Annotated in this window: 103 protein-coding genes and 3 tRNA genes (1 of these 106 running past the window's edge); 68 read left to right on the forward strand and 38 right to left on the reverse strand. The window is 44.4% G+C overall.

Features of this window, described 5'->3' with window-relative positions; translation table 11 throughout:
- On the reverse strand, positions 1-896 hold an 896-nt coding region (locus EO92_RS04390), incomplete at its 3' end, for an IS5 family transposase (RefSeq protein ID WP_048169598.1).
- 305 nt (positions 897-1,201) lie between these two features.
- Between EO92_RS04390 and EO92_RS04395 the strand changes: the two genes are divergently transcribed.
- On the forward strand, positions 1,202-1,993 hold the full coding sequence (locus tag EO92_RS04395) for a nicotinate-nucleotide pyrophosphorylase (RefSeq protein WP_048169601.1): 792 nt from the start codon (positions 1,202-1,204) through the stop codon (positions 1,991-1,993).
- 24 nt (positions 1,994-2,017) lie between these two features.
- On the forward strand, positions 2,018-2,866 hold the full coding sequence (locus EO92_RS04400) for a Rossmann-like domain-containing protein (RefSeq protein WP_048169603.1): 849 nt from the start codon (positions 2,018-2,020) through the stop codon (positions 2,864-2,866).
- Between the two features lie 57 nt (positions 2,867-2,923).
- Here the strand turns inward: EO92_RS04400 and EO92_RS04405 are convergent, their stop codons facing one another.
- A complete protein-coding gene (locus EO92_RS04405; RefSeq protein WP_048169605.1) occupies positions 2,924-3,934 on the reverse strand; it encodes a hypothetical protein in 1,011 nt (336 codons plus the stop codon).
- A gap of 611 nt (positions 3,935-4,545) precedes the next feature.
- Here EO92_RS04405 and EO92_RS04410 point away from each other — a divergent pair.
- Positions 4,546-5,250 (forward strand): methyltransferase domain-containing protein, encoded by a 705-nt coding sequence (locus EO92_RS04410; RefSeq protein WP_048169803.1) that lies wholly within the window; start codon positions 4,546-4,548, stop codon positions 5,248-5,250.
- A gap of 163 nt (positions 5,251-5,413) precedes the next feature.
- The gene (locus EO92_RS04415) at positions 5,414-6,421 is read left to right on the forward strand and encodes a GNAT family N-acetyltransferase (protein WP_048169607.1); all 1,008 of its coding nucleotides are present in this window, start codon (positions 5,414-5,416) and stop codon (positions 6,419-6,421) included.
- Between the two features lie 325 nt (positions 6,422-6,746).
- Here EO92_RS04415 and EO92_RS04420 read toward each other — a convergent pair whose 3' ends face one another.
- The 10 genes from EO92_RS04420 to EO92_RS04465 all read right to left on the reverse strand — a co-directional run bounded on the left by EO92_RS04420 (position 6,747) and on the right by EO92_RS04465 (position 16,610).
- Positions 6,747-7,496, reverse strand: coding sequence for an SIMPL domain-containing protein (locus tag EO92_RS04420; RefSeq protein ID WP_048169609.1), 750 nt, complete (start codon positions 7,494-7,496; stop codon positions 6,747-6,749).
- 259 nt (positions 7,497-7,755) lie between these two features.
- Positions 7,756-9,057 (reverse strand): formylmethanofuran dehydrogenase subunit B, encoded by a 1,302-nt coding sequence (locus tag EO92_RS04425; RefSeq protein ID WP_048169611.1) that lies wholly within the window; start codon positions 9,055-9,057, stop codon positions 7,756-7,758.
- A 2-nt stretch (positions 9,058-9,059) separates the two neighbouring features.
- The gene (locus EO92_RS04430) at positions 9,060-9,449 is read right to left on the reverse strand and encodes a molybdopterin dinucleotide binding domain-containing protein (protein WP_048140072.1); all 390 of its coding nucleotides are present in this window, start codon (positions 9,447-9,449) and stop codon (positions 9,060-9,062) included.
- A 10-nt stretch (positions 9,450-9,459) separates the two neighbouring features.
- Entirely contained in the window at positions 9,460-10,269 is an 810-nt protein-coding gene (locus tag EO92_RS04435; protein ID WP_048169614.1) for a formylmethanofuran dehydrogenase subunit C, read from the reverse strand.
- Positions 10,270-10,273: 4 nt separating this feature from the next.
- Positions 10,274-12,028 carry a formylmethanofuran dehydrogenase subunit A gene (locus tag EO92_RS04440; protein ID WP_048169616.1) on the reverse strand — a complete coding sequence of 585 codons (1,755 nt, stop codon included), beginning with the start codon at positions 12,026-12,028 and terminating at the stop codon, positions 10,274-10,276.
- Positions 12,029-13,069 (reverse strand): 4Fe-4S binding protein, encoded by a 1,041-nt coding sequence (locus tag EO92_RS04445; protein WP_048169618.1) that lies wholly within the window; start codon positions 13,067-13,069, stop codon positions 12,029-12,031.
- Between the two features lie 18 nt (positions 13,070-13,087).
- Entirely contained in the window at positions 13,088-13,645 is a 558-nt protein-coding gene (locus EO92_RS04450; protein WP_235283182.1) for an FmdE family protein, read from the reverse strand.
- 793 nt (positions 13,646-14,438) lie between these two features.
- Positions 14,439-15,122, reverse strand: a complete 684-nt coding sequence (locus EO92_RS04455; protein ID WP_048169623.1) for a type IV pilin — start codon at positions 15,120-15,122, stop codon at positions 14,439-14,441.
- A gap of 108 nt (positions 15,123-15,230) precedes the next feature.
- Positions 15,231-16,091, reverse strand: a complete 861-nt coding sequence (locus EO92_RS04460; protein WP_235283200.1) for a DUF5803 family protein — start codon at positions 16,089-16,091, stop codon at positions 15,231-15,233.
- Positions 16,092-16,352: 261 nt separating this feature from the next.
- Positions 16,353-16,610: a hypothetical protein gene (locus EO92_RS04465; RefSeq protein WP_048131328.1), complete on the reverse strand. Its 258-nt coding sequence runs from the start codon at positions 16,608-16,610 to the stop codon at positions 16,353-16,355.
- Positions 16,611-16,797: 187 nt separating this feature from the next.
- On the opposite strand from EO92_RS04465, the gene EO92_RS04470 reads away from it, so the two are divergent.
- Positions 16,798-17,103: a signal recognition particle protein Srp19 gene (locus EO92_RS04470; protein WP_048162890.1), complete on the forward strand. Its 306-nt coding sequence runs from the start codon at positions 16,798-16,800 to the stop codon at positions 17,101-17,103.
- A 113-nt stretch (positions 17,104-17,216) separates the two neighbouring features.
- The gene (locus EO92_RS04475; protein ID WP_048162754.1) at positions 17,217-17,507 is read left to right on the forward strand and encodes a hypothetical protein; all 291 of its coding nucleotides are present in this window, start codon (positions 17,217-17,219) and stop codon (positions 17,505-17,507) included.
- 45 nt (positions 17,508-17,552) lie between these two features.
- Here the strand turns inward: EO92_RS04475 and EO92_RS04480 are convergent, their stop codons facing one another.
- The 3 genes from EO92_RS04480 to EO92_RS04490 all read right to left on the reverse strand — a co-directional run bounded on the left by EO92_RS04480 (position 17,553) and on the right by EO92_RS04490 (position 19,555).
- Positions 17,553-17,876, reverse strand: coding sequence for a ribonuclease P protein component 4 (locus EO92_RS04480; RefSeq protein WP_048131361.1), 324 nt, complete (start codon positions 17,874-17,876; stop codon positions 17,553-17,555).
- A 63-nt stretch (positions 17,877-17,939) separates the two neighbouring features.
- Complete coding sequence (locus EO92_RS04485; protein WP_048169627.1) at positions 17,940-18,602, reverse strand: MBL fold metallo-hydrolase; 663 nt, start codon at positions 18,600-18,602, stop codon at positions 17,940-17,942.
- Between the two features lie 173 nt (positions 18,603-18,775).
- Entirely contained in the window at positions 18,776-19,555 is a 780-nt protein-coding gene (locus EO92_RS04490; protein WP_048162750.1) for a TrmB family transcriptional regulator, read from the reverse strand.
- A 225-nt stretch (positions 19,556-19,780) separates the two neighbouring features.
- Between EO92_RS04490 and EO92_RS04495 the strand changes: the two genes are divergently transcribed.
- The 3 genes from EO92_RS04495 to EO92_RS04505 all read left to right on the forward strand — a co-directional run bounded on the left by EO92_RS04495 (position 19,781) and on the right by EO92_RS04505 (position 24,334).
- On the forward strand, positions 19,781-22,141 hold the full coding sequence (locus tag EO92_RS04495) for an RND family transporter (protein ID WP_052734270.1): 2,361 nt from the start codon (positions 19,781-19,783) through the stop codon (positions 22,139-22,141).
- A gap of 80 nt (positions 22,142-22,221) precedes the next feature.
- Positions 22,222-23,286, forward strand: a complete 1,065-nt coding sequence (locus EO92_RS04500) for a COG1361 S-layer family protein (RefSeq protein ID WP_235283184.1) — start codon at positions 22,222-22,224, stop codon at positions 23,284-23,286.
- Complete coding sequence (locus EO92_RS04505) at positions 23,279-24,334, forward strand: COG1361 S-layer family protein (protein WP_048131334.1); 1,056 nt, start codon at positions 23,279-23,281, stop codon at positions 24,332-24,334. The genes EO92_RS04500 and EO92_RS04505 overlap by 8 nt, the downstream gene beginning before the upstream one ends.
- Positions 24,335-24,636: 302 nt before the next feature.
- Here the strand turns inward: EO92_RS04505 and EO92_RS04510 are convergent, their stop codons facing one another.
- The 4 genes from EO92_RS04510 to wtpA all read right to left on the reverse strand — a co-directional run bounded on the left by EO92_RS04510 (position 24,637) and on the right by wtpA (position 28,293).
- Positions 24,637-25,218, reverse strand: coding sequence for a TOBE domain-containing protein (locus tag EO92_RS04510; RefSeq protein WP_048140081.1), 582 nt, complete (start codon positions 25,216-25,218; stop codon positions 24,637-24,639).
- 14 nt (positions 25,219-25,232) lie between these two features.
- Entirely contained in the window at positions 25,233-26,279 is a 1,047-nt protein-coding gene (locus tag EO92_RS04515) for an ATP-binding cassette domain-containing protein (RefSeq protein ID WP_048169632.1), read from the reverse strand.
- Positions 26,266-27,084, reverse strand: coding sequence for an ABC transporter permease (locus EO92_RS04520; protein WP_082098482.1), 819 nt, complete (start codon positions 27,082-27,084; stop codon positions 26,266-26,268). Before EO92_RS04520 ends, EO92_RS04515 begins: the two co-directional genes overlap by 14 nt.
- A gap of 117 nt (positions 27,085-27,201) precedes the next feature.
- Positions 27,202-28,293 (reverse strand): tungstate ABC transporter substrate-binding protein WtpA, encoded by a 1,092-nt coding sequence (gene wtpA, locus EO92_RS04525; protein WP_048169634.1) that lies wholly within the window; start codon positions 28,291-28,293, stop codon positions 27,202-27,204.
- A gap of 468 nt (positions 28,294-28,761) precedes the next feature.
- Between wtpA and EO92_RS04535 the strand changes: the two genes are divergently transcribed.
- Positions 28,762-30,681: a sodium:solute symporter gene (locus EO92_RS04535; RefSeq protein ID WP_048169638.1), complete on the forward strand. Its 1,920-nt coding sequence runs from the start codon at positions 28,762-28,764 to the stop codon at positions 30,679-30,681.
- A gap of 74 nt (positions 30,682-30,755) precedes the next feature.
- Here the strand turns inward: EO92_RS04535 and EO92_RS04540 are convergent, their stop codons facing one another.
- A complete protein-coding gene (locus EO92_RS04540) occupies positions 30,756-31,565 on the reverse strand; it encodes a sugar phosphate isomerase/epimerase family protein (protein WP_048169644.1) in 810 nt (269 codons plus the stop codon).
- Positions 31,566-32,345: 780 nt separating this feature from the next.
- Between EO92_RS04540 and mtrE the strand changes: the two genes are divergently transcribed.
- The 9 genes from mtrE (at position 32,346) to EO92_RS04585 (ending at position 39,550) form a co-directional block, all read left to right on the forward strand.
- Positions 32,346-33,260, forward strand: coding sequence for a tetrahydromethanopterin S-methyltransferase subunit E (gene mtrE / locus EO92_RS04545; RefSeq protein WP_048169645.1), 915 nt, complete (start codon positions 32,346-32,348; stop codon positions 33,258-33,260).
- Positions 33,257-34,006, forward strand: a complete 750-nt coding sequence (gene mtrD, locus EO92_RS04550; RefSeq protein WP_048131340.1) for a tetrahydromethanopterin S-methyltransferase subunit D — start codon at positions 33,257-33,259, stop codon at positions 34,004-34,006. The genes mtrE and mtrD overlap by 4 nt, the downstream gene beginning before the upstream one ends.
- A 2-nt stretch (positions 34,007-34,008) precedes the next feature.
- Positions 34,009-34,812: a tetrahydromethanopterin S-methyltransferase subunit MtrC gene (gene mtrC, locus EO92_RS04555; RefSeq protein WP_048162742.1), complete on the forward strand. Its 804-nt coding sequence runs from the start codon at positions 34,009-34,011 to the stop codon at positions 34,810-34,812.
- A complete protein-coding gene (locus EO92_RS04560) occupies positions 34,809-35,135 on the forward strand; it encodes a tetrahydromethanopterin S-methyltransferase subunit B (RefSeq protein WP_048131342.1) in 327 nt (108 codons plus the stop codon). The genes mtrC and EO92_RS04560 overlap by 4 nt, the downstream gene beginning before the upstream one ends.
- Before the next feature lies 1 nt (position 35,136).
- Positions 35,137-35,859 carry a tetrahydromethanopterin S-methyltransferase subunit A gene (gene mtrA, locus EO92_RS04565; protein ID WP_048162740.1) on the forward strand — a complete coding sequence of 241 codons (723 nt, stop codon included), beginning with the start codon at positions 35,137-35,139 and terminating at the stop codon, positions 35,857-35,859.
- Complete coding sequence (mtrF, locus tag EO92_RS04570; RefSeq protein WP_011020329.1) at positions 35,859-36,083, forward strand: tetrahydromethanopterin S-methyltransferase subunit F; 225 nt, start codon at positions 35,859-35,861, stop codon at positions 36,081-36,083. The genes mtrA and mtrF overlap by 1 nt, the downstream gene beginning before the upstream one ends.
- Before the next feature lie 17 nt (positions 36,084-36,100).
- Complete coding sequence (gene mtrG, locus EO92_RS04575) at positions 36,101-36,322, forward strand: tetrahydromethanopterin S-methyltransferase subunit MtrG (protein WP_048162739.1); 222 nt, start codon at positions 36,101-36,103, stop codon at positions 36,320-36,322.
- Positions 36,323-36,334: 12 nt separating this feature from the next.
- The gene (gene mtrH / locus EO92_RS04580) at positions 36,335-37,285 is read left to right on the forward strand and encodes a tetrahydromethanopterin S-methyltransferase subunit H (RefSeq protein ID WP_048169647.1); all 951 of its coding nucleotides are present in this window, start codon (positions 36,335-36,337) and stop codon (positions 37,283-37,285) included.
- 1,134 nt (positions 37,286-38,419) lie between these two features.
- Positions 38,420-39,550, forward strand: a complete 1,131-nt coding sequence (locus EO92_RS04585) for a hypothetical protein (protein WP_048169805.1) — start codon at positions 38,420-38,422, stop codon at positions 39,548-39,550.
- A gap of 69 nt (positions 39,551-39,619) precedes the next feature.
- On the opposite strand, the gene EO92_RS04590 is transcribed toward EO92_RS04585, so the two are convergent.
- The 4 genes from EO92_RS04590 to EO92_RS04605 form a co-directional block, all read right to left on the reverse strand.
- Positions 39,620-41,122 (reverse strand): RtcB family protein, encoded by a 1,503-nt coding sequence (locus EO92_RS04590; protein ID WP_048169649.1) that lies wholly within the window; start codon positions 41,120-41,122, stop codon positions 39,620-39,622.
- Positions 41,123-41,664: 542 nt separating this feature from the next.
- Positions 41,665-42,105, reverse strand: a complete 441-nt coding sequence (locus EO92_RS04595) for an archease (protein ID WP_048169652.1) — start codon at positions 42,103-42,105, stop codon at positions 41,665-41,667.
- 133 nt (positions 42,106-42,238) lie between these two features.
- Positions 42,239-42,850 carry a CDP-alcohol phosphatidyltransferase family protein gene (locus tag EO92_RS04600; protein ID WP_048131348.1) on the reverse strand — a complete coding sequence of 204 codons (612 nt, stop codon included), beginning with the start codon at positions 42,848-42,850 and terminating at the stop codon, positions 42,239-42,241.
- A 215-nt stretch (positions 42,851-43,065) separates the two neighbouring features.
- Entirely contained in the window at positions 43,066-43,626 is a 561-nt protein-coding gene (locus tag EO92_RS04605; RefSeq protein WP_200896735.1) for an aldolase, read from the reverse strand.
- A gap of 181 nt (positions 43,627-43,807) precedes the next feature.
- Here EO92_RS04605 and EO92_RS04610 point away from each other — a divergent pair.
- Positions 43,808-43,881 (forward strand) — tRNA-Thr (locus EO92_RS04610).
- A gap of 566 nt (positions 43,882-44,447) precedes the next feature.
- Complete coding sequence (locus tag EO92_RS04615; protein WP_235283185.1) at positions 44,448-44,906, forward strand: peroxiredoxin; 459 nt, start codon at positions 44,448-44,450, stop codon at positions 44,904-44,906.
- Between the two features lie 55 nt (positions 44,907-44,961).
- On the opposite strand, the gene EO92_RS04620 is transcribed toward EO92_RS04615, so the two are convergent.
- A complete protein-coding gene (locus EO92_RS04620; RefSeq protein WP_048169657.1) occupies positions 44,962-45,900 on the reverse strand; it encodes a hypothetical protein in 939 nt (312 codons plus the stop codon).
- Between the two features lie 192 nt (positions 45,901-46,092).
- Complete coding sequence (locus EO92_RS04625) at positions 46,093-46,836, reverse strand: HesA/MoeB/ThiF family protein (protein WP_048169659.1); 744 nt, start codon at positions 46,834-46,836, stop codon at positions 46,093-46,095.
- Between the two features lie 196 nt (positions 46,837-47,032).
- Here EO92_RS04625 and EO92_RS04630 point away from each other — a divergent pair, with 196 nt between their 5' ends.
- From EO92_RS04630 to EO92_RS04640, 3 genes are read left to right on the forward strand one after another with little or no spacing between them, the layout of a single operon-like run.
- On the forward strand, positions 47,033-47,242 hold the full coding sequence (locus EO92_RS04630) for a hypothetical protein (protein WP_048169661.1): 210 nt from the start codon (positions 47,033-47,035) through the stop codon (positions 47,240-47,242).
- 39 nt (positions 47,243-47,281) lie between these two features.
- On the forward strand, positions 47,282-48,793 hold the full coding sequence (locus EO92_RS04635; RefSeq protein WP_048169663.1) for an AAA family ATPase: 1,512 nt from the start codon (positions 47,282-47,284) through the stop codon (positions 48,791-48,793).
- Positions 48,794-48,837: 44 nt separating this feature from the next.
- A complete protein-coding gene (locus tag EO92_RS04640; RefSeq protein ID WP_048169665.1) occupies positions 48,838-50,586 on the forward strand; it encodes a VWA domain-containing protein in 1,749 nt (582 codons plus the stop codon).
- Positions 50,587-50,674: 88 nt separating this feature from the next.
- Here the strand turns inward: EO92_RS04640 and EO92_RS04645 are convergent, their stop codons facing one another.
- Complete coding sequence (locus tag EO92_RS04645) at positions 50,675-51,421, reverse strand: hypothetical protein (RefSeq protein ID WP_235283201.1); 747 nt, start codon at positions 51,419-51,421, stop codon at positions 50,675-50,677.
- A gap of 1,169 nt (positions 51,422-52,590) precedes the next feature.
- Between EO92_RS04645 and acnA the strand changes: the two genes are divergently transcribed.
- The 7 genes from acnA to EO92_RS04680 all read left to right on the forward strand — a co-directional run bounded on the left by acnA (position 52,591) and on the right by EO92_RS04680 (position 62,796).
- On the forward strand, positions 52,591-55,398 hold the full coding sequence (acnA, locus tag EO92_RS04650; RefSeq protein ID WP_048169667.1) for an aconitate hydratase AcnA: 2,808 nt from the start codon (positions 52,591-52,593) through the stop codon (positions 55,396-55,398).
- A 416-nt stretch (positions 55,399-55,814) separates the two neighbouring features.
- Positions 55,815-56,882, forward strand: coding sequence for a citrate/2-methylcitrate synthase (locus EO92_RS04655; RefSeq protein ID WP_048169668.1), 1,068 nt, complete (start codon positions 55,815-55,817; stop codon positions 56,880-56,882).
- Positions 56,883-57,206: 324 nt separating this feature from the next.
- The gene (locus EO92_RS04660) at positions 57,207-58,472 is read left to right on the forward strand and encodes a UbiD family decarboxylase (protein WP_048169669.1); all 1,266 of its coding nucleotides are present in this window, start codon (positions 57,207-57,209) and stop codon (positions 58,470-58,472) included.
- 260 nt (positions 58,473-58,732) lie between these two features.
- Positions 58,733-59,938, forward strand: coding sequence for an aconitase X (locus EO92_RS04665; protein ID WP_048169672.1), 1,206 nt, complete (start codon positions 58,733-58,735; stop codon positions 59,936-59,938).
- Positions 59,925-60,356 (forward strand): DUF126 domain-containing protein, encoded by a 432-nt coding sequence (locus EO92_RS04670; protein ID WP_048169674.1) that lies wholly within the window; start codon positions 59,925-59,927, stop codon positions 60,354-60,356. The genes EO92_RS04665 and EO92_RS04670 overlap by 14 nt, the downstream gene beginning before the upstream one ends.
- A 131-nt stretch (positions 60,357-60,487) precedes the next feature.
- Positions 60,488-61,606 (forward strand): site-2 protease family protein, encoded by a 1,119-nt coding sequence (locus EO92_RS04675; RefSeq protein ID WP_048169676.1) that lies wholly within the window; start codon positions 60,488-60,490, stop codon positions 61,604-61,606.
- A 65-nt stretch (positions 61,607-61,671) separates the two neighbouring features.
- A complete protein-coding gene (locus EO92_RS04680; RefSeq protein ID WP_048169678.1) occupies positions 61,672-62,796 on the forward strand; it encodes a TIGR04013 family B12-binding domain/radical SAM domain-containing protein in 1,125 nt (374 codons plus the stop codon).
- 732 nt (positions 62,797-63,528) lie between these two features.
- Here the strand turns inward: EO92_RS04680 and glmM are convergent.
- Positions 63,529-64,875 (reverse strand): phosphoglucosamine mutase, encoded by a 1,347-nt coding sequence (glmM, locus tag EO92_RS04685; protein WP_048169680.1) that lies wholly within the window; start codon positions 64,873-64,875, stop codon positions 63,529-63,531.
- A gap of 296 nt (positions 64,876-65,171) precedes the next feature.
- On the opposite strand from glmM, the gene larE reads away from it, so the two are divergent.
- The 11 genes from larE to EO92_RS04735 all read left to right on the forward strand — a co-directional run bounded on the left by larE (position 65,172) and on the right by EO92_RS04735 (position 76,759).
- Complete coding sequence (gene larE, locus EO92_RS04690) at positions 65,172-66,017, forward strand: ATP-dependent sacrificial sulfur transferase LarE (protein ID WP_048169810.1); 846 nt, start codon at positions 65,172-65,174, stop codon at positions 66,015-66,017.
- 74 nt (positions 66,018-66,091) lie between these two features.
- On the forward strand, positions 66,092-66,595 hold the full coding sequence (locus EO92_RS04695; protein WP_235283187.1) for a GNAT family N-acetyltransferase: 504 nt from the start codon (positions 66,092-66,094) through the stop codon (positions 66,593-66,595).
- Positions 66,596-66,646: 51 nt separating this feature from the next.
- Positions 66,647-67,195: a DUF531 domain-containing protein gene (locus EO92_RS04700; protein ID WP_082107943.1), complete on the forward strand. Its 549-nt coding sequence runs from the start codon at positions 66,647-66,649 to the stop codon at positions 67,193-67,195.
- A gap of 384 nt (positions 67,196-67,579) precedes the next feature.
- Positions 67,580-67,738: a hypothetical protein gene (locus EO92_RS17510; protein WP_156161312.1), complete on the forward strand. Its 159-nt coding sequence runs from the start codon at positions 67,580-67,582 to the stop codon at positions 67,736-67,738.
- A 42-nt stretch (positions 67,739-67,780) separates the two neighbouring features.
- Positions 67,781-68,962 carry a cysteine desulfurase gene (locus EO92_RS04705; RefSeq protein ID WP_048169683.1) on the forward strand — a complete coding sequence of 394 codons (1,182 nt, stop codon included), beginning with the start codon at positions 67,781-67,783 and terminating at the stop codon, positions 68,960-68,962.
- Between the two features lie 233 nt (positions 68,963-69,195).
- On the forward strand, positions 69,196-69,900 hold the full coding sequence (locus EO92_RS04710; RefSeq protein WP_048169685.1) for an RAD55 family ATPase: 705 nt from the start codon (positions 69,196-69,198) through the stop codon (positions 69,898-69,900).
- A 418-nt stretch (positions 69,901-70,318) separates the two neighbouring features.
- Positions 70,319-71,995 (forward strand): type II/IV secretion system ATPase subunit, encoded by a 1,677-nt coding sequence (locus tag EO92_RS04715; RefSeq protein WP_048169687.1) that lies wholly within the window; start codon positions 70,319-70,321, stop codon positions 71,993-71,995.
- 10 nt (positions 71,996-72,005) lie between these two features.
- The gene (locus EO92_RS04720; protein ID WP_048169816.1) at positions 72,006-73,997 is read left to right on the forward strand and encodes a type II secretion system F family protein; all 1,992 of its coding nucleotides are present in this window, start codon (positions 72,006-72,008) and stop codon (positions 73,995-73,997) included.
- An 18-nt stretch (positions 73,998-74,015) separates the two neighbouring features.
- The gene (locus tag EO92_RS16980) at positions 74,016-75,062 is read left to right on the forward strand and encodes a type IV pilin N-terminal domain-containing protein (RefSeq protein ID WP_235283189.1); all 1,047 of its coding nucleotides are present in this window, start codon (positions 74,016-74,018) and stop codon (positions 75,060-75,062) included.
- A gap of 110 nt (positions 75,063-75,172) precedes the next feature.
- Positions 75,173-75,625 (forward strand): type IV pilin N-terminal domain-containing protein, encoded by a 453-nt coding sequence (locus EO92_RS04730; RefSeq protein WP_048169690.1) that lies wholly within the window; start codon positions 75,173-75,175, stop codon positions 75,623-75,625.
- 216 nt (positions 75,626-75,841) lie between these two features.
- Positions 75,842-76,759, forward strand: coding sequence for a hypothetical protein (locus EO92_RS04735; RefSeq protein ID WP_048169692.1), 918 nt, complete (start codon positions 75,842-75,844; stop codon positions 76,757-76,759).
- A gap of 844 nt (positions 76,760-77,603) precedes the next feature.
- Here EO92_RS04735 and EO92_RS04740 read toward each other — a convergent pair.
- Positions 77,604-78,038, reverse strand: a complete 435-nt coding sequence (locus EO92_RS04740; RefSeq protein WP_048169694.1) for a type IV pilin — start codon at positions 78,036-78,038, stop codon at positions 77,604-77,606.
- A 300-nt stretch (positions 78,039-78,338) separates the two neighbouring features.
- Between EO92_RS04740 and EO92_RS04745 the strand changes: the two genes are divergently transcribed.
- The 4 genes from EO92_RS04745 to fdhD all read left to right on the forward strand — a co-directional run bounded on the left by EO92_RS04745 (position 78,339) and on the right by fdhD (position 82,822).
- Positions 78,339-79,334: a type IV pilin N-terminal domain-containing protein gene (locus tag EO92_RS04745; RefSeq protein ID WP_048169696.1), complete on the forward strand. Its 996-nt coding sequence runs from the start codon at positions 78,339-78,341 to the stop codon at positions 79,332-79,334.
- 41 nt (positions 79,335-79,375) lie between these two features.
- The gene (locus tag EO92_RS04750; RefSeq protein WP_048169698.1) at positions 79,376-80,395 is read left to right on the forward strand and encodes a hypothetical protein; all 1,020 of its coding nucleotides are present in this window, start codon (positions 79,376-79,378) and stop codon (positions 80,393-80,395) included.
- An 85-nt stretch (positions 80,396-80,480) separates the two neighbouring features.
- Positions 80,481-82,013 carry a hypothetical protein gene (locus EO92_RS04755; protein WP_052734271.1) on the forward strand — a complete coding sequence of 511 codons (1,533 nt, stop codon included), beginning with the start codon at positions 80,481-80,483 and terminating at the stop codon, positions 82,011-82,013.
- A 65-nt stretch (positions 82,014-82,078) separates the two neighbouring features.
- Positions 82,079-82,822, forward strand: coding sequence for a formate dehydrogenase accessory sulfurtransferase FdhD (fdhD, locus tag EO92_RS04760; protein WP_048169701.1), 744 nt, complete (start codon positions 82,079-82,081; stop codon positions 82,820-82,822).
- A 120-nt stretch (positions 82,823-82,942) separates the two neighbouring features.
- On the opposite strand, the gene hisB is transcribed toward fdhD, so the two are convergent.
- The 3 genes from hisB to hisG form a co-directional block, all read right to left on the reverse strand.
- A complete protein-coding gene (gene hisB / locus EO92_RS04765; protein WP_048169703.1) occupies positions 82,943-83,518 on the reverse strand; it encodes an imidazoleglycerol-phosphate dehydratase HisB in 576 nt (191 codons plus the stop codon).
- Between the two features lie 153 nt (positions 83,519-83,671).
- On the reverse strand, positions 83,672-84,409 hold the full coding sequence (gene hisA, locus EO92_RS04770) for a 1-(5-phosphoribosyl)-5-[(5-phosphoribosylamino)methylideneamino]imidazole-4-carboxamide isomerase (protein WP_048162725.1): 738 nt from the start codon (positions 84,407-84,409) through the stop codon (positions 83,672-83,674).
- Positions 84,410-84,498: 89 nt separating this feature from the next.
- Positions 84,499-85,368 carry an ATP phosphoribosyltransferase gene (gene hisG / locus EO92_RS04775; protein ID WP_048135369.1) on the reverse strand — a complete coding sequence of 290 codons (870 nt, stop codon included), beginning with the start codon at positions 85,366-85,368 and terminating at the stop codon, positions 84,499-84,501.
- Between the two features lie 531 nt (positions 85,369-85,899).
- On the opposite strand from hisG, the gene EO92_RS04780 reads away from it, so the two are divergent.
- On the forward strand, positions 85,900-87,096 hold the full coding sequence (locus EO92_RS04780) for a methionine adenosyltransferase (protein ID WP_048169705.1): 1,197 nt from the start codon (positions 85,900-85,902) through the stop codon (positions 87,094-87,096).
- Between the two features lie 325 nt (positions 87,097-87,421).
- Here the strand turns inward: EO92_RS04780 and EO92_RS04785 are convergent, their stop codons facing one another.
- A complete protein-coding gene (locus EO92_RS04785; RefSeq protein WP_048169707.1) occupies positions 87,422-87,760 on the reverse strand; it encodes a protease inhibitor I42 family protein in 339 nt (112 codons plus the stop codon).
- A gap of 222 nt (positions 87,761-87,982) precedes the next feature.
- Here EO92_RS04785 and EO92_RS04790 point away from each other — a divergent pair.
- The 8 genes from EO92_RS04790 (at position 87,983) to EO92_RS04825 (ending at position 94,463) form a co-directional block, all read left to right on the forward strand.
- Positions 87,983-88,095, forward strand: a tRNA-Tyr gene (locus EO92_RS04790).
- Between the two features lie 111 nt (positions 88,096-88,206).
- Positions 88,207-88,279: transfer RNA gene (locus EO92_RS04795), tRNA-Asp, on the forward strand.
- 411 nt (positions 88,280-88,690) lie between these two features.
- Positions 88,691-89,368 carry a hypothetical protein gene (locus EO92_RS04800; RefSeq protein WP_048169709.1) on the forward strand — a complete coding sequence of 226 codons (678 nt, stop codon included), beginning with the start codon at positions 88,691-88,693 and terminating at the stop codon, positions 89,366-89,368.
- Positions 89,369-89,514: 146 nt separating this feature from the next.
- Positions 89,515-90,696 (forward strand): Xaa-Pro peptidase family protein, encoded by a 1,182-nt coding sequence (locus EO92_RS04805; RefSeq protein WP_048169711.1) that lies wholly within the window; start codon positions 89,515-89,517, stop codon positions 90,694-90,696.
- A gap of 280 nt (positions 90,697-90,976) precedes the next feature.
- The gene (map, locus tag EO92_RS04810) at positions 90,977-91,867 is read left to right on the forward strand and encodes a type II methionyl aminopeptidase (protein WP_048134908.1); all 891 of its coding nucleotides are present in this window, start codon (positions 90,977-90,979) and stop codon (positions 91,865-91,867) included.
- Positions 91,868-91,932: 65 nt separating this feature from the next.
- Positions 91,933-92,754: a hypothetical protein gene (locus EO92_RS04815; RefSeq protein WP_048169821.1), complete on the forward strand. Its 822-nt coding sequence runs from the start codon at positions 91,933-91,935 to the stop codon at positions 92,752-92,754.
- 62 nt (positions 92,755-92,816) lie between these two features.
- On the forward strand, positions 92,817-93,104 hold the full coding sequence (locus EO92_RS04820; protein WP_048169823.1) for a YunC family protein: 288 nt from the start codon (positions 92,817-92,819) through the stop codon (positions 93,102-93,104).
- 312 nt (positions 93,105-93,416) lie between these two features.
- Positions 93,417-94,463, forward strand: coding sequence for a TRM11 family methyltransferase (locus EO92_RS04825; protein ID WP_048169712.1), 1,047 nt, complete (start codon positions 93,417-93,419; stop codon positions 94,461-94,463).
- 70 nt (positions 94,464-94,533) lie between these two features.
- Here the strand turns inward: EO92_RS04825 and truA are convergent, their stop codons facing one another.
- Positions 94,534-95,343, reverse strand: coding sequence for a tRNA pseudouridine(38-40) synthase TruA (gene truA, locus EO92_RS04830; RefSeq protein ID WP_048169715.1), 810 nt, complete (start codon positions 95,341-95,343; stop codon positions 94,534-94,536).
- Between the two features lie 11 nt (positions 95,344-95,354).
- Entirely contained in the window at positions 95,355-96,305 is a 951-nt protein-coding gene (locus tag EO92_RS04835; protein ID WP_048169717.1) for a transcriptional regulator, read from the reverse strand.
- Positions 96,306-96,505: 200 nt separating this feature from the next.
- Here EO92_RS04835 and EO92_RS04840 point away from each other — a divergent pair, with 200 nt between their 5' ends.
- The 6 genes from EO92_RS04840 (at position 96,506) to EO92_RS04865 (ending at position 103,655) form a co-directional block, all read left to right on the forward strand.
- Complete coding sequence (locus EO92_RS04840) at positions 96,506-97,576, forward strand: formate--phosphoribosylaminoimidazolecarboxamide ligase (RefSeq protein ID WP_048134903.1); 1,071 nt, start codon at positions 96,506-96,508, stop codon at positions 97,574-97,576.
- 445 nt (positions 97,577-98,021) lie between these two features.
- A complete protein-coding gene (locus EO92_RS04845) occupies positions 98,022-99,314 on the forward strand; it encodes an ATP-binding protein (RefSeq protein WP_048169719.1) in 1,293 nt (430 codons plus the stop codon).
- A 591-nt stretch (positions 99,315-99,905) separates the two neighbouring features.
- The gene (locus EO92_RS04850; protein ID WP_048134901.1) at positions 99,906-100,394 is read left to right on the forward strand and encodes a 3-isopropylmalate dehydratase small subunit; all 489 of its coding nucleotides are present in this window, start codon (positions 99,906-99,908) and stop codon (positions 100,392-100,394) included.
- Between the two features lie 95 nt (positions 100,395-100,489).
- Positions 100,490-101,617, forward strand: a complete 1,128-nt coding sequence (locus EO92_RS04855; RefSeq protein ID WP_048134900.1) for an isocitrate/isopropylmalate dehydrogenase family protein — start codon at positions 100,490-100,492, stop codon at positions 101,615-101,617.
- Between the two features lie 294 nt (positions 101,618-101,911).
- On the forward strand, positions 101,912-102,214 hold the full coding sequence (locus EO92_RS04860) for a hypothetical protein (RefSeq protein ID WP_048162716.1): 303 nt from the start codon (positions 101,912-101,914) through the stop codon (positions 102,212-102,214).
- 400 nt (positions 102,215-102,614) lie between these two features.
- On the forward strand, positions 102,615-103,655 hold the full coding sequence (locus EO92_RS04865) for a methyltransferase domain-containing protein (RefSeq protein WP_048169825.1): 1,041 nt from the start codon (positions 102,615-102,617) through the stop codon (positions 103,653-103,655).
- A gap of 486 nt (positions 103,656-104,141) precedes the next feature.
- Here the strand turns inward: EO92_RS04865 and alaS are convergent, their stop codons facing one another.
- Entirely contained in the window at positions 104,142-106,919 is a 2,778-nt protein-coding gene (gene alaS / locus EO92_RS04870) for an alanine--tRNA ligase (protein ID WP_048169721.1), read from the reverse strand.
- Between the two features lie 408 nt (positions 106,920-107,327).
- Here alaS and EO92_RS17515 point away from each other — a divergent pair, with 408 nt between their 5' ends.
- The gene (locus EO92_RS17515; RefSeq protein WP_156165726.1) at positions 107,328-107,495 is read left to right on the forward strand and encodes a hypothetical protein; all 168 of its coding nucleotides are present in this window, start codon (positions 107,328-107,330) and stop codon (positions 107,493-107,495) included.
- A gap of 96 nt (positions 107,496-107,591) precedes the next feature.
- Here the strand turns inward: EO92_RS17515 and EO92_RS04875 are convergent, their stop codons facing one another.
- Positions 107,592-107,852 carry a YhbY family RNA-binding protein gene (locus EO92_RS04875; protein ID WP_048169722.1) on the reverse strand — a complete coding sequence of 87 codons (261 nt, stop codon included), beginning with the start codon at positions 107,850-107,852 and terminating at the stop codon, positions 107,592-107,594.
- Positions 107,853-108,241: 389 nt separating this feature from the next.
- Between EO92_RS04875 and EO92_RS04880 the strand changes: the two genes are divergently transcribed.
- The 3 genes from EO92_RS04880 to EO92_RS04890 all read left to right on the forward strand — a co-directional run bounded on the left by EO92_RS04880 (position 108,242) and on the right by EO92_RS04890 (position 111,902).
- Positions 108,242-109,039, forward strand: coding sequence for a winged helix-turn-helix domain-containing protein (locus EO92_RS04880; RefSeq protein ID WP_048169726.1), 798 nt, complete (start codon positions 108,242-108,244; stop codon positions 109,037-109,039).
- A gap of 282 nt (positions 109,040-109,321) precedes the next feature.
- The gene (feoB, locus tag EO92_RS04885) at positions 109,322-111,481 is read left to right on the forward strand and encodes a ferrous iron transport protein B (RefSeq protein ID WP_052734272.1); all 2,160 of its coding nucleotides are present in this window, start codon (positions 109,322-109,324) and stop codon (positions 111,479-111,481) included.
- A gap of 157 nt (positions 111,482-111,638) precedes the next feature.
- Positions 111,639-111,902 carry a FeoA family protein gene (locus tag EO92_RS04890; protein WP_048169728.1) on the forward strand — a complete coding sequence of 88 codons (264 nt, stop codon included), beginning with the start codon at positions 111,639-111,641 and terminating at the stop codon, positions 111,900-111,902.
- A gap of 138 nt (positions 111,903-112,040) precedes the next feature.
- Here EO92_RS04890 and EO92_RS04895 read toward each other — a convergent pair whose 3' ends face one another.
- Complete coding sequence (locus EO92_RS04895; protein ID WP_048169829.1) at positions 112,041-112,580, reverse strand: molybdenum cofactor biosynthesis protein B; 540 nt, start codon at positions 112,578-112,580, stop codon at positions 112,041-112,043.
- Positions 112,581-112,767: 187 nt separating this feature from the next.
- Here EO92_RS04895 and EO92_RS04900 point away from each other — a divergent pair, with 187 nt between their 5' ends.
- The 3 genes from EO92_RS04900 to EO92_RS04910 all read left to right on the forward strand — a co-directional run.
- Complete coding sequence (locus EO92_RS04900) at positions 112,768-113,925, forward strand: DUF1786 domain-containing protein (protein WP_048169831.1); 1,158 nt, start codon at positions 112,768-112,770, stop codon at positions 113,923-113,925.
- Positions 113,926-114,206: 281 nt separating this feature from the next.
- A complete protein-coding gene (locus EO92_RS04905; RefSeq protein WP_048134893.1) occupies positions 114,207-114,728 on the forward strand; it encodes a 50S ribosomal protein L16 in 522 nt (173 codons plus the stop codon).
- A gap of 37 nt (positions 114,729-114,765) precedes the next feature.
- Positions 114,766-115,343, forward strand: the 5' portion of a protein-coding gene (locus tag EO92_RS04910; RefSeq protein ID WP_048169729.1) for a translation initiation factor IF-2 subunit beta. The gene runs 34 nt beyond the window's last position; the window shows 578 of its 612 coding nt (coding positions 1-578); its start codon is at positions 114,766-114,768; the stop codon falls past the right edge of the window.

A 115,343-nucleotide genomic window follows, 5' to 3' on the forward strand; every position in this document is an offset into this window, starting at 1 on the left:
GGCTCTGTAGAAATCCTTAATTTTATGCAAATTATTTCTACAACTTTTTTGTTTATGTTATACACTATCAGTTTAATTTTTATTTCTTTGATCTGATTATAGAACTTTCTTGCCCTGAGTACTTCCCCAAACTTTCTTTTGACAACAGAGAACGTTGTTTCTGCTATATTCCGTTTATTGTATCTTATTTTATCAAAGCTTGAATTCAACTGTTTTCTGTATTTCCCTTTTATTTTCTTCCTTTTTCTTACTCTTAAAGGTATAATTGAGTCTGCTTTTATTTCTTCTCTTATTAGAGCATGAATTTTTTCAGAATCATACCCTTTATCCATTACATAACATTCAGATTTTCTTGACTTATTTGATTGCCTTATCAGAGCTTTTGCGTGTTTAACATCATGATCTGTTTTCTGACTAATTTTCCATCCTAATACTACTTTTTTATCAGTGTCTACAGATATTGAAGTTTTCAGGAAGCTCCTTCGGAGCTTCCCTGTTCTTCGAGAGTAATAATGACTTGCATAAGAACTCGTAAATCCAGTTGCATCGATTGCTGTGATCGATGCATTTTCTCCATGTGAATAAAATAGCTTTAGAGTTCTTGACAAAATTATGTTAAATAATGACGAAGGAACTCTGGAGACAAACTTTTGAAGAGTAGTGTAATGAGGAATCTTGTCAAGGTCAAGTTTTTCCTTTATATTGTTCATGAGGTCAATAAGTTCTACAAAATCTCGATAGTCTGTACTTATATACTCCTTCAGTAAAACAAGAACAAGAAGCTGATGTTGAGTGTAAACACGTTTAGAATATTTACAGGAGTAAAGATTCAGTCTGGAAGACTGAACAATTTTAAGACTGAGCTCAATAAATTTAATATACTTATTTGATGACAATAGGGATTGCTCCTCGTTTTTTGTGGGGACAAAAAATAAGGAGCAATTTTAAAATCTTATTTTTATAAATGTTTGGGTAAAAACATAACTTAGAGGATTTCTACAAAGCCTATTTTTGCAAAAAGCTTTATTAACCGTTATGTATGTTCAAACATATCATATAAATCCCATACAGGTGCGTGGAAAACCAGAAATAAAGTGAATGCGGGTCGGAAACAAAGAAATCAATACGGAAAAACGGCAGCAAAGGGAAATAGAAACACAAAAATAAGGAAAATTTATGAAGGGAATTTTTGAGGCAAAACATGATAGACCTTTTTGAGCTTTACTTTTACGAAGACTGCCCCTATCAGGACGAAAGCGCAGAGCTTCTCAGGCTTGAAGGCAGGGGAAAAATGAGAATTATTTCGAGAGAAAACGGGACCTGTGCCTGCGCCGGCGACCTGGCAGAATATTATGAAAAAAAAGGTCTGAAAAACCTGAATTGCCTCAAAGATGGTCAGCCTTTCAAGCCCGGAGATGCGATTATCGAAGCCGAAGGAGACCTAAAACTCCTGTTCAAGCTCTGGAGGGTTTCCCAGACATTCCTCTCGCTCATGTGCGCCATTTCCACCAGAACAGCCTCTTTCGTAAGCGCCGGCCGGAAGGCAAACCCTGACCTTATCATTGCAACAAGCCGAAAGACCCACCCCGGAGCCCGCTTATTTGAGCTTAAAGCCGTCCGGGCAGGCGGAGGAGACATCCACAGGAACTCCCTCAGCGATTCTATCCAGCTCAGCCAGAACCACCTGGAAGTTGCCGGGGAACTGGGAGAACTCAGAGCTATGAAAAAAATAGAAATCGAGCCCCGGTCGAGGGAAGAAGCCCTCAGGTACGCAATACATGCGGATATAATGCTCCTTGACCACCTGTCTCCGGCAGAAATGCAGAAGGTCGGGCCCGAACTTAAGAAGCTGAACCCGAAACTTGAACTTGCAGTGGGAGGAATCGAGGCAAAAAGAATCCCCGAATACGCCCCTCTAGTGGACATAATCGTCACAAGCGCTCCCTATTATGCAACTCCTCTTGACTTTACAACGAAGATAGAAAGGCTGTAAGCTGATAAAATAAAAGGTGGAAGCATGCCAGAAAGCAAAAATTTACAGGAAACCGGGAAAAAAGAAGAAAACGGAATCCTGCCCACCCTTGTAAGTGCGCTCAAAAAAGACTTTGGCCCCTCCCTTGAAGAAATCGAGGTAAAAGACGTCAGGATAGGGCTCGCCTATACCGGAGTCCTGCTTTCCGAAAACTACGGAGGTGTTGCCTGCACCCCCCTTTACGAGTTTTCAGGCTGCCCTGCCCTCGGTTTTGCAGATACCCTGAAAGGCAAAACTGCGGATAAACTGCTTGAACTTGTTCTGTCAGAAAACCCACTTGAAGCTGCAGTTGGAGTTGCAACTGCAAACGCGCTTTCCCACATGCTCTGTGACCTGAAGCCCGAAAACTTTCCTGTTTCAAACACAGATATCCTTGACCTCATAAAACCTGAAGATAAAGTTGCGATGGTAGGCTATTTCGGGCCTCTCATCCCGAGAATACTAAAAATAACCGATAAGCTTACAGTCCTTGAAAAGCGTGAAATCGAATTCCCTCAAACCATGACCCTGCCCTCGGAAAAAGCCAGAGAAGTACTCCCTTCATCGGATGTGATAATCCTCAGTGCAAGTACCCTCGCCAACCGGACTTTTGATGAACTTCTTTCCCTCCGGAGTGCAGCAAGGGAAGTTGTCCTGCTCGGCCCAAGCGCGCCTCTATATCCTGCCCCGTTCTTCAGTAGAGGTATTACTGCAATAATGGGAACCCGAATTATTGATCCCTTGACAATGCTTACGGTGGTCAGTGAAGCAGGGGGTACTAAGAAACTGCACCGGTACTGCGGGGAGAAGGTAGCTTTCAGAAGAAAAGAACAAAAAGAAAATAAGTCTGCTTGAAATAAGAAAAAGGGCAGGATCGATGTGATATGAAACCATCGATCTTATGCATTTATGTTATGAACGCTTGAAAACCAGTACCGATAAAAGCCCTAAAATAACCATTATTGAAGTGAAACCAGGCATTTGATTGGTTGTCTCATTACCAGTGATCTCTTCTTCATTACCTGATAAATTGGAATAATCAGCTTCATCAGGAGATGGTCCATCAACTACTGCTATGTCTTCTGTTATGTATCCTATAAACTCAAAAACGACTGGAACGCCACTTATGCCTTTCTCCTCACAGCTTTCGTCTATTACCTGATATATTTCATCAATTAACGATTCATTTACTTTTTCGGAACTATATCCCTCGAAACCTACGTTTAAATATCCATTCATGTTGGGTCCGAAGCTGCTCACTGGGCCACCGAATTCAACAAAGTACGGCGTAATTCCTGTATCAGTATTAGAAGGGTTAGAAAGTGCCCGTTTACACTGAACAAGTGAATCTATCCATTCCACTTTTTCACTGGCATCTGTAATTACAGGCATTGCTCCCCGAGTAGCCACACACAATGGATTCTTCTTAGCATCTTCAAAAATCTGGGGGCCATAGTCCGGTAAAGGAAGATCCGCCTCATCCCATGCCCACATAAAGACCACAGGAATCTCACTTATGCTTTCCTGCTCTTCGCAGTAATCCTCAATTTTCTGATACATCTCGTCAATTCTTGAGTCATCTACTTCTTCTTTATATGCAGATCCCAATTCAATAATAAGTATATCACTGGCAGCAATGCTTGATATAGAACTGTCAAATTCGGAATATGATGGCCCTATTCGGTTAAGATTTAGCCAGCAATCTACAATTGAATTTTTCCACTCCTGATCAATTGTTTCCGGTATGGTTCCCCTGTAGGCTATGAACGAGGGATCGTTTGCGAATTCCGTAATAGAATCAGAGATTTCATTAGATTCGGAATCATTCAGTTCGCTATCATCTGCACTTGCAGAACCGGATAATAAAAAATAAATAAATAATGTAAGCATCAGCCATTTGACGATATTGCTTTTTTTGAACATTTAAATCAGACCTTTATTAGTTAATTCAGGGCTCTAACTCTTACTATTGCTTTAAATTAATCTCAAAATCAAGTACTTGCGAGTTTGTGAAAAATGGCATATTTAGAAATCTTAGTGTTCTATACTACTGACTTCAGAACTCAACTGCACAATTTCCTTAAATGAGATAGTGGTAGAGTATAAAATACTTGTTAAATTTTTTAATTATATACTTACTCGCTTAAACCGAGAAACTATGACTCAAAGACTACACAATTTTTTTGAGACCAGATGGATTTAAATTAAGAATAAATTGGGAAGAGATTCATATTTATGAACGGAAAGAAAGATAGAACCGGGAAGTAATGAATATTAAAAAACAAATTTGAAGAAGCTTCAACCGCCAGAGAAACTTATATATAGACATAAAAATAGAATTATTTAGTATATAATTACAGTTTTGAGTTATTTTGGGGAATAACTAAGAGAACTGATAGTGTAGCAATTTTAGAGTGCATAGGGAGAGGTAAAAAAGCAATATTTGGGGGTATAAAGAAAATATGTCGGTGGGGCATGGAAAAAAAGGGTCTGAGATTTATGAAAAAAACAGGTCTGCGGGATATGAAAAAAAGATATTGAAACCAAAAAACGTATGGGAAGAGTTTTTTGCAGATAAGAGAAGTGGGGGTCACAGATCTTCAGCTGAAGAATTTCTTGCTATGGAGGCAAGGGAAAAATTATTCCATCTGGATGGTGGAAAAACCCTTCTTGATTTTGGGTGCGGAGCTGGAGAACTCCTGGTTTACTATGCGCCAGAATATGAAAAGACGATAGGAGTTGACTTTTCCCCGTCCATGCTTGAGGAAGCAAGCAAAAAAATAAAGGAAAGGAATTGTGAAAATACAACTCTAATTCTGGCTGACGACAAAACTGTCTGGGACAAGCTGGACTCTTCCTTTGACCGAATAAATGCAGCTGGAGTATTGCAGTACCTGACATATCAAGAAATTGATGATTTTATTTTCAATGCATCAAAATATATTAATAAAGAAGGAAAAATAGTATTGTTTGACATGCTGGACCCTCGCTTATACCCATTGTGGAAAATAGGGCTGTTTTCACAGGATAAAAGCTGTAGGAAAATATTAAGCAAAGCGGTTTGTGGGGTTAAAAATTCAATATCAGCAAGCTTGAAAAAACGTCCGAGAGACATTTTGGGGTATTCCCATTATCCCAATAAAATTAAAAAAATTGCAAATAAAAATGGTTTTGAAATGATTTGTGTACAATCAATGTATTATGAATACAAATATCATGCAATAATATTTCGGAGTTAAACGGCTTTTCAGATGGAGATTGAATCAAACCTGCTTTCGGCAGATGAACGTAAAAATTCATTTTATTTTTTGTTGACGAGTAACATTCACTTTACCACCAGATATCGGAACTGAGTCATTCATTACAGATAAAAATAATTATCTGTTTGCACGAGGCTTAAAATTGGACGGAATTGAAGTTAGAGAATTATTGCCATCCGAATACAAAGAATGGAATTTGCTTGTAGAAAAAGCTCAACCCGGTATACTCTTTCATACCAGTGAATGGCTTGAAATTTGCAGGGATGCCCTGTCAATAGATCTAAAAATCTACGGCTGTTTCAGAAACAGTGAGCTTGTCGGAGGATGCCCCCTTTTTGTAAAAAATATCAGGGGAATATTGAAAGTGGCAACTTCAACCTGTAGAATGACCAGCTACAGTGGGCCTCTTATAAAAGAGAGTGCCAGCTCTAAAGCAAGTAAACGTGTACAGGAAACTCATGATATCCTCAATCCCCTCAGGGAATTTCTCTGCAAGCAGGGATTTGACAGCATTCACCTTACGTTCGCTCCTGGCTTTGAGGATATAAGACCGTTTACGTGGAATGGATGGGATTCCGCCGTGCATTATACACATTATCTGGATCTGAAAGAAAACATAGACAGCAACCTTTCAAGGGAAAGACAGAGGGAACTTAAAACCGCAACTGAGGCAGGACTTAAAACCAGGGCATTGAATGACCCTGAAACTTATTACCGTCTGCTTTCACTGGCCTATGAAAAGCAGAATTTAGAGCCTCCCTTGCCCAGAGGGTTCTTTGAAAGAGTATTTAAGTTGATTCAGGAAAAAAACATTGGATACATGTTTGTCTCAGAAACACCCGAGGGTGAAGCTGTTGCAGCTCACTTAAATCTGTACGGAAAGAAATGCGCTGTAATCTGGACCTCAGCCCTGAACCCTGATTTTGATCGTTTGGGCCCCATTGCTCTTCTATATTATAATGAATTTCTTGACCTGAAGTCCCGAGACTTCAAATACATGAACGTAATGGCAGCAAATATTCCTACATTTGTGGATTTTATTATGGGCTTTTCTCCTGAGCTAATTCCGTACTATAGTGTGACCCTGGAGAGCAAAAAATATTCAATCGCGAAAACCTTATACAAAACCACTCATAAGGAAACTTATTGATAGAAAATGAAGTTTCTTTAAAAAATGAAAAAAGAACCTCATGCTCCCGAAACGAAACTAACTACTAAAACCTATAAATTAGTCTGCTTGAGCGAAGCGAAACAGACCTCGTGCTCCCGAAGCGAAACTAACTACTAAAACCTATAAATTAGTCTGCTTGAGCGAAGCGAAACAGACCTCGTGCTCCCGAAGCGAAACTCGGGAAGCGAAACTCGGGAAGCGAAACTCGGGACACATTGACCTTAGAAGTTGCAAACAACATTCGTCATCTGCAACTCCTGATCATTTGTATACTTCAGTGTTCAAACTACTTAGTCCAAATTTCTTATTCAATGTAGTACGTGACCTGTACTGACATTGAAACGGTAGACTCGCCTGGCTGAATAGGAGTGGAAACTGCTCCTGAGCCCTTTTCTGCTATTGCCATATCGTATTCGTAATATACTCTGGAATTGCTGCTTTCACTTATGGATGAGGTCTGCACGCCAGTAATCTCAACCCCCAGGCTCTTAGCAAGCGTAGTGGCTTTTGATGATGCATCAACTACTGCTTCATTCATCAGGTCTTCACGAAGCTGTTTTTGCATGTCATCAGATACTGAGAAGGAAATGCGTCCAATATCATTAGCTCCGGCGGCTGTGGACCTGTCAATGATCTCACTCAGGTTGTCGAGCTTTGTGGTTGTGATCTGCACACTGTTGGATGCAGAGTAACCTGTGATTGTTTGTGCCTTATCATAGTCGTATACCGGCGATACGGAAACATAGGATGTCTTTATTTCCTTGTCCTGCAATCCCATTGCTTTGAGTTCTGCTATTACAGCGCTCATAAGGACTGCATTTTCATCGGACGCTTCCTTTGCGGTTGCAGACTGAACTACAACACCTATGCTCAATGTTGCTGTGTCAGGGACAACTTTCTGTTCAGCATACCCACTCATGGAAATAGTATTTTCCGTATCCTTTTCGGATCCACTCTGTGAAATGGCGTATATCGTTGCTGACATCAGCACCAGAACAACTGATAGCGCAATGATAACGTAATAAGATTTATCGTTTTTATTTTCCTGTGACATTTTCACATACTCCCTGTTCAATGCTTTATTAACTGGCGATTCAGCCAATTCTAACAAGCCATAAATGTACGCACACATATTAAAGAATTACTTAAACTTCAACTACGGTCGCAGTTATGATAATCACATGATATTGCAGGAAAAATTGTGTCCACAGGAAACTGAAAAGATAAAAAAAGGTGAGAGCTTTATATCACTCTCACGTCATCTGTTTGTTTTTCACGGTCTTTAACTGAGAGTCCGTGAAAACAGACTTAACTTACTTTCTTGCTTTGATCTTAGCAAAGAGCTGTTTTAAGGTGTCTTCGTTGCTCTTCGTAAATTCGAAGGGCGAGGTTGTGAAGGGCTCGAAGTGCACGGGCACATCGTCAAGCCTGTAGAAGGTCCCGTCACATTCCATGGCGTCGATGACTCCGGGGAGCACGACATCAGAAGCAGCTGTACTCGGGCAGGGAGCAATGTCCAGGCAGACCATGGGGATTTCAGCAAGATAGGAAGCACAGTCCGCAGGGATGTGGCAGACAAGGTCGGCGCACATCACAAGGGCTGCATCCACGTCCTTTTCCCTCAGCACATCCACGGTTGTAAATTCCCCGGGATTGTAGCGCGGGTATCCGCGTGTGAAATCAAGTCCGAATGGGTAGCCGTACATGTAGGAAGCTACCTGGTTAAAGCCTGCCACGTTGCAATGGCCGCGGAGTGCGCCCAGGGTGAACTTGGAATAGTTGTTCAGCTCCTTTACCAGGTTCATGGCAATTTCGGCATTCCTGTGCTTTCCGATTGAAGAAGAAAGCCCGAGCCCAACGGAGATAGCTCCGAAGTTGCAGTTCTTCATCATGTCAAGCATCTCTTCCATCACTGAGATGGGGATACCTGTGACCTCTTCAACCGACGGGTGAGGAGTTTTTCCATGGAGCATGGTAAGGAGGGCACTGGCCAGTTCGTAATCGGAATTGGGTTTGAGCTGAATGTGCAGGTCTGAAGCCTCTGCCGTGGGAGTCTTTCTCGGGTCGATGGTGATGACAGTCCTGTCGAAACGCCCGCGTTTGGTCCAGTAACCTCTCGGGAAAACCCCATATCTGGACATCTGCCGCGGCATGGACTCAAGAGGGTTGGTTCCCCAGTAAATGATAAGGTCGCCCCTGTTTTTCTTCTGCCCTTCCGTTGCGCCGACTTTACCGGATTCCTGGATTCCCATGGCTGTTGGCCCGTGGCAGATTGTTGCATTGGAGTCAACAATCGCACCCAGATATTCCCCTATCTTGAGCCCGACTTCATGCGCTTCACAGGAGGTTTCACTGCCCATGAAAAGCAGGGGTCGCTTTGCCGAAACAAGGATATCAGCAGCTTTTTCAAGAGCTTCGTCCCAGGCTGCAGGGGCCAGTTTTCCTTCGCCCTTTATAAGGGGCTGCCTGAGCCTGTGGGAACTTACAACTTCCTTGAACTTGGCGTTTCCCATCTTACATGCGTTTTTAGCTTCAATCTTTCCGTCTCCGAACTCGACCTGGATATCGTCACAGGACGCCCCGCAGACCGGACAGACTATGTTTTTGTAAATCATACTCACTGCCCTCCGACATAAACTTTCAGCACTACATCTTCAGCGCTCAGGACCTCTTCTTCCGTGGGCTCAACCTGCACGGGGGCACCTTTGTAGAGGGGAGAGCCCGTAGAAAGGGTGTCCGGGTCGATGATAACATTGGACCAGATAGCCCTTGGCATGAACACATGCCCCGGACAAACTGAATCCGTACATTTCGTATAGACCACGACAGAATGCTTTCCGTTCCGGCTTGTAACCTTCACTTTTTCAGGGGAGCAGAGGGACACGAAATCCACAGGGGAAAGCCAGCAGGATGCGCATTCCATGGTGTAATCGTCCGTGAACTTGTCCCCGCCTTTGGCAAGCCTGCCTTCATCAATCGTACTTCCGGTAATGAGTAATACTTCCATGCTTCTCACCTCAGAGTTCCGGATTTGCATCTGCAGCCGCGTAGAGCACTCCTTTTGCCCGCTTGCTGATCGCATAGTCCCCGGTGAACTTCTTGAATTCTCCTGTTAGCTCAACCCCACCCTGGGTGAGTCCGTCTACCATACCTGTATATTCGAAACCCGGAGTGAAGCGTTCGATTAACCCCCCGACAACTATGGTACCGGCTGCCATTTCAGCACCAACGCCGCGAAGAGCTCTGCCCTTCACAACGATGACCCCGCCGTTCTGGCGAATCCCGCAGAAACCTTCAACATTGCCTTCCACCAGAATTTCTCCGCCGTCCATACCGCCTCCGAGCTGATGCCTGGCCGAGCCTTCGATCACGATGCGCCCGCCTTTCATGCCGTGCCATTTACCTCTGTAAGCACAGCCAACATGGTCTCCGGCATTGCCTTTAATGTGCAGGAGCCCGCCAAGCATTTCCATGCCTGCCCAGGAATCCGCATCTCCGGATACGAGAATCTCGCCTCCTTTCATCCCTGACCCTACATGCATGCCTGCGGAACCCTCAATTTCAATTTTTCCTGCACTCATGCCTTCTCCGATCCTTTTAACCCTCATTACATCGCCTTTTATGCGGATCTGAGTCTCAGCTGCAGAGCTGCCTCCATTACCGTTCACTTCAAAAAAATCGGAAAGAGGGTAGGTCTTTGGCCCCTGCCAGATGGGCAGGCTTCCGATTTCTTCGGCATTTTTATCTGCAAAGGAGTCAGGAGTTATGACATCTGCCTCCAGTTTAATGTCGATCTCTCTCTTAAGAATAAGAATTACTTCTGACATCACTTCACCTCTCAGCGTTAACCTTTATGGGAGTCGGATTTTCCAGATACTTTTCTGGAGTCGGGTAGTTGGCAAAGCCCATGGTATAGTACCTGAACCATTCCTTCACGTCGACCAGCATCTCCTTTTCCCTTTCATCTTCTACGTGCACTTCGGAATAATAAGTCCGCTTTTCGGGAACGGCGACGATTTCTCCTTTAACAGCCACAATTTCCCCGCCCTTCACGGTGTATTCTGCTTTCCGGAAGGTCCTGATGAGAGCCTCGTAATTGTTCGGGTCAAGCTGCTGCGGGTTTATGTTATAGACTGTAACATCCCCGTCTGCGCCCACGCCAAGAGAACCTTTCCTGTGAGCCATGCCAATTGTCTTAGCAGGGTTAGCTCTGGTCAGTATCGCAAGGTCATAGAGGGAAAGTTCCCGATTTACGCCTCCAAGTGCGCTCCTGTCATTTGCCCACTTGTGGCATTCACTGAAAGTCTGTTTCCGGAAAGCCTCGGACATGAGCCAGGTCATGACCTCAGGATATTTCGTAAACGGCCCACCGTTGGGACTGTCTGTAGTCATGATGGTCTTCCAGGGGTCTTTGATAAGCAGGAGACATTCAAGTCCCATTGCCCACTGCAGACTGTGTACCGGGTTGGACTTTAGGTAAGTAAAGGGAATGACACCTGACCCACACTCCATCTCAACATCAGTATTCGACCACTTGTTTCCTGTAAGCGTGTAAAGGTCGTGAATAGCAGGTCCGTCTCCGGTCATGACAGTGGCTTCTCCGAAGGGCGTACATCCACTGTCGATTACCACGTGGTCTTTGTTGTTGATGTAGTCAGCAATGTCTTTAACACCGGATTCGCAGTCTGTCCAGGTGGTGCCTGCAAAACTGTTGAACATCAGGTGGGTGAGGTATACGGAACGGTCCCTTGAAGGGTCCATTTTGGTTTCAGCCCATTCAACGTCCATGTTCTGTCTGGTCTTTACTCCATCAGGGATTTTCAGGGAATCTTTGGTAACTGCATAACAGCCGGGGTGTCCCAGGTTGTTGGCATGCAGGTGGACAGGCATTGGCATTCCAAGGCGTTCGTTGATCTCGGTAAGCCCTTTTATGACCTCCCGGGGGGTAATTTCAAAATGGATGTTAGCCTCATCAAGCGAACTTACGTTTTTGCCCCAGCCCCAGTTTTCAACTCCGGCAGGATTAACGCATTTGATCCCGTAGGTCTTGTGAGTCTTCATCATCCAGGCAACATAAGCCGCAGCCTTTTCTATGTCCCCATCCCGGAGGTAACGCATCAAAAAGAAGTTGTTCCCGAGCACCATGTACCCGCCCATGTCAAGAAGTGGAGTTGCCCTCATCTCTTCATGGGTGTGGCGGGCTTCAATAGGAGGAACTGCAGCTTCAAAGACAGTTGTGTAACCCATTGCTGCATAATCGTACCCCTGTTTGTAGACCGAGGGGACAGTGTAACCTGAACCTGAATGGGTTAGTGAAGTTTTCTGGAGAGTCGACTTATAGTGGTCCTCGGGACGCATCGACCTGCCAGCGTTAACCTTTGCCCCGGCCACGTGAGAATGAGAGTCAACTCCTCCGGGCATGACCGTCATACCTGAAGCATCAATGACCTTTGCGTTTATCAGTTCGGCCGCAGAAAGTTCTTTTACAACTTTTCCGTCCCTGACGAAGATATCCATAATCTCCCCTTTTATTTCGTTTAGGGGGTCAAAGACGTATCCGTTCTTGATTGCAATTGTTCCTGCCATTTATTCCACCTCTTTTTTCACAAGCCAGATTGCATTAACAGGGCAGATAAGGGCACAGGCTCCATCTGCTCCACAGAGGTCCTGGTTTACGACTGAAATAATTCCGTTCTTAACCCCCAGGAGAGCTTTTTCGTCCATGTTGTTAAGGTGCCCTGCAGCAAGTTCACGGTTATTGAGAGCATTTACCGGACAGACAATCACACAGTTTCCGCAGCCCAGGCAAGCAGCTTCATCGGTTTCCAGGCAGGTACGGAGCAGAGCCTCCGGAACAGGGGCTTCAAGTATCTTTTTCTCGAGGGGGCCCTTTTTCTCCACATCCGGCAGAATTGCGGTTTTTCGAACATCAATGGCATCCACAGGACATGCAACAGCGCAGGCCCCACAGTAAATGCAGGCATCCGGACGGTGCGTAATCTTTTCGACTCTTTCTCCGGGTTTAGCCTTTTTATTGAAAATAGCATTTGCAGGACAGACTTCTACACAGGTATGGCAGGTCTGACAGACATTCTCATCCCGGGTCCAGCGTCCTTCAAAGGGTTTTTCCACGGAAATAGCATTCACAGGACAGACTGCAGCACACCAGCCGCAGTGGATACAGCACTCCGAATCAATGTGGGTCTTTCCGACCAGCTTCAGGCTCCCATCAGTTGAAATCTCCCTGGTGACCTCAATACAACCTCTGGGACAGATATCCTCACAAAGCCCACAGTGGACGCAACTTTCGTTTACTGATGTCGGCCTCATGGCCCTGGAAATATAGGACATGTCAGTGAGGGGTTTTCCTTCCTGCTTCAATTCAAGAGCGCCTGTGGGGCAAACTTTCGCACAAATTCCACAGACAATGCAGTCTTCACTCTTTTTCATTTCCAGGAAATCAGCATCCAGGAACCCTCTTGCTATAGCTCCCACAGCCCCTACAGCCAGGGTGCCTTTAGGGCATGCCTGTACACAGGTCCCGCAGCCAATGCATTTTTCAGGCTTATAGACCAGCTGTCTATCTTTTTTTTCGGAAAAGACAGACAATCGCATATCATCTTGCATTTTGATTACCTCTCAACGTTATTCTGTGCATCCGCCGCACAGCAGCTCATTATCGTGTTGAATGAACATTTCACCGCAATTTTTACAGCACTGTATCCGCTTTTTCTTCCGGACCGGAACTTCTAAGTCCGCAGGTTTCCAGGAATACACCTTTTCTCCTGCGGCCAGGAGGATGGGTACAACCTCTTCATGGGGAAGCTTTTCAGTGTTCAGGTACCAGGCGTGGAGTTTGGGATAGTCCTTTGTTTTCTCAGTATCAAGGAGGATCCGGATACCTTTTATTCCATTCACTCCTTCAGGCGCCTGTTTGTTTACCGTGACCGCCATTTTCCCAAAGTTCTTGATCTTCAAACCGTTGTTCCCTATGGTAGCTCCGGCAAGGATCTGAAAGGGGTCAGGCATGCAGCTTTTTGTTTCACAGGTCACGTATATGCGCTCCCCGTCCAGGACATCGAGCTCCCGTCTTGCGATATTAAGCATCTGAATGCCGATTAACGCCCCTGAGGTCAGGAAGCCGTGAAAGGGGACGACCTTTTCAATCTGTGAAAGCAGCTCAGGATCCTTTACCTGTTTCAAGATCGCCTCCATGTTGTGTGTCTCTTGATCTGAATTCTTATGCAATGTGTACACCACCGTAGGTTTCACCGTTATGTTTAAATAAACATAACGCTAAAGATGTTGAATGCAGACAGGATAAATGTAATACAGCCAGCATATTTGAAGGAATCGCATTATGTAGATTTCAACATAACGCAGAAGGATACACTGTATTTATAGGTAACTTTTTCACAGAAATTCATTAATTTATGTTATAATTCAGGGGCAAGATTTCAATACAAGGGACAGAACCCCTCATAATTGGCCGGTCATAGAAAAAAACACCAGCCAGAACTCTACAGCTTCCAGATATGTAAAGCTCAACATATCTATAAAAACGGAAGACTGGACTCTTGCGCTCAAAATATATAAACCACTATTTTATAAAATTGTCGATGGAAAAGGGATTTTCCTTTAAAAAAGGGCAATAGTGAAAAATTAGATTTCTAAAAAGCCAGTTCTTATTCTGTACCCAGAATCAGCTGGAACCGGCGGGCTTCGACCAGATGAAGACATAAACTTCAACCACGCTGGAAAAATCAAGTATCAAAATATCAACACTTCAGTAAAAGGCGGACTTTCGGATCCAAACTCCAGATTATTATATGCAATATTCCCACATTTACTCAAGTTGCCCGTTCTCGGATTTAATCCATGTTTTAATCCACAACTTAGACTATTTTTCTGGAAACGTTCGTTGGGAAAGGGAAAATAAAAGAGGATTTGGCTTTATTTGAATTACTGGCAATTATTGGCCACAGCTTTTGTTTTATCAATCGGCGAGTTTGACAATAGCTGTCCTTTCAGCAAGAACATTCCTGCCTTTGCGGTCAATAACCATCAGGGTAATTTCAGTGCCTGCTTTGAAACCATAATTATTCTTAGTTTCATCGACTCCGCCTACACTGACCATAACACTGGAATAAATATTCCCACTAGCACTGTCTCTCCCGCAAAGAATCAATTTTTCACCCACATCCCAGGATCCATCCTCCAAAACTGCACAATTTCGAGCCTTATAGTCCTTATTTTTTCCTTTTTGGCCCAGGTCCAGGTAAAGAACCTCTACATCTCCTTCAATTCTTTTTCCAGTTCCATTAGAAATATTTCCCTTGAAAGAATTGCCATATCCGGAAATCCTTATCGAGATAGAGTCTAATGGAAGGGAATCTCCCCCCTCATGAATAAGGACAATTTGATTTTCCTTAAACGTGACCCATTTGCTTACTGGTCCGACACCGTAAATCCCCCCTTCACAGGATTCAAGAGTAATTTTTGCAAAAGGAGGCTGAAAATTTGTCCCACCTTCGGAGAGATTAATGCTGCTAGCAACTGCCCCCACAAGCACAAAAACGATTAGAAGAAGGAGCAGGGAACCGATAACAGGAGAGAGACCTTCCGGTGCAGACTTTAAGAAATAACGGAATTTATGCCGGAGACTTCCCCACGCCTTCATCACGAATATAATATGTAAAGCTTGAATAAATAAGTTATTGTTTGTCCAAAAATGGTTAAGGATTTAAAAGAGAAACCTGGAAAAAATAAGGAAAAGATTTGTCTCGGGTTATTTCTTTTTCCGACGTGCTTTTTCCTCATATTCCTTTTCGAGTTCGAAAATATCCCGAACGCTTTCCAGTTCTTTTTTGCTCCTGGAATAACGCGAAAGTACCGTAGCAACCCCGAATAACAGAGCTATAATTGCGGCGAAGAAATACATGGGTGCTGATTCAGCATAGTATTTAACCTGAATAGCCTCTTCCCGTGCCCCCATCTTAGAAGAGATCCACAGAAGAGTCTGCCTTCCATCCTCATCGAAACTTGTGTCATGAGGTTCAGGCCTTGCTATCCCGAATATTCTGTTACCTGTGACAAAACCCTCCGGAAGAACCACACGGATGAACTCGGAGTCAGGTTTCATAAAAGCAAAACTCTGAGTTCCGGGTGTATCAAGGGTGTACGCAATAAAACCCGTAACAGATTCTTCAAATTCAAGGTTTATCACCTTCATGTTCCGGGAAATTTCCTGAGTAAGAGTATAATTGATATCCGAAACGTTGCTACTATTTGAAAGCCTCATAAAAGTTTTTGAACTTGCTACAGTTTCATTTGCAGGTTCCGCCAGAAGTACAAGATTTTTAATGGGGTCTTCATTAGAACCTCCGCCAAGGGAGTCGGGCGGAAAAATTTCAAGCTTGCTGCTATTTATGACGAGCTGAACGACCTGCACCTCTGTGTTGTCTCCCAGAATATAATATGTGGTGGTATTTGCTGGAATTTCATTATCCCACTCATCCAGAAAAACCTCATATTCATAATTGGAGATATTGCCAGGCTCATCCAGAATGATCTCCTTTTTTTGGTCAATACAGCCCGACATGAAGACCACCAGCAGGGCAAGGAGCATAAATATACTTTTTGTTCTCATTTTCACGGAAGAATTCTCCCTTGGGCTTGAAGCGATCTCTTTTCAGCCTGCAGCAATTTTCCTTTTATTTAGAGCGAAGCTTGCAGGATCTGTAACAGGTCAGCCTTTATCCTATGCTCTCTCTTCTTAATAAACAAAACGGATAACCTGTCAGAAGAAAAACACAAAATAGCTCCGGTTTAGCTAACAGAAAAGTAAAACTCATTGCATAAAAATAAAAATAGGAATAGCCACAATAAAAATAGCAATCAAAGCTCAAGTTCAGGTTTTTGATTCTCCTGAAGAACTCAGATACCTTTCTACCATAGGCCAGTCAATTTTTTTGATATATTTTGCCTGAAGTTTGGAAACGTAAAGAATATTGCTGCCAACAAGGATTTTCAGGTCAGAGGGTTTGGAAGAGGATTCCCCAAGCGGGAGAAGCACAGGCCCCTCCGGAGAAGTGGAAAGCCTGAAGTCCTGCTCGCTCTTCCTGATGTAAGCCCTGACTTTTTCATCAATTGAAAACACCGGAATCATATAATGCACCGTGCAGAAATTGTCCGGGGAAGATAAATAGTTACAGGGTATCGGATCTGGAGAAAAACCAGAAACTTTACATTGGCAAAAAGAAATTTTACATTGACAAAAAGAAACTCCGAAACTCAGAAGCTGCCGGGCAGTTTTAAATTTGATGAAAGCAATTTAGAACGAAGATAGCATGATGATGAAAGACAAAGGAAAACTTGTAATCTGGCCTGTATACATTGACCAGACTAAATCCAGAAGCAATGGAAGGATAATCTCTCGAAAAAATGCCGTAAAGGAGCCGCATCTGAATGAGATTAAGGAAGCTGCCATGCAGCTGGGCCTGAACCCTGAAGTAGAGCCTGAAAAAGCCTATCCAAAATCCTGGTGGGAAGTCAGCGGGAGAGTGCTCGTGGATGATAAGGGTCCAAAATCCGTTATTGCAAAGCAGATCTCTTTGTCAATAAGAAAGATGAGAGGGCAGGAAATCCCTTCTAAAGCGTAAACTCACTGGCTGACACCTTTATGGCAGGGAAAGAGCACCCTTAGGGAAAGCCTCATCCATATTCGGGAAATATGCAGGATATTCTTGAGATTTAAAAAGAACGTTTATATCATTTGGATGCAAACCCTGCATACATGTCCGAAAACAATAAAAAAATACTGCCTGTCATAAACAACAGTTCAGGTAATATCAAAAAAAGTGTTAAGAACCCCTATCAAGAGGTCAAGCTGGGATGCGGGTGTGACTCTGCTTCCTGTGGTGGCTGTGCCGGATCCCTGGGGATGAAGGCAGGTTCCGGAAAAGACGTAGTATACAGAAACGTATTCTCATATCTAATGATAGTAAGCGTTATTCTCCTTGTAACTTATATTGTGAAACAACTTCTAACTTCGATACTAACTTGAATCCGGTTAAGGAAGAAGCAGCCGGAAACAATAAGTCCAACCTTTTTATTTCAACCTTTTATAGGGGTGCCTCATTTCCTTTCCACAGTGCTCGCAGGATACGACAATAAACCCTCCTTTCAATCTGTAACGGGCATTGTGTCCAGGCATAAGGAACGCATAACAGTGTTTGCAGATCCTGCTTTTAATTTCACCTGGAATGCTAATCCTGTTCCTCATAGAGATATTTCGTATGAGCTGCACGTAACGCCTGCTGCGCTCAGGGTTTTCTGGAAACTCAGCTTTCGCAAGCTCAAAAAGCCGCCACATACGCTGGACTGCTATATTCAGAATAAGGTTTTTCTGCTTTTTTCTAGCTACTTTAGGCATTGATAGACCGATCCTTTTTTTCTGATCAAGGAGTCCTGTTTCAGCCCTTCTCAAAAAGCGAAATCAGGAATCAAGAATAATCACGTTAATATCTGGATTCTTGCTGTGTACAAGGGCTTTAAACCTTTCGGGGTCTCCGTCCATTCCTTCTGAATACCCGTAGTGCATGGGAATAACAAACCTCGGAGAGATAACTGCTACTGCGCTGGCAGCTTCTTCTTCATCCATGGTATATGTACCCCCGATGGGCAGAAGAGCTATATCGGCACTAAAAGTCTCCATCTCCGGGAAGAAGTCGCAGTCTCCTGCATGGTAGATCCTCAAACCTCCAAGTTCTATGATATACCCCACTCCAAGGCCCCTGGGATGGTATGGTTTATCAAGGTTATAGGCTGGGACCACTTCAATCCGAATCCCTTTGATCTCAAGCCCGTCAGCCAGGATATCCCCTTCAGCAACCCTCCGGGCATCACCTCTGAACTCAAGGGAACAGCTCTCAGGGATCAATGTGGTTGTGTCAGACCTCCGGACTTTCCGAATATCCGCAGGGCTGCAGTGGTCAAAGTGCTCATGTGTAATGAGAAGAATATCTGCCTTGTCATCAAAAGTCGGTTCTGCACCGATCTGATACGGGTCGATATAGATTTTTTTGCCATCCCCTTCAAGCAGAAAACAGGAATTTCCAAACCATTGAATACTAACGCCTTCAATTTTTACACTATTCATATTATACACCTGCTGAACTCTATTCCCCACAACCTGTGAAAAGAGCCCTGTTAGAGAACTCTATTTTCAGATTATATTAGATTATATTAGATTATATTAGATCATATTAATAGTAGCCAAATAATAATATCCAAAAGTATGAACTTCTTTAGATCGGCACCCTGTTAAGGTCCTCAAACAGAGTTAAGATCTTTTTTAATGAAACTCGGCTCAAGCACCCTGTTATAGATCATCTTCTGAAGGTAACAAACGACTGGCAACTTTATTACGACTGCTTCTCTTTTGTTTCCTGCACTGTGAACCCCTATTGATTCTTTTCCGTCCGCTATCATGAAGAATTGTTCATCATACTGGAGCCCATCAATTATAATATTAGTCATGAAGTCCGAGAATTCTTTTGTAGTCTCTCTAAACTCAAAAGGCAGCGATTTGAACCTGTCCAGTTCATTCACAATAAAGGTTAACTGGCAAGTTTTTTCCAATTTTTTAAGATCGGTCTCAAACTCCTGCAAGAATTCGGGGCTGGATGCAAAAACAATCAGCTCTTCCTGTACCCCGCTGAGAATTTCACGGATTCTATTTTTGATTCCCCACTCACTCTGGATACACCATACCGGAGATGTTTTAGGAAGTTCATAACTCAATTCATTGAGTTGGTCAAGCGCCTCGATTGCGCAGTTGATGAATTCATCTTTTATCTTGCCTATTACCTGCTTAGGGTCAACTGCGCGAAAATAGGTTGGGGAGCCCTGGCGGACTTCCAGATAACCCTTCTTTGCCAGCACTTTAAGAACTTCGTATATCTTGGCTCTTGGCACATTGGTGAGTTCATGGACTTCCCTGGCCGTAGCCTCCCTCAAACTGACAACCCCCACGTAGGCTTTTGCCTCGTTTTCAGTTAGCCCTAGCCTCTCCAAATTATGAATTAACTGAGGATTAAGTTGTGAAAACATTTGTTACCCCTAAAGTAACAATAGATTTAAATCTTTTCTATCTCTATAAGCCAGCAAATCTATGAGACTTAAGAACTAATCAAACAGTATAAAAAGGATAGAAATGTAATAATAACAAACCTTGGATGGGGAACCTCCAGCCCAAAGGAAAATCCGACAGGTTGAAGATGTGAATCCAGGTTCCTAAATGATACTTCATGTTAAAAATTATGAGAGGAATCAAATATTAAAAAATCTTTTGAAAAACTGGGGTTTATTATTCAGAATAACCGTTTTTCCGTCCTCCTGATAGCTTTTCTGTTCATAATCATATCAATGCAGGGAGCACAGCTAATAGAGATGAAAGCAGGAACGGAAACCTTTGTCGGGAAAGACTCTCCTCTCTACCAGAACTACGATCACCTTTATCAGAATATTTTTCAGACACAGTCTATTGTTGTAATGGTAGAGGGCAACGAGGTGAGAAATGCTGACCTGATGGAGGCTGTGGACAGGTTAGAACATCAGCTTGCGGCAACGGATGGAGTGATTGAGACTACAAGCCCTGCCTCCCTTATCAAAACGATCAACTACAAGACAACAGGGAGGTATGAACTTCCCGAAACCAATGAAGAAATAGAAGCTATCATAGACGGAAATCCGTCTATATTCAGTCAGATTATCCCTGACAATACCCATATGTTGATATCGGTAGTAATGGCCGGATCAGCCAATGACAAAACTCAGCAGGATATCCTTACTGCTACTGAAGATGCAGTCCCATTTGCGGAATTTCCACCTTCTTACAATATTATCGTTACAGGTGACCCGGCATTCCAAATCTCCATGAATAAAGAAATGAATTCCAGCATGGGTGTACTTTTAGGGCTTTCAGCTATTTTCATGGTTATTGTACTACTCCTGGTGTTCAGACATGTCCGCTGGTGTCTTCTTCCTCTGCCAGTAGTTCTTCTAGGAATTGTTTACACATTCGGAGCTATGGGTTATGTAGGGATTCCCATGTCCATGGTTTCAATGTCTGCGTTCCCGATCCTCATAGGCGTAGGGATCGACTATGCCATCCAGTTCCATAACAGACTTGAAGAAGAACTGCAGGAAAAAGGGAACAAAACAAGAGCAGTTATAGAAACCGTAAAGCACACCGGACCTGCAGTCCTCATCGCCCTGGTAATGACAGCCCTTGGCTTTTTTTCCCTTTTCACCTCCACGGTGCCAATGATCCAGGACTTTGGAAAACTTCTCCTGATAGGCATTGCTATGTGTTACCTCTCTTCCATATTTGTAGGAGTTGTAACGATTTCAATATTTGATAACTATTCAGATAAAAACCCCTTGAGGAAAGTCGCAAATAAGATTAAACCTGCAAATTCGAGAAAACAGAAAAAGCCTGAGGGAGAAAACGGAAGCAACCATCTAATCGGGAATCTTCTCCAGAAAACCACAGATCTGACGATCAAGTATGACGTTATCGTACTGGGAATAGCATGCTTACTCTGCTTTAGCGGCCTCTACCTTGATCAGTCCGTACCTATCCAGACTGACGTTCAAGAATTTGTACCCCAGGATATGCCTTCCCTTGTGGATCTCAAACACATGGGAGATATCATGGGCGGAAGCGACGAATTAAACCTTATAATAAAAGTTGATGATACAGCCAACCCTGATGTCCTGAAATGGATCGACCAGTTTTCCGAACATGAAGTGGCAACCAGTAGCCATATTTACAGCGCTTCAAGTATCGTATCTCTCGTAAAGGAAAGGAATGGGGGAGTGATTCCTGACACCAGCCAGGAGATAGAGGATATTTATTCCGAAATCCCTGAAGCGCAGAAGAACCGCTATATGTACGGAAAAAACATGCTCCTCCTGAACTTCAATATAGGGAATGCGGTTTCAGATATCAAGGTAATGGGTATTAAAGAACTTACAACCATCGTTAAGCAGGATATGCAGTGGATGCCAGCTCCCCCGGGTATCACGGCCACGATTACCGGAAACTCGGTCGTCTTTATAGAGGTCATTACTGCTCTTACCAGTGGACGGATAGCAATGACTTTCCTCGGCCTTGTCCTCGTACTCGCAGGGCTTTATATTGTTTACAGAGACTGGGTGAAAGCTCTGGTCCCTATAATTCCAATGGTCATAGTTATCGGCTGGTCAGGAGGGGTCATGAGTTATCTTAACATCAGCTACACTCCTCTAACAGCAACTCTGGGAGCGTTGATCTTAGGAGTAGGGTCCGAATATGCTGTCCTCATGATGGAACGTTACTTTGAAGAAAAGGATAAAGGGCAAAGTCCTATGGAAGCAATCCATATGGCCAGTTCCAAAATAGGAAGTGCAATCGTTGCTTCAGGAGCAACTACCGTATTTGGGTTTATGGCCCTGCTGGCTTCTCCTTTCCCCATGATAGCCGACTTCGGTATGGTTACGGTTATCGATGTCGTGCTGGCTCTCCTGGCAACCTTTGTGGTCTTCCCACCACTGATAGTTTTCCTTGATACCTGGAGGGATAGGAGAAAGGGAGCTCGGACGACAGAAAAAGAAACAGAGATAAAAAAACAAATTCAGGGGGCCGAGATATGACACAAGTGCCCATAAAAAAATTAAGGCAAAAAATGATTAAAAAAGTTACTACGTTTGCGTTAATTCTATTACTAGTATCAGTGACTGCACTTCCAGCCCTCGGAAACGATGACGATGACGAAACGAACTTCATTATCCCAGACCATGGGTACACCGTAGACTATTACAGGAGTTACGGGGAACCGGTCATGCAGGTATCAATCACAGGAGACCCTGAGTTCAGCAGGGGAGAAACTGCCGATCTGAAGGTAAAAATCGCAAATCGTGGAGTTATAGATGGTTTTCAGAGGCTGAACGTAAACCAGAAAAGAATAAACGATTCCATGGAGGAAACGATTGCACTGGAAGAGATGAAAGAAGAAAAAGAATGTACGACAGCAAAAGACATCGAAGCCACTCTCCAATCGGGAACAAAATATGTTGGAGTTGAGTCCACAACCAGTGTCCAGAGTGTGGAAGAACTTGAAACAGGACATACGTCAACCCTCAGCTATACGATAAAAATCGATGGCGATACACCTGCAGGGGATTATGAACTCCTCCTACCTGTAACCTATGAATACCAGGCAAACGTCCGAACTGTAACTGCAGATGTAATAAACCTGGGGCTTACAGATGTGGATTACACAAGAGAGTATAAAACGAAAACAGAAATTCTCAGAATACCTGTTTCCATAAAAAGTGAACCTAAATTTGAAGTAACCGATGTTTCCGGCAGCCTGGTGCAGGGAGAAAGTAAAGTTATTGAAGTTACCTATAAAAACACCAGAGAAAGCGTAGCAAAAGATTCCTTGGCCCGGATAATTGTCATGAGTCCCCTGAGCACTGAAAAATCTATAGTAAGGCTAGGAGATGTAGGACCCGGGGAGGAAAAGACTGCCAGATTCGAGATTTTGGCAGACCAGGAAGCCATTGTGAAAAACTATGGCATTAACAGCGAAATAAAATATGTTGATGAAGAGGGGGAAACTTCCTTTTCAGAAAACATGAAAGTGAATGTGCCCCTTGAAGCTACAGAGAAGAAATTCAGCACAACAGGCATAGCAATCGTACTGATTATCCTTATCGCCCTTTACCAGATCGGAAATGCACACCGGAAAAGAAACCAGAATAATGAGAACGCATCAGGTGATGAAAATGAATAAAAATGGATTTTTTATTGCTGTCACGACCCTTCTGATCCTTTGCTCTGCAGTCCTGCCAGCACAGGCATCTCTACCAGAAAATTTTGATATTAGTGAAAACTACTACACAGTATACGGAGGGCCTGACCTTAATGCAACACTCATTGGAGACAATGAGTATTCCAGAGGAGATACTGTAACCCTTAACATAGAAATGATGAACAAAGGCACTATATCCGGATTTAAGTCTGAAAATGAAGCAACTTTTGGAGATTATGTGGATTTGATGCTCCAGCAGTCAGAAATGCAGTATGAGGCACAGGCTACAACAGCAGTAGGCATCCTTGCAACCCTTAAATCCGATGATCCGAATATTAAGGTCAAATCGGGTTCCCAGCAAGCAGGCACTCTCAAGCAGGGGAAACAAAGCGCAAGTCCCACAAAGTTTGCGATAGAGATTAACAAAAATACTCCTGCAGGTACCTATCCCTTGACTCTTGAACTTTCATACCAGTACCAGAACAATGTTCAGGTGGGAGGAGATGAATTTGATAGCATTACAGGCCTTGTGACAAATAAGGAAGTAGGCATCTGGTACGAAAACAAGACTCAGACTCAGACTATAGAGATAGAAGTCAAAAAAGAACCTTACTTTGAAGCCACAAATGTAACAGGTGACCTTTACCCTGGCGAAAGCGGGATGCTTTACGTCGTATACAAAAACACCGGAGAAGAACCTGCAAAAGATGCGACTGTAAGAGTCAGTGCAGCTGACCCCTTCAGTACCACCGATGACCAGGCTTATCTAGGAACTTTGAACCCGGGAAAAAGCGCTGTTGCTGCGTTTGAAATGGATGTAGATGATACAGCAACTGCAAAGCCTTATTCCCTTAATAGCGAGATTATGTATGAAGACGCCGACGGACATGACCAGATCTCAGATACCGTCAAGATCAACACGGAAGTCCTGCCTGCTAAACAGACGCTCCCAGGATATGAGCTGGGGACAGGTATTGCAATGGCTCTCGGAGCCTGTTTCATCATGTTAAGAAAAAAGAAACAGGACTAAAGTGAAGAAGAAGAAGAAGTGAAAGGGTCAAAAGAGAACGATACCTGAGAAATAACAATTAATCAGTTGCCATCCGGTTTGAGAGTTAACTCAAGCCGGAATAGAGCAATTGATTTTTGCAATCGGGAAAACATTTTTTCAACGATTAGTTCTCAAAAAATTTTTTTGAAATTTTAATCTGAGAGATATATAAAAAGACTCAGAATCCCTGATAACTATGGACCCTTGAATTGAATAGACCTTGAATTGAATAGACCTTTAGATGTAAATGATTTTAAGAGACTAATTTTCAGCCGGAGAGATTATTCATCAGAATCTGCTGAATCAGTTTTTATCTGCCCTTTTTCACTGACAGCTTTTGCGACCATTACCTCAGTGGATTTTATGACCGCATAAATCCTGTCTCCGGGTTTTATATCCAGCTTTTCCACTGCTTCTTCCGTAACTACAGAGGTAAGGACTGAAGGTTCCAGCTCAATGGTGATCTTGGAGACAAGCCCGCTTTTCTCGACTTCAAGTACCCTTCCGGGAAGCTTGTTTCGGGCTGAAAATTTGAAACCTACGTTTTCCCAGGAGGTTTCGTCTTCTACGGCTTCATTGATCAGTTTTTTGTTCAGATCGTATTCAACCAGCAGTTTTCTTCCAAGCTCGGTCAGGAAAGTACCCTGGTCCTTTCCCCCGCGCACAGTAACTACCGCAGGTTCGCCGAGAGCTTCATTCATTTTTTTCAGCATCATCCAGGCGTGCTTGTACGAGATTCCGAGTTTCTGACAGGCTTTCCGAAGAGATCGTTCTTCGTCAATTGTTTTCAACAACTCAGCTCTGCCAGCACCCATAACCGTTCTTCCATCTTCAGTAAACCAGAGCTTTGTTTTCGCTTTCACAGACCTTCACCTTTTTAACGGAGCACATGGACAGAACTTGCCTTGAACTGGGCGTAGACCGGGACACCCGGAGAGAGATCCATCTCTTCTGCCGACTGCCGGGTTATGAGGGCATTCAGAGGGACCCCACAATCAACCTTCACCCGCACAAGAGCTCCAAGTATCCAGACTTCCGTAACCCTGCCCTGCAGAGAGTTTCTGATGCTGGATTGTGTTGAAGTTTTACTTAAAGCTATGTTTTCGGGCCTCAGGAAGGCATAGACCTGATCTCCTGCCTCCATATCTCCCGATGCGTCGATTACTGCACCTCCGGTCTCAATCCGTAAAAGCCCGCGGTCAGCAGAGATGACCATGCCTTTCAGCACGTTTTCAAACCCTACAAAACTGGCTACCTGGCTATTAACCGGTTTTTCGAAAATATCTTCAGGAGTCCCGACCTGTATAAGCTTTCCATCCATTACAATTGCAATCCTGTCAGCCATTATGCGGGCTTCGGTCTGGTCATGAGTAATATGCAGCACAGTCAGTTTATTCTTTTTATGGAGAACCGAAAGCATTTCCCGGGCATTTTCCTGCGTGCGGGGGTCAAGCGCACTAAGGGGCTCGTCCATGAGGAGAATTTTCGGGTCAGTGACAAGGGCTCTTGCAAGGGCGACTCTCTGCTGTTCTCCTCCTGAAAGCGTAAGAGGGTTTCGGTCAAGAAGATGGGTGATTTTCAGATCTCGGGCAGTTTCCAGAACACGTTTCGAGTCTTTGATTCTTTTCATCCTCATCCCGAACTCGATATTCTTTTTCACGCTCATGTGAGGGAAAAGCGAATAATTCTGGTAAACAAAAGCAAGGTTGTGCTTTTCCGGAGGCAGGTGTGTTACTTCTTTTCCATCAACCAGGACCCTTCCGGAATCAGGGACATGAAAACCTGCGATCAGTTCAAGAAGCAGGGTTTTTCCGGCCCCTGTGGGCCCAAGGATCACAAAATATTCCCCTGATTCAACTTTAAGGCTAAGCTCGTCCAGGGAAAAATTCTTCCATTTCCGGGAAAGGGATTCAATCTCTATCATATATACTCCAGCCTGCGGAAATGACTCTTATTACAAGAAATATCGAAAGCGTGACCAATATAAGCAGTACGGCTATGGGTCTGGACGCCGAAAGCCCGTAAGAGAGAAAACGGTCATAGATAAGAGTGGGCCCTATCATAGGGTAGTAGGCGATAATCACGACTGCCCCAAACTCACTTATAGCCCTTGCCCAGGTCATAACTGCGCCTATTAAGAGATGCCTTGCTGAAAGCGGGAGGGTTACAAAGAAAAATGCTTTCCAGAGAGGAGCTCCCAGAGAACGGGCTGCATTTTCAAGTCTAGGGTCCACACTTTTGAAGCCTTCCCTTGCAGAATTTGCCAGATAAGGCAGGGACACGAAAAGCATTGCGACCACAATTCCCGGAAGAGCATCGCGGAACTGGATATAGGGTTCAAGGGGTCCGCCAATAAGCCCCCTTGACCCGAAAACCGTAAGAAGGGCAATTCCTGCAACCGTATGCGGAACTACAACAGGCACATCAATTATGCTCTCAACCAGCCTTTTTCCGGGAAAATCAAACCTTGCAAGAATGTAACCTGTCGGAGCTCCGAGAAAAAGAGCAAGGAGGGTTGCAAGAAAACCCGCATATAGAGAGAGGAAAATAGCGCCCATTACTGAACTGTTTCCTGCGGCTTTTACCAGGCCCGAAAAATCCCCCACCAATTGCCCGAAGATCATGTTTGCAAGAGTCAGGAAAATAAAAAGGAAAAGAACGAGCAAGATAAGGGAAAAGACGAAAGTCATAGGCTCAATTCGACGGATTTTTCGGGTTGTGGCTTTCATTCTTATACCCTTTTACTGCCGTTTTTGTTTTTAAGTAATTCCCTGAGTCCTTGAATTCTGAAGTTCACCTTATCAGAGGTGTTTGAAACAGGTTTCCGGACCAGGGAAAGTTCATCTTTATTCCACAAGAGCCTGCAATTCTTCAGGCATATTATCTTTTCCTTCGGAAATAGCAGGGACAATCGGAGGCTGTCCGTTCTCTATGAAAATCTGCTGACCAGGCTCATCGAGGAGGAGTTTTACGAATTCAGTGGCAAGTTCCGGGTTTTTCGCATTTTTGGGAATTGTTACACCGTACACGATAGGAGATCCCGTAACTACTTCTCCGTTTGCCATTTCCACCTGGACTTTCGAGTAATTGTCAGCATATTCGATAGACCCCAGATCAATTTCAGGTGGGAGCTCCACGTATTCAAAGCCGTGCTGGACAGCAACACTCCTGTAGATATAGAAATAGTCGATTTCCCCGGTCTCAAGGGCAGAAGAAAGTTCAACTTCCATACTCCTGAGCATGATCTTGCTGGTGTCAGGGGAGAGGGCTTCGGATGCAGGGACGTGTACCAGAACTGTCCCGTTTTCCTCTGTTGTGGCAGTCATACCAGTCTTATTCAGGATCAGGTCGTCATAGATCGTGCTGTTATCGTAATAGAACTCTGCGAGCTGTGTCACCATCTGAGTCCTGTAGCCGCATGGATCGTCGTTAGGGTTAGAAAAGCCGTAGGTTACCCCGGGACGCCTGAGGACCTCATACCAGTTGTTTGCATTGATCTCGTCGCTGTACATGCTTTCATTCGTGTAAGCGATTACGATCTGGTTTCTTGCAAAAGCCGCATACCAGTCCGCATATTCCGGCATCATCAAGGATGGGATCAGGACATAATCCGCAGATGCCAGAACATCAGCCTGCTTTCCAAGTTCGGTGATCTTTCTTACACTCTGCGCACTCCCTGCAGCTTCCCGCTGAACATCAACCCCCGGATGCTGGGCTTCGAACTCGGCTTCAAGCTCCTCAAAGGGCACACTCAGGCTTCCGGCATGGAAAATCGTCAGGACTTCCCCTGAACCTGAAGAAGGATTTCCAGAATCATTTTCAATTGTTCCGGCACTTTCGCCCTCTGCCTGGTTGTCAACGCATCCAAGGCCTCCAAATATAGTAATCAGGATTAAGAAAACCGCGATTACCTTGAAAACTTCGATTTTACCTTTCATGGTTATGTGGTCTTTAACATAACAGATATAAACCTTTTGAGTAAAACTGCCACGTTTTCACATAAAGGGGGCCTGGATAAACAAAAAAGAAGGAGTAGAGGCTTAAAAAAGCGTTTTCCATGCGAAAAAACGGTCCATATAAAAAAATGTAATTTAGAATTAAAATCAAAAATCAAGAATCAAGAATCAAGAATCAAAAATCAAGAATCAAAAATCAAGAATCAAAAATCAAGAATCAAAAAGAATGAAACCCAAGTTAACTTGCATTTATTTGAAAAAGGCAGCTCGTAAAACATCCAAGGAATAAATAAAGTAGTAGAATCGAAGTAAAATTTACTTACCCATATTTAATAAGATGAGAATATATAAAAGCAAAGTACTCCTGAATGATTGTGATATTTTCAGGAAAAATTTCTATAAAATGGATAATACTCATATACATTATTTGATCCTTTTAAAGGTGTCCTTATGGATGGTTATAATATATTCTTGACGTTGCTTGCGGTCTACATAGCCGGACTTGTGGCTATTGGCTGGTACTTTAATAAAAAACAGAAATCTGTTACTGACTTCTGGCTTGCGGGACGCCGGATTGGCCCCTCAGCCCTCGGATTTTCAGCTGCAGCATCATGGCTGACAGCCGGAGGACTTCTTGCGGTTATCGGGTTTTACATGCTGCAGGGAATGGGTTCTATATGGGCTTTTGTCGCCCCCAACATCCTTGCCCTTCTTATCATTGCAATACTTGTGGGGAAGATCAAGAACCTACCTGCAATCACACAACCCGAACTTCTGGAACAGCGCTATGGGAGCGCAGTCCGATGGCCGATTGCCCTGATCATTACTGTAGTGATGATTCTTTTTGCGGTAGCAGATGTTACAGGGCTCTCCCTGGTGCTCCAGGTCTTCTACGGTCTTGATCCTCTTTATGCTGCAGCTATCGTTGCAATTGCAGTCTCCCTTTACGTAACCCTGGGCGGGCTTTCGGCGGTAGTCTGGACAGATGTTGTCCAGTTTGGTTTCCTTGCGATCTTCACAATAGCAATGGCTTTTGCCGCAGTAGGAGCAGTAGCTGATGGAGGCCTTAATACTCCTGCAATAAGCAGCTCAGAGCTTTTCGGAAACGTTTCGACTACGTGGTGGAACCCCTTCTCAATTGGCATTCCCATGGTTCTTATCTTTGTGCTGGCAATCATCCCGGGCTGGATCACAGAACAGGACCCCTGGCAGAAGGTATGGGCTGCAAGGGATGCAAAATCAGCCCGTCTTGGGATGATCATAGGATCCCTTATGATCACTGTAGTTTTCGCGGCATGTGCTGTAATTGCAATAGCTCTCAACGCCATTTACCCTGAAATAGCAGGAATGGGTTTTCCTGCAGGAATGGCTCTGGCAGAACCTGCGCTTCTTGCCTTTGTCAGTGAACGTTTCGCCTCAGCCCCCCTGGTAATAGCCCTCAGCGCAATCGGGCTTGCAGCAGCTTCCATGTCATGTGCGGACACTTTTGCAACCTCAGGAGCGTCCTGTATCTCAAGGGACATTTACCAGAGATACATAAAACCTGATGCTACAATGAAGGAAATGCTGGTTGTAAACAGGATCAGCGTGCTCATTATTGTACTTGCTGCAACAGCAGGCTCATTTGTTATCCCCAATATTATCGATGCAATTCATATTGCAACCTTTATTGCAAGCGCTTCCTACTTCTTCCCTCTCATGGGAGGCCTGTACTGGAAAAGAGCTACGAAAGAAGGAGCTTTTGCAGGGATGCTGGTAGGATTTGCAGTCCAGGTAACCCTTGTAGCCCTGGACTTAATAAGGACTCCTCCCATGGCACCTTACTACCTTGAAACAATCCATCCGGCCCTGATGAGCCACGGTGTTATTGTGGGAATGGGCCTGAGTGCCATTGCCTTCTTCGGGATCTCCCTTATGACAAAGCCCTCAAGCAGGGTTAATCTTGCGCCCTTTTTCGAAGAGGAAGCCGAAGAGCTTGCCCGCTACGAAACACGTGAGATCAATGAGGCAGACCCCTCATACAGTGCTTTCCTCAAAAACGTGGATGAGAACATTGCAGGGGAGCGCACCCACCTTCAGCTTAACCTCCGGGCTTCAGGAACTCTCACCTGGCACGAACTTGTGGAAAGGCTAAAAACCAGCTCACCGGCATGGGTTACTCCAACAGGGCTTGATTCCGTATACAGGCTGACACATGGAGACATGCTTGCCTGCGTAGCTGTTACAAGGGGAAGCGGAGAGCGGGATATATGGCTCAAAGCCGAACCAAAACTTGAAACCGTTGGAAGACAGAAAAAAGAGCTTTTTACAGCTTATGAAGAGCTTAAAAAAGTGCTTGGCCAGAAAGGAGTTAACCTGGACTTCTACTAAAAAAGGGTTATTAAGAAAGGCTGAGGTTCTTAACCGACCCCGGCCATTTATTTCTTTTTTGGAATTTAACCGCTTTAAGAATATAGAGCTTTTTCAACGATTTTTTTCCCAAGCTGAACATCTTCCAGGGAGAAGACTTCCAGGTTATAGACCCCCCTGTAGTCGGAAAGCAGTTTGAGGGCCGAAAAATCGACGCATCCCTCCCCTGGCACCATATGTTCGTCCCCATCATATTTTTCAGTCCACTGCCCACTGTTGTCATGCAAATGAAGGTGAATAATATGTTTCTGCAGGGTCCGGACAAACGTCCTGAGTTTTTCAGAGTCTCCTCCACAGGTGAGGTTCGCGTGTCCGATATCAAAAGTAGCCTTAAGATGGTCGGAGTTCACAATTTCAATGGTCCGAGAAAGTTCTTCTGCTTCACAGCAAAAGTTCGAGGGATCTGTCCCTTCCTTATTTTCAAGCCCCAGCATAACTCCATAGTCTTCAGCCAGAGAGGCAAGAAATTTGAGGTTATTGACCATTGAAGCAAAGGATTTTTCTCTCTCGGCCCCAACTCTGCCAGGGTGCAGCACCACTACATGAGATCCTATTTTGTTTGCAATTGACATGGACTCTTCAAGGAGAGTAAACTCTCTGTCCCCCATTTTCGCAGTATCCACCTGCAAGGCTGCAGGGTACTTAGGATCTGCTGCAGAATAAGGGGCGTGAACAGTACCTGCAAAATAGTATGCTGACATTTCGTCAAGGATACGCTCAAGTTCTTTCTTTTCAAGTACCGAACCATTATAAATTCCCAGTTTAGGGACATATAATTCTATAGACCCCACATTTTCCTTTAGTTCCTGAAGGGAACCAGCAAAGGATGAAGCTCCGAAAATCACACATTTAGCAAGGAAACCAGATATAAAGTTCTTTTGCGGTGCTCGTAACAGCCAGAAAACGGCAAAACTGTGCAAATTTATGACAGAACTTGTGCCCTGACGGAAAAAAAGATGAGATTTGCATGTAACCCGGGGCAGAAGGCTTCAAATTGCTATAAAGACGGAAATATAGCCAACATATTTATATATAATAAATTGTTACCAGCCCTACTTATTAAAAGAATTAATAAATAGTTTCTAAATAAATAGATAGTTGTGTCCTGAGGAATATATTTTCACTGAGAAGAAGGACAGTCGAAAATAATTAGAAGATATGAAACGGAAAAATGTCCTTTTTGTCCCTGAAAAAAATAAAGGATATTGGTGAGATTTACATTTTATAAAAGTTAGTAATATAAAAACCACGTTGTGATAACCCATTATTATAAAAATAGATAATATATTATTAAAAATAAATAAAAAAATTCATTCGTAACAATCGGAATCTTTATATGATACTGGAGAAAGTAAAATTTATTTTTTTTTATATATATGGAATTTTGTTTATTTTAGCCGGCCCACTACATCTTATAAAATTGATTGTATAATATATAATCATATAATAATATTTTAAAAGCGTCCTTAATTCGAAAGGTTTATGAATGATCCTCTCTAATCCAAAATTTAATGCTCGTCATCATCATTTTTATTTGCAATGAGATGGCAGACGTTTTTAAAAAAATGTATAACGTTTTTGAATCCAGCTTATTAACATGTTAATAACATAAAGGAGGAAAATGAATGGAACCACTCATAGGCATGGGAGTGCTGGCACTTATTGGCGTAGCTGCAACCATTGCAGGTGCCTCAGAGGACCTCGAATCCGATGTCGGATCCCAGAGTAATCCCAACTCACAGGTCCAGTTAGCCCCCCAAATGATGTTTCCGCACAGAATATATAATAAAGCGGTATCGGGGGAACCACCCTCAAACGCGTTAATGTGTTCGGTAGGTGCAGCCGTAGCTACAGTATTAATAAGTGAATTTACTTTATCTCCACTCTTTGCACTGGTAATCGGTTCCCTTGTTGCAGCATGCGTCCACGGCACCTTTGCCGTCACCTCTGTACTGGGCCGTTCAGCCAGCCAGAGGCGCTTCAAGCAGCCAATTTATCTGGATATGATAAGAAGTCACACCCCGGTAATCATGGGATACGCATTCATAACAACTTTCTGTATCCTCATTGTATCTTATATGATGACCGTCGTGCTTGGACATCCATTCCCGCTAACCATGCTTGCCTTTATCTGGGGTATTACAGTAGGTGCAATTGGTTCATCTACAGGTGACGTCCACTATGGGGCAGAGCGTGAATTCCAGCAGTTCGAGTTCGGTTCCGGGCTCAATGCTTCAAACTCGGGAAACATTGTCAGATATGGAGAATCCGGGGTCAGGAACGGGTATGATAACTCCTGGTTCTGTGCCAAATTCGGAGGTCCTGTCACAGGCATTGCTTTTGGTATGACTGTATTCCTTGGTAGCTGGGTTACCACTATTTTTGATCCTGCTAAAGGCCTCACACAGGGTTGGTTCTCTGTTATCGCAGGTGTCGCCATTGTCCTTATCTTAATTATCTGGAACTGGAAGATTGAAGTCGAAGCTCGCAAGGCATATGGGCCTTACAAAGAAGACAAAACCGAGGAGGCTTCAGCATGATTGACGCCCTTATGGCTAATATCATTTGGATGGCATTCATTGTAATTGGTGGCGTCCTGATTTCCTGGAGTGTCCACTTCGTGCCTGTGGGTGGTGCACCTGCAGCTATGGCTCAGGCAACCGGTATCGGTACTGGTACCGTGCAACTGGCAGCCGGAGCAGGTCTGACAGGACTTGTCAGTGCCGGGTTCATGATGAACGTGACAAAGGATCTTCCCCTAATTCTTGCCTCGGGTGCAGTAGGGGCAATGATCATGATTGCTGTAACCATGATCGTCGGAACCTGGGTCTACGTCTACGGTGTGGGCTGTGTACCTTCCTCAGCAAAGGTAAAAGTCGACCCTATTACAAAATACAGGCAGGACCTGTATGTATCCCAGGGTACTGAGGGGCACGGACTTCCAACAGTCTCATTTGTCAGTGGTGTAATTGGCGGCTGCCTTGGTGGAATCGGCGGAGCCCTCATATATTATTCTCTTATAGAAGTGGGCATTACTGCCGGTCTCAGTGCGGGCGCAAGCTCTTCGGTTACAGGGAATGAACTTGTAGGAATTGCTGCAATGTTCGCAATAGGCATCTTCTTCGTGAACGCTGTGATTCCCTCCTATAACATCGGAGGTACAATCGAAGGTTTCCACGACCCCAAGTGGAAGAAGTGGCCAAAGGCGGTAATATCTTCCTTTATAGCAACGATATTCTGTGCCATTGTGGCAGTAATCGCAATTTCACAGCTCGGAGGTATCTAAAAATGTCTGCAGGTGGAGCAGGAGGAGGAGCCAAAGGCGGGTATCCTCAACAAACAATAATGGCTATTGGTGCAGTCGGCGGTCTCGCAGGGATTTACCTGGGCCACTTCATGCCTCCAGCATTTTCCTTCTTCGGAGGCCTTGGAGCAATCTGCGCCATTGTATGGGGTGCTGATGCGGTTCGCCGTGTTGCAAGCTACGGTCTTGGTACCGGGGTTCCATCCATTGGTATGATCGCCCTTGGTATGGGAATTGTCGCTGCCCTGTTCGGGCTTTCCGTAGGAAGCATTGCAGGACCCATAGTGTCCTTTATTGCAGCCGCAGTTATAGGTGCCATTATCGGTGTCCTTGCAAACAAGGTAATCGGAATGGGTATCCCCATTATGGAACAAGCCATGGTGGAAATTGCAGGTGCAGGAACCCTGGCAATTATAGGATTAAGCGTTGTCATTGCAGGATCCTTTGATTACGCGGCTGTCGTTCAAAACGTGGTCGCCAATGGATACATTGCACTGATCTTTATCATAGGCGGTATGGGAATCCTTCACCCCTTCAATGCTAACCTTGGTCCTGATGAGAAACAGGACAGAACTCTGATGTTAGCTGTTGAAAAGGCAGCCATCGCAGTAGTTATTGCAGGTTTTGCATCTTCACTCCATGAAGGACTGATGGCAGCCGGATTAAACATCTTTGTAGGCCTTGTTATCTGGGCTTTTGCCTTTATGAAATACTATGAGCTTGTCAAGAGAGATGCACACGCGGTTGTTGGAACCGGGCTGCTGCCCAGTGCGGAGGAATTGCAATGAGCATGATTCGCATAGCTCCCGAAGTACACCTGGTCATGGACCCTGACACTGCAGTTGTAGCAGAAGAAAGGGCAGACTCGGTTCTCTATTCCATGGAACCTGTCTTTGAGAGAATGGACAAACTGGACTTAATTGCAGAAGATCTGTTAAACTCACTTTCGCCCAGCAAACCGCTCATGAACTCATGGCCCGGCCGTGAAAACACCTCCTATATGGCAGGAATTTATGGGAACTCTTTCTACGGAGTCGTTTTAGGTCTTGCCTTCAGCGGGCTGCTTGCCCTGATCATATTCATACAGAGACTGATCGAGGGAGGTATGTAAAATGGTAAATAAAAGAGAACCCGCGCCAGGATGGCCCATTCTGAAAGGGGAATATGAAGTCGGCGATGTAAAGGGCTGTGTTGCAGTCATTACCTGTGCGTCACACCTCCCAGGAAAACCTATTCTCGATGCCGGAGCAGCAATTACGGGGTCCTGTAAAACCGAAAACCTGGGTATAGAGAAGGTCGTTGCCGACATAATTGCAAACCCCAATATCAGGTTCCTGGTTGTAACCGGAGCTGAAGTCAAAGGGCACGTCACAGGACAGGCAATGCTCGCTGTCCATGCAAATGGTGTAAAAGACCACAGAATTGTAGGTGCTGTAGGTGCTATCCCGTATGTAGAGAACCTGAACGAGGAGGTAATTGCCCGCTTCCAGCAGCAGATCCAGACCGTAAACCTGCTGGACACAGAAGACATGGGTGCAATCACAGCCAAGGTAAGGGAACTTGCATCAAAGGACCCTGGTGCCTTTGATGCAGAACCAATGGTCGTGGTAATCAGCGACGAGGGAGAAGAAGAAGAAGAGGCAGGAGTAGTCAGGCCGGTCTCCGGTGAGATTGCAGTCATCCGCAGCAGGCTGAAAGGCATTGAAGCCCGGATGCTTGACATCGGAAACTTGAACAAGTTCCACTCAGGGATTCATGCAGGAAAGATTGAAGGTGCCATGATCGGGTTGACAGTAACCATATCCCTGCTTGGGTTATTACTGCTCGGGAGGTAATGAGGATGGCAGAAGAATACGGAAAAGGAGTGCCAATGGTGCTCAACCCTCAGATGGGCGCAATTGATGCTACTGTTGAGAGCATTCGGTACAGAGCACAGCTGATTGCGAGGAACCAGAAGCTGGATTCCGGGGTAATGTCCACCGGAATAATTGGCTTTGCAGCAGGCTTCCTCTTTTCACTGCTGATGGTAATCATACTCCCGTTAATGGCCGGTCTCTAAGCTTGAGAGGTGAAACTATGGAAGGAAAAGCACCAGCAGCGTATGTAGATCCAGCTGAGTTTAACGAAGTAATGAAAAGGCTCGAAAAGATCGATGAAAAGGTTGAGTTTGTCAACAGTGAAGTTGCACAGAGAATCGGAAAGAAGGTCGGAAGAGACATTGGAATTCTGTACGGCGCAGTGGTAGGACTGCTCCTCTTCCTGATCTATGTCTCGGTATCATCAATGTTCACAATATAATGAGGGATCAAAATGTTCAAGTTTGACAAGAAACAGGAAGTTTTCGAAGTAGGTGGAGTTAAGTTCGGCGGACAGCCGGGTGAATACCCAACCGTGTTAGTCAGTACCATGTTCTATGCAAGGCACAAGATCGTGACCGATGAGGACAAAGGTCTCTTTGACAGAGCCGCTGCAGAAACTCTGTGGAACACCCAGGTGTCAATGAGCGACGCCACAGGAAACCCCTACGTAAATCAGATCGTGGGTGAAACCCCCGAAGCAATCAAGAATTACATCGACTGGTTCGTTGGGATCGACGACAGGACCCCCTTCCTGATCGACTCCTCAGCCGGAGAAGTGCGTGCATTCGCAGCAAAGTACTGTACTGAAATCGGAGTTGCAAACAGGGCAATCCATAACTCCATCAATGCAAGTATTGAACAGTCAGAAATGGACGTACTCGCAGAGAGCGATGTGGAAGCCGCAATTGTCCTGGCTTTCAACGCAACCGACCCAACCGTAAAAGGAAAGCTTGACATCCTTGAAGTCGGTGGTTCCGGGCAGACTAAAGGTATGCTCCAGGTCGCTGAGGAATGTGGAATCAAGATTCCCCTTATCGACGTTGCTGCAATGCCCCTTGGCGCAGGTTCTGGCGCAACAATCCGCTCAGTGCCAACAATCAAAGGAAAGCTCGGCCTTCCTGTAGGCGGCGGATACCACAACATGGCCTCAGCCTGGGACTGGCTCCGGAAATTCAAGAAAACCCAGCCTGACCCAAAAGCAATCTACATGCCTACAGACATTGGTACCAACCTGGTAGCCCAGATTGCAGGTTCTGACTTCCTGCTCTACGGTCCTATCGAAAACGTCAACCAGATTTTCCCGGCTGTAGCCATGGTAGACATCATGCTTGGCGAAACCGCAAAGGAACTTGGCGTTGAGATTGCCGACCTGGCTAACCACCCGGTCACCAAACTGACGTAAGTTCAAAATATATTAAAGGGATCGCAAGATCCAGAAGCAAAGAGGCATTTTCTCTTTGCTTTTTCTTTTTTTGTTTTACCGTGGATTCAGTAATTTATTTCAAAGTTTTCTCATCATTCCCAGTCCATAGTAGAGGTAACTGTGAGGCCATACCAGCCCCTGAAGGTGCATCAGCCCCTAAAGGTACCTTTCTCGTGGAATTATTTCTCCTTCCGTAGTAAAGAAAAATTATGAGAGAAAAAGAAACTTAAACAGATAAAAAAATAGAGAAAAAACAACAGAGAAAAAGTTAAACCTGAAAGAATTTTTTGTATTCTCAGATTATTTATTATAAGGAAAGTACCTGACAGACAAGGAAGTATTAAAGAGCCTGCCAGATACGATGAATCCACTCCCAACTCGCTTTTGAGGGGGAACAAATATGCCCTGTAGAAGATCAGATTATTAAGGATGTGTAAAGTCCTGACGGGATATTTATACAGAACCCCCACCCAATCAGAAGGTATACAAATCCATTTCCAGACTCACCATTTGTCAGAGAGTTAACCAGTGTCTTTCGAAACTGGAGAGGACAACAAAGACCATACAAACTGTGAGCATATAGGGAATAAGTAACCTGATTCTCAAGGCTATTCGAGCCCCCATTCACATTCTAATTTATTTAATTTACATGTCGTACACTGTTTTACATATATATATAAAGAATTGTGAACTGATATTATCTGTTTTAGATACGGTGTCACTTCCCCACTTTAGCACATGGGAGGAAAGTTCTACCTGATGTGGACCATACAGTAATGAACCAAAAATAATGAAGCAGATGGATTTGTCAGAAGTTCCAAACAGGGAATATTATGTGTAACTGCAGATTGACTAACCTTCCTGAAGAATAATATAAATTTACAAAAATTATCAAAAAATGGCACTAAACAGAAAGATTTAATATTCGGTAGCACTTACCATTATATAAACTACTGATAAAGATTTTTAGATTTTAAAATAATATATTATATATGATAAAACAAATTTTCTAAGCTTTGAGCCGGAAGAGATAAAAAAGCCATTCGTATCAGGGGCACAGACTATGGATCGTAGCATAAAGGACCGGAAAGCCAGACCATCTTGGGTGAAAATATGCTGATCAGAAAAAATATATCCCTTGATGATAAATACCTTAAAAAGTTGCAGCCCCTTCTAGACGCCAATGACGGGAATCTTAGCGCCGCAGTCAGGGACACAATTGAAATTGCAGATACAGCACTTGTGTATCATAAAAGCATTGATGAAGCAATTATATTTTTAAAAGAAACCCCCGCAAAAGAAGAACTGAACGACACAATCAAGAACGGGGAAAATATCATAATAAATAAAACAATGCTCGAATGGCTTTTCAGGAATACAAAAGGAAGGCTTACGGATGAAGAGCTGGTTAATGAGCTAATTAATCCTTTTGAAATTAGTGATATGAGAGAACTAGAGGACTACCTTAACAAGGTTTCCAGAAACTACCAGTGGACAATCAGAACATCAATCAAGTGTGAGGATATCCAAAACCCTGAGTCTGCCCTTATACTTATTTCCAATGCCACCATAAACAACAGAGAGTTTTTTGCCCAGCTTATAGCCCATTTTCTGGCCAGATGGAAACAGCTTGATGTGGAACACATTTTCAGACGGGCAAATTCAACCCAGATCTCATTCAAAAAGAACCTCTCAGTGTCTCTTAATGAGACCATGCCAGGGATCCGAAAACACTTTGGTTGCCTTGATATAGTCTGCAGAGAACTTGACGATAATACAGAGTTCTGGACCCAGTTAATGAATACATACAATGTTGAAAGATACAACCTTGTGACTTTGCACCGAACCCAGTTCGAAACTTTTGCAGCCGGTGATGTCCCGAACCCGACAAAGATACTAGAACGCCTGTGCAAACAATCAATAAGCGAAATGTCTCTTCCAGATTTACTGGTTTACTTCAGGAAGATGTACCTGGCAACCCAGCTGGTAAAGAACATAGAAATCTGTCTTGAACCAGAAAAAGAATCAGTAACCATCTATCATGATTTCAAAAATGAAAACGTGATCCATAACCTTGCAGAATATTTTTCAAATATATTCAGAGAAAACGGTACACCTTTTGTAACTTCTTCATATTCAAGTATGATCGTGTTCAGGTTCTATAAAGAACACCAATCTGCAGACAGCTCCGACTTATATGGAATAGAAGAATTCAGAGAACCTGATTTCTGTTCAAAAGACTAAAACTCCTGAGAAAGACGGGCTGCTCAAAGAATCTGGAAAAATAAAAAAGAAGGTTAAATTTCTGCCAGTTTAACCTTTTGCGACCCCAAGTGGGATTACTCTTGCAACCTTGCGGGCAATACCAAGTTCATGCACGACATTTACTACCTCACTGCTGGACTTGTACACGCCAGGAGCTTCTTCCGCAATTACTGAAGGGTGAGTTGCCCTTACAGTGATTCCGTGGGCTTCAAGGTTCTCTTTTATGCTCTGTCCATGGAACTCTTTCTTTGCATGAGCCCTGCTCATAATCCTCCCGGCTCCGTGACAGGCACTGCCGAAAGAAACGTCCATAGCCTCTTTTGCACCGCAGAGTATGAAAGAAGGTGTCCCCATGCTTCCGGGAATTAAAACCGGCTGTCCCACGTCCCTGTATGCGGCTGGAACTTCCGGGTGTCCTGAGGGAAATGCTCTTGTTGCCCCTTTTCTGTGCACGTAAACCTCTTTTTTCCTGCCGTCAATAGTATGTTCTTCCAGTTTTGCTACATTATGAGCAACGTCATACAGGAGGCTCATTCCCAGGTCATCGGCATCCCTGCCAAATACCTTTTCAAAAGACTCGCGTGTCCAGTGAGTGATCATCTGCCTGTTTGCCCAGGCATAGTTTGCAGCGCAGAGCATAGCTTTGAAATAGTTCTGTGCTTCCCTTGACTGAGCCGGAGCACAGGCAAGCTGCTTGTCCGGAATTTCAATCCCGTACTTTTTCACAGCCTGAGAGAGTTCTTTTAGATGGTCCGTGCAGACCTGATGCCCTGCGCCTCTTGACCCGCAGTGGATCATTACCGTAACCTGGCCTTCTTCAAGTCCGAAGGCGGAAGCCACTTCTTTGTCATAAATCTCGTCCACATACTGGACTTCAAGAAAGTGGTTGCCGCTCCCGAGAGTTCCGATCTGAGGTTTTCCGCGGGTCCTTGCCTTTGCGCTCACATGAGAAATATCTGCTCCTTCCAGGTAGCCATTCCCCTCGCAGTGTTCCACATCCGCTTCCACACCATACCCGGCTTCCACTGCCCACTTTGCACCCTCAAGAAACGCACTGTCAAGTTCCCGGTCAGAAGCCCTGAACCGGCTTTTGGATCCGACACCTGAAGGTATATTATTAAAAAGCTCATCAGTCAGCCTTTTTATTTCAGGAACTACATCTTCCTTTTGAAGGTTTGTGCGGATTAGCCGTACCCCGCAATTGATATCAAAACCCACTCCACCGGGGCTGATAACTCCTTCCTCTGCATCAAAAGCGGCAACGCCTCCTATAGCAAAACCGTAGCCGAGGTGGGCATCAGGCATTGCCATGGAATATTTCTGAATGCCAGGAAGAGTTGCAACGTTTGCAATCTGGTCGATAGTACCGGGATCAATGCTTCCAAGTAAATTTTCAGATACAAACAGGCGCCCTGGAACCCTCATATTAGGAATGTGCCCTCTCGGGATTTCCCAGCTATTATCGGAAAGCTTCCGGACCATGCTATTTATGTCTCGGTGTACATTTTCCGTACCCAATTCCTCAGTACCGATATCTTCACTCTCTACCATAATTGATACTCCCTGCTCCTTTACGTGTTATGAATATAATTCTGATATTAATATAATCCTAATATTAATATAATCCCGATATGAATATAATCCTGAAATTACCCTTTTACTTTACGTTTCCTTGATGATCTACAAATTACTCCGGAAACACAAATAAGATACACTTTTTCAGACTGCATTAAAAACCAGGAATTTTACAAAATGCCTGGAACGAGTATAGCTCAATAATAACAAGCCGTCAGAATCTGATTGAATTAATTAGTTAATATAGCGAGTTAACTTAAATTTGGCTGTTTAAATTCACTTAACCGGTTAAGTGGGATAGGTAAATTTAGCATATAATAATTCATCCCAAATTTATAGCGCAGAATAGGATAATAATTCACGTACATGAAGATATGTATGGCGCAAAATAATAGAAATAAACAAGAGGCATACATGAGTGTCATGCATAGCGGCCATACATTTCAGCCATACATAAGGAAATCAAAAAGCAGCTATACATTCCAGACATACATAAAGAAATCAAAAACCACTGCTCCTTAAATATCAACAACAACCTGAGCCTTCCAGCCGGCGGCAGTCTTCTCGAGTTCCAGCTGATTATAAGTGACAGCCTTAATTTCAGTTTCAAAGGGGTGGCTTCCAGGATAGTATTTTTCACCTGATGCCAGGGCTTTTATTGAGTACTCACCTTCTTCTTCCCTGATTTCCTCTACCCGGAACTTCCAGAAAACAATCTCATCGACCTCAAAAAGATATAAAAGCTCAGAAAGCCAGTCCACAAGCAGAGATTCCAGATCAGGGGACTTAAGGGAAATATCTCTAGCCGTCTCTCCTGAAACCTTCCCTGTATCAATTATGACATTGAACATAGCAAGAGCTGAGTTTTCAAATACCTCTTCCAGAGTATTTCCATAGGCAAGGAACTTTACATCTGCAGTGTGTTCCAGATACTCATACTTTTTTCCTTGAGACGACATAGTCCAGTATTGGGTTTTGTCTTACATTAACCTATCCGCCTCAGGAGCCTGTTTTCAGGCATCAAAAAGATTTAAAAACGATTTAGCCGGCTGAACCCTGAAACCAGCTAAAATCAAAAAACGCTGAAAGGTATCAGTCCAGCCTATTCCAGATATAAATAATCCGCTGGACTGCAGTAATGTGGCTGGTCACAGCAATCAGGATAACAGCCCAGCCAAGGATGGTAAAACCTACAATCGAAGCAGGATAAAACGAATTGGCGAAGGCGGCAAGGATTATGACCACAAGACGGTCAGCCCTGCCCATGATCCCTCCGTAATATCTTCCGAGATTGAGTGCCTGGGCCTGAGTCCCGAGATAACTCGTAAGAAGCACGCCCACGATTGCCGCAACCCCTATCTGCCAGGACACATAACCTGCAAAAAAAATGCTGCAGATAATAAACACGTCCGAATAGCGGTCGATTACGTGGTCGAGGAAATCACCCCTCGGTGTTGCCCTGTTGGATTTGCGTGCAATTACCCCATCCAGGGCATCGAAAAGCGAGTTAAACACTACCAGGATGCCTGCTAATAGGGTGAGTTCGTTATATACAGGAGAATAATAAAAACTGAGCCCCGCAAAGAAAGCACAGATCAGGGAAACTATGGAAATCGTATCAGGTGAGACCTCATATTTTATGAAAAAATCTGCCAGCGGGTCAATAACTCTCGAGGCAACGGGTCTCAGGGCATTAAATGTCATGGTACTTGGGATCTTCCTTTTAGTTGTATATCCGTTATAGAAGACAGGCCTGAAAGAATAGCAGCTTATCCTGCGTCTTATGCCGATTTGAATCTACTTATTTATATTATTTCCTTGTTTACCTGCCTTTTGATATTTATACTTAAGGCTGTATGTTTGATTATCAGTGCACTCCATAGATAATACTTACTTAACTCACTTTTTACTGTTTATATTCACTTTTTTACGGCTGCAAGCTCATACAGGTACTTTATTCTGCAGGAGTGCTCAAGCTGCGTTGTCACAATATACGCCTCTCCGGAAGTCCTTCCGATGGCAAAAGTCCCATGGCTGAAGACCACAGCCCCCCTGTGCCCTGAAAGCGCATCTGCCAGATTTTCTGCAAGTTCCGGGCTCCCGATCCCGCCGCCTACCACAGGGATATTCCCAAGGAAGTACTGCCCTTCACTATCCACAGGAACGATCACCTCTCCGGGGCCGGCAAGCAAGGACTCCACCACTGCATATGGGCAATGGGCGTGAATTATTGCAAGGGCAGAGGTCTTCCTGTAGATCTCCCTGTGCACTACAGTCTCGGAAGATGCAATTATATCCAGGGATGAAGTATCCTGAATTTCGACCTCAACAACATTATCACCGGTGATCTCGTCAAGGGCAGTCCCGCTCCGGGTAATAAGCATCTTATCCCCAGCTCTGACACTGATATTCCCAAAATTTGATTCCACAAGCCCGTGTTCTACCAGCTTGCGCCCGTATTTTGCCATTTCCTGCCACATCTTATGTGAGATATAGAGAAAGAATGCCATAAGGTTTATGCGCCGCAACATTCTGAAAACAACAAACTCAGGGAAAAGGCAGACAGTTGAAACACTGCGACAAATTCCTGAAAGAGGGATTCTGCCATAAAGTTTATCTGTGAGTATTGTATTTAGATAAGTTTGCTGTCAGCTTCATTGCGCCTCGTTGGCTCAGCCCGGTAGAGCGAGTGACTTGTAATCACTAGGTCGCGTGTTCGAATCACGCACGAGGCTTTGTACTAATTTTTGTTCAAAGCCCACTTTCAGGAATTGTGAGAGTGTGGACATAGCAAATTATAAATAAAGTATTCAGAAAAGATTAAAATCTTCAAATTCTGCCTCTATTTTTGATGTCAATAAGCAATCAATTTTGAATTTTGTAGACAACTGTTTTACTGAGAGACTCAGTCAACATCGTATTTTAAAATATATCTCAGCTCTGAAAGTTATCGCTCTGGATATTGCTTGATATTGATAAAGTTGAAAAAGAGATCTTTTTATTTGGCATGAAAGTAATGTGATTTGAAAAGTACTTTCATTTCTTTGTGCCTGTTATTTTGAAGAATTTCATGTTTGTTTTCATTTTGAAGTTAGAGCGGTCAAACGGATCAGATGTTTTGAAACTGATCGAATAGGTTGAGCATAAGAGAGAAAACAATAATAGCCCTTTTCACTCCTTTTTTCAGGATTTCCGGAATAACTAATCAATATCGGCAAACCCATAAAAATTGGATAACTAAAAGATTTTAATAAACAAAAGTTATTATTAAATAAATGATTTTATTAAAGGAGGAATTATGATGAATGAGATAAAAATCGGGGATAAAATTCAGGATTTCAGGTTAAGAGACCATAAGGAGAAAGAAGTGCATCTCTATGAATTAAGAGACAAGAAGGTGCTCTTATCGTTCCATCCTCTTGCCTGGACAAACGTCTGTGCAGACCAGATAAGATCCCTGGAGAACAACCATGAGTTGTTTACCAGCCTAAACACCGTGGCGTTTGGTATAAGCGTGGATCCCATACCATCAAAGAGAGCCTGGGCCATGGAACTGGGAATTAAACACATCAGACTTCTTTCGGATTTCTGGCCGCATGGTGAGGTTGCCAAAAAATATGGCATATTCAGAGAAAAAGAAGGAGTCTCTGACAGGGCTAACATAATTATTGATGAGGAACGTAGAGTGATATTCTTCAAAAGATATCTGGTTCATGAACTTCCCGATATGGATGAAATAGCAAATGTCCTGGAAAGATGAGATCAATCCCTATAAGAAAACAAGAGAGGAAAAAGGAAGGAAAAACCCATCCGGTTCAATTGCCAAGCAGCACATCAATCCCATTATATAGCCCCCTCAGTGCCATACTGAGCCTGCGGACTTCCACCTTCCATACATTTTTGCTGACCTGGACGTCACCTCCGGCTTTGACACCTGCCACCCAGGCGTATTTCCGAGCTATTTTTTCATTGTTAGAAGAGGAATGAAAAACATTACCCGTTTTCTGGTTACTGTATTTTTCATTAATAAGAAATTCATAGATCTCCTGAACTCTTTCGAGCAGGGTTTGTTCACTTTCGGAATCTGAAGCTCCAAACAGGACAAGATTCCAGAGGCGGAACTGCACCTCATGACGTTCAGATGACAGTTTTTTAGAGTTGGAGATCTCAAGCCTCTTTCTGAACTCAAGATAGATATCCGTATTTCCGAAACCTGAAGGCAGGATATTTCCAAGCGAGATCATAAGATGAATGCACTCATGAAAAAGGATTCTGGATATAAGGAATTCGACTCTTTCCTGCAAGTTCCAGAATTTGTTTACAAGAGCCTCGTCCCAGAGCTGGTAAGGGTTAACAAGGATTATGGACCTGTAAATAATCTTTTTTTCTTTCCTGGAAACCAGACGTTTGGGATAAAGAACCATCCCCTGCATTTTTCCAAAAAACTGAACCCTGATCGCCAGGTCCCAGCAGCATTCCCATTCCCCGGAATTTACACACTTTACCCGGTAGTATTTTCCATCAAAATTAACCTTCTCGAGCAACCGATACATGTCCTTACTGTGTACCTTTATCAACGACTTAACCCTGGATTCTCGATAGATTCCAAGGTCAAGGTAAGGAACGTTCGGGGCAGAAGCATAAGAGAAATAAGGTGCATATGGATTAAGATCTTGAAATCCCTTAGACAATGAGCCTGAATAGTCTTGCCAATTGCCGCCTTTGCCCTCAACTGGCGGAACCTTTCGTTTCATGAAATATCCCCCTTTGATATATCCCATAAGATATTATTATAAAGGATATATAAAAAATGATCAACAGGCAGGAAAGTCAACTACCCGCCACTGAAGTGACGGGAATCCTGCTTATTTCATCTTGAAACAAAGGTTTACCCTTCCTGAGAAAAGGCAGATATCTTATTCTTTTTCAGTTATTTTCAGTTATTTTCACCTATTATCAGTTAATTCATTAAGAGATCCACAAACCGGACAATTATTTAACTTCGAGAGAGAGATTTCACTGAAATGTCCAGAAAGCCCATTCCAGAACAGAAGGCGGCCTTCCAGAAGCTTTCCTTTTCCAGTCAGAAACTTAATTACTTCATTTGCCTGAATAGAGCCTATAATACCCGGAGTTGCACCCAAAATCGGAAAAACTTCTTTTTTGGAAATTCGCGGAAAAATACAGTAAAAGCAAGGGGTTTTTCCAGGAATTATCGTAGTGACCTGACCATCATACCCTGTAACCGCCCCATGAATAAATGGAATTCTCCTTTTTACGGCAAGCCTGTTAAGCAGATGCCTGGTTTCGAGGTTATCAAGGGCATCGACAATAATATCACATTCAGGAATCAGGGATTCGATGTTTGATTCGGCAAGCATTTCCCCAATAGTTTCAACCTCAATTCCGGGATTCATGGAAAGAAGCTTTTCCTTTGCGGATTCAACCTTTGCCCTCCCAATATCCGTCTCATGGTGGAGAAACTGCCTGTTCAGGTTACTGAGATCCACAGAATCAAAATCTGCAAGAATTATTTTTCCGACCCCGGCTATTGCGAGATATGTAGAAATTGGGCTTCCGAGTCCACCTGCGCCGACAACCAGTACTTTCGCATTCTTCAACTTTTCCTGCCCCTCTTCCCCGAAAAGGAGGATCTGTCGGCTATATTTTTCACGCTCAAAATCATTCATGAAAGATCTTCCAGAATATTCGTCTCGAATATTGATTTTGTTGGCCAGTCTCTGAAAATGATATTATCCAGAGAAGTTAAAACCATTCCAGTAGTGATTGACTTCTTAATGCATAACCTCTTCGGACAGCCGAGGAAAGGCAAGGAATGGAAGCTTTGATTAAACCTTGAAGTTGATTAAACTTTGAGAAAAGAGAGTGCTCCGGATTTCAGTGTTTAAGGCAAAAAGAGATATCACTGCAAAGAGGGGGATAACCCGCAGGCATACCAGGGGTTACGAATCAGAATTTGTTTTGGAAAAATTAATTAAGGCAAGGCCCATAAAAATAGTTAGCTCATTTTTAAGATTACTGGACCCGGGTACTGCTGCTTATTATTGCAAAGCCCTTTTACAGGCTTACAGATGAGATGCTGGAAAAGAGATATTTATAAAGGTTTTGAAATTTATGAAAGTTCGGGATTTGAAAAATAATATCCTCAATATTAAACAGGAATTCTCTGGCTACTTTAAAGAACGAGATGCTGAAATCAACGGTTCTCTTCTTGCCCTGCTCTCGGGAGAACACATTCTTTTGCTGGGCCCTCCGGGAACTGCAAAAACCCTGCTTGCAAACAAAATCTGCGAAACTATCGAAGGAGGGAACTTTTTCCATTATCTCCTTACTCGTTTTTCCACTCCGGAAGAAGTATTTGGACCACTTTCTCTAAAGGCGCTTGAGAAGGACGAATTCAGCCGGAGGGTAGAAGGCTACCTGCCAACTGCACATATCGCCCTTCTTGACGAAATTTTCAAGGCGAACAGCTCTATCTTAAACAGCCTTCTGACAGTTCTGAACGAGAGGAAATACCATAACGGCAAGGAGGTTATGGATGTCCCTCTCTTTTCCGTATTTGGGGCTTCCAACGAACTGCCCGAAGAAGACGAAAGCCTTGAAGCCCTTTACGACAGGTTCCTTTTCAGGTATAGCGTGGACTATATTCAGCATGAAGAAAACCTTGAGGACCTTATTTTCGAAAATACGGAGGACTTCCTGCCTTCAACGAAACTCTCGATTGACGATATAAGGGAAATCCGGAAAAAAGCAAGGGATATGAGTGTAGACCCTGAGGTCCGGGCAATTATAAGAGGACTGAGAAGAGAGCTTAAGAATTCCAATATCTTCATTTCGGACAGGCGCTGGAAGAAGATTATAAATGTGCTCAGGGTCGCTTCCGCCGTAAACGGGCACACAAGCGTAAACAGGATGACTGTTGTCCTGCTCCAGCACATGCTCTGGGACCTCCCCGAACAGAAGGAAACGATCAGGAAACTTATCCTGGATAGAGTTGTCTACGGAGGCACTGATACCGGAAAGCTCAAACAGAATGTGCTTGACCTTAGAAATTCTGTTTACAGCTGCCTGCAGCAGGAACTTCCGGACCCTGTGTCCTGTAATAAGTGCTTTGAAGAAGAGAAAAAGACGACCGGCAGCATGAGGACTTCCAGGTTTACGGGGGCGAAAGCCCCGAAGAGTCTCACATTCAATAATGCCCTTGATTTTTTAAAACACCATACCGAATTTCCGACCCACACCTACAGTTTCGGGCTTGAGTACAGCAACATTAACGGGGCGCTGAGCTTCGAAGCCGTGGCAGAGCAGTTCCGCCGGAGGAACGGTTTTGAGTTCAAGCTCAGCCTGGACTACGGAGACAAGAAACTCTACGAAAAAGAGTATGAAAACCTTGAGGAAAAGCTGAACTACTTTAGAAAGCAGGTGCAGGAAGAAGAAAAAGCCCTTGAGGAAACCCTCAGGGAAAATATATGGGTTTCCGGACAGGACAGCAAGGAAATCCTGATGAAATACCGCTCCAAAAACACGGATATTTACGAGATTGCAAGCCATCTGAACGAAATCCGGGCCCTGCTAGAAAAACCGAAAATATTTGATGTAGAACTCGAAAAAGCAGAAGTCGCCTGAAAAGGTGGTTCCTGAAAACCCGAAAAAGGCAGGAAACAAAAAATATGCAGAACCTGAAAAGCTCGAGAAGAGATTTCGAAGATCTGTCCGGATCAAACCGAGCATTATCTTTTGATCAGGCGTTTAACCCCTCTACGATATTGAATATTGAACTACGGGACTTCCTGGCAACTCCCCGAAAAGTGCCTCACGGGCTCAGAGAAGAGATTGCAGAGGTACTTATTTATGAACTCCTCTCAGAAAAAGACTACGAAATAAAGGACGAAAAACGCTTTATGGAAAAATTCGGGGTTTTTTATCCGATCTTCCTTAGCATGAGAAACCAGCAGGCCTGGGAAGAAATAAAAATCCTTGCAGGAACCAACCGGATGGCAGGGATTTTTATCCTGAAAAGTCTGCTGGAAGAACTTTTTACGCTTCTTGATGATTACAAAAAAGTAGAACCGGATTTGTTCAGGAAATCCCAGAAAGGACTGGAAAAAAGTCTGAAAGCCCTGAAAGAGCTGATCAGTGAAACTCAGGCTGTATGGGAAAGGAGCAGGCTGGAAAGGGCTGAAAGCTCTAAATACTCTGACTGGCAGAGAAATGCGAACGAATGGCAGGACAGAAAGAGAGAAGACGAGAATAACCAGAGAGCAGAAGAGAATAAGGGAAATTTCCTTAAAAATGCTGGAAACCGGTCAGAGGATTACCAGGCCCATGACCAGGAGCCTGAAAACACGGCGGCGTCGGAAAGACTTGCCTCAATTACCCGGGAATTCATGTTCAGCGAAAAGGCTGGAGAAGCAGTTGACTCTGTAATAGGAGAAAAGATAGCTGCAAAGCTTGAGGAGCTTATCCCTGCCCTCGAAGACCACTTAGAAATGCTTGAGATCCTCTCCATGCTCTTTCCGGGAAGAATGTGGGACTACTCCTTACAGGCTCTGCACAGGGAATACTTTGAAAACCTTGAAAAGTATGCGGCAATCCTCAGGAAAAGTTCTGACCTGAATGAGATTCTCGAACAGGTTGGCAGAATTGAGCTTGAGTACGGCTCAAAGAAACTGCAATTATCGCCGCACAGCAAAAGTGAAGTGCACTCAATTACCTTTTCAGGCGAAATCAGGACCCTGCTTCCGATAGAAGCCATAAAACTCAAAAACCCGGTCCTGAAGCTCAAGTTCTATGCTGATATGCTCGAAGAAAAGCTCCTTACATACCAGCTCAGAGGGAAAAACTGGAACTCGAACTCTGCAGGAAAAAAGAGAAAAGGACCTGTTGTCGCCCTGGTTGATACCTCTGCTTCCATGCGGGGAGGGCCTGAAATTCTTGCAAAAGCCGTGGTCCTGGCAATTGCGAGGAGGATGTTAAGAGAAAACAGGGATGTCAAAGTAATTCTTTTTTCATCGAAATGGCAGACAGTTGAGATCGAGCTTACGGATAAAAAACGCATGGGCAACGAGTTTCTGGAGTTTATCAAGTATACTTTTGGGGGCGGCACGGACTTCAACACAGCTCTTCGAGCGGGGCTCAAAGCAGTAAAAGAGGAAAAAACCTTCCAGGGAGCAGACCTCCTTTTCCTGACCGATGGTGCCTCCGAACTCTCAGAAAAACCCCTTGTCCGGGAATGGAATGAAATAAAAGCCGAAAGAAAAGCCCGCATCTTTTCCCTGATAATAGGAAACTACGATGCAGGAGGGCTGGACCAGGTCTCAGACCATACCTATATTATTCCTGATGCCGGAAACTGGCAGGTTGAGGAAAGCCCTGCAAGATTTATAAAAGCAATCAGCAGACCTATGAGGATGTTTTAACTGGTTGGGTAAATTGAAAGGATAATTTCCATACAGATCGGAATTTCCGAGATCTCCAGCTTCATTATAAAAAGGGGCAGATGTACAATTAATGTCTGCGCTTAAAACGCCTGCTCACCTCGTCTATGAACTCTTCCAGATCTTTCTTACCTGGCGGTTGATGCCTATAGATGCTTGACAAAACAACAAATGCCGCCTTTCTGCCTTTGGTGGAATTCCTGAGCAGCCCGATCTCGATCACTGTGATCAGAGCCTCAGAAATCATTTTGCGGTCGCCGGGACTTAGATTACTCCACTTGTCATTGAGTTTTTTCGAAGAGACCTTTACTGACTCCTTCCCCTCGGAAGCTATTGTTGAGGCTTTTGAAGAAACGGTTTTTGAAATTTTTATTACCCGGTCCTTTCCGCAGGAGGCAGTTTTCGTAAATGTCCTGAAAGCTCTTCGCGGAATATCCTTCATCCGCACTTTTTCAGAAGCAGACGACCCTTCCATTGGGTCTTTAGAAAATCTGCCTTCGGAAGTCCTGCTTTCCAGGATTTTGCGAATTTCTTCAAAGATTTCAGTGATTTCCTCCTTAGATCTCGTTCTAAGGTATTCTCTGAGATTTTCAATCAGTTCGGAGTCCAGCCCAGCAGAATCATCTTCGACAGAATCGTCTTCGATAGAGGCAGGGTCTTCGCGAACCTCGACAAAGTCGGCGTCAATTACAGGACAGAACCCTATGAGAGAGTCGCGTAAAGAATCCTTCCCGGACCCCGGGTTTTTCCTGAGCCTGCGGCCGGAGCTTGAGAATCTCCTGAATATGTCCTGTTTGTTTTTGAGCAAGAAAATCACATCCATGCCTGATATGAAGAAAGAATTATCTAACTTCTACCAAAACCGTTCATAACCGAAAGTGGTTTCAGTATCCTCTTTACCACATATATGGTTCGTAATTACATAAACAGGTTTCATGTAGGGGTTTAATATCTTTTTCTGTTCACATTGCCGCGAAACCTGAATTATCGTGCCGGAAGATTATGGAATATTGCAAACCCTGAACTGCCATACCTAACTGCTGATAGTAAAGAAACATCGTCTTGAGAAGAAAAAAGCAATATTAAAAAAGAATAAAACGAACTTTTTCCTTTAATCAAAGTTGCGCTGGCGCACCCCGCAGCAAGCTAGCGGGGTATTCGACTGATAATAAACAGCCCCTTTCCTTCTTTTTTTGAGGTATTTCCTTATAAAAGGCGCCCGTTCTTTTTTTGCGCCTCCAATTTTAAGGGTCCCCGTTCTTTTTCAGATTCATTTCCCTCTTCATCAGAGAATCAGGACGCTGTGGAAATTCGGAATCTGTTGACCAGCTCCTGAAAATACAGAACAGGCTATTTCAGGGATTTTGAAGAAACTTTTTAATATATCTCTGCCTGGATTTCAATCCCATTCCTGCCCATCTCACCCCTGCCCCTGCTACAACAGTATGAGGGGATACATAATTCCGGACCTTCAGATCCCAGAACCCTGATGGACAAGTTTTTGAAAGCTGAAACGGTCAATTATTATTATAGATGACAACATATAATATTGGATAGCATATAATTAAATTGGGAATTATTGAATAGCATATAAATAAATTGAGCATAATTCCAGGAAAAATAAGAAAAAAACTTGTCTTTAAAATATGTCTTTATAACTTGCCTTTTGTTCTGCACGTGCTTGAAAACGAAGGAACGCTGGAAAAGATATCCTGAATATATGAAAGATATCCTGAATATATGAAAGATATCCTGAATATATAATTGAAATAGAATGCCGAGAATCGGACATCAGGTGGGGGAAGGGGTGATAAACTTCCGGCCTCCAAAAACAGGAAGATAACAAGCCCGAAGGAATAAAATAGTCTCAGGGATAAAAGAGAGGAAGTTTCATCAGATAAAGAGTTAATGAGAGAACATTATTCACGATTATCTTTAATCCATAATTATCTTTACTTCATATTTTTGCCGGAGGTAGAAAATACAATGAGAGAAGGTCTGGACCCCTTTGGGGTAAGAGATAGCATCGAAACAACTGCCGGAAAAGCTACGATTTACAGATTGGGCAAACTGGAAGAAAAGGGCTTTGAAGGGATTTCCCTGCTCCCCTACTCTATACGGATCCTGCTGGAATCCCTGCTCCGGCATGCGGATACTGAAAAGCAGATAATAACTGCAGAAGATGTAGAGGCCCTTGCCCGCTGGAGCCCTGAAAATATAAACGAAAGGGACATTCCGTTTATTCCTTCAAGGGTAATCATGCAGGACTTTACAGGTGTTCCTGCGGTAGTTGACCTGGCAGCCCTCCGCTCGGCAATGGAGCGCCTTGGAGGAGACCCGGCTAAAATCAACCCTGTAATTCCTGCTGATCTGGTCATTGACCACTCGGTTCAGGTGGATTCCTATGGGACAGCATATGCCCTTAAGGAAAATGAGAAGAAAGAGTTTGAACGCAACGGGGAGCGTTATACCGTCCTCCGCTGGGCACAGAAAGCCTTTGACAATTTCAGGGTCGTGCCCCCCGGAAGAGGGATCATCCACCAGGTAAACCTTGAGTACCTGACCCCACTCGTGCACCTGAAAGAGAAGGAAGGAGAGTTATTTGCGTTCCCTGACACCCTTGTCGGGACTGACTCCCATACCACAATGATCAATGGGATAGGCGTGCTTGGCTGGGGAGTAGGCGGCATAGAAGCCGAAGCCGTAATGCTCGGGCAGCCTTACTATATGCCCGTTCCTGAAGTTGTGGGCTTCAAACTCTATGGAAAACCGGGACCCGGAGTTACCGCCACAGATCTCGTTCTTACGATCACCAAAATGTTAAGAAAGCACGGCGTAGTCGGCAAATTTGTCGAATTCTACGGGCCCGGCCTGGCTTCCTTAAGCCTCCCTGACAGGGCAACGATTTCAAATATGGCTCCGGAATACGGGGCAACTCTCGGGATTTTCCCGCCTGACGCGGAGACCTTAAATTACCTGAAGAGAACAGGCAGGAGCGACGAGCAGATTGACCTTGTGAAAAAGTACCTGGAAGCACAGGACCTTCTTTACTCTATCCACAAACCTGAACCTCTTTTCAGCAGCACTCTCGATCTTGATATGGGTACTGTAAAACCCTGCCTCGCAGGACCAAAACGCCCGCAGGACCAGCTCTTCCTGAACGAGGTCTCTGAAAATTTCCGTGAAACAATGAGACAGACCTTTATAAGAAAGAAGGAAGGAGGCGTTGAGCTTGCCAGAGACTCTGCCTATCTGCGCTGGCTGGGAGAAGGAGGAGCACCTGTAGAAGAATCCGAAGCATCCGGAATGGAAGAGGCAAAAAAGGTTGACTCCCATGAGAGAAACTTCAGGGTCACACATGGTTCCGTAGTGATCGCGTCTATTACTTCCTGTACCAATACCTCCAATCCATCGGTGCTCATAGGAGCCGGGCTGCTCGCAAAAAAGGCTGTTGAAAGGGGCCTGAAGGTTAAACCTTTTGTGAAAACAAGCCTGTCTCCGGGCTCAAGAGTGGCTACTGAGTACCTTGGAGCCGCAGGGCTTCTGCCTTATCTGGAGGCTCTGGGTTTCCACCAGGTCGGGTACGGCTGTACGACCTGTATAGGAAACAGCGGACCTCTGCCCGAACATGTTGCAAAGGAAATTGAAGAAAAAGACCTTACGGTTGCAGCCGTACTTAGCGGGAACAGGAACTTCGAAGGCAGGATCAACCCCCATGTAAAAGCAAACTACCTTGCCTCCCCTCCGCTTGTTGTTGCATATGCAATCGCAGGTACAGTGAACATAAACTTCGAAACTGATCCCCTTGCTTATGACCCGAACGGGCTCCCTGTTTATCTCAGGGACATCTGGCCTGGAAACGAAGAGATCAGGGAGACCGAAAAGACCAGCGTTAAGCCTTCGATGTTCAAAAAAGAGTACTCAGGTGTTCTGGAAGGCGCAAACCTCTGGAAAGAGCTGGATGTGCCTGAGGGTACCCTCTATGACTGGAGCCCGACATCCACCTACATTCAGGAACCGCCCTATTTTGTGGATTTCCCGCTTACTTTGCCTCTGCCGGAAGATATACAAAATGCCAGGGTTCTTGCTCTTTTCGGGGACAGCATCACTACAGACCACATCTCCCCTGCAGGAGATATCCCGGCAGACAGTCCGGCAGGCAGATACCTGATATCCTGGGGTGTGGATCGGAAAGATTTCAATTCCTACGGCTCGCGCCGGGGCAACCATGAAGTAATGATGCGCGGAACTTTCGCGAACATCCGGCTCAGGAACAGGCTTGTAAGCAGGGAAGGAGGCTGGACTGTCTCTCACCTCAAAGGGGAAGATTTCCCGCCTGAAGCCTGCGAGGGAATCCCGATCTATGATGCCGCTCTGCTTTATGCGGAAAACGATATCCCCCTGATTGTACTCGCAGGAAAAGAGTACGGGACAGGCAGTTCCCGCGACTGGGCAGCAAAAGGAACATTCCTCCTTGGGGTAAAGGCAGTTATTGCCGAGTCCTTTGAGCGCATCCACAGAAGCAACCTTGTGGGCATGGGAGTTCTTCCCCTGCAATTTAAAGACGGAGAAAACGCAGATACCCTTGGTCTCACAGGAAAGGAAAGCTACGATATCCTTGGCATTGAGAAAATGGAACCCCACGGAGAGCTTCTCGTAAGGGCAAAGGACGATAACGGAGGAGAAACAGAGTTCAAGGTAGCATTGAGGCTGGACTCTGCTGTGGAGATAGAGTACTACAGGAACGGCGGAATTTTGCATAAGTTCCTGCGGGATTCAGTGAAGAAAAAATAATAGGTCACTTATCCAGAATAGCACAAGAATATTTTTTTAAAAGGTTCCGCTGGCCTTAATAAGGTGTCTTCTTTTTTTCCGGAACCTTTCTTTTTATCCTTATTAGATACGGGGTTATTTTAGCTCAAATAGGTATTTTGAAGAGAGATACATTACGAAAAATATTAGACCCCATACTTAAAATAAGTGAAGAGATTGAGGAGGCAGGAGTTTTAACATAGGAAAATATATTTAAAACGATTTAAATTTACAATTTCAACAAATTTAATATACTTATTCGATGATAATACAATTGCATTGTCACCCTATTTTTGGACCCAAAAGGTCCTTCGTGTTAAATCTTTCACGTATAATCAGAGGATTCCCCAATTTCAAAGTTTTTTGAAAATCCTCGAGGCATAACTGTGAGGTAGAAAATGAGTAAAAATATATGTTTCATAGACGGGCTGGAGGGCGTTCTGAAATACAGGGAAGTAGACATCAACGAACTGGTCGAACTTCCTTATGATGCAGTTTCCTATCTGCTAATCCGGGGAGAGCTCCCTGGAGAACAGGAACTTGCCGAGTACTCAGCCCGCCTGCATGCGGAGCGTGAAATTAACAGGGAGGTAATGGACATTATCCGCATGTGCAATTTCAATATCGATGCTATGGAAGTGCTGCGCACAGTCATTTCTTTCATATCTCAATTCGACCCGAACCTGAATGACAGCTCTCCTGAAGGAAATATGAGAAAAGCCATACGGCTAATTGCCATAGTCCCAACCATTGTTGCTGCATATTATAGAGTGTCAAATGGAAAGGAACCTGTGCCCCCTGACCCCTCCCTCTCTCACGGAGCCAATTTCCTGTACATGATAAAAGGAAGCAAGCCAGACCCCCTGGAAGCTGAAGTCATGGAAAAAGACTTTATTCTCAGTGCCGAGCATGAGTTGAATGCTTCCACCTTCTCATCCAGAGTTACAGCTTCAACCCTGTCCGACCTCTATTCAGCAGTTGTTTCAGGGCTCTGCACACTTAAAGGTCCCCTTCATGGAGGAGCAAGGGCAGAGGTTATGAATATGCTTGAAGACGTTGCCAGCCCTGAAAATGCAGAGAAATTTGTCCTTGAGAAAATTGAAAAGAGAGAGAAAATAATGGGCTTCGGGCACAGAGTGTACAAGACATATGACCCCAGGGGCACAATATTCAAGCAGCTCTCAAGGAAACTGGCTGAATCCAAAGGGGATATGCACTGGTACGCGACAGCCGAAGCAATCGAAAATACTGTTGTCCGCGAGCTTGTGGAAAAAAGAGGGAAGCCAATTTATCCTAACGTTGATTTCTATTCCGGAGTCATCTATAAATATATGGAAATCCCCCCACAGCTTGCAACCTCGATCTTTGCAATAGGGAGAATCTCAGGCTGGATAGCCCATTGCTTTGACCAGTATGAGAAGAAAAAAATCATAAGGCCAAGAGCTTTCATGCTCGATGAATGTTAAAATCTTAGAAAAAACCTGGTTATGCCTGAAAACTGGCAGGAATGAAAGAGATAGAAGAGGCAGAAGAATAAGAGTCAGATCAGTAAAACGAGATCTGACAAATCAGAAATGAGAACCAGAAATAAAACTGGGTTTTCAGGCAAAACAGGTTCATAAACAGAATACTGATTCAAGAGAAAACAGGATTTTCAGCGGCAAAAGCCCTTTTTCGTCATATTTTAAGTATATTAAACCATTGATATCGGTAACAGGGCATGAAGCTATTAAGCCCTGGAACCGGATAATCTTTTTATCATCTGACAGCTTTTTGATATCCAGATACCCATGAGTTATAGAGATTTCATAGACCGGTTAAAAGAAAACGGGAAACTTGTAGAAGTTCCTCAGCCCGTTTCCCCGAGATTCGAAGCTTCAAGAATTGCAAAAAAAACAAAAGCTCCGGTTCTTTTCCACGACATTTCAGGCTCAAAGGTTATTATGAACCTTCTTGGGTCCAGGGACGAACTTGCTTCCATGCTAGGGGTTCCTAAAGAAGAAATTATAAGAAAGCTTGCGGAAGTTTCTCCGGAAGGCGAAGTACAGATAGTTTCGGAGTCTCCTACCCTTGAGGTCATAAAAAATGAGGTTGACCTCACAAAACTTCCTATCCTTACCCATTTTGAAAAAGACGGAGCCCCCTACATAACTGCAGGAATTATAGTTTCCGAATACGGAGACGTTATGAATGCTTCGATCCACCGCCTTATGCTTGTGGGAAAAGACAAACTAGCAGCCCGCCTTGTTCCCCCGAGGCATACCTACCTCCTGCACAAAAAAGCCATCGAAAAAGGCGAACCTCTGCCTGTTGCAATTGTTATCGGCTGCGACCCTACGATTATTTACGCAACCTCTACAAGGGTCCCTGTAGGAAAAGAATTTGAATATGCAGCCGCCCTGCGGGGAGCTCCGGTAGAACTTTTTGAGTGCTCAAACGGGATAAAAGTACCGCACTCCGAGATCGTGCTCGAAGGGTACATTGACCCTGTAGAAAAAGTTGATGAAGGCCCATTTGTGGACATTACCGGAACATACGATGTGGTAAGGAAAGAACCTGTAATCCGTATCACCCGCGTTATCCACAGAAAAGACCCGATCTATCATGGAATTCTGCCGGCTGGTCCCGAACACCTCCTGATGATGGGCGTGCCTTACGAGCCAAGGATATACAGGGCTGTAGGGGAAGTTACAACCGTCAAAAACGTGGTGTTGACAGAAGGAGGATGCTGTTACCTTCATGCAGTTGTGCAGATCGAAAAACAGACTGAAGGAGACGGGAAAAACGCTATTATGGCAGCCTTTGCAGCTCACACAAGCCTCAAGCATGTAGTGGTCGTGGATGAGGACATAAATATCTTTGACCCTAATGATGTCGAGTTTGCAATTGCTACAAGGGTAAAAGGGGATATGGATATTATGATTATTCCTAATGTCCGCGGAAGTTCCCTTGATCCCAGAGGAGCTCCTGATGGGACTACTACGAAAGTGGGAATCGATGCTACAAAGGTTCTTATTGAAAAAGAGAACTTCGAAAGGGCAGTGATTCCGGAATAATGATTGATATGGAGCTTTTAACAGGCAGGTAAACTTAAAAGGACTGCAGCCCGGGGTATAAAAAACCCCTCGCCTTGCCTTAATATTTTATACTCATCCTAATATTTTATACTCGTCTTAATATTCTGTACTTGCCTTAATGTATTATACTCGTTTCAATGTTCTTTATTTGCTTTAATAAATTATAAGTGCCATAATTATACCTGCCTCAATATTTTTCACCCTGCATTTACTATCTGGCAGCTAAAGAGGGAATTTTCATGTACCTTACAAAAGAAGAAGAACAAATCCTGAACGGAGAAGCAGGAGAGACTCTCAGGAAAGCAATTGAGATTCTTGTAGCTCTCGGGGACATTTATAGTGCTGACGGGTTGATCCCCATCAAAAGCGCCCAGATTGCAGGGGTCTCTTATAAAACTATAGGTGATGCCGGACTTGAATGGATCTCAGACCTTGAAGGACAGGTAAAGGTTCCCGCAATCCTGAACCCTGCTGGAATGGACCTGGAAAACTGGGAAAGGCTGAGAATTTCTCCTGAATTTGCAGAAAAGCAGAAGGCGATTATTCAGGCTTACAAAAAGCTTGGAATCCGCTGTGAATGTACCTGCACTCCTTATAACCTCGAAGGCTTTTCAGCAGGCTACGGCGACCACCTGGCGTGGAGTGAATCCTCAGCCATCTCTTATGCGAACTCCGTAATAGGAGCCCGGACAAACAGGGAAGGAGGACCATCCGCCCTTTCGGCAGCTCTTCTGGGAAAAACGGCAAACTATGGGCTCCATCTTGAGGAAAACCGCGTTCCTGAAGTCTCGATCAGGGTGGAGTGCCCGCTTAAAGAATCGGATTATGGAGCACTTGGATATGTAGCAGGCAAAATCATTGGGAACCGGGTACCTATTTTTCGTCTAAAGGATACTCCGGAAAAGGATGAACTTAAAGCCCTTGGAGCTGCAATGGCGGCATCCGGAGCAGTGGCTCTTTATCACGTGGAAGGAGTGACCCCTGAAGCCCAAAGGCTGGGCTTTGAAGAGCCGGAAGAAAAAATAATTATAGAGAGAAGCCAGCTGGATGAAGTTTATGAGAGCAGAGAAAGAGCTGGAAAAGAGCCGGACCTGATTACTATCGGCTGCCCTCACTGCTCTGCAGCCGAACTTAAGAAAGCGGCTGAACTCCTGAAAGGAAAAACCGTTTCAAAGGAAACCTGGATCTTTACCTCGCGGGAACTTGCAAAACGCTACCCCGACTATATCCGGACCATTGAAGAAAGTGGAGCTAAGGTTGTCTGCGATACCTGTATGGTAGTCTCTCCGGCAACCAACACCTACTCCTGCGTCATGGTGAATTCTGGAAAAGCCTTTGCCTACGTGCCCGGGATGTGCGGGGCTGAAAGTGTATACGGGAATATGGAAGCCTGCATCGAGGAGGCAACCGGAAGAAAGGAAAAAAAGGCAGGTGGTTCCTATTAAACTCAAAGGCCGGACAATTTCCAGGGGATGTGCAGAAGGGGAAGTTTTGCTTTCCAGAGACCCCATATCCTTCCTTGGCAGTGTGGACCCTAAAACAGGAATTGTTGTCGAAGAAAAACACTCTCTCGCAGGAAAATCAATCAAAGGGAAGGTCCTTGTTTTTCCCCATGGGAAGGGATCGACTGTTGGCTCCTATGTAATGTACCAGCTGAAGAAAAATGAGGCTGGGCCGGTAGCGATTATCAATCTGGAAACCGAACCGATTGTAGCGGTAGGAGCAATTATATCTGAAATTCCTTTAGTTGATATGCTGGAAAAAAACCCATACGAGTATTTAAACGATGGAGACATTGTCCGGGTAAACGGTAGTGAGGGATATATCGAATTTAGAAAACCTGAAGACAGTAAGAAAAAATAATGATGCAAAGTAAACATTAATGATGCAAATCAAACTTTAAACCTGCATACCGTGCCGTTTAAGCTTAAAACGTGAAAATTGCTTAAATGTAAACGCTAAAAACCTCAAGCTTCAAAGACGTGAAACTAAAAATGAAACAGGGACGAGAAGACCAGAGAAAAGGCAATGGTAAGTCAGAGACTGAAGAGATGATTTCACGCATATACCCTTCCATAATCAGGGTATTTGATGTATATGAAATCCAGAAGTCCGGAGAGATTTTCTATTTCTTCGGTACCCCTAAAACGGATGCCGAAAATGTAATGGGAGAACTCTGGGCTCCCCTCGAACAGCGAGGACTTGGAGGTACCCTGAAGTACGAGCTTGGGGAGCACGTTCTTATTGTCGCTCCTGTAAAGAAGACAAAGGAAAAAGTCTGGGTAAACCTCGTACTTTTCATAGCAACAGTGTTTACAACTATGCTCTGTGGGGCCTGGATGTTCGGGGTTGACCTCTGGAGCGATCCCTTGCAGGTTTTCCAGGGTTTGCCCTTCACCTTTGCAATAATGGCTGTTCTCGGCTCTCATGAGATGGCTCATTATGCAATGGCAAGGTACCATGGGATGAAAACGTCCCTCCCTTACTTTATTCCGTTTCCGACTTTCATAGGCACGATGGGAGCGGTAATCCGTTACAGGGGACCGATTCCTAACCGGAAAGTTCTCTTTGATGTTGGGATTGCAGGGCCTCTGGTAGGACTCCTGGTTTCGATTGCAGTCACCATAATAGGGCTAAACCTTAATGCGCCTACAGTCAAACCATTGCCCGATTCCCTGATGTTCGAGCTTGGACTCCCACCTCTTTTTGTAATGATCCAGAAGCTTGTCGGTGTTACAGGGAGCAACCTGCACCCCGTGGCTTTTGCAGGCTGGGTGGGGATGTTTGTAACCCTTCTAAATCTCCTTCCGGCAGGGCAGCTTGACGGAGGGCACGTGCTCAGGGCAATGCTCGGTAAAAAAGCGGATTGGGTCTCTTCGATGATGCCGCGTATCCTTTTCCTGATAGGATTTTATGTGGTTTACGGGTTAAAGGGAGACGGGTTTATCTGGATATTCTGGGCTCTCTTCCTATGGGCTTTTGCAGCGGCCGGGCATCCATCCCCTCTTCAGGATAAAGTGAAGCTGGATAAAAAACGTATCCTTATAGGAATAATTACCTTTATCCTTGGGCTGCTTTGCTTTACCCTTATTCCTTTTAACCCCATAACCTGAAAAGACTGGAAAACCTGAAGAGAACCGAAACCTGAAAAAAGCACTGAAAAAAGGAGAAAAAAATAATGGACGTGCATTTCCGGTATAGCAAAAAGAACTCTTACAGCTTTGCAGTTCTTTCACCTTTACTTCCTGAAGCCGGATTTACTGACATCCCCCTGAACGGGATCATGATCTATAGTTTAACCACGCGTCAGGCAGCGAAGATATTCAGTGAAGTTGAAAATGCAGGGACTGACTCAATCTTCATTGCAGGAGGGGCTCACCCTTCCGGATCCCCCGAAGAGACACTTGAGTATTTTGATTACGTGGTGATTGGCGAAGGTGAAGAAACGCTTCCGGAACTTGTAAAGGTTCTGAAGGAAGGGAGAGATCCGGGAGAGGTAAAGGGAATTGCTTACAAAAACTCAGATACCGGCAAGGTCATCAGAACTCCTGAAAGACCGCATGTGAACCTGGATGCATATCCCTGTTTTGACCCGAAAAAACTTCGCTCCCCCATTGAAATCAGCCGCGGATGCCCCTGGGGCTGTAAGTACTGCCAGACTCCCAGGCTTTTTGGAAGGGAGGTAAGGCACAGGAGCATTGATTGCATCCTGAAGAATGCACAGCACTATAAAGACCTCCGTTTCATAGCTTCAAATGCTTTCGCTTACGGAAGCGATGGAGTTCACCCGAGGTTCGATAAGGTAGAAAAACTGCTCTCTGCCCTGCATGAACTTCCCGATAAGAAAATCTTTTTCGGAACTTTCCCCTCCGAGGTCCGCCCTGAGTTCGTGACCGAAGAATCTGCCGAACTTGTGAGAAAATACTGTGCAAACGACAGCCTTAGCCTTGGTGCTCAGTCCGGCAGTGACCGCGTCCTTAAAGAAATAAGGAGAGGGCATACAGTTGATGACACAATTTCAGCTGTTGAGTGCTGCCTGGAACATGAGATTATCCCGGCAGTTGATTTCATTTTCGGGCTTCCCACCGAAACCGAAGAAGATCAGGAAAAAAGCCTTGACCTCGTCAGCTGGATCTGCGGAAAAGGTGGGACTGTTAGGGCCCATTACCTGAGTCCACTTCCGGACACTCCGTACGCATCAGCAGTCCCCTCGAAAGTGAGCGACCATGTAAGGCGGGAGCTTGGAAAACTTGCCTATGGGGGAAAACTAACAGGTTACTGGGAAAAATACAGGAAGACCTGAAAGAAAACCTAAAAAAAGAAGGAGAAAAGGGTAAAGGAAAGCCGGCATTAATTCCGGTTCCGGCTTTTAAACCCCGATCCTGCGTTTTGATTTAACAGGCTGTTTTTGAATTTAATCGCACAAGGAGACCTTTGTTTTTGATCCTGTTACTTTACTGATTTCTTAGCTTTAATGGCTCGTATATTTTAAAGGATGTCTGTTGATCCCGTATTTAGTTCTCATTTTGAGATATGCTTATCGATCTTGTATTGTTGTGTCATTTATCTTAGCAGGTTATTTAGAACCTTCTGATACTTTTTTACGATTTAGGAGGCGTATGTTTTTCAGATTAGGAGGCTCTCATACTAACACATTTATGGCATGGAGATAAATTTTGTTTTTATTCCCATATGTAAGAAATGCCTCAATGTATTTATAATTTGTTGTTACTTATTTTACATTAATACATAATAAATAATAATAGGGCAAATGTAGATCATAAAAACAAAATATGTAGAAGTATGTTTTCCAGAAGAGCAATTTACAGAAATGAAGTTTATACAAAAGCTAATCACAAATCACTAATTCCACTAAATGGAAAACTAAAATTCTATTAGAAACTCATAACCAGTTCATCTTTTTTGGCTCCGGCTTCAGGTCAGAGACGGTAAAATTAAGAGGGGAAGATCAAGGCTCAATTCAACTTGAGCCTCGCCTGCATTCCGAAAAGATACTGATGGCTAAAATTACTTTTCAGGCCTTTTCTGCCTTTAAGACCATTTCCAGCCCTGCCTGCATTAATTCTTCTGCCCTCTCCTGCTTTTTTGCCTCGGCAAAGACCCGGAAAATTGGTTCGGTACCCGAAGGACGTATAAGGACCCAACCATCGTCATACCAGATCTTGACCCCATCAATGGTATCTGTTATGAGTCCCAGGTTTGAAGTTTCCTCCATAATTCTCCCCATAGTGCCCATAACATCCTTAGAAGGAGTTTTGGTCTTTGCATTGAAATACACAGGCACGCTTTTAGTTAACTCAGTAAACTTTTTCCCCCCGGCAAGGATCTCAAGGATTTTGGCACATGCCATTGCTCCATCCCGGCAGTATTGGTGTTTGGGGAAAATAAGGCCTCCATTGCCTTCTCCTCCGAAAACGGCACCTACGTCCATCATCTTTCGGGCAACATTGATTGAACCGACCGCGGTCCAGTGAAGTTCAACCCCTTCTTCCTTTGCGACATCAGCCATGCGCTGGGAAGAACTGACCGGAGTAACTATAGGTCCTTTTTCACGCTCAAGCATATATTTCGCCATCATGGCAAGCAGAACTTCTTCATTTACGAATTCCCCGTTTTCATCCATAAAGACGATTCTGTCCGCATCCCCGTCATGCGCTGCCCCGAAGGCTGCACCTGTCTTTTTAACAAGGTCCGAAAGTTCAGTCAGGACTTCAGGCGTGGGTTCGGGATTTCTCCATGGAAAAGTCCCGTCAGGTTGAGCCCCAAGAGTAAGTACCTCACAGCCAAGTTCCCTGAGCAGGAAAGGAAGAGTAAGGGAACCTGCCCCGCAGCCCATATCCACAACTACCTTAAATTTCCGGCTGCGTATGGTTTCGGCATCAACTGCACGGATTATACTTTTTATATAATAATCATTAACTGAAGGATCAGCCCTGAAATTTCCCGTTTTTTCCCAGGAGACCGTTGAGAATTTGCCTGAAAAATAAATTTTTTCAATTTCCCTTTCCCCGTCCCTCGGGAACTCTGAGCCGTCTCCTGCAATCAGCTTGATTCCATTGTATTCCCTGGGGTTGTGAGATGCCGTAATAACGATCCCGGCATCAGCATAGTCGCGCACATAGTATTGAATGGAGGGGGTAGGGACAATCCCGACATCAATCACACTCAGGCCTGTTGCAAGAGCTCCGGCAATTGCTGCAGATTTCAGCATCTGGCCCGAAATCCGGGTATCGCAACCTATTGCAACCGTACCTTTTGAGCCCATGTATGTTCCAAGACTTTTGGCTAAATTGACTGCCAGTTCAGGGGTTACATATTCATTGGCAATACCACGCACACCATTAGTTCCGAATAATTCCATCTAAGATCTCCATCTTATCATTTACGTCAAAATTATACTATTATAAGGAAATTAGGTTCTAATTAGATTTATTATTGTAACCAGAGCCCTGATAGGAAAACAAAGTTTCGGTACAGAGAGATTGAAGCATTTTTGAAGTAAAGCAAGCAGCTTTTGAAATGGTGTCATTTCAAGATATCTAACTCAGGAAAAAACACCGATTAAGCACACCATATCCCTTTACTATGGCTGCCGTAAGGCAACTGGCTATTGGGCTGGAAAATACATATATCTTATTAGCTGAAAACTCGTTATTAATGGACATTGCAAAGATTGAGATGATAAGAGAGGCTATAAGAGCCAGAGAAAGTGCAGTCATTGCATTTTCAGGGGGAGTGGACAGTTCAACTCTTGCAGCCCTTGCATTTGAGGTACTTGGGGAAAAAGCCCTTGCCGTAACTATAGATTCTCCACTTTTTCCCAGGCAGCAGCTCGAAACAGCTTCCCAGACAGCCTGTGAAATAGGCATCCAGCATAAAATCCTCCCGTTCTCCCTTACCAGCGTGCCCTATTTTTCCGCAAATACAATTAACAGGTGCTACTTCTGTAAAAAAGCCCTTCTTGAAACTCTGGTGGAGTTCGCGGAGAAAGCCGGATATAATGTCGTGCTTGAAGGGACAAATGCTTCTGAAATAAAAGGGGAAAACCGTCCTGGGTACAGAGCAATTGAGGAAGCAGGTGAAAAAATTTTGTCCCCCTTTGTGGAGTTTAACATTACAAAAGAAGAGATAAGGGAGATTGCCACGAATCTCTCCCTTTCCGCAGCCAACAGACCGTCTGCAGCTTGCCTTGCCACACGTATTGCTTACGGACAACCTATTACCACCGAAGCTCTTGAGAAAATAGAAAAAGCCGAAGATTATCTTTTATCTCTGGGTTTCACACAATTCAGGGTAAGGATGCATTCCAACCTTGCCAGGATAGAGGTTACTGGCAAGGAGTTTGAGGACGCATTCCGCAAAAAAGAAAAAATATCCAGGCATCTTAAAGCTCTTGGTTTTGACTATGTAACCCTCGACCTTGAGGGCTTCCGTTCAGGGAGTATGGATGAACCTCACATACGGAAAAAAACAGAAGAAAAAGAAGAAACAGAAGGAGAATGAAACAGAAAGAGAATGAAACAGAAAGAGAATGAGCTCAAAAAAGAATAAAATATCGAACTATACAGATTGACCAGATGAGCCTGATTGACCATAAAAAGAATGCCTGCGGAAGAAATATGACAGAAATTTTAATCCGAAAAGCCGAAAAAAAAGACCTGCTTGCAATCCAGAGGCTCCTATCCACTTATTTTCTGGATATGGAAGGACTTGAGCCCGAGGACTTTGTGCTGGCTGAAAAAGAAGGAAAAGTGATCGGATGTGCTGCCCTTATCAGGGACACGTCAAATGAGAAGACTTTTCTGGAGCTCCACTCCATTGCCGTGCATCCAAACCTTCGGGGAAAAGGAATCGGAACCAGGCTTATGGAGTACCTGATAAATACTATTGATTTCCCGGAGTCTCCTGGAACCTCTGCCTGTGAATTATATGTACGGACGACTGCTCCGGGCTTTTTTGAAAAGCTTGGTTTTATAAAACTGCAGGATGCAGAAAAATTACTTCTCTGGGAAGACTGCAGAAAGTGCGAGCATTTTGAGAAGTGTGCACAGCACGCCATGAGGTATTTTCGAGTTTCCTGAAGAAACAGACCTGATAAAGGTTAACGAAACATTATTTTACAAAAAAGCACAATGAAGCAGCTTATGCTCACCCTTGGAATCGTCAATACCTACGACAAGATCAAAGTTCTCGATGCGCATTACCGGGCAATTGCCAGAGCCGCACCAATCTGCCATGCTTTTGGGTTCCACCTTGCCCTTTATGATTTCCCGTTCAAAATGACCGCAGAAGAGCTGGTCGCGTTCGTAATGGAAAAAACCACTATAGGAGAATCGGGAAGTTATCTCAGGGTCCTTTACGAAAAAAACCACCTTTCGGTGTCCGATCTTCCAAAGAAAGGCTTTCCGTCTCACTTTGGAGAGATAGTTATTACCACTTCAAAGCCAGACCCAAAAAAACAGGTTATGCCGGTAAGAATCGCTGAAGAAGCGTTACGCAACCGTTCATTTCTATTTCTTGTGGGCCTCGGGCATAAGGGACTTCCAAAGGAACTCTTAGAGAGAGGGAAATACCATCTTGATATTACCTCTAAAGGACTTTCCCTTGAGACGTGCACTGCAATAGGGGCTATACCTGCCCATCTCTCAGGGCTAATGGAAAACCTGGAAACAAAGAAGTAATCTTTGGGTTTAAATTCCGGAGTAGGGGGGGATAAAAATCATCGCTGGAGCAGCCGCTCTGAAATTTGAGTGATCTAAAAAAAAATTTCAAAGCAATCTAAAAAAATTCCGGAATAGATATATATTACGAATTACAATTAATAGTATGTTGTGGGTAAGAACGACACTTGCTGCGCTGCCGTGGGGTTTAGAGCCGAAAGAACTGGAATTCTAACCTGCATTAAAAGGGCTGATATTCAGAAGCGCGGAGCTTGAATCCATTCTGGAGGGGTTTTTATTCAGGAATACTGGAAGATTTACCTTAACCTGGAAGCTTGCATCCGGAAGGAACAAAATTTTAGCCCTGAGATAAGCGCAAGCATTGAAGAGACAGGAGGAAAATTTATGAGTGAAACGAATCAAGAAGACAGTAAGAGAAGTGAATATAGATACAAAAACCATAAAAACGGTTACCACACTGTAGTAAAAGGCTGTACAGATAGCCTTGACTCAGATGAATTAGACCTTTACCGCTTTATGATAGGCGGCGTGCAGGGTAAATAACCTGCATAAGCTTTTTTTAGTTCTCATTCCTAGAAAAGAAGCATGTACGATGTATATGCGGTCCGTGAAGATTTTCCTGTTTTAAAAGAAGTTGTGTACCTGGACAGCACAGCGACTACGCAGACCCCGATACCTGCAGTTGAAGCCATGGTTGAATACTTTTACAGGTATGCAGGCAACCACGGGAGAGGAGCGCACCGCCTTGCCAGGGAGACCACAAATCACTATGAAGATGCACGGGAGACTGTTGCCCGTTTTCTGAATGCAGATCCTTCAAAGACCGTGTTTACGAAAAATACAACCGAAGGGGTCAACCTTGTTGCAACCAGTTATCCCTGGGAGGCAGGAGACCACATCATTACAACCATGCTCGAGCACCATTCAAACCTCCTGCCCTGGCTGCGCCTGCAGAAGAAAGGGGTAAACGTAACAGTTGTAAGCCCGGACCGCAAAGGCATAATTGATCCTCAGATGATAGAAAATGCCCTCACTGACAGGACAAAACTCATCGCTGTAACTCAGGTCTCAAACGTTTTCGGCTCTATTCAGAATGTTAACAGGATTACGAAAATTGCCCGCAGAAACGGGGTAAAAACACTTATTGACGGCGCCCAGTCTGCAGGACATATGCCAGTGGATCTAAAAGAACTTGACTGTGACTTTTTTGCAACCGCAGGACACAAAGGGCTGCTTGGCCCTCAGGGAACTGGCGTACTCTATATAAGACAACCTGATGTGCTGGAAAGCGCCTCAGTAGGAGGAGGTACGGTTTCGGACGTCAGCGGGCTTTCATACACACTTGAGCCGTCTCCTGCCTGTTTTGAAGCCGGCACTCCGAATATTCCAGGGGTTATCGGGCTTGGGAGAGCAGTGGAGTATGTGGAAAAAATAGGGGTTTCCGAGATTGAAAAGCATGAAGAGAAACTTTCCGGGGAAGCTGCAAAGAGGCTCTCGGAACTCGAGCACGTGGAGGTTTACGGGCCTGAAAACCGGGCAGGGATTGTGCCTTTTAATGTGAAAGGGCTTCATGCTCACGATGTTGCCCTGATCCTTGACCAGACAAGAAAAATTTGCGTCCGCAGTGGACACCACTGTGCAATCCCGATTACCCGCTTCCTCGAAGTTGACAGCACTGTAAGAGCCTCCTTTGCACTCTACAACACAGAAGAAGAAGTAGATATACTTGTAAATGCAGTCAACGCGCTCAAAGCCCTTGTATCCTGAAAAAGACCTGTATCCTGAAAAAAGGTTTCTTCTGAAAGTGTATCTGAAAACCGCATCCTGAAAACCGCATCCTGAAAACTTCATCAGGCATTTAAGTAGAAGATACGCTACATTCTGGCGTATGTTCCTTAATTTTAAGAGATTGTTTTTAATACAGGTACTGGAGAATATCAGTACATAATACGAAATATAAATAAGTTGCTTTAACCTAACTATTTTCAGGAGCAAGATAAATGGAACGAATAACGAGCGGAATAGAGTGCCTTAATTCACTCCTTGGAGGGGGCTATCCCAGGGGAAAAGGCATCCTTATCACAGGACCTACGGGTTCGGGAAAGACGATAATGGGTACACATTTCCTGTACAGCAACTGCTCCGCAGGAAAGAGGGGGCTTTTGATCCTTACAAGAGCACTTCTGGAAGATATTATCCTTCAGTCAAAATCGCTGGGAATGGACCTTGAACCTTTTATTGATTCCGGGTTGCTCGTGGTAGAAGATGTATTTCAAAGCAGGATTCAGGAGACACTCTTTTCTTCCCGCCTGGGAAAAGGGCTTGAAGTAGCAGAAAAAGACCGGGTTGGGAGGGTCAAAGATCTAGCTGAAAATGTAGACATTGTGGTCCTGGACAGCCTTGGAGCTCTTACCAAAACACGTAATTGTGTGGGTAATGAAGCCCTCAGTAAGTTTGATGCCATCTACAGCATCCTGGCAAAACATGGTTGCACATCTCTTTTTCTCATGGACGACCGCGCCCATAACCAGCATCAGGGTTTTGCAGATTATCTTGTGTTCGGAAAAATAGAACTGAAAATAAAAGAAGAAACTGCAAACGGAAAACTATCACATATGCTTTCAGTTACAAAAATGAGGGGTACGGATCTCTCCGGCGAAAAGCTCTTCTTTGGGCTTACTCCTTCAGGGATAAAAGGCAAATAAGTTTTTGAGAACTATTTAAAGAGCTGAAAACCTTTTCTCAAAAAATCTTTTTTCTTGAATTTTTAGCCTTTGTGAAAGAGCTATGACAGTTGACGAGTTCACATCAGATATTACAATCCTGCAAGATCTAATTTTATAATTATTTTCGGACTCTGTGAGTATAGGATTTTAACCTTCTCCCAAATTGCCCCTATTTTAAAGTAATCCGGTGCCTTAATAAAAAAGTTTATTATTTACATTCTAAATAAATATATCTGTAAATTGCCCAAATATCTAAAAAAATGGGCTAAAAGAGGAAAAAATAGATTTATATAGATTAATCAAACGAGGTAAATTTAGAAAGATATAGGGCATAATAGGAAGATTTTATAAGATGTTGAGTCATACATAGCATAAGGAGAAATCTGAAGGCGAGAGTATGGATGAAGTAATAGAAATCTCGGAAAAGAAAAGTTTTATTTCGGGGTTGTTCGGGAAAACAGGCGATAGTAACTCCATCTCAGAGATATTAAAAAGGGCTAAAAGTCATTTTGATAAGCCTTTGAGAAGCATGCCGACGTACGACCAGGAAAAAGACGGACCTCTTGTAGTGTTTGAAGTGCCTGAAGAATTTAAGGAAATAGAAAGGTACTGGCTTCAAGAACCTTATGCTCTGGTATCGATTCTGGAAGACCGTAAAACAAGATACTACAGGCTGGTTGAACCTGCCCTCACAAAGTATGAAAAAGATCTGCTCGAAAGACTTTACGAGGATTTTCAGGACATTCTGGTTTTGAACCCTACAACCTCTAAAATAGAAAAAGACGCGCTCCTTGTGGACAAAACCCTTTTCCTTCTTGAACGTTATAAAGCTGAAATTTCAGCCTCAACCATTCACAGGATAATGTATTACCTCAGAAGAAACTTGCTTGGTTATGAAAAAATAAATCCTTTTCTTTATGATCCTTATATAGAAGACATATCATGTGACGGTGTCGGAGTTCCGCTCTATATTTATCATACAAGATATCTCAATATTGAAAGTAATATTTCTTTTGAAGAGGAAGAGCTTGACTCCCTTGTAATCAAGATGTGCCAGCTGAATAACAAGCACATCTCTGTCAGCCAGCCAATCGTTGATGCAACAATCCATGATGGGTCAAGGCTTCAGGCTATGTTAGGGAGAGAAATCACTCCCCGCGGCAGTTCGTTTACTATCCGTAAGTTCAGAAAAGATCCGATAACGCCTATCGACCTGCTCGGCTTTAAGACGTGCGATATGGAAATGCTGGTATACCTCTGGCTGGTCATTGAAAACGGCTACAATATGCTTTTTGCAGGAGGGACGGCTTCAGGAAAAACCTCAATGCTTAACGCCACGTCCCTTTTCATGCCTTCCACAGCCAAGATAGTCTCTATAGAGGATACAAGGGAACTCTTACTCTACCACAACAACTGGGTCTCGGGTATTTCAAGGGAAAGCTTTGCCGCAGATGCTACGGGGGAAGTTTCCATGTACGACCTTTTAAGAGCTTCCCTGAGACAGCGTCCGGATTTCATCATTGTGGGTGAAGTCAGAGGCAGTGAAGCTCTTACTCTGTTCCAGGCAATGTCAACAGGGCATGCAACAAGCTCGACAATGCACGCAGGAGATGTGCAGACTGTTATAAACAGGCTTACCCACGAACCCATAAATGTGCCTCAGATTATGCTGCAGTCACTTGATGTGCTCTGTATCCAGGAACAGGTGTACATAGAAGATAAAAGGGTAAGGAGAACAAGGAGCCTTGTCGAAGTCCTTAACGTTGACACTGAGACAGGAGACCTTGGCATAAACGAGCTTTTCAACTGGGAACCTTCTGAAGACTGCTTCCTGAAAGTTGGGGACTCCTATCTTATGCAGGACATCATGCACGTAAGAGGATGGGATACAGGCCAGTTGAGAAACGAGATCGAGAGTCGGAGAAAGATCCTTACCTACCTGTATGAGAAAAATATGAGGAGTTACATCCAGGTATCTCTTGTAGTGCAGGCATATCAGAGTTATCCGAAAATGGTCATGGAAGGTATAGAAAACGACACCCTGCAAGGTATGATACAGGATATGGTTGCTTAAGAGGGGGAACATGACTTACACTTCTGTGGACGAACTGGCATACAGAACTTTTGGGAACTTCTTTTACAAAAATAAGGAAAGCTTCCAGGAGCTCAAAGTAAAGATACGCCAATCCCATATTCCAATATCAGTGGACCAGTACCTGGCATCCGCCTTCATGTATTCGATATTTGCAGGCATAATCGGAGGAATCTTCGGATTATGGCTCGGGCTGAAAACCTTTGGGGACCCTATTTCTCGACTCAGCCTTTTTGTGGATTCTACAAGGGCAGGATTTGCAGAAGAGTACATTTATTTACTTGCGATTTTAGTCGCTCTTTTGGTATTTATTATAAGTTTTCTTACAGTCTTTGGTGTGGCATACATATATCCTTATTTTCAGGCAGATATCCGGAACGCCTGTATAGATAAGTCCATGCTGCCGGCGGTAACTTACATGTACGCCCTGACAAGGGGCGGAATGTCAATCTATGACGTTTTCAGGTCTCTGAGTAAGTATACCCATATATTTGGCACAAGTGCGGAAGAAATCTCCTACATTGTGCGGGATATGGACTACCTGGGAAAGGATTTTATAAGTGCCCTTAAGGAAGCAAAGGAACGCACCCCTTCGGACCGTTTCAAGGATTTTATTGACGGCTTGATCCTTGTTTCAAGCAGCGGGATCATAACCGAATACATAAAAAATAAGTCCGAGCAGTACCAGGATATGGCGGAACTGGCAAACCGTAACCTGTTAAAGAGGCTGGATGTCCTTGCAGAAGTCTATGTGACCGTGCTTGTCGCAGGCCCATTATTCATAATGACAACCCTTGTAGTGCTGCAGTTTTTCCGGCCGGCTTCAGCTCAGATCCTTTACATGCTTATTTACGTGATAATACCTCTTGCAAGTCTGCTCTTTGTGGTGCTCCTTGATACCGTGGGAGAACTCTCCATGAGCCCGGAAAAGTCCAGTACATCCGGTTTTACCATAAACCTTTCCGAGATTCCAGAGATCGACTCCGGGCTCAGCGTCGAAGAAGAGAAAGAAAGGAGTAAAAAATTCCAGTTATACAGAAAACTTTACAATATCAGAGACCTGGTGTTCAACCCTTACAGGACTATCCGGGAAGAACCCAGATACACATTTTTCTTTGGGGTTCCTTTTGGACTTTACTATCTTGCCCATCTGCCGGAGACGATTAAGGACAAACTAAGTTTTAACTTCCACTTTAATCCGAATTTTTCCCATATCAGCGACACCAGCATCCAGATAATCACCGGAATTGATGATTACATTATTATCTTTATTGTCATTGCCCTGATCCCCTTTATCATCTTTTATGAGATCCGGGCCTGGAGGATGCGTAAGATTGATGAGAGAATGCCTGATTTACTGAGGAACCTTTCAAGCATGAACGAATCGGGAATCTTGCTTTCAAATTCCTTAAAAATAATGGCCGAATCCAAGATGGGCATCCTTAGCAAAGAGCTTAAAAAATTGAAGGAAGACCTCGCCTGGGGAACTTCTACTTCAAGAGCCCTCATGAAGCTGGAAAACAGCATCCGGACCGCTACATCAACCAGGGTTCTCCATACTCTCATAAAAGCAAACGAATCTACAAGCGACCTTAAAAGTGTGCTATCCATTACCGCAGAACAGGTAAAGGGTGATGAGAGGCTGAAAAAAGAGCGCTCTTCAGAAATGGTGGTCTACGTTGTCACCATCTACGTAGCCTTTTTCGTCTTCCTTTTCATCGTTTACGTCCTGGCTGTGTACTTCTTCCCGGAAAGTGCATCATTCAAGAGTTCATCTCAGGGAATAGGGGGATACGGAGGGATAGGAAACGGCTACTTCAACATAGAAGAGTACACGATGCTCATGTACCACTCAGCTCTTGTCCAGGCTTTTGCTTCCGGGCTTATTGCCGGAAAGATGGGGCAGGGTTCAGTATACATGGGCCTGAAGTACAGTGTCAGTATGATGATAATTACCTACGCGGTCTTTACGTTCATGGTATAAAGGGAAAGGGGGATTTCGGTGCTTAACCGAACTGAAAAAAAGATAACATCTGACGAGCAGGCGGTTTCGGAAGTAATGGGGGTGGTCCTTCTCGTAGGCATAGTAGTAATCATGCTCAGCGTATTGGGTGTTTCTGTTTTTGCACAGGATGGGCCTGACGATGTCCCCCATACGAATGTACAGGAAATTATGGACATTTCCACTGACACGATCTACCTGAAACACAATGGAGGAGAACCCATAAGCACTGAGGATGCCGAGATAATAGTAAATATTAACGGCAGGAAGTATGAATACAACTCCTCACAAATTTACGAAAATCTGGGAAACAGCAGCGTCTGGAAAATTGGGGACACTATTGAAATCAATACGATGAGCACATGGACAGTTAACCTACAAAATAACGACCGGGTAGAGTTATTTCTGGTCGATACCCCATCAAATGAGTTGATCCAGAAAAGCAGACTTACTACAAGGTTTCAAAATGAGCCAAAATTCGCAATGACACTCACCCCGATGGGAGAAATAACGGATACATCCTCATCAGGAAAAAACAAAAAAGGATATGGAGAAAAATGGCAGGTTAATTCTAAAGATAGTAGTGCAGATGAATATAAAAAAGACAACGAAGACAAAAACTGCACATCTTATTATCCCCCGACATATGTGATTAACACCAGCATATATCAAGAATTCGAATTTGCAATCAAGCCCGCTGCCTATGGGATAAGACCAGGGGACACTTTCTGTAACGTGACTCTTACTATCGTTTATTATACACATGATAGCTCCGGAAAAGACAATAAAAATTGTGTTATCAAACTCAAATACTATGATACCTACGAGCATGGAAATGGAGAATGGGTATACTACGATGGAATTCTTCCAGCACATAATTCTGACTTCGCGCCCGAACATATCAACCTGACAGATCGCATCAATACCCGTGAAGACCTGGCTAATTTCAAAGTACGGATTGAAGCCTCAACAGAAGCAAATGAAAACGCAGAGAAAGAGTTAAACATCGATTACATGGGGTTATGGGTAGAAGAAGATAACATATAAAGTGAGTAAGATTCTTGATAGAATTTCGAGACCGGATTTAATCGGGGCTTTGAAAAAAGAGACTTATTACGATTTAAAAAAATTAAAAAATATGGGATGGTGGAATCGGCTTGTCAGATGTAAAAAAACTCATTGAAAACTCCAGTGCTGTTTCGGATGTCCTGGGGGAGGTGCTGATGACGACAATAGCAGTTATCCTTCTCAGTTCAATTGCCGTGTCCATTTTTTCATACGACGGCCCGGCTGATGTCCCCCACACTCAGGTGAAAGAATGGATGGATGCACAGGCCGATACAATCTACCTGGAACACAACGGAGGAGAGTTTCTCGATACTGAATCTCTTGAAATAGCGGTAAACATCAATGGGAGTCGGCATACTTACAACTCGTCCCAGATATATGCGAATCTGGGAAACCGGAGCATATGGGAGCTGGGAGACGAAATAGAGATTAACACATTGGGAGAATGGGGAGTCGACATCAAAGAAGGAGATGAAATAAATGTGTACCTTATCGATACTCCCTCAAAAGAAGTTATCCAGAATTTGCAGCTATCGCCCTGAGAAAAACTCAAAAAATGGGATGATGAGAGCCTTCCAAAGCATGATTCAATCGAGGCTTATTAAACCGACCTATCCACCTGTATAAATAACACCATGTCCCGGGCAATTTTCAAGATGAAGCTGGTGATTACAGGAACTGGAAATTCCGGAAATGACCTTAACGTAGACTACATGGCGTTGTATGTAAATTAAAAATAAACTAGAGAAGGGGAAAGAATGAAAACGAGGGGTTTTGAAGCATTTAAAAAGTCCGAATCGGGGATAGCAGCCGCTGTTGCCGCAACCCTGCTGCTCGGAATTATAGTTGCCGCTATGACGACAGTCCAGCTCCACTACGTGCCCGTCTGGAAAGAGGATGCAGAATACGCCCACATGTCCGACGTCTGGCAGGACATGACCAGGTTCAAGTCTAACGTTGACATTCTGGCGGCAGGGCTCGAGATGAACCCGAATGCCAGGATCGTGCTTAACAGCCCGGTCCAGCTGGGAGGGGCTGATGTGCCGTTTATAGGAGGCATGAAAACAGGCGGGACCCTTGCCGTAAACAACGACGTTTCAGGCATGTTGATAGTCGTGGCTGATGATCAGGTGGGATACAACAGCAATAATACTCTAGCTTATACCGGCACGGTCTCATACCGGCCTACTAACATCCATTACGTGGACGAAACTTACTGCTATGAAAATGGAGCCCTGATCGTCGCCAGAGACAACAGGTCCATGATGAAACTTTCCCCGGGAATTGTGCTAGAAAATGGAACCGGCATCTCCTCCGTAAACCTTTCAGTACGGGCTGTGACCCTCGAAGGAAAACGCGGTGTAATGGCCAGCAACACCGTAGAGGACATAAGGCTGACTTCCGAAGACTTCGGACCCGTCTATCCCCTTAATAATGCAAACGAAACTGTAAAAGCTAACGTCACATCCGTGAACCTTACAATCTACACAGAAAACACGGAAGCCTGGGAAAAGTATTTTGAAGATTTAGCCAGAGAGAGTACCCTCCAGAAAGGCACGGACTACGACCTCAGCACCGACCCTCACATGGTCACCTTTTCCCTCCCCCCGAAAAATAATAGAACTATCAACTTTAAAGCCTACAATGCCTGGATAAAAATTGAATCCGGGATTTAATAAGTTGTGCACATAAGAAAATATTTTCTTTTTAAAAAAGAAAATATTTATTTCTATTTTTAGCATGTTTTTTGAAATCATTATATAATGAAGATCTAATTTTCTTTATCGTTCGCTAGAAATTACTGAGAGAAGAAGTATTTTTTGATAAATATATAATTTAAGTAAACATGAGGAAAATTAATAGATAGTTTAGACGAGGATCTACTTAGGAGTATAAAAAGAACACTCACTTATTAACAAAATATATGCGCGATTTTAATTTTATTTGGATATGAATATTTTAACCCCGCCATTTGTTCTCTGCAAAAGAAGTTTAGAATACTGTTGCACCAGAAAAAGTGCCCCCGATGCTCAGGAAAGTGAATTTAAAACGGGCAGCTACACAGGATTAAACTTTTTATTATCACAATCGAAGATCTGAACCCCACGGAGAACCAAAAATAGTCTTCATACATTCTGCGGCAGTCTGTAATTCTGAAAACAAAGGCCCCATCATCACAATATGAGGTTTCACGATATTTCCTCAGATGCCGCATCAAGTCATAAGTTAGTTGTCTTTTTTCCTGCATAACTATTAGACATGTATGTAGGGTTCATTTCAACTCATTGATTTCACTGTAAAGTTTCCATTCAGCTTTTGAGCCACTGGAATAATAATTAGACATACAAAAACGATGCGAGAGGTTATTCAGTGAGAATATCTGCGGCAAGTAAGGGAGATTGACAAAATTTCAAAAATATGATGATGAGGCACAGAAGAAACTGGATTTAGAAAAAGGCAACAACTCAGAAAAAAGGAAAAGAAAATGCGCCCAAATGGGCACAATTTTGGAAGTTGTGTTTAAGTTCTCAGTTCTTTATCACAGATCAGCTGATTGGACACTGAATCAACGATCTTTACATTATAAAGAGAGTTTGGATTCATTGTATCATTAATGTATAGGCCCTCAACATCTCCAACGTTGAAGTAATCAGTTAAACCATTAGTATTCACATCAACTTCTGAACCGTTTACATCATAGAAACGGAGTTCTGCACTACCCCAACTAATAGAGTCTCCACCAAGGTGCTCAATGGTTATATTAGCGGGGATACTATTGGTATAATTAGTAAATTTTGCATTAATGTTCGCCTGCGGTGCTGATTTTGAAGGGCTCTGGCCAAAGACGGAAGAGCCGATTGCGGCGGCGAGGATGACGGTGATTGCAACCATCAGCACGACACCGATTACCGGGGACACTGCCCTGTCGTTCCTAAATATTTTTTTGAGATCCATATGTTACTCCCTCCTGAATTAAAACATCCAGACAGGACATCCTGTCTGAATTTTAACACTCAAATATACATATTTACAATTACTACTTTTTATAACTGCACTCAAAGATATTCTTCATTCGTATATAAATTTTTGCTGGGACTCTCTGACATTATTCAGTAATTATGTTACTTATTTTTTATAATAGTTACCCGGAGAACTCAGCGGGGGAAAAGAATGATTTTAAGACAGTCAGGTTAATATTCAATCACCAACATTATAGGAAGTTAGGCAAGAAATTTATAGAAGGTGATTTTTATCGTGGAGGGTAAAAAATACAGGGCACTTGGCCAGGACTGCCGGGCAGTTTCAGAGGTAATAGGGCAGGTGCTCATGGTAGCTGTAGTTGTGCTGGCTTTTTCTTCAATCGCTCTTACAGTGTTTTCAGATGGGGGAGCAATGAAACCCCCGCATGTGCCACGTACCGACCTGCAGGAGAACATCGACACAGGGACTGACACCGTGCAGATCTTCCACAGCGGAGGGGAGGCTATTGATCTTGAAGACATCAAGGTAATACTCAGCGTCAATGGGATGCAGGCTGAGTTCAATATGTCAGATCCCGGTGTCACAGTCTTTGACCCTGAAGGTAACAATATGTCCTCTAACGACGTCTTTGTGCTCGGAGACTATATAGTAATCAATACTGCAGGAAGCGGACTTAACATGACAGGCGGGGATGCCATAGATATGTACTTTGTGCACACGCTCTCCCAGCAGGTAATCCAGAAAGCAGTGCTCCAGAGAGGGGATGGGGAACTTCCATACTGGATAACTCCGCATCCGTACGGCAGCGTATTTGATAAATCAGGGAATGACAAGGGAGAATGGCTACCTACCGAGCTGACAGATGGGATCAATGATGGACTTCTTACGGAATGCAAGATGAAACAAAATCAACAGTCCAGTGAGACGTTTACATTCAACATCGATGCAGATGAGATGAATATTAAAGACCCGTTAAAGCTTGTTCTCCTGAAAATAGTATATATAACACATGATAACAGCCAGAAGGATATGAAACTTGAGATCAACGACGGAAACCCAAATTCATGGATAGTGATCGACCCAGACATGGAAATGTATAAAGATGTTGCTGTGTGTGACCAGGATCTGGACCCATATAACATTACGGACAACGTGACTACTGTTGCAGAACTTGAAAACCTTACTGTCAGGTTTTCAGCAGAGGGGATTGCAAACAGCGACAATAAAATCGGGTGGGTTGATTTTGTAGGAGTCCATGTGGAGTGCTAACTCATAAAATCAGACAGGTGAAGCTGGGGGTTCAAAAATAAATGAAAGAAGATAATGGAAATAAATCCGGACCAGGAAGAATCTATTTTTTCCGTTCGGAATCCGCAACATCAACAGTCATCGGGGCAGTATTACTGTTAGCAATCGTTTTTTCAGTATTTTCTATTGTAAGAATAGGCTACATCCCAGAGTGGAAAAGCGATGCAGAATACTCTCATATGGACGACGTATGGGAGGATATGGCAGATCTCAAGTCAAAAATTGACATGATGTCAATAGTCCTGGCTTCAAATCCAAATTCTTCATATCTTAATTCTTCTGACCCGGATTCCTCATCACCCCAGTTAGTAATGAGCGTACCTTTCCATATGGGGGGAGGGTCTATCCCGCTTATAGGCTCCATAAAGTCCAGCGGGACCCTTGCAGTAAATAAGGACCCGTGTATAATGAGCATAATAGTAAATCCAGATTCGGATTCTGGACATTATTTCAAATCTATCAATTGCGGCACGGTCACATATAATTCCCAGAACAGGTACTATGTAGACCAGGTTTTCAGTTATGAAGGCGGGGCTCTGATCCTGGGCCAGAGAGAACAATCAGCTATGATGCTCTACCCTTCGATCCGTTTCTCAAGGACATCGGCAAATGAATATAATGTCACAATAAATGCGGTAAGAATTTTCGAAAAGGAATATTACCCTCCAGACGTGATTTCTTCAAACAGTGGATGTTCTCTGAGCCTTGCAGGCCTCGATTACAAACCTCTCTATGACAGTGACAGAGACAATTTCGGAAACATAGAATCTTTCATATTAACAATTTACACGCTGAATCCTGAAGCCTGGGAACAGTATCTTGAAAAAACAATTGACGATACAGGAATAGACCCCGGCGAATATACCCTTGTATCAAGTGAAAGCAGCAACAGTGTACGTTTGACCTTCCCCTCGACATCCGACTCGACAAAAACAAAAGAGGCCTCTACCCCAGACATACTAAAAAGGCTTTATGTAAGTGAAACCGTGGTCAAGGCAGAACCTGGAATCGGTTTAAATTGAGATAAAAAAATGGAAAACTGAACGAGAAATCAAGGAAAGAATAAGGGAAAAAAGAATAAAAAATCACAATGTCAGGGTTTGGAAAATGCTCCCTAATGCCGCCTTTACGAAAAAAGAACCAGACGGAAAGAAAGAAGGGGTTTTATCCCGCCTTTCAAGATCCGAATCCGCGGCTGTAACCGCTATTGCAGCGGTACTGCTTCTGGCGCTCGTATTCACAGTACTTTCCGTGGTCAAGCTTGGATATGTACCCGAATGGAAAAGTAACGCGGAACAGAACCACATGTATGATACGTGGGACGACATTGTGGGAGTAAAAACGAGGGTAGACATACTCTCCCGGTACATGGACTCAGGCAATTATTCAGCATACGGTTTATCGGCAACTGTACCTTTCAATTTAGGAGGAGGGGAGGTCCCGGTTTTCGAACCCTCGAAATCGGATGGAAAACTTGAAGTGAATACTGAAAGGTGCGCAATGACAATAACGCCCTTCAGCCCAACTCAGAAAATTAGCCCTTATACCCTTGAATGTGGAGGGATCACCTGCTATTCGGAAAACAAGCAGTATCCGGACCAGATTTTCAGGTATGAAAACGGAGCCCTGATCCTTGCAAACGATGAAAGCTCTGTGATGAAACAGTCTCCCGCACTTCATATCAAAGAGGATGAAAATAAAACGGGCAATTATACGTTCCTGATCCAAGCAGTTCAACTTTTAGGGAAACAGAACTCAGTCTCCTCAAACACAATCGTTCCCCTGCGGCTGACCGGCTGGGGAATAGATCCTGTGCATGACAGCCAGGAATATGAAAACTTGGGCACAAACATCACAGGTTTCAACCTGACAATCGCCACAAAATATCCGGATGCTTGGGCTTCATACTTCAATGAAACAGCACAGAATCAGGGGTTCGAATACGGAAAAGAATACACGGTGGAATACCTCCCGGATTCCGGCTCTGTGCGCTTATCTTTCCTGTCCAGCGGCAGCAAAGCTTTCGAGAGGCTCTATGTCAGCAAAACAATAATAGGGGCAGAACTTGGAGCCGGAAACAGTTTCAATTATGCCAATTACGGAGCAGGTGCGGGAGCGATTATACCTAGCGGGACTAGCAAAGTGATGAAGCTGAACCAGTGGTACTCTTTCGATACCTTCACCGGAACTTATAAACAAAAGCAATTATCTCCAAACCCTGCCCTTCTTGAGGACTATAACGAAAGTTACTTACTTCCAGAGGGAGATTTCCAGAACCAACCGCTTAATTTGTACACTGAGGTAAACAATTTTTCGTACTACATAGAAAGTAAGAAATCAATTAATTTGATCCTTGGTCTCGATAATTTCGATACATTTGAATCAAATGTAACTACCGTAACAGTTCGAATGATTTACAAATTTGAAGATAATGAAGAACCAACAATGGAAATGACTCTTGGAGGAGTAGGTGCAGACTCTTTCAAACCTAATGGTAATAAATGGTGTCTTTACAACCATAAATTTACTATGCAACCAAGCAGTCCAGATGACCTTACTCTGAATTTGAAAGTCACCTCCACAAACAATGATATTGAAGGCACTTTCCATATCGATTACCTCGCAGTGCGCTTAGACTGACGGAAAAGAAAAAGGCATATGGAGACTATATCCGCTTATACAGAAAAAGCGGAATCCAGATCCATATGCCTGAGAGATACACCACTCCTTACCCTGCCAGAAGAATCCATTCCGACGGCAGGACCGAAGACACTAAAGTATTGCTTGCAAGGGAAGTCACTGTTAAACTTTTTCTGAATGGGAAACCTTTTACGACCCTTTTTTCCTCTCCTTTTGAGCTAAAAGAGCTCGCAGTCGGGCACCTGATAACAGAGGGAGCTATCAGTTACGAAGAGATTGCAGGGGTTGAGGTGGAAGGTAATGAGGTCCATATCCTGACTCAAAAGGAAAGCCGAACCCCGCGAGATGAGGCATCCAGGGCACAGATTTTCGTAGATTCGGATGCTGTTTTTGATCCCGAAGCCCTTTTTACAGGCACAGATCATCTCGAATCTGAGACATACAAGCTAACCAGAGGAACCCATCTTGCAGCCTTTATAGACAGAAAAGGAAAGCTTGCAGCGCAGATTGTCGATATCGGGAGGCACAACGCCGTGGACAAGGTAGTAGGAACTGCATTCCTCAAGGGGCTTGACCTGTCACAGCTCTATATGCTCTCCACCGGCAGACAGCCTGCCTACATGATTACAAAAGCCGCACGTGCAGGAATTCCCCTTGTCGCCACCAAAGCCATGCCCTTTGACTCCGGAGTCGAGGCTGCAAAAACAGCGAACATGTGCCTCGTGGGGCAGCTAAGGCCGGAATCGATGCTGGTATTTGCAAATGAGTGGCGGGTCAAAACGAACAAATCAAAAAGTGAAACGAGTTAAAAGTTAAGAAAATTGCCGCCAAACTAAGCTATAAGATAGTCCTCTTGAGCGTAGCGAAAAGGACAGCGTACTCCCGAGGCGCAATTCGGGTGGCGCAACTCGGGTGGCGCAACTCGGGTGTTAGAGAGTTCCTTTCGTGCTTTTTACCTCGTTGCCTTCGATTTTTACAGCCCGTTTCATGGCATAGGCAAAAGCCTTGAAGAGGGCCTCGATTTTATGGTGGTCGTTGTCCCCATAGACACTGGCGTGCATGGTAATTTTCGCATTTGAGGCGAGGGTTTCGAAGAAGTGCCGCACCAGCTGGGTACTGAACTGCCCTACCTGCGGGGCAACAAAATCGGCTTTCAGGACAAGATAGCTGCGCCCGCCGACATCCAGGGCAACTTCGGCAAGAGCTTCATCCATTGGGATTCTGGCTTCCCCGAAACGGGCGATTCCTGCCATATCCCCGAGAGCTTCGGCAAGAGCCTTTCCAAGGACTATTCCCGTATCCTCAATGAGGTGATGCTCATCCACATAAAGGTCGCCTTCGGCACGCACTTTAAGGTCAAACTCGGCATGCCTTGCAAAAGAAGTAAGCATATGATCAAAAAATCCAATCCCTGTACTGACATCTGCAATGCCATTACCATCAAGGTTAAGCTCAAGCTGGATATCGGTTTCCTTTGTCTTACGGGAGATTCTGCCGGTTCTCATACACCCTCACATTCTTTTTGAAATAATTAAATACTTTGTATGTAGCTGCTTACCTGTTCCTTGCTTATCCCTGATATTCTGTTTGCTCCGGAAAAAATAAGGAAAATGGGCTGATGAATAAGGCCTCTTAAGAAGTCAAAACAAGCAGTCTGATCAGTCACCGAGGACAGCCTTAATCGCATCTTCAAGAGTGAACCTGCCCATGTAAAGGGCACTGCCTACTACAACCCCTGCGGCTCCTGTCTTCTTCAGGACCTGAAGGTCTTCCAGAGAGCTTACCCCTCCGGATGCAATTACAGGGATGCTGACCGATTCTACAAGTTCCCTTGTCGGAACAGGGTTTACTCCCTGCATCAGGCCTTCGGAATCGATATTAGTAAAAAGAAGACTTCCAGCCCCAAGCTCTTCAAACTTCCTGCCCATTTCGACAGGAGTTTGCGCGCACTCCTCAGTCCAGCCTTTGATCGAGATTTTCCCGTTCTTTGCATCCAGCGCAACGTTTACACATGAATTTCCAAAGGCACTGGAAAGCTGTTTTACAAGTTCAGGATTCTGGAGGGCGGCGGTTCCGAGAATTACCCTTGAAACCCCAAGCTCAAGAAGGGAAGCTGCATCTTCAAAGCTCCTGATGCCTCCTCCGACCTGGATACTCACGCCTTTCTCCCGGCATATCCGGACTATCTTTTCGATAATGGGAGCGTTTTTTCGGTCCCCTTCTATTGCGCCGTCAAGGTCTACCAGATGAAGGGTCTTTGCCCCTTTTCCGACCCAGTCAAGGGCAACTGCGAGAGGGTCCTCAAGGGATACGAGCTCACTGCCAGGCACACCCTGCACCAGCTGAACGCACTTTCCTCCTCTCATATCCACTGCAGGAATCACTTCAAAAGCCATAGAAAACCACATCTCCGGCATATCTGCAAGAAAACCATCTTCTGTTTCGGTTATTTTTATGTCTTTAATTTTTCCAGGTAATTTTCCTTTCAGGGCATGATCCTTTCGATGGGGACGACAAGTATATCCCTTGCACCGACCTTCCTGAGCTTGTTTACCAGGGTAAAGATCAGGTCTGCGTCCACAACTGAATGAACAGCAAGGAACGATTCTGCAGAAGATTTGCTGGACTCAACCTTCATGACTGTTGGACCCGACATTCCCGGAAGAACCTCTTTTACTGCTTGAAGGGAAGCTTCGGGAACGTTCATCATCAAATATCGCTTATTCTTTGCATTGAGCACACTTTCGAGTGCAGTTTTTATATCCAGGATTTTGTCCTTTTCCCTGAGGCTTTTTTTGTTAGCGATCAGATGAACAGTTGAAGAAAAGACTGTGTCGATAGCTTTCAGGTGGTTTATCAGGAGAGTTGTCCCTGAGCTTGAAATGTCTACAATGGCGTCCGCAATTCCCACATGAGGAGTCATTTCGCAGGCCCCGCTGACCTTTATAACTTCAACGTTAACTCCAAGGTTTTTGAAGTACTGGCGCGTGATCTCCGGAAACTCGGTTGCCACTTTTTTGCCTTCAAGATCCTGTGCTTTCTGGAAAGTGGAGTCCTCAGGGACCGCCAGAACAAGGCTTGCTCTCCCGAATTTAAGGTCCAGAAGAGCCTCAACATCTGCCCCTCTTTCCGTAATCAGGTCCATTCCGGTAATACCTACATCTGCAGCTCCGTCCTGTACATACTCAGGTATATCAGCAGCCCTGGCAAAGAGAATATGAATATCAGGGTCCGTAGTTTTTGCAAAGAGTATTCGGCTTTCGGCTCCTCCGCTAATGGGAAGCCCTGCATCTTTAAAAAGAGACATTGTGGGTTCGTGAAGGCGCCCTTTATTGGGTATTGCAATGCGAATCATCTGCTCTGTCCTCTAATAAGTGATCTAAGTGATCTAAATGATCTAAGTGATCTAAATGATCTAAATGATCTAAGTAATCTGCCGGGAAGTTTACCCCGGGTATGCTCATTCCGTATAAAACATTTATTCAGAATACTCTTGTATAATATAGACTTCACGGTGAGGCTCAATGTAAATCTTTTTTCCAGAACCCCTGTGATAAGGATAATTCGGTTCACATTGTGAGAAATTTTTACACAAAGGAAATAGACTAATTTTGTGATGTTAAAGCCGAAAGACAGCCTATATAAAGCGAATATTACTACTGGTAATGAATACATGGGAACTATTATATAGCCGTAGTAATTTAATAGAAACAGACTATCGAGTCATATAAATAATATTATAAATGTTGTAATTACATTAGTATTTAATTTGAAAATTACCATTAAGGAAGTAGATTGCTTAAGCCAACAGACTAAAGATTAATAAAGCGGTAATATTGACATTTAGTAATAAAAGTATCCATCATTTTGAAAAAAGAGGATCCAAATGGCCCGAAATATAAAAGTAGAAGAGCTTTTGCAAACCCCGATCGAAAAGCAGCGGATAGAGCTTGTAGAACGCAAAGGAATAGGGCACCCTGACAGCATATCGGACGGACTTGCCGAAGCCGTAAGCCGAGCGCTATGCAGGGAATACATAACCAAATGTGGAACTGTACTCCACCACAACACTGATGAAACCCAGATTGTAGCCGGAAGATCCAGCCCGAGATTCGGAGGCGGAGAGGTACTGCAGCCCATATATATGCTCCTTGTGGGCAGAGCCACTAAAGAGTTCGAAGGCACCGAGCTTGCCACCGAGTCCGTAGCCCTCCAGGCTGCTCGCAAGTACCTGAAAAATACCCTGGTGAACATGGATCTTGAGAGAGACGTGATCATGGACTGCAAACTCGGGACAGGGTCTTCAGACCTCAGAGATGTCTTCAAGAGAGACAGGGTACCGGTTGCAAATGATACTTCTTTCGGAGTTGGACATGCCCCATTTTCAGAACTTGAAAATATTGTCTACAATACAGAGAGGCAGCTCCTTACCGATCTGAAGTCCCGCATGCCTGCAATAGGAGAAGACATGAAGGTTATGGGGCTCAGGGATGGGGAAGATATAACCCTTACTATATGCAGCGGCATGATAGGGAGGTATATTGACGATCTGGACAGCTACATAAGCATGACTGAAGAAATGAAGACCTATGTGGAAGAGCTTGCAACACACTATACTGAGCGGAATGTGAAGGTCCAGATTAACACAGGCGATAACCTGAAAACGAGCTGTATCTTCCTTACAGTCACCGGAACCTCAGCTGAAATGGGAGATGATGGTTCTGTAGGGCGCGGAAACCGCTGCAATGGGTTGATCACACCTAACAGGCCTATGAGTATGGAGGCAACCAGTGGAAAGAACCCGATTAACCATATCGGAAAAATCTACAACCTCCTCTCGACACAGATGGCCCGGGATATCGTAAAGCAGGTTCCTGACGTACATGACGTCAATATAAGGCTGCTCTCCCAGATCGGAAAGCCCATTGACCAGCCGCTTGTGGCAAGCGCTCAGATCATTCCAAAAGAAGGCATCTCCTTTGCAAAGGTCAAATCGGAAGCTGAAGTTGTAATTGACGACTGGCTTTCCAATGTGACAAAAATCACAGAAATGGTTATCAAGGGAGAACTGAACACCTTCTAATAAAACCAAAAATATCTGAGGCAAGAAAATATCGAGGGGGACCTTCGGGTTCTTTTCACATCTTTTTTACTGTACCGGTCTTAACAGTCAATCCATCAACAGTCAATCCATCAACAGTTCACGATATTAAAATGGGATTTTTAAACAGGATTTGCCATGCAGATAGGATTTTTCAGGAGTATTTCAACCTTTCAGGTATTTTGCCGAACTCAAGTATTTTAAGAATCCTCAACTGGTAAGACTATACTTTCAGCTATTCGAGGCAGTTTTTTACTATTCTCAGGGAGCCTCCGAAAAATAAAAATATTTTAATTCAAGGAAATTTTTATATAACCTTAACAATTAGTTTGAACTTCTCCTCGCCCCCAAAGCGGAAAATAGTATAACTGCCTTCAATTTCCCAGGTGCCTGTTTTTACAGCCTCGTATTCCCATTCATGAACCCCTGGAACAGTCTTTGTATCCGGGACATCCGGAGTAAACTGTTCCCGGAGCAGTCTGAGCCCCTCCTCGGCCTCCATCTTCCATACAGTTTCGGCAACAGGTTTATCCTTACTGTACAGGTGCTCTCCGGGTTGATCCCTGAGTTTTACCACAAAAGTGTCTCCAAGGTTGATGCTGACCGTATCAAAACTATTGGCGTTCGTAAAGATTTGGGTGACCATATTCCCTACCCCTTCCATATTGTGAAATCTGTTCATTTTCTTACTGTAATTATGCTTTATGTTCGCTGTAATATACAAAAGTATTTTTGATAAATATGAAAAATGATATAAATGTCAGCAATTATCACCTGCACCAGCGAAAAACATAAATACCATCACCATATATGGAGATGGTGCACTGAGGCAGTGTAGCACAATGCAACACTGGATCAGTATCATCGTCCCGCCTTAACTCAGTGGTAGAGTGCGCGGCTGTAGTTCGGTTCGTGCGGGAAATACCCGTACATCTCTGCGCAGGCACCGCGATGTCCCCGGTTCGAGTCTGGGAGGCGGGACCTGGAACTTAATCCAGAACAGACTCAAGTCAACGGGAACATTTATATATAAGAGAGACATTTAAGGTTTGCTCGCAGCGCGGGCAAAACAGCAACTAAAACGACCGAAGTGTCCGGATAGTGTAGAGGCCTATCATGGAGCCCTGTCGAGGCTCCGACTCGGGTTCGAATCCCGGTCCGGGCGCTTCTTTATTTTTTTAATGAGATTGTTTTTACATAATTTGTTTTTACATAATTTGTTTTTACATAATTTGTTTTAATATACTTTTTCCAAACCTGCTTTTCATAATGTGTAATTTTGATCAGTCGATCCAGCTTTTATTTTAATCAATTTTGAAATTCCTGACCCTGGGGACCTTACTTCTACCTGTTTTACTTCTACATGTTATTCTCCTGCTATGACCCTCCTGATTTCTCTGAACCCTTTTAACTTCTACCTTTTATCTCCGGATCTGGCCCTCACGATTTCTTAGAATCCTTTTAACTTCCACATTCACGGTCAGAACCATGATCTGAAGCACTGGAAACTTTTCCCGAAAAAAACATGTAAAGAAAGAAGAATAAAGGAATAAAGCTGACGCAGGAGGTTACAAAAATGGGAATTGGGCCCCATACTCCGGATTGTTCCGAAGAAAGCGCCGGCAGAGATAGCGATCTCTGCAAGAAGATGAAGAGTACCAGAGAAAAAATGGAAGAGGAGACTCTCATTTTTATCGAAGCCACCAAAAGTTTCGCCCTGGAATGGATTCAAAGGGAAATAGAAGCAAACGTGCCTCCTCTGAAAAGCGAAGATTACTCAGGGAAAGCAGAAACTGGCAAAAAAAAGGTTAATGAACTGTCACGCCTTGAGGACTTGCCCTCCCGCATACAGGATATTGTCGAAGAGCACATCAACCGCGATGAGTACTGGGTTCACAGGAACCAGCTACTTCAGACAGACATATCCCGCGACTACCTTGAGTTTAAAAAAGATAGAATAAAGAGGGACCTGACATCAAACATTCGAATGATTCTGGGCTGCGCAGCAGAGATTTTCGCCGACGTGAAAGATACAAATCCAGAGGACAGAGTGTGGGTAAGAGAGCGGGGAAGACGAAAATATGTATGTATTCTCAGGTTTTCGGATGAAATGACAGCTTCCCTTAACCGCTATTTCACGATGCTTGAGGAGCTTTTAGTTCTTGGAAACGAGATGAATAAGGAGTTAAAAAAGGAAGTAGATCGCGGGGAAGGCAAAAACAAACTTGAAAAAAGCCCTGAAAAAGATACCTAAAAAACAAGCTAAACGACATTAAAACAGGGCTGCATCGGATTAGATCAGGATTAGATTTGTTATCAGGCCAGATTTGCATTCACACCAGATACACAGGCCTGCCTGGACGATAACAACTTTATCTACAAACGCAAGAATTACCTTGCATGACAGAGCCAGACTTCAGCATAAAAAAAGCCCTTGAGGAAGCAGGAACAGATGCTTACCTGATGACAGGGGGTATTCATAATGCCGATATTTACTATGCAACCCGCTTCCTGGCATCGGACGATTTCATTTATCTGCAAACAGGAGCCGGGAAAGAAGTTCTTTTCATTTCAGAAATGGAGCGCGGAAGGGCTGAAATCGAGTCAAGGGTTTCGATTATAAAAACCACTCAGGACTTTGGCTACCGTGAGAAAATCAAGGAGAAAAAGGATGCATCTATTGCCTATGCAGCCTGCATATCCGAACTGCTTCTTGAAGAAAAAGTAAAAAAAGTTGCAGTTTCCTACGATTTTCCGGTTTTTTATTCAAACTATCTTACAGAAGCAGGATTTACCGTAGTGCCTATAAAAAGCCCTTTCAGGAAAATGAGGAGCTTGAAGAGACCGGAAGAGATTGAAGCCATAAGGTACGCCCAGATGGCAGGGGAAATGGCTATGAAGGCAGCAATTGCCCTGATAGCAGGAGCAGAAGAAAGGGACGGCATTCTCTACCTTGAAGGGCAGATACTTACCGGGGCTAAAGTGAATTCAGTCATTGACCATACCCTGCTGGATTTTGGGTGCGAAGCCGAAGAGACAATTGTCTCCTGCGGAGAGAATACTGCAAACCCTCACGGAACTACGGATGGGCCTCTCAGGGCAAATGCTCCGATCATCCTGGACATTTTCCCAAGGAGTAAAAAGAAGCGCTATTTTGCAGATATGACGCGTACCGTGATCAGGGGAGAGGCTTCGGAAAAACTAAAGGCAATGTATGAAACTGTACTTGCAGCCCAACAAAAAGCTCTGGAAATGGTTAAACCCGGAGTCAAGGCAGCTGAAATACACAGTGCCGTCTGTGACCTTTTTGAAGCACGGGGCTATCATACTTACAGAAGTGGGGCAAAAGCCGGATTCACTCACTCTACAGGCCACGGGGTCGGGCTTGACATCCATGAACTTCCCGGCGTAGGAGAAAACGGTGTGCTTCTGGAAGCAGGTAATGTGATAACAATCGAGCCCGGACTGTATTATCCCGGAATTGGGGGAATCCGGCTTGAGGATATGGTGCTGGTAACCGAAACAGGATGTGAAAACCTTACAGAATTAGAAAAGAAATTTGTATTAAAATCATTTATATAAATTAAGCAACCAGATTGTAATCAGAATTTGCCTTATATAGCCCGGAAATACAGGAAATAAGCAGTATTACAGAAAATAAGTAGTATTACAGGAAAGAAGCAGTATTACAGGAAATAAGCAGTAATACAGCAGAAATCAACCAAAATAAGGGGTTATAACTCAGGTTTGCACAGATCGGATTTTATAGACAGGACTACTGGCAGAATATTGCTATAATAAGGCTTACAGCCAGTATATAGCCTGGATACGTTTATGAGAAATCATCCAGTTTGAGGTTAACATGACAGATAATGTATACAACAAAGAAGATATCCTTGAAAAGTACAGAGAAGCAGGCAGGATTCTGAAGATTGTCAGGACCGAAGCCGTAGATATGGTGAGAGTCGGAAACAGCCTGCTTGAAGTTGCTGAATTTGTGGAAAAGAAAACCATAGAGCTTGGAGGCAGGCCTGCCTTCCCCTGCAATATCTCAAGAAACCAGGAAGCTGCCCATGCAACTCCCAAAGCAGGAGATAAGGATGTCTTCGGAAAAGATATAGTGAAGCTGGACCTCGGAGTCCATGTTGACGGGTACATAGCAGACTCGGCAGTAACTGTGGACCTTTCAGGCAATTCAGATCTCGTAAAAGCTTCGGAAGAAGCCCTTGCAGCAGCTATTGACCTCATGAAGCCAGGGGTCGGCACAGGGGAAGTAGGGGCTGCAATAGAGGAGAGTATCCGCAGCTACGGCTTAAATCCTATTATGAACCTCACAGGCCATGGGCTTTCTCAGTATGAGGCCCACGACAACCCCTCAGTGCCCAACAAACACGTAGAAGGGGGAGTTGTCCTGAAGGAAGGTGATGTACTTGCAATCGAACCTTTTGCAACTAACGGAACAGGCTTTGTACACGACGGCAGCTGGGCAGAGATATACAGCCTTATAAGGAAAAAGCCTGTACGTCTGCCAGCAATCAGAAACGTCCTGAAACAGGTAGAAGAATACAGGGAACTCCCCTTTGCAAAGCGCTGGCTCAATTCAGACAAACTTGAATTTTCATTGATCCAGCTTGAAAAAGCCGGAATTATCCACTCTTATCCCGTACTTATTGAAAGTGCCGGAGGGCTTGTGTCCCAGGCAGAACATACGGTAATAATAACCCAGGACGGGTGTGAAGTCACAACAAAATAAGTCCTGGAAAAGAAAAAACAGAAGAACGAATAAGATGAAGAACGAATAAAAAAGAGTTGACAGCCTTGAAACTGCATCACCTCCTTTTAGCCAGTCTTTTACTGGCAACTTTCCTCATCCCTGCCCTTCTTGCAGAACCCTGCTCTGCTGCTTTTATTCCAGGAAACAATATCACACTGGAAAGGGACGGGATTACGTGGAATTACGACGAGAAAACTACAGATAACGAAGCTATTTTTTTAAGGAATCTCATAGACAGAGAAACGGGCAACAATGACAATTTTGTTAATGCCTGGGAAATCCTGAAAATGGAGGTTCTTTTAAGGGACAAAATGGAGAAAGCCATAAAAGAAGAACCTGATGTAAGGCTCAACTCGACTTCGGATACTGTTGAGTTAAGAGACGTTGAGTTCTGGATCTCAAAAGAAACCCTCGGAAGGACTGATAAAACCTCGTCAATTACAAACCGCGCCAGTGTAACCTATAGTTTCAAAGAAGAAGCAGGCCCCGGAACAGACATATGGCTTATGGGCACTCCGAACTCAAATGTTACGATTACTCTCCCGCAGGGCCTTGATGCAGAATTAACGGAAGGTCTTGAGAATAAAAGCCTTGAGTTTGAAAATAACCGTACATTACTGAGAGGGAACTTCGGCCCTGAAAAAAACATTACACTATGGCTTTCGGAAAATGAAAGCCTTAAAGCCGAAATGCTGGCTATGGAAATGAATAGGGATAAGAGTACGGAGAATAAGAGTGTAGAGAACGAAAACGGAGCAGGGGAAAACAAGACCCTGACTGCTGGAGAAAAAGCTGAAGTCAGTCAACCCTCCGGGTTTTTCAAAAATATCCTCAAAAAAATAAATCGGAGCCTGAACGGAGCCTGACCGACGCCGGAACCGGACCCGAGCCCAAAAGTTAATCTGGCTTGAAGCTTATTCAGAAAAACATGCTCATTGAACAGATTCCACTTGAAAACGGGTGCGCACTTGGCCTCCGATTTGAGATGCAGAAGTATCCTCTGCTGGTTATAAGGGCAGAGAAGGGTTTTCTGATGTGCGGCTATCTTAATGTCAGTGCCGCTGAGACCCTTGGGGATACGGCAGCAAAAGTGAAAGGTGTGCAGAGTTTTGAAGATATGCTCAAAGCCACTGTTGTCGAGGTAACAAAGTTTGCCGGAGAGCTTGGAATTGAGATAGGAATGACTGGCAGGGAAGCCCTTGAAAAAATGTGTTGAAGGATATTTTGAAGGATATTTTGAAGGATAGAACCTGCTTCACAGGCAGACCTCTTGAATGTAATCTCTTACACGCGGATCTATCAGATATTGATCTCTTACAGGCTGCCCCCTGTTCAGGAAACTTTTTTCTTAAAACACGAATGAAAAAACAAACTTAAATAAAAACACAGGCTTAACACAATTTTAAATATATGATATTTTATATTTTGTCCCCTAATCTGCAAGAAATTATTTTGAATTTCGTTAGACTATTTCACTCTGCCTGAAGATCATTTTGAACTATATTAATCAACTTATTTCTGATCATCAATGTTATACGCTTTTGAACTCTCTGGAGAGCACGAAGAACTGCCAGCTGCCGAAATCCTTGCCTGCCTCAAAATTGAGAGGCTTGATTTCCGGCCCCATGCAAGAGTAGACCAGTGTCTTGTAGTGGATATCGCAGGCAGAGAAGAGGATGTTGAAAGAGCCCTTAAAGGTCCTGTAACTGAAAGGCTGGCAATGACCCACCATGTACTGAAAGTTGTAGGGATTACCGAAAACAACCCTGATGCGGTCATGAAGCTTGCTGAAGCCTTTGAACCTGGAGAATATATCAGGGAAGGAGAAAGTTTTGTTGTCAGGGCAAAAAGGATCAAACACCACGTTGACTTTCCGTGCGAGTCCCTTGAGCAGAAAATTGGAGGATTCATCTACAGGAAAGGGTTCAGGGCAAACCTGAAGAGCCCTGATGTAGAATTCCGGCTCATCCTGAGTGAAAAAGCTGTACTTGGGACTCTACTGTCCTCGGTTGACAGGAGCGCATATGAAGCCAGGACCCCCCAGAACAAGCCTTTTTTCCACCCTGGCGTACTTATGCCAAGAGTTGCCCGCGCCCTTACAAACCTTTCCGGGATAAAGCCGGGTGAGCTCCTCCTTGACCCTTTCTGCGGCACTGCAGGCATACTTGTAGAAGCCGGGCTTGTGGGTGCAAGGGTCATAGGAATAGATGCCCAGGAAAAACTGGTCCTTGGGGCTCACATGAACCTGGAAGCCTATGAACTGGACTACATCCTGATGGAGGGAGATGCCTGCAGGATCCCGCTAAAGGACTCTACAATCGATACCGTCGTCACCGACCCGCCCTACGGAAGGTCGGCAGCAATCCTTGCCGGGTCCTTAGAAGAGCTATATTCCGGCGCCCTTGAAGAAATCCACCGCGTCTTAAAACCCGGGGGCATCGCAGTTGTTGTCTCGGACAAGGCCTCATTAGAATACGGGGAGAAGGCAGGACTTAAGGTTCTTGAGATTTATGTACAGAGAGTACACAGGAGTCTCACACGGATAATAACTATTTTCCAGAAGGATATAGAATAAAGTAAGGTAAAAGTTGTTTGAAAATGGAAGGGAAGATAGAAAGGTGACTTTTCACCTTTAAATAGACTTATTACTCATGGGAAATCAGTTCTTCCAGCACCTCAGCCATTACCCTGTACCTGAGAATGCGTTTGCGGTTCTGCTCACCTGCCCGCTTGATTGAGTAATGATCTTCAATCCATTCTATATTTCCCCCATAGTTTACTCCCATAAGGGTTAATCCATAGGGAGGAGCCGGTTCAATTCCTTCTTCATAAATCTCGGGATTTAGCATCTGGAGCAACCAGTCATTATCACGCACCCCTTTTCCGATCATTGAGAGGGCGGTCACTATTTTTCGGACCATGTTCCAGAGAAAACTATTGCCAACTACTTCAATCGTTGTAAGTTCCCCATCTACACGGGCATTGATTCTCTCCAGAGTACGAACAGTACTTTTTTCTCCGTCTGATCGGGAAAAATTTTCAAAATCATGGGTTCCGAGCAGCAGTTTTGAAGCTTCCCTGATCTTTGAAATATCGTACTCTTCGCCGCTCATCACGTAGCGGTAGTGCCTGGAAACCGCACTCCTCCTGGCATCAAAGTCGCAGGGGACTTCCGCATGAGCCCATGCCCATATGGTTGGAGGAAGTTCGGAGTTGATGACTCTGGGAATTGCCAGGTTCGGTTTATCCGTATCAAAAGCGATGACCTGTCCGAAGGCATGAACTCCTGCATCAGTCCTGCCCGCACAAGTATAATTAGCAGATTTGGGGCTTTCTATAATCCTGAGGTTCCGAAGAGCCTTGAAGAGTTCTTTCTCCACGGTCTCGACATTCGGCTGGATCTGGGATCCATGAAACTCGGTGCCTATGTATGCAAGCTTTAAAGCGACTCTCATACGATCCCTGATTACTTGGTTTTTTTCTTATAATAGACTTCTCTTAAAATCACCAAAAATATTACAAAGATGCACCCGAAAAGGAACCAGACCCCCGGGTGAAGAGAAAGGGAATCATAAAACCCATGGATTCCTCCGAAGTGTGTGAGCCCTTCGGAAGGGACGGCAGGCAGTTCCGGAGTTGAGTCCAGAGTCTCCGGGACAGAGACTTCCGCAACCGCTTCTTCCTGGAGAACTTCCGCCCCCGAAGACAGATTTTCTGCGCTCCCACCTTCCATTACCTGCTGTCCATCAAAAGGCTCAGGGCTTGCGTTCATTGCCGCCTCTTCTGGCACTGCCTGGTCAAAAGTAGACTCATAACCCTCTGCTTTAGGGCTCAAGCTTTCGTTTTCAACGTCCCCCATAATCATTGCTTCTGGATAAGCCTCATTTGCGGGGCCCGTGATCCCCCTCCGCAAAGGAGCAGTGGCATCGATGATACTTTTTGCCCGCAGGTAGACTGAGAGATACTCTATTCCTGCAGCTGCAAAGAAAGCTGCCCCTATTACTCCCATGTATTTCTGCAGCAAACTTATAATGGAAAGTTTGTCCATAGAATTTCTTGAAGGGACGAGGACGATCAGCTTTTCCACTGATTCATAGATTTTGACCTGCCTCCCCTTCTGGCTCCATTTTATCTGTTTGACTTTAATCAGATCGGATTCAGCCAGAGAATCGAGGTTATATTTGACCGTAGTAAGGGGGAGGTTCAGCTCTTCTGCAATATTGGTTGCAGACATGCTTTTCTTTCCGAGAAGTTCAAGGATCTTCACGGATGTTTCGTTGGAGAGGATCTGGGTAAGTTTTCTTGAGTCACCGTTTACAGGGAGAACAAGCACCCTGTTATCCTGCTCCCCGGATCCAGGCCCCTGGGGAGGCTCGCCGGTTTCTGATAAACCTTCTCTGTCTTCAAGCCCGTTCATGCGTATTTCCTGAGTTAATAAACCTTATTATCAGTATTTTTAAATTATACTCTATACTGTACTTTGCACCGATCTTGATATAAAGTTTTATTTTCCGCGGGTTATTATAGATCCACTACTATATTTATATATAGAATCCTTCCCTTAACCTTAAATATAACATTGTATATTCTAATCTAAATTTTCCGCTGGTAGCAATTATGATCACAAAACAGCAGATTCTTGAATTTCTGAAAAATTACGATTTAAAAGACATTACTATTGCAACCGTCTGTTCTCACTCAAGCCTTCAAATTTTTGATGGAGCTAGAAAAGAAGGTTTCAGAACTCTTGGGATCTGCGTTGGCAAACCGCCCAAATTCTACGAGGCATTTCCCAAAGCAAAACCCGACGAGTACCTTATTGTCGAAAGTTATGCAGATATCATGAATAAGGCCGAGGAGCTCAGAAAAAGAAACACCATCATTATCCCGCACGGTTCATTTGTTGCTTACCTGGGCACGGAGAATTTTGCAGAGATGGCTGTGCCTACCTTCGGGAACAGGGCTGTACTGGAGTGGGAGTCGGACCGGAATAAAGAACGGGAATGGCTCCTCGGAGCAGGCATCCACATGCCCGGAAAAATAGATGATCCTCACGATATCGACGGGCCTGTGATGGTTAAGTACGACGGAGCAAGAGGAGGAAAAGGCTTCTTCGTTGCAAAAACCTACGAGGAATTCGAGGAACTCGTTGACCACACGCAGAAACACACTATCCAGGAGTTCATTACAGGAACTCGCTATTACCTGCATTACTTCTACTCCCCGATCAGAAACGAAGGATATACCTTAAGCGAAGGAAGCCTTGAACTTCTTAGCATGGACCGCAGGGTAGAATCCAATGCCGATGAGATCTTCAGGCTTGGCTCTCCCAGAGAACTTATAGAAGCAGGTATCCGCCCGACATATGTGGTTACAGGAAACGTACCCCTCGTCGCAAGGGAATCCCTCTTGCCTCTGATCTTCTCTCTTGGAGAAAGAGTGGTTGAAGAATCCCTTGGCCTTTTCGGCGGGATGATAGGGGCTTTCTGCCTTGAAACGGTGTTTACGGACGAGCTTGAGATTAAGGTATTTGAGATTTCAGCCAGGATTGTTGCAGGAACAAACCTTTACGTTTCAGGTTCCCCTTACGCAGACCTGATCCAGGAAGACCTCTCGACCGGACGTAGAATAGCTCAGGAAATCAAAAAGGCAGCCCAGACAAACCAGCTGGATAAGATAATAACCTGAAGCTACTGAAGTATTTTGAAGTTACTGAAATCTTCAGAAACTTTCAAATGATTCAATTTTTCATTAGATATTCAGGGTTGGAATGGTCTTTCAATCCCTGATTACCCCTTTTTCTTAAATAGAAGATTTTTTGGTTCATCACTATTTCAAGTGGGTAATTTATATTCACTTCCTGAATCTGGAGATGCACACAGATAATATTTGAAAAAATTTATAGTGGGAAATCACATTCAAGATAAATGTTTATCTTTCTAGAAATGTTTATCTTTCTAGTGTGGTCGCGTCCCAACTGAACAATTATTTTCAATCCATACAAAACAGCGAAGAGCCTTAAAAAGGATCCTCAAAACGAGATCCAAGCCTGAAAAACTTAAAGATAGAGACTTTTATTTTACCCAATCTAAACAAATTATTTTAAGTAGTTATCAGTCCGATACTATCAAGGATGCCTGAAGGGGAAAATAAAGAGTTCAGACCTGCTTTTGGAGGAAAATTCAGCGGGACATTGCGCATTCTTGGTAACGAAGAAAATGATGGAGAAGGGCTCCTGTTTCTTGGAAACTATATGGCACTTGACCATTCGAGGGGAGCTGCCGTTTATCTGGATGCCCTTAAACCTCATGCTGTTTTGATCTGTGGGAAAAGAGGATACGGGAAATCCTATACGATGGGGTGCATGCTGGAAGAACTTGCCCTTCTCCCTCCCGCCATCAAGGGAAAACTTGCGTCCCTTATTATCGATACCATGGGAATTTTCTGGACAATGAGTTATCCGAATGCTTCCGAGGCAGGAAGACTAAAAAACTGGGACATTGTACCCACAGGACTCGAAACCGAGGTTTTCGTACCAGCAGGAAAGGTCGAAGCCTATAAAAAGCGAAACATAGAGGTAAAGCCTTTTTCGATTTCAATCCGGGAGCTCTCCGGAAGCCAGTGGTGCAGGGTTCTCAAGATTGAAGAGGTTTCTCCTCTTGGAATTATGCTCGTAAGGACTATTGAATCCCTCCGGGAGAGAAGCGAACCATATTCTTTTGAAGACGTTATCAGCGAGATATTCCTGGATACGCGTTCGGATTCAGCATCTAAAGGGGCTGCTGAAAACTATTTAAGGGCTGTGAAGTCATGGGGTCTGTTTTCAAAGGAAGGGACGCCTCTATCAGAACTAATATCAGGGGGCAGGACAACAGTCCTTGATGTAAGCGCCCTTGAAAACGAAAACGTTTGTGCTGCGGCAGTATCAATTCTTGCAGGCAGGCTTTATGCAGAGAGGCTTGAGGCAAGAAGGGCCTATGAAAAAAAGCAGATGGGAGAAAAATCGGAAGGAGAAGAGTTCCCCATGGTCTGGTTTTTCATAGATGAGGCACATATCTTCGTCCCCGCGGGGAGAGAAAGCCTTGCTTCGGAGGTGCTTATTAACCGCTGCCTCAGGCAGGGCCGGCAGCCCGGCCTCTCCCTGGTATTGGCAACCCAGAGACCTGCAAGCCTTCACCCTGATGTTGTCTCGCAGAGCGACCTTCTTATCTGCCACCGCCTCACCTCAAGTGATGATATTCTTGCCCTTGAAACCTCCAGACCCCTTTATATGCAGGAAAGCCTCAGGGCATACCTGAAGAAAATGGGGAGTGAAAGGGGAGCTGCATTGATAGTAGATGACCACTCGGAATCTGTCCATATGGTGCGCATCCGCCCGAGGAGGAGCTGGCACGGAGGAGGAGAGCCAAGTGCTCTTGAGCCCTGAAGAGAGGAAAAAGAAGAAACAACAGCTCAAAACCCAGAGCAATTTGCTTAAGGCAGAGTATTTGTTTACTAAAGTTTTCCGGGCAAAACTAACCGTAAAACGGTAGGAATTGTTAACCATATTTATAACCTGTCAGAAAATAATTTAAATATTACCTGTGATACTTCAACCCTGTGAGTTTAGCTGAGTCACAGGCTGTCAATAACCCCCCACTAAAGTGGGAGGCTTGTTTCGGCAAGCCTTGATTGACCAGCCTAAGTCTTAATTGACTCCGTTGGATATGTCATGATACATTTGGATGCTTCCTCAGTCCACTTCCATATCGTGTAACATCAAAAGTCCTGAGAGGTAGGGGCGGTGTGTTACACACAACAAGCATGTCCAACATTGGCGAGAGGAGACGGTTTTCCAAAACCGTGTAACCTGCAAAGGAAATTCGTTTCCAAAGCAGAGTAGAGAGATCCAACAAAGTGGAAGGAATACCTGGAAGTGGAAGGAATACCTCCCGCCACTGAAGTAACGGGCATCCTACCTTAGAGATCGTGAACATTTAATCAACAGCGTTTAATTACAGCAAATTACGGTGATTTCATGAAAGGAAGAGCCTGGAAATTCGGAAATGACGTGGATACGGATGCAGTAATTCCCGGAAGGTACCTGATTTTCAATACCCCGGGAGAGCTTGCTAAGTATACATTTGAAGGCGTACGCCCTGATTTTGCAAAAAATGTTCATGAAAATGACATCGTGGTCGCAGGAAGCAATTTCGGCTGCGGATCCTCGCGTGAACACGCCCCTCTTGCCCTTAAAGGGTCAAAGGTATCCTGTGTGATCGCAAAGTCTTTTGCAAGGATCTTTTTCAGGAATGCTATCAATATCGGAGTCCCTGTCCTTGAATGCCCGGACACGGACAAGATCGACGACGGAGATGAACTTGAAGTAGACCTTGCAACAGGGGTCATTCAAAACAAAACAAAAGGAGAGACCTACCAGGCAACCCCACTCCCGGATTTCGTCCGCGAGATCGTAGATGGGGGAGGGCTTATAGAGTATGCCCGGAAACTGGTCTCTGAGCGCTGAAAAACAGGAAACCTGTCCAAAGACAGACCTGATCCACGTTTGACATCTCGTAGTAAAAAGGCAGTTTTGCCTGTAAATTTGAAAGGAGTACAAACATGACGCAGTATAAGATTCCGGTCCTCCCCGGAGATGGGATAGGCCCAGAAATCATCGCTGAAGGCAGAAAAGTAATTGATGCCGCAGGCGAGAGATTCGGTTTTGATGTAGAATGGATTGAATACCCGCATGGAGCAGATCACTACCTGGAAACGGGAGAGCTGATTTCGGAAGAGACCTTAAAGGAATTATCCGGCTACCCTGCCCTTTACCTTGGCTCCATCGGAGACCCGAGGATTGCCCCCGGGGTTCTTGAAAAGGGAATCTTATTAACTGCGCGCTTTTACTTTGACCAGTATGTCAACCTGCGCCCGATAAAACTCCTCGAAGGAGTCTGGACCCCAATCAAGGATAAGACCTCAAAAGACATCGACTTTGTCGTGGTCAGGGAAAACACCGAGGACTTTTACGTAGGAATCGGCGGCAGGGCAAAAAAAGGAGAGAGTAAAGACCTCCTTGAAGTCAAAAGGACACTCTACTCTGCAAAATTCGGCCTTGATATCGAGACCGACAGCGAGGAAATTGGGTACCAGATCGGCCTTATCTCCAAAGAAGGTACAAAAAGAGTTATCGAGTACGCCTTTGACCTTGCAGAAAAACAGAAAAAACACGTCTCATCTGTTGATAAGGCAAACGTTCTTTCCGACATCTACGGCCTATGGAGAGAAGAGTTCAGCGCGGTTGCTGAAAAGCACCCAGGCGTTACCACGGACTTCAACTTCGTTGACGCCATTACAATGTGGTTTGTGAAAAACCCTGAATGGTTCGATGTGGTAGTAACCCCGAACATGTTCGGAGATATCATCACCGACCTCGGCGCCATGATCCAGGGCGGCCTCGGCCTTGCCCCGGGCGGAAACATCAACCCGAACGGCACAAGCATGTTTGAGCCAATCCACGGTTCAGCCCCAAAATACAAAGGCCTGAACAAAGTCAACCCGATTGCCACAATCTGGGCAGGCGCAATGCTCATAGAACAGCTTGGAGAAAAGGAAGCTGCAGACAACATAGTCAGTGCAATCCAGAGAAATATCCTGGACAGCAAAGTCAAAACCTACGACATGGGCGGCAAGAGCACCACCTCAGATGTCGGGGACGACATTGCAAGGATAATAAAGGGAGAATAATTCAAATCTCCCTTCATTACATTTTCTTTTCTAATTAACGTAGAATTCATTTTCTTTTCTAATTAACGTAGAATTGCCGGAATTTTCCGACTCTTTTTGAGAATCAGAACCATTTTTGGTCAAATATTATATCTTGGCCTGAGGAGAAAATTATCAATTTGTTAAAAAACCCGTAGAGAGGCATTTCCCACTGAAAAAAGGATTGAAACAATAGACAAAAGAGATATATAAAACAGGATATATAATAGTCCATGAATTTTAGATAGATTGGCATTTCTTGCCATGGGGGGAAACATGGATAAAAAAGATGATCGGACAATGATTGGAGTCTGTCCAAACTGCGGAAAGCCGTTCAGGATAGAGTCAACAGGCGGCGGAGAAGAGTGGCGCTACTGTGCAGAGGTGTGTGTAGACCCTGTAGCAGTACCGGCAGGAGCAAGGTTGCAGCCAGATAAAGCTACATTACGCTTCATAGACGGCAATATGAACGAGTATATGCGAGATGAATATATCAAAGTTCATGGCATTGATCCTTTGCCAATATGGAAAGCGATCGAGAAATGGCGTGAAGAACAGATAGAGAAGTGGAAAATGTAAGTTTAACATTTACTGATTCGAAACTATTTTTATCTTTTTTTAATTTTCTAACCCCATATTTATGGCCCAGGATCAGTTGGAAACAGAAAGAGATCAGTTGGAAACAGAAAGGGATCAGTTGAAAACAGAAAGTCAACTACCCGCTAAATCTAAAATTTAACGGGTTTTCTGCTAAGGTTTTATGAATGCTAAATAGGTCATCAATTTTCAGGAAAGCACTGTGATCCGGTCCTTCTGCCGATAGAGCCAGGAAAAAATACAGAGATAATTGAAATCTCCAGGTGTATCTAATTCGCGAGCAATCTCCACTAAAACAAGGTTCGGAACTCGGGAAGTGATACAACCTTCCTTTTCAGTTGCCTTTAAATCCCATAAAACTCCTACTACTCCTCTGATCGACGTGGCACGGAGAAAACAATTTGAAAAACCCCTGCACGGGGATAAGGAAAGCGTGCGCTTTGCAACCCCTGAGCCTATTGCCCGCTACAGGGCGCAGCGCCTGAGATGTAAGACTCTTGCTGATATCAGCTGCGGGATAGGAGGGCAAACCGTCTTCTTTGCGCAGCAGTGTGAGTTTGTATATGCAGTGGAAATCGACCCCGCGAAAATCGAGTATGCAAAACAGAACTGCGAGATGTACGGGCTTAACAATGTGAAATTCATCTGTGGGGATGCCCTTGACCCGAAAGTTATAGAGCAGATCCCGGCAGTAGATGTCGTTTTTTCGGACCCGTTCCGCCCGGCAGAAGAGGATGAGAGGCATGTCTCAAGCCTTGAGCCCGGAATCCCGAATGTAATTTCGGCTTATGGGGAAAAGACAAAAAATTTCGCCTTCGAAGCTCCACCCCAGATGCCGCCGGAAAGGATTCCTTTTGACTGCGAAAAAGAGTATATTTCCCTGGAAGGGCAGCTCAACCGCCTGACTCTCTACTTCGGCGGGTTAAAACAGTATGATCGGCTCGCTGTGGCTCTTCCTGCAGGCGAAGGACTGGTCTCAAAGAATGTGCCGCTTCCGCAGATAAGGGAAACGGAAAAGATGAAACTCTGCGCCTATGAACCAGAACCCTCTGTTGTTGCAGCAGGGCTGCTGCCTGAACTTGTGGAATCCATGATGCAGATGGCAGGACCCATTGTAGGGGCTTTCGAGCTATTCAGGGTTGACAAAAAGAGGCTTTTGCTGACCTCTGATGCCTTGATAAAGCAGTCCATGATCAAACATCACTACCTGGTCCTGAAGGTCACCCCCTTTGAGCCCAGGGAAATCAATAAGTTCCTGAAAGACAGGAACGTTGGAAGTGTCGTGCTTCGGGCAGGCGTAAAACCCGAAGACTACTGGGAAGTCAGAAACGAAGTCGAAAAAGGCCTTGAAGGGAAGAAAACCATACACCTCTTTGTAAAAGACGGGATTGCAATTCTCTGTGAAGTGCTTTTTAAGGTATGAATTAACCACCGAAAACACGAAAGGACACGGAAAGACATTATCTATACTCTTTTACCCCATGCTTTCCGTGCCTTCCGTTGTTATAGAAGCTGGACAGAATGAAGGGGAATGTTTACGTTAGAATCTCTAATTTAATCGTCCACTGGTAAGCGGGTGATATTTTGAGACCCGATTAACCATTGCGACTGAAGCAGTTCACTTTAATTTGCTCAAAGCCCACCGCTTCCAGCAGCTTCAGGGTGCAAGAACGGAAAGACTGGGAAAGCCATTATGGTTGCTCCTTAATAGTCTCAACCTATTAACTACGGATCACCTATAATTGGAAAAATTCTAAAAAAAGACATCAGGATAAAAAGATCTGAAAGAGAGAAATCCAGAAACTAAAAAGGTAAAAAGAACCGGGCTTTAAAAACCCGGTATCGGCATTGATTTTTCGGCTCAATCGGGTTTGATTGAGCCATTAAACCTGAGAGGTCCATTCGGTTTTCAGGCTTGCTTGCAGGCATCTTTCACAAGCTCAAGCCCTCTGGCAAGAGCGTCCTGTATCCTTGTGGGATCAGTTCCGCCGCCCATTGCAAAGGAAGGCTTTCCGCCTCCGCCTCCGCCGACAATCTTTGACATCTCACGGATAAGGCCACCGGCATTGATTCCTGATTTCAGGGCTTTTTCTCCGACAGATGCTACAAGCTTGACGCCTTCGACATCGCTTGCGAGAAGAGCAACTACATTTTCATGTTTCAGAAATTCCGTAGCTATCTTCTGGAGTTCAAGAGAATCTGCTCCCGCAACAGATTCGGCAACAACCCTGAAGTCTGCAACCTCAGAAGCATCCCCGAGCATCCTGTAAACCCTGGACCGGGCAAGTTCTTCTTTGAGCCTTTCGTTTTCTTTCTTGAGGTCTTTCCATTCCCCGAAGAAACGATCCACACTTACCGGGAGGTGTTCCGGAGGCACGCTCAGGGTCTTTGCGGAATCAACAAGGAGAGATTCCATTTTTTGCATGGCGCGAACTGCTGCATCTCCGGCTGAAAACTCGATCCTCTCTACTCCGTCCTGAATCCTCTCTGTCTTCAGGATTTTGATAGGACCGATGATGCCAGTACTCAGGCAGTGGGTCCCACCGCAGGCTTCCACATCGTCTCCTACCTTTACAATCCTGATCTTCTCTCCTGGAGGCACTCCGCCCTGGTAGAGTCCAAAGCCGTATTCCTGCTCAGCTTCAGTCCTCATCATCCATTCCGTAACCACACGTTTGTTTTCCATAACCGTGCGGTTCGCCAGAAGCTCGATCTGCCTGATTTCCTGAGGAGAGATGTGTCTGTAATGGGAAAGGTCAAGCCTGGAGTGGTCCTCAAACTTCTGGGCACCAGCCTGCCAGATGTGTTTTCCTAGAACCTTTCTGGCTGCATCATTTACAATATGGGTTGCTGTGTGGTGCCTTGCAAGGGTCATCCTGCGCTTTTCATCGACCTTTCCAGTGATAATATCGCCTTTGGTGATCTCAAGTCCCCTGTCAGGAATGTCAACTGTGTGTACGATTACACCGTCATAGACCTGAACATCCACAACCCTGTAAACGGTATCTCCACCAGTGACGGTCCCGAGATCTGCAGGCTGCCCTCCACCTTCCGCATAGAAGAATGTGTTGTCCATCACGATATGGTTATCAAACACATCAAGGACGACTGCCTCGAACTCCAGACGGGTGGGTTCGTCATAGAAGCGGCGTTTGGTCTTAGGAAGGTGCTTGAGCCTTTCTGCAAAAGGAATTACCTGTTCTTCCTTTTCCTCAGCTTTGTTGTGCAATTCACCAATAATGGAATAGAAATTGTCAGGGAACTCCACTCCGACCCCGATCTCGGCTGCAACTTCTTTTGCCATCTCTGGCGGTATTCCGTGTGAGTCGTAGAGTTCGGTTAACTGGGAGAGAGGAATTTTTTCTCCGGTCTTCTTGAAATGGGATGCCGATTTATGGATGATCCTGCGTCCCCGCTCCATGGTAGCGTTGAACTTTTCCTCTTCTGATTCCAGGATATCCTTAATGACAGGGAAGTTATTCCTGAACTCAGGGTACTCGGGCATGTTCTTTATGTGCATGTCCACGATTTCGGCGAGTGGAATCCTGATATCAAGGTCTTTCATCATGCGCAGCGTCCTTCTCAGGACGAGGCGTGCCAGATAACCTGCTTTGACATTGGAGGGAATGATTCCGTCCCCGAGCATGAAGGTGAGACAGCGCGTGTGGTCAGTGATCGCATAGACCTTTTCGACAGGTTCCATGATAGCAGAGAGTTTTTCCACTGTCATCCCAATGCTAGAGGCCACTTTTTTCCTGAGTTCCAGCAGGTTTGCCTTTTCACTGACGTCCATAAACCCTGCAAGCCGTGCGTTCTGCGCCAGGATGTTTGCATACTCAGGGTTATTCAGTTCGTGTTCAAGCCCTGCGAGCCCCATGAGTTCGTTTACTATGCCGGGGAAAAGAGCATCATAAATAGTAGGTGAACCCCTTGAAGCCCAGACAAACCGCTCAAGACCATATCCGGTATCCACGATGTAGTTGTCCATCTTTGAATAGGTCTCGCCCTTGATCAGGACATCTCCTTTTTTGTCGGTCTTCAGGTCCATGAAAACAAGGGTGGCAAGCTCGAGCCCATGCACAATGACTTCTACACAGGGCCCGGCATTGCCTCCGCCTGCCCAGGGCTCTTCTTTGTAGGTTACAGCAAAGGGGTCTACCTTGAGAGAGTTCAGGAGCTCATCGCAGAGTTCCAGGGTATGCTCCTTCCAGTAAATTTCATTGTCCCTTTTGTTGAAAGCGTGGTGCGCCATCATTTCAAAAGTTGTCAGGTGGCGTCCGCTCCTGCCCACCGAATCCAGGTCGTTTAACCTGATACACGGCTGGGAAATCGTAAGGGGGTTTGCAGGAGGTGGAACCTGTCCTGAAGTTACAAAGGGCTGGAAGTCTGCAATTGAAGCAATGGTAAGGTAAATATCGTCTCTCCAGCGAGCGACCACAGGATAGCGATCAATCCTTGTATGCCCTCTTGCTTCAAAGAAGGAAAGGTAGTATTCGCGCATCTCTGAAAGATCGAATTCCCTGGAAAAGACAGGGCTTCCTATAAAGGAATAGGGATCACAGGGCGCATCTCCGCAAGTATTTCTTTCAGGGTCACGTGTCCAGAAGAATTTGCCACATTTCTGGCACTGCTTCCGGACGAAACCGTTGTTTTTGAAAAAGTCAAGTTGATACTCATCTTCAAGCATGATAATCTCTCCGGATGGTAGGGTGCGATCTGCCCCGCTGTATCTGAAAATAAAAGGAAAGCAGAAGTATCCCAGCTCAACCGTCTCAGGGGGTTTCAGGCACTTTAGTGCTTATATGATGATCTTATACTGATCTTAAATGATGATCTTAATGCGTTTATCCATTAATTTTGACGTACAGCGGCATGGAAATCAACCTCAAATGATGAGGCAATGTGGGCTTGTGTACGAATAAACTTTTACAGCTAATTGTTTTTTAATATAAGTAACTTACATAATACTGATGAAATGTACATAATACTGATGAAATATATAATAATGTTACATAATATTTTGTATTTAAACGAGCCCACACTTACGAACCTTAACTATTAGAGGCACTTCTACAGAAAAACTTTGTTCTTCAGTATGAAAGATAAGAAAGTGTTCTTTGCCTCTGAAAGCGAACTTCTTGTCTGTAATGCTACCCGAAAAAAAGACATCGTAGGGAGAAGGTTAAAGGAGGCATACTTCGGCTACTTAAGTACCCTTAATTATAATACTGTTACTCAAAAACTTCAACTTAAACAACGCTAATCAAGTAACGCTAATCAAGTAACGCTAATCAAGTAACGCTAATCAAGTAACGCTAATCAAGTAACGCTAATCAAGTATGCCTGCTCCCTAAAATCATTACCTGTACAGCACAACTGTCCTGCCGCGTACGTCAATCAGTGTGGATCTTGTAGCTGCGGTAATCTCAGCTGCGATCGTTTTCAAATCTTTTCCTTCTTCTGCGCTCTTGAGTACCCTGACCTTTACAAGCCTGTTAACTTTCAACTTATTGTTCAGTTCTTCGATCAAAGTTTCAGTGACCCCATTCTTTCCAATATTAAGAATAGGACTGATCTTGCTTGCATCGGATTTCAGCTGGTATAGTTTTTCTTTCTCCATTGCCCTTCCTCACATCGCTAATGATAAAACTCGCCTGCTAATTATAAAAAGCTCACATCATCAATGTGATAAGAAATGCACAACATCGATGAAATAATTCCTTCTACCTTGAAGCTAGTTTACCCTTGAGTATGATTTCACCCATTCTCACCGGCATCTATATCAAAGTTTCCCGGTGAGCCCAATTTCGGGGATCAGCTGGTTTCCAATTCTTTTATAAATTACTTATTTCACCCGTATGTGGGCTTTTTGCGTTGATAGATACCGAACATGGACAGGGATTTCACATAATTTCGACATCTTTATTATCGGCTTGATATTCATTAACGCTATAGAGAACCAAAAACGGAGCATAAAACCCCTCTTCCACTTCAGGGAGGCGACTGTAAATGAACCCAAACTTGCTTGATTTGATCCTGTTTTCAGAGAAGAGAAAAGCTTTTCTCCTGCTGTTGAAGGAAGGACCAAAGAATGCTCAGGAGATTCTTGAAAGGCTTCAGGTTCCAAGAACCGCTCTCCTTCCCCAGATAAAAAAGCTGAAAGAACAGAACCTTGTAATCCACGAAGAAGGAGTTTATCGCCTCAGCCTGATAGGAGAGATTGTTATAGAGAAAATGCAGCCTCTTCTGGATACCCTGGAGATTTTTGAGAAAAATGAGGAATTCTGGGCAGACAGAAAACTCTCACCTATTCCCCCCCATATTATGAAACGGATCAGCGAACTTGGAAATTATAGCCTGATAGAACCGGACCTGAGCCATACTTTTGATATTAACCCGGAATTCATGAAATATGTTTCTAACTCGAATCATATCCTTATATTTTTCTCCTATTTTCATCCCCAATTCCCGGCCTTCTTCCTGGATCTTGCCAGAAGGGGCACTGAGATCTCCCTTGTCCTGAGCGAATCTGTGTACTTACGGCTTGCCGAGGATTTCAAAAAAGAAGGAGAAGAGCTTCTCAGAATGAAAAATACAAGTCTCTTTATAATGGACAAAAAAGAAGTGGAAATCCCTGCAATCGTTGCATCTTCGGATAAAATAATGATTTTGGGGCTGTTTAATGAAAGCGGAAGATTTGACCGCCAGTATGTAATAAGCTTCGAACCCGGGGCAATAGAATGGGGAAAAGACCTGTTCGAATACTTCAGAGACATGAGCAGAGAGATAAAAATTAAAGACAAATAAGAGTTTGATAAGTATCTGTAAAAACGTAATCTCGGGTCAAAGGCTATTTTTTAGAGCCATCTGAGTTTAAAACCTTTTTAGAGGAACTATTTTTAAATTAATATGTTTAAGTGAGACCTTTTAAATTAATGTTTTTAGACAAGGCTGTTTTTAATTAAGGCGCCCCTATAAAAATCGGGAGGTATTTCATTAACCTTAAATATTAGGGATGCCTAAATATGGCAAACGTCAAAAATTAGGTATACCTAAAAATAAATATGACGCATAAATGAGAGTTAAAGCATGAAACTGCCACTTATCTGTCCTGAGAAGAAGTGCTGCCGGGGGAAAAAAGAATGCACGCCTGGTAAAGGGCTGCCCAAAATCGTACTTGTAGGAAGCCCTAACGTGGGCAAAAGCAGCCTTTTTAATGCCCTTTCAGGAAATTATACTATAGTCTCCAACTATCCAGGGACCTCAGTTGAGGTCAGCCGGGGAAAAAGCAAGATAGGAGACATGGAGTACGAAATTATCGACACTCCCGGAATGTATTCCCTGCTCCCTGTAAGCGAGGAAGAGAGAGTCTCTCAGCGCCTGCTCTTTGACGAGAAAACCTTTGTCTGCCTGCATGTGGTGGATGCCAGGAATCTCAGGCGCATGCTCTCATTTACACTCCAGCTCCTTGAAGCCAGGCTCCCCCTTATCCTTGTCCTGAACATGATGGACGAAGCTGAGGAAAGGGGAATAGAAATTGACATACCGGGACTCAGCCGGTCCCTCGGAATCCCTGTGGTAGGCACGGTTTCAAGTGAGGGGAAAGGAATTGAAGAACTCAAAGCTGCAATTGCGGAATATTCTCATGAGAAACTTACTCATGAAAAATTCACTTCGGGGAAAAATATACGGGAAATCGATTACGGACCTGAAGTAGAGCCGTACATCTCGGAAATAGAAGGCTTGCTGGAAACTGCAGAAGAAACAGGGATATCAAAAAGGTCCCTTGCTCTCCTGCTACTTCAGGGAGACAGGACGGCACTTGACTCTGTGTCCAGCCACGTTGAGGCATACAGGCATAACAGTGAGAAAAATGAGAAAAGCGAGGCCGGTAAAAATGATTTTGAGGAGCTTCAGAATGAGCAGTTTCAGAAACTTGCAGAAACAGCCTCAGTAAAAGCAGGGGTCCCTCTGTCCTACCTGTTTACCCTCAAGAGGCAGGAGCCTGTAAACGAAATCGTAGAGCAGGTAATGGGAGTGCAGGGAAAGGAGAAAAAAGCAGCACAGAAAACAAAAACCGAAAAGAAAAAAAGGGAAACGAAAAAAGTCCTCCTCGCAGAAAACATCGATAGCGTGCTAACCCATCCTTTGCTTGGCATCCCGGTGCTCCTCCTCGTCCTGTACTTCGGGCTTTACCGTTTCGTAGGAGTCTTTGCAGCAGGCACTCTTGTCGACTTCCTGGAAAACACGGTATTCGGAGAGCACATAAACCCCCTGGTAACCACCTGGTTCACATCCCTTGTGCCCTACCCTGCCCTGCAGGACCTCTTTGTAGGGGAGTACGGGATATTTACGCAGGCTGTAACCTATGCAATTGCCCTTATCCTGCCGATAGTGGGAGCCTTTTTCCTCGTATTCTCAGTTATCGAAGATACGGGATACCTCCCGAGGCTGGGCCTGCTCCTTGACGGGATGTTCAAAAAAATAGGGCTCAGCGGGAGGGCTGTAATTCCGATGGTGCTTGGTTTTGGCTGCTCAACTATGGCTACGATGGTCACGCGGACTCTTGAGACAAAAAGGGAAAGGCTGATTTCAACCATTCTGCTCGCCCTTGCCATTCCCTGCTCGGCCCAGCTTGGCATAATTCTTTCCATTCTTTCCGGAAACCCAAACAGTCTGATTGTCTGGGCAGGTGTAATAGTACTTGAGTTTGCCTTCATCGGATACCTGGCTGCCAGAATCCTGCCAGGAGAAGCCCCTACATTCATACTGGAGATGCCTCCCCTCAGGATACCGCGGCTTTCAAACATAGCTGTTAAGACCTACTCAAGAATGCACTGGTACTTCCTGGAAGTCCTTCCCCTCTTTGTCCTGGCAAGCGTGCTGATCTGGATAGGGAGGCTGACAGGTCTTTTTGCCCTTGCCCTGAAAGCTATGGAATACCCGACCATCTGGATCGGCCTGCCTTCTGATGCTGCCGATGTATTTCTCTTCGGCTTTTTCAGGCGGGACTTCGGGGCAGCAGGGCTCTACGGAATGCATGAAGCCGGGTTACTGACAGGCGTGCAGCTTGTAGTTGCAGCAGTCACTCTGACCCTTTTTATGCCCTGCGTTGCCCAGTTCATGATGACAGTAAAGGAGAGAGGATTTAAAACGGCCCTTGCAATCTCCGGCTTCATTTTCCCCTCTGCTTTCCTTGCAGGCTTTATTGTAAACACCCTGCTGACCGCGCTGGGGGTGAAACTGTAAACTGCCCCCTCTGCGGAAGCGAATTTGAAAAAGCAGATGAAACGAAATGTACAGGCTGCGGAAAACTGCACAACTGCAACAAGCAGTGCTGCCCTTCCTGCGGGTACGAACTTGTAAAAGAAGCAAAGATAATACAGCTCATAAGGAGACTCTTTAAATGATAGCAGAAAACTCACATATCTCTCTGAATCCCTCCCTTAAAACTACCACACTTTCCTCAATGGAACCTAAAAAAGCAGGGAAGATCTCCCATCTGGAAACAAAAAACACGGGGATTTTGCAGAAACTGATAGCAATGGGGATCCTGCCCGGCATGCCTGTCACCCTGCTCAGGCGCTCCCCGTCCTACCTCTTTGAGGTAGACCAGACCCGCTATGCCGTGGACAGGGAAATTGCAAACCATATCTATGTCAGCTACTGAGCCGGTACAGGGTCAGAAGAATCACCGTAAATACAGAAGAATAGAAGAAATTGATCTGCAGACTTCAGGAACAGAACTTCTCAATTCTTCAGAAAAAAGGCGCATCTCGGAAAAAGAAAACGGGAAAAAAGGAGGGATTTATTCCCTAACATGCCTGACAATATGCCCGGCTTCAGGAATAATGATTTTAGAGAGGGCAAGCTTCACCGCATTTGGGGACCCTGGCAGGCAGAATACTGCTTTTCCTTTAATTACACCTGCTGAAGCTCTGGTAAGGATTACGGAAGTCCCAATTTCTTCAAGGCTTTTGTACCTGAAAAGTTCCCCAAACCCAGGGATTTCCTTCTCAAAAAGAGGGGCTACGGACTCAATAGTAAGGTCTTTTGGGGCAAGCCCTGTGCCTCCGCTTGTTACGACAATATCCGCAGAGCTGCCAAGAGCAGCAAAAACGGCATCATGAATTGCATTTTTTTCATCAGGCACGAGCCTGTAGAAAGAAACGGTGTTGCCTTCAGCCTCAAGAAGATCTTTTATAGCCTTTCCCGAAAGGTCTTCCGCCCCGTCAGGAGAAACTGCGTCCCCATACTTTTCGTACCTTGAGGTCGAAATTGTAATTATGGCAAAAGAATAAGCTTTTCTGGCGTCTTTTTTGTGAATTTCCGGTATGGATTCTTGCATGAAAACGGCACTCTCCAATATATTAAGATTAAAGATTATTCTCCGGTTCTGGGTATCCCGTTCAGGTTCCACATTATGTTTCCACATTATGTTTCCACGTTATGTCTATTCATCCTGTTATCCCGTATCCTGTTATGTTTACTTGCCTGCCCATATTTTAATAACTTACCAGCCCAATGCTCAGGTTATGCATATACTTGCGGCGGATATAGGAACAGGTACGCAGGATATTCTGCTCTTTGATTCGGAAAAAGAGGTTGAAAACAGCCTGATAATGGTCATGCCCGCTCCCACAAAGGTTACTGCGGAAAGAGTACGGAGAGTGACAAAGGCAGGAAAGGCGCTTGTACTTACCGGAAACATAATGGGAGGAGGGCCCTCGGCATGGGCTGTCCGCACTCACCTGAAAGCAGGCCTTCCGGTGTATGCCACTGAAGAAGCTGCTCTGACCATTCATGACAACCTTGAGAGAGTAAAGGCTTTCGGAGTCCGGATTGTCTCGGAGGAAGAGGCAAAAAAACTTGCAGGTTCGGGGGAGGCGCTGGAAATTGTTATGCAGGACTTTGACCCCTGTGCCGTATCATGCGCACTTTCAAATTTCGAAGTCAGGATGCCGGAAAATTACGCAGTGGCAGTGCAGGACCATGGAAACGCCCCGGATAAGAGCAACAGAGTCTACAGGTTTGAACTTTTAAAAGAACTTATAGATAAAGGAGGAAAACTCGAAAACTTTGTGTACCGGCCCGAAGAAATCCCGCAGGCTTTTACCCGCATGAAAGCCCAGGCAGATTCACTTCTTAAAGCCACGACCGCCCTTAAAACGAGGGCAATTTTCATGGATACGGGGCCTGCAGCCATATTCGGGGCTCTTACTGACCCTGTAGCCGTCCAACCTTCCATAGTGGTCAATATAGGAAACGGGCATACTCTTGGGGCTCTTGTAAATGAAAACAGGATCACAGCTATTTTTGAGCATCATAGTTCCAGCATGGACCCGGAAAAACTCCAGGACTATGTTATCAGACTTGCCGGGGGGGCGCTTGGCTTTGAGGAAGTCTTTAATGACGGAGGGCATGGTGCATATATAAAGGAAGCCCCTGGCATTGAGCAGGTGCGCTCTATAATGGTTACCGGCCCTAAAAGGGAGATGCTTGAAAAGCTCCCGGGCTCAGAAGTCAGGCAGGAAATTTCAAAAAAGCTGCACTTTGCCGCACCCTTCGGGAGTATGATGCTTTCAGGCTGTTTCGGGCTTCTTACAGGATTTTTTGAGAAATATCCGGAACCATCATATAAACAACCGGAGGCTATCAATAAAACTTATAAACCACTAAGTAGTAGGGAATAAGTCACCTAAGCTAGGGATATATAAAATTTTAGGGACTGTAGAATTTCAAGCGTGAAATTCCCTATCGGAGAACATGGGGACGCAGAAGTTTCCTGCCAACCCGCAAGGGCAGATTTACAGATAAATGTAAATACAGGCAGGTAGCTCTATATGCACATATCTGATACTGAATGGTTTGCTAAACAGTTTCTTACGAACGTGATGCAAACATTTATATACGGAAACAAATCCGTTACAACAAATTTCTATTAAAATCATTATATTTCAGGAGAATCAATCTTATGGTACGAAAGCCAGGAAGTATGTACAGAAACGTGAGACAGCGCTCATTTACCAGAAAAAAATACATGGGCGGTGTTCCCGGAAGTCAGGTTATTCACTATGACATGGGAGATAAAGCAAATACCTCCTTCCCGATTAAAATTTCCCTGCTTGTAGAAGAAAAATGCCAGATCAGGCACGTTGCTCTTGAAGCAGCCCGTATTACAGCAAACAGGCACCTGAGTGGAGATGCCGGAAAGATGGGCTTTTACATGAAGCTCCGTGTTTACCCCCACGAAGTACTCAGGGAAAACAAACAGGCAACAGGCGCTGGTGCTGACCGTGTATCCAGTGGGATGCGCAGGGCTTTTGGAAAGAATGTCGGTACTGCAGCAAGGGTAAACGCAATGCAGAAGATCTTTACAGTGGCAGTTGAGAAGCAGAACTTCCAGGCTGCAAAGAAAGCTCTCTGGCACGCTGGACAGAAGCTGCCCACACCCTGCAGAATCGTTATCGATGAAGGCGCAGAACTGGTACAGTAACCGGCAAGCCCTTAAAGATTACAAAGGAGTCTAAAGAATGTATGATTACGAAGAGCTTTTGGACCGTGCAATGGCAAAGATGCCGGACACCGAGACTACTGATGCTCGATTCGTAATCCCTGAACCCAAACTCTTTTCCGAAGGTAAAACCACAATTCTGGATAACTTTGGAAACATTGCAGACATCCTTAACCGGGACCCTGACCACCTGATGAAATATCTCACCAGGGAACTGGGGACTGCAGGGAAGATAGAAGGCACACGTGCAGTCTTCCAGGGCAGGTTTACGAGAGCTCAGATTACAGATAATATTCAGGCATATGTTGACGAATACGTTATGTGTTCGGAATGCGAACGCCCTGATACCCAGCTTGTAAGGGTGGACAGAGTGCTTATCCTGAAATGTTCTGCTTGTGGGGCTCACAGACCTGTCAAAAAGAGAAAGGTAAGCAACGTGGTTGTCAGGGATGCTATCGAAGAAGGCGGAACCTACGAACTCCGGATAGATGCCGTTGGGTCCAAAGGTGACGGGATAGCAAAAATCGATAAGTACACAGTCTTCGTGCCCGGAGCCGCAAAAGGCGATGTGGTCAAAGTAAAAATAAAGAAAATCAG

This window comes from Methanosarcina sp. 2.H.A.1B.4 (assembly GCF_000979385.1).
Classification (GTDB): Archaea; Halobacteriota; Methanosarcinia; order Methanosarcinales; family Methanosarcinaceae; genus Methanosarcina.

What these genes read in the sequence shown, in the direction of transcription:
- EO92_RS04395 (WP_048169601.1), top strand. Translation starts at nt 1,202, where the DNA reads ATGATAGACCTTTTTGAGCTTTACTTTTACGAAGACTGCCCCTATCAG.
- EO92_RS04400 (WP_048169603.1), top strand. Translation starts at nt 2,018, where the DNA reads ATGCCAGAAAGCAAAAATTTACAGGAAACCGGGAAAAAAGAAGAAAAC.
- EO92_RS04405 (WP_048169605.1), bottom strand. Translation starts at nt 3,934, where the DNA reads ATGTTCAAAAAAAGCAATATCGTCAAATGGCTGATGCTTACATTATTT.
- EO92_RS04420 (WP_048169609.1), bottom strand. Translation starts at nt 7,496, where the DNA reads ATGTCACAGGAAAATAAAAACGATAAATCTTATTACGTTATCATTGCG.
- EO92_RS04425 (WP_048169611.1), bottom strand. Translation starts at nt 9,057, where the DNA reads ATGATTTACAAAAACATAGTCTGTCCGGTCTGCGGGGCGTCCTGTGAC.
- EO92_RS04430 (WP_048140072.1), bottom strand. Translation starts at nt 9,449, where the DNA reads ATGGAAGTATTACTCATTACCGGAAGTACGATTGATGAAGGCAGGCTT.
- EO92_RS04435 (WP_048169614.1), bottom strand. Translation starts at nt 10,269, where the DNA reads ATGTCAGAAGTAATTCTTATTCTTAAGAGAGAGATCGACATTAAACTG.
- EO92_RS04440 (WP_048169616.1), bottom strand. Translation starts at nt 12,028, where the DNA reads ATGGCAGGAACAATTGCAATCAAGAACGGATACGTCTTTGACCCCCTA.
- EO92_RS04445 (WP_048169618.1), bottom strand. Translation starts at nt 13,069, where the DNA reads ATGCAAGATGATATGCGATTGTCTGTCTTTTCCGAAAAAAAAGATAGA.
- EO92_RS04455 (WP_048169623.1), bottom strand. Translation starts at nt 15,122, where the DNA reads ATGAAGGCGTGGGGAAGTCTCCGGCATAAATTCCGTTATTTCTTAAAG.
- EO92_RS04460 (WP_235283200.1), bottom strand. Translation starts at nt 16,091, where the DNA reads ATGAGAACAAAAAGTATATTTATGCTCCTTGCCCTGCTGGTGGTCTTC.
- EO92_RS04465 (WP_048131328.1), bottom strand. Translation starts at nt 16,610, where the DNA reads ATGATTCCGGTGTTTTCAATTGATGAAAAAGTCAGGGCTTACATCAGG.
- EO92_RS04470 (WP_048162890.1), top strand. Translation starts at nt 16,798, where the DNA reads ATGAAAGACAAAGGAAAACTTGTAATCTGGCCTGTATACATTGACCAG.
- EO92_RS04480 (WP_048131361.1), bottom strand. Translation starts at nt 17,876, where the DNA reads ATGCCTAAAGTAGCTAGAAAAAAGCAGAAAAACCTTATTCTGAATATA.
- EO92_RS04485 (WP_048169627.1), bottom strand. Translation starts at nt 18,602, where the DNA reads ATGAATAGTGTAAAAATTGAAGGCGTTAGTATTCAATGGTTTGGAAAT.
- EO92_RS04490 (WP_048162750.1), bottom strand. Translation starts at nt 19,555, where the DNA reads ATGTTTTCACAACTTAATCCTCAGTTAATTCATAATTTGGAGAGGCTA.
- EO92_RS04505 (WP_048131334.1), top strand. Translation starts at nt 23,279, where the DNA reads ATGAATAAAAATGGATTTTTTATTGCTGTCACGACCCTTCTGATCCTT.
- EO92_RS04515 (WP_048169632.1), bottom strand. Translation starts at nt 26,279, where the DNA reads ATGATAGAGATTGAATCCCTTTCCCGGAAATGGAAGAATTTTTCCCTG.
- EO92_RS04520 (WP_082098482.1), bottom strand. Translation starts at nt 27,084, where the DNA reads ATGAAAGCCACAACCCGAAAAATCCGTCGAATTGAGCCTATGACTTTC.
- wtpA (WP_048169634.1), bottom strand. Translation starts at nt 28,293, where the DNA reads ATGAAAGGTAAAATCGAAGTTTTCAAGGTAATCGCGGTTTTCTTAATC.
- EO92_RS04535 (WP_048169638.1), top strand. Translation starts at nt 28,762, where the DNA reads ATGGATGGTTATAATATATTCTTGACGTTGCTTGCGGTCTACATAGCC.
- mtrE (WP_048169645.1), top strand. Translation starts at nt 32,346, where the DNA reads ATGGAACCACTCATAGGCATGGGAGTGCTGGCACTTATTGGCGTAGCT.
- mtrD (WP_048131340.1), top strand. Translation starts at nt 33,257, where the DNA reads ATGATTGACGCCCTTATGGCTAATATCATTTGGATGGCATTCATTGTA.
- mtrC (WP_048162742.1), top strand. Translation starts at nt 34,009, where the DNA reads ATGTCTGCAGGTGGAGCAGGAGGAGGAGCCAAAGGCGGGTATCCTCAA.
- EO92_RS04560 (WP_048131342.1), top strand. Translation starts at nt 34,809, where the DNA reads ATGAGCATGATTCGCATAGCTCCCGAAGTACACCTGGTCATGGACCCT.
- mtrA (WP_048162740.1), top strand. Translation starts at nt 35,137, where the DNA reads ATGGTAAATAAAAGAGAACCCGCGCCAGGATGGCCCATTCTGAAAGGG.
- mtrF (WP_011020329.1), top strand. Translation starts at nt 35,859, where the DNA reads ATGAGGATGGCAGAAGAATACGGAAAAGGAGTGCCAATGGTGCTCAAC.
- mtrG (WP_048162739.1), top strand. Translation starts at nt 36,101, where the DNA reads ATGGAAGGAAAAGCACCAGCAGCGTATGTAGATCCAGCTGAGTTTAAC.
- mtrH (WP_048169647.1), top strand. Translation starts at nt 36,335, where the DNA reads ATGTTCAAGTTTGACAAGAAACAGGAAGTTTTCGAAGTAGGTGGAGTT.
- EO92_RS04585 (WP_048169805.1), top strand. Translation starts at nt 38,420, where the DNA reads ATGCTGATCAGAAAAAATATATCCCTTGATGATAAATACCTTAAAAAG.
- EO92_RS04590 (WP_048169649.1), bottom strand. Translation starts at nt 41,122, where the DNA reads ATGGTAGAGAGTGAAGATATCGGTACTGAGGAATTGGGTACGGAAAAT.
- EO92_RS04595 (WP_048169652.1), bottom strand. Translation starts at nt 42,105, where the DNA reads ATGTCGTCTCAAGGAAAAAAGTATGAGTATCTGGAACACACTGCAGAT.
- EO92_RS04600 (WP_048131348.1), bottom strand. Translation starts at nt 42,850, where the DNA reads ATGACATTTAATGCCCTGAGACCCGTTGCCTCGAGAGTTATTGACCCG.
- EO92_RS04605 (WP_200896735.1), bottom strand. Translation starts at nt 43,626, where the DNA reads ATGTGGCAGGAAATGGCAAAATACGGGCGCAAGCTGGTAGAACACGGG.
- EO92_RS04615 (WP_235283185.1), top strand. Translation starts at nt 44,448, where the DNA reads ATGAATGAGATAAAAATCGGGGATAAAATTCAGGATTTCAGGTTAAGA.
- EO92_RS04620 (WP_048169657.1), bottom strand. Translation starts at nt 45,900, where the DNA reads ATGAAACGAAAGGTTCCGCCAGTTGAGGGCAAAGGCGGCAATTGGCAA.
- EO92_RS04625 (WP_048169659.1), bottom strand. Translation starts at nt 46,836, where the DNA reads ATGAATGATTTTGAGCGTGAAAAATATAGCCGACAGATCCTCCTTTTC.
- EO92_RS04635 (WP_048169663.1), top strand. Translation starts at nt 47,282, where the DNA reads ATGAAAGTTCGGGATTTGAAAAATAATATCCTCAATATTAAACAGGAA.
- EO92_RS04640 (WP_048169665.1), top strand. Translation starts at nt 48,838, where the DNA reads ATGCAGAACCTGAAAAGCTCGAGAAGAGATTTCGAAGATCTGTCCGGA.
- acnA (WP_048169667.1), top strand. Translation starts at nt 52,591, where the DNA reads ATGAGAGAAGGTCTGGACCCCTTTGGGGTAAGAGATAGCATCGAAACA.
- EO92_RS04655 (WP_048169668.1), top strand. Translation starts at nt 55,815, where the DNA reads ATGAGTAAAAATATATGTTTCATAGACGGGCTGGAGGGCGTTCTGAAA.
- EO92_RS04660 (WP_048169669.1), top strand. Translation starts at nt 57,207, where the DNA reads ATGAGTTATAGAGATTTCATAGACCGGTTAAAAGAAAACGGGAAACTT.
- EO92_RS04665 (WP_048169672.1), top strand. Translation starts at nt 58,733, where the DNA reads ATGTACCTTACAAAAGAAGAAGAACAAATCCTGAACGGAGAAGCAGGA.
- EO92_RS04675 (WP_048169676.1), top strand. Translation starts at nt 60,488, where the DNA reads ATGAAACAGGGACGAGAAGACCAGAGAAAAGGCAATGGTAAGTCAGAG.
- EO92_RS04680 (WP_048169678.1), top strand. Translation starts at nt 61,672, where the DNA reads ATGGACGTGCATTTCCGGTATAGCAAAAAGAACTCTTACAGCTTTGCA.
- glmM (WP_048169680.1), bottom strand. Translation starts at nt 64,875, where the DNA reads ATGGAATTATTCGGAACTAATGGTGTGCGTGGTATTGCCAATGAATAT.
- larE (WP_048169810.1), top strand. Translation starts at nt 65,172, where the DNA reads ATGGACATTGCAAAGATTGAGATGATAAGAGAGGCTATAAGAGCCAGA.
- EO92_RS04695 (WP_235283187.1), top strand. Translation starts at nt 66,092, where the DNA reads ATGAGCCTGATTGACCATAAAAAGAATGCCTGCGGAAGAAATATGACA.
- EO92_RS04700 (WP_082107943.1), top strand. Translation starts at nt 66,647, where the DNA reads ATGAAGCAGCTTATGCTCACCCTTGGAATCGTCAATACCTACGACAAG.
- EO92_RS17510 (WP_156161312.1), top strand. Translation starts at nt 67,580, where the DNA reads ATGAGTGAAACGAATCAAGAAGACAGTAAGAGAAGTGAATATAGATAC.
- EO92_RS04705 (WP_048169683.1), top strand. Translation starts at nt 67,781, where the DNA reads ATGTACGATGTATATGCGGTCCGTGAAGATTTTCCTGTTTTAAAAGAA.
- EO92_RS04710 (WP_048169685.1), top strand. Translation starts at nt 69,196, where the DNA reads ATGGAACGAATAACGAGCGGAATAGAGTGCCTTAATTCACTCCTTGGA.
- EO92_RS04715 (WP_048169687.1), top strand. Translation starts at nt 70,319, where the DNA reads ATGGATGAAGTAATAGAAATCTCGGAAAAGAAAAGTTTTATTTCGGGG.
- EO92_RS04720 (WP_048169816.1), top strand. Translation starts at nt 72,006, where the DNA reads ATGACTTACACTTCTGTGGACGAACTGGCATACAGAACTTTTGGGAAC.
- EO92_RS04735 (WP_048169692.1), top strand. Translation starts at nt 75,842, where the DNA reads ATGAAAACGAGGGGTTTTGAAGCATTTAAAAAGTCCGAATCGGGGATA.
- EO92_RS04740 (WP_048169694.1), bottom strand. Translation starts at nt 78,038, where the DNA reads ATGGATCTCAAAAAAATATTTAGGAACGACAGGGCAGTGTCCCCGGTA.
- EO92_RS04750 (WP_048169698.1), top strand. Translation starts at nt 79,376, where the DNA reads ATGAAAGAAGATAATGGAAATAAATCCGGACCAGGAAGAATCTATTTT.
- EO92_RS04755 (WP_052734271.1), top strand. Translation starts at nt 80,481, where the DNA reads ATGCTCCCTAATGCCGCCTTTACGAAAAAAGAACCAGACGGAAAGAAA.
- fdhD (WP_048169701.1), top strand. Translation starts at nt 82,079, where the DNA reads ATGCCTGAGAGATACACCACTCCTTACCCTGCCAGAAGAATCCATTCC.
- hisB (WP_048169703.1), bottom strand. Translation starts at nt 83,518, where the DNA reads ATGAGAACCGGCAGAATCTCCCGTAAGACAAAGGAAACCGATATCCAG.
- hisA (WP_048162725.1), bottom strand. Translation starts at nt 84,409, where the DNA reads ATGGCTTTTGAAGTGATTCCTGCAGTGGATATGAGAGGAGGAAAGTGC.
- hisG (WP_048135369.1), bottom strand. Translation starts at nt 85,368, where the DNA reads ATGATTCGCATTGCAATACCCAATAAAGGGCGCCTTCACGAACCCACA.
- EO92_RS04780 (WP_048169705.1), top strand. Translation starts at nt 85,900, where the DNA reads ATGGCCCGAAATATAAAAGTAGAAGAGCTTTTGCAAACCCCGATCGAA.
- EO92_RS04785 (WP_048169707.1), bottom strand. Translation starts at nt 87,760, where the DNA reads ATGGTCACCCAAATCTTTACGAACGCCAATAGTTTTGATACGGTCAGC.
- EO92_RS04800 (WP_048169709.1), top strand. Translation starts at nt 88,691, where the DNA reads ATGGGAATTGGGCCCCATACTCCGGATTGTTCCGAAGAAAGCGCCGGC.
- EO92_RS04805 (WP_048169711.1), top strand. Translation starts at nt 89,515, where the DNA reads ATGACAGAGCCAGACTTCAGCATAAAAAAAGCCCTTGAGGAAGCAGGA.
- map (WP_048134908.1), top strand. Translation starts at nt 90,977, where the DNA reads ATGACAGATAATGTATACAACAAAGAAGATATCCTTGAAAAGTACAGA.
- EO92_RS04820 (WP_048169823.1), top strand. Translation starts at nt 92,817, where the DNA reads ATGCTCATTGAACAGATTCCACTTGAAAACGGGTGCGCACTTGGCCTC.
- EO92_RS04825 (WP_048169712.1), top strand. Translation starts at nt 93,417, where the DNA reads ATGTTATACGCTTTTGAACTCTCTGGAGAGCACGAAGAACTGCCAGCT.
- truA (WP_048169715.1), bottom strand. Translation starts at nt 95,343, where the DNA reads ATGAGAGTCGCTTTAAAGCTTGCATACATAGGCACCGAGTTTCATGGA.
- EO92_RS04835 (WP_048169717.1), bottom strand. Translation starts at nt 96,305, where the DNA reads ATGAACGGGCTTGAAGACAGAGAAGGTTTATCAGAAACCGGCGAGCCT.
- EO92_RS04840 (WP_048134903.1), top strand. Translation starts at nt 96,506, where the DNA reads ATGATCACAAAACAGCAGATTCTTGAATTTCTGAAAAATTACGATTTA.
- EO92_RS04845 (WP_048169719.1), top strand. Translation starts at nt 98,022, where the DNA reads ATGCCTGAAGGGGAAAATAAAGAGTTCAGACCTGCTTTTGGAGGAAAA.
- EO92_RS04850 (WP_048134901.1), top strand. Translation starts at nt 99,906, where the DNA reads ATGAAAGGAAGAGCCTGGAAATTCGGAAATGACGTGGATACGGATGCA.
- EO92_RS04855 (WP_048134900.1), top strand. Translation starts at nt 100,490, where the DNA reads ATGACGCAGTATAAGATTCCGGTCCTCCCCGGAGATGGGATAGGCCCA.
- EO92_RS04860 (WP_048162716.1), top strand. Translation starts at nt 101,912, where the DNA reads ATGGATAAAAAAGATGATCGGACAATGATTGGAGTCTGTCCAAACTGC.
- alaS (WP_048169721.1), bottom strand. Translation starts at nt 106,919, where the DNA reads ATGCTTGAAGATGAGTATCAACTTGACTTTTTCAAAAACAACGGTTTC.
- EO92_RS17515 (WP_156165726.1), top strand. Translation starts at nt 107,328, where the DNA reads ATGAAAGATAAGAAAGTGTTCTTTGCCTCTGAAAGCGAACTTCTTGTC.
- EO92_RS04875 (WP_048169722.1), bottom strand. Translation starts at nt 107,852, where the DNA reads ATGGAGAAAGAAAAACTATACCAGCTGAAATCCGATGCAAGCAAGATC.
- EO92_RS04880 (WP_048169726.1), top strand. Translation starts at nt 108,242, where the DNA reads ATGAACCCAAACTTGCTTGATTTGATCCTGTTTTCAGAGAAGAGAAAA.
- feoB (WP_052734272.1), top strand. Translation starts at nt 109,322, where the DNA reads ATGAAACTGCCACTTATCTGTCCTGAGAAGAAGTGCTGCCGGGGGAAA.
- EO92_RS04890 (WP_048169728.1), top strand. Translation starts at nt 111,639, where the DNA reads ATGATAGCAGAAAACTCACATATCTCTCTGAATCCCTCCCTTAAAACT.
- EO92_RS04895 (WP_048169829.1), bottom strand. Translation starts at nt 112,580, where the DNA reads ATGCAAGAATCCATACCGGAAATTCACAAAAAAGACGCCAGAAAAGCT.
- EO92_RS04900 (WP_048169831.1), top strand. Translation starts at nt 112,768, where the DNA reads ATGCATATACTTGCGGCGGATATAGGAACAGGTACGCAGGATATTCTG.
- EO92_RS04905 (WP_048134893.1), top strand. Translation starts at nt 114,207, where the DNA reads ATGGTACGAAAGCCAGGAAGTATGTACAGAAACGTGAGACAGCGCTCA.